The sequence below is a fragment of the Maricaulis sp. ABE4_448 genome, from assembly GCF_056160825.1.
Map to the genome: position 1 here is coordinate 165,068 of NZ_JBSWXX010000001.1, position 111,070 is coordinate 276,137.

A 111,070-nucleotide genomic window follows, 5' to 3' on the forward strand; every position below is an offset into this window, starting at 1 on the left:
CTCGGAGACAAAGGCGATCGGACTGAGAAGAATGTTCCGGCCGTCCTTCGCAGCACCCTCAATCGCCTCTTCGGTCGACGGACCGATCCATTCCAGCGGTCCGACCCGGCTTTGATAACACACCTGCCAGTCCGGGAACTCCGGCATCTGGCGCATCACGGCCTCGACCGTCTGTTCGACCTGCCACTGATAGGGATCGCCGTCCTCGATGACCTTCTTCGGCAGGCCGTGGGCCGAGAACAGCAGACGGACATTGTCCGGCCGGCCCGCCTTTTCCCAGGTCTTGCGGATGAGCGCCGCGTGCGCATCCACAAAAGCCGGTTCAGTAGGATAGCAGCACACCGTGCGGGTTTCCGGACCGCCCGCCTCGCGCCAGCGCCTCAGAGAACTCGCCGTCGTCGTCGTGGAAAATTGCGGATAAAGCGGCAGCAGCACGCATTCATCCGGCGACCAGGCCGAGACTTCCTCCGCCACATCCTCGGTCAGCGGATGCCAGTAGCGCATCGCCGGCCAAACACCGATCTCGTGATCGGGGAAAACCGTCTCCAGCTCTGCCTTCAGCGCTTCGGCCTGCTTGCGGGTTTCCGGCAGGAGGGGCGAACCGCCGCCCATCTTGGCGTAATTGGCTTTTGCTTCCTTCGCTCGCGTCGTGGAGATCAGCAGCGCCAGCGCTTCGCGGATCAGCCCAGGCGCACGGATAATCGCCGGGTCGCGGAAGAGATTACGCAGGAAGGGACGAACATCGTCCGGACCGTCCGGACCGCCCAGATTGAACAGCACAACAGCCAGCTTGCGGCGCGCATCACCCATGGCGCTCTCCTGTTTCAGGCCCGCTCCCGGATGCACGCCAGCAATTCATGGACATGCGCGACCGGGACATCGGGCGTAATGCCGTGACCCAGGTTGAAGATATGGGGCCGTCCTGACCAGCTATCCAGCAAACGCTGCGTTTCACTGCGCAAGGCCGCACCGCCCGCGCGCAGCGCCGCCGGGTCGAGATGGCCCTGAACCGGCATGCCCTCGGGCAGCATGGACTGCGCCCAGGCTGGATCCATGCCCGTATCCAGCGCCACGGCCGTAATGCCGGTCTCGCGGGCATAACGGGCGTAGAAGGCCCCGGCCCCCCGCGGAAAACCGATGATCGGCACCGTCACACCTGCAGCGCGCACCTTGTCGACAATCCGCCTCGTCGGCCGGATCACGACGCGCTCGAACAGGGGTTCCGGCAGGCCTTCCGCCCAACTGTCGAAAATCTTCAGCACCTCGGCACCGGCCTCGGCCTGCATCACCAGGTATTCCGCCGTCGCGTCGGCGATCCGGTCCAGCATCCCGTCGAAGGCTTCCGGATGCTGCCAGGCCGCAACGCGGGCGGAAAACCGGTCCTTCGACCCGCCGCCCTCGACCATGTAGGTTGCGACGGTCCAGGGTGCCCCGGCGAAACCGATCAGCGTTGTCTCTTCGGGAAGTTCAGGCGCAACCCGGCGCAGCGTTTCGCCGACCGGTGCCAGCACCTCGCGGGCACGCTCCGGCGTCAGCGTCTCGAACGCCAGCGGATCGAAGGCTTCCAGCTTGGGACCTTCGCCGGTGACGAACCAGACCTTGCGGCCCAACGCGATCGGGATCAGCAGAATGTCGGCAAACAGGATTGCTGCATCAAAACCGAACCGGCGGATCGGCTGCAGAGTCACTTCGGCCGCCAGATCGGGCGAGAAACAGAAATCGATGAAGTTCTTTGCCCGGGAGCGAACCTCCCTGTACTCGTCGAGATACCGGCCGGCCTGGCGCATCAGCCAGACCGGAGGCGGGGTCTGCGTCTCTCCGGCGAGGACGGCGAGCATCGGCTTTTTCGAGATCAGTGTCATACCGTCTGATTAGGCATCTGCGCGCTTTCGATCAATGCGTCCTTTTCACCAGCCCCTTTTCCCTCCCAAAACCATTTAATTGAATTGATGTGATTGTAGGGCGGTGAATCGTGTGGGCGAATACGGCGATACCGTTTTGCCGGATATCGCTGTCCCCGGCGAGATATCCACATCCCGACCGAAAAAGTGGGCTTGAAAACAGAAATTATATTATAAAAAACAATATATTGAAGACGTATCCTGAAAGAGTATCGTGTCGAAAACCCGATCCACCCTGTGAATTGTAGATATTCATGAACAGGCTTGTTCACAGCGTTCGGCGTGTGGAAAGAGGTGTTGGTTCTGCCGGGTAACACCCGGTACTACTCACAGGGCGGGAAGCGGATGGCCAGAACGAGGCCGGTTTTCCCAATTTGTTAACAGATCGTAAACGCGATCGAGGGGCAAAAACGCGCGATGACCGTTCCGCCATCCACACATTTCGAAACCTGTTTCCACATTCATATGGTGTCGGATTCAACCGGTGAGACGTTGATGGAGGTTATGCGCGCCTCAGTCGCACAGTTCGAGGGCACGCATCCTCTGGAGCATTTGTATGCCCTGGTGCGTTCCTCGCGGCAGATGGAACGCGTGTTCGAGGAGGTTGAGGCCTATCCCGGCGTGGTGATGTACACCATCGTCAATGCCGACCTGCGCCGGGAGCTGGAAACACGCTGTGCCGAACTCGGCGTGCCGGCCATCGCCGTCCTCGATCCGATGCTCGCCACGCTGAGCACCTATCTTGGCCGGCCTGTCGCCAGCCGTGCCGGTGCCCAGCGCTCGCTGGACGCCGAATATTTCCGCCGTATCGACGCGCTCAACTACACAATGGCGCATGATGATGGCCAGGGCGATGATTATGAAGCGGCCGATATCGTGCTGCTGGGCGTCAGCCGCACTTCGAAAACACCCACGAGCGTCTATCTCGCCCATCGCGGCTATCGCGCGGCGAATATCCCGCTGGTCAAGGACGTGCCCCTGCCCGAGGCGATCTTCAAACTGCGCAATCCGCTGGTTGTCGGCCTGACTGCCTCGCCGGAGCGTATCGTGCAGATCCGCCGCAACCGCCTGCTGAGCCTGAACGAGGATCGCGATACCGACTATATCGACGACTTCGCGGTACGCGACGAAATCCTTTATGCCAAGCGGCTCTACGCCAAGCACAAATGGCCGACCATCGATGTGACCCGCCGGTCGATCGAGGAAACGGCCGCCAAGATCATCAATCTCGTCAACGAAAAGCGTACAGCCAAATCATGACTGACTTCGTCCTCGCGTCCGGCAGCCAGATCCGCCGCCAGATCCTCGACAATGCGGGCATCGATTTCTCGGTCGAAAAACCCGATGTCGACGAGGGGGTGATCAAGAATGAGCGCTGCGAGCTTTCGCCGGCCGAGATGGCACTGGTTCTGGGCAAAGCCAAGGCCGAAGCGGTGTCGCGTGGCCGGCGGCGTGCCCTCGTTCTGGGTGCTGACCAGACGATGGAACTCGATGGTGCCCTGCTCGACAAATTGCCGGATGCCGCCCTGGCACGCGATCGTCTTATGGCGATGCGCGGCCGGTCGCATCAGCTGCATTCCGGCCTGGCGCTTTATCGCGGCGGTGAATGCGTCTGGCAGCACCAGCAATCCTCCACCCTGCATGTACGCGCCTTTTCCGACGCGTTTCTCGATGACTATCTCGAGCGCGCCGGCTTTGCCCTGACTGCCAGTGTCGGTGCCTATGCGTTCGAAGGTCTGGGCGCGCAATTGTTCGAGAAGATCGAGGGCGATTACTACGCCATTCTCGGCCTGCCGCTCCTGCCGCTCCTGGATGCGCTGCGCGAATTCGACGTGATCCCGGCATGATGGACGGGCTGACAGGCCGCGCGGTCTTTGCCGGCGTGGCGGGCGACCCGGTCGCGCACTCGCTGTCGCCCCGGTTGATGGGACGCTGGATCCGCACGCTCGGACTGGACGCCGCCTACTTGCCGTTTGCCGTGCCGCCTTCAGGTTTCGAGGCTTTTGTGCGCGGGCTGGCCCATACCCAGGCAAGCGGGCTCAATGTCACCCTGCCGCACAAGGAAGCCGCCCTCGCACTGGCCGACCGGGCAACACCGGCCGCGAAGGCCATCGGTGCCGCCAACCTCCTGACATTTCATCCTGACGGCATTCTGGCCGACAATTCCGATGCCAAGGGTTTTCTCAGTGCCCTAGAACCCGCAAAACCCGCCTATCATCAATCAACCGCCCTGGTGCTCGGTGCGGGCGGCGCGGCGCGGGCGCTGGTCCATGCGCTGGTGACATCGGGTGTCAAGAATCTGCTCCTTTCCAACCGGACTGCCGACCGGGCCCGGGCGCTGGCGGCTGAACTTGCCCCCGATGCCGGCATTGTCCCTTGGGAAGATCGCGACGCGGCACTTGCAAGGGCCGACATCGTCGTCAATGCGACGGCGCTTGGCCTGAAGGGCGACAACGATCTCGTCATGGACTGGGCGATGGCGCGGACCGGCGCGATCGTCTTCGACAGTGTCTACACACCGCTTGTCACTGGGTTTCTCGCCGGGGCAAGGCAGACTGGTCTGAAAACCATTGACGGGCTGGACATGCTGATTGGCCAGGCCCGGCCCAGCTTCCGGGCCTTCTTCGGCAAGGATGCGCCGGCCGATCCGCCGGTTCGTCCTGTCCTGCTTGAAGCCCTGGGAGCCCGCCCATGAAAATCATCGGTCTGACAGGCTCGATCGGCATGGGAAAATCGGCGACAGCCAGGCTGTTCCGCGAGGCCGGTATCCCGGTCTTCGATTCCGATGCCTGCGTGCATGCGCTCTATGATGCCGGTGGCGCAGCGGTCGGGCCCGTCGAAGCCGCTTTTCCCGGCTCGCTGGCCGAAGACGGCTCGATCGACCGGGCGCGCCTTTCCCGGCAGCTGAACGAGAATCCGGACGGTTTTGCCCGGCTGGAGGCCATTGTGCACCCTCTCGTCGCCGAAGCCCGGCAGCATTTTCTCGATGCAGCGAGAAACGATGGCGCCGATATCGTCATCCTCGATGTGCCGCTGCTCTTCGAGACCGGCGGTCATGAACATGTTGATGCGGTGATTGCCGTGCATGCACCGCTTCATGTCCGCCGCGAACGCGTGCTGCAGCGGCCCGGCATGACGGAAGACAAGCTGGCGGCCATAATCGCGCGGCAGACACCTGATTCGGTGAAGCTGGAAAAAGCAGATTATACCGTTGAAACATCGGGCGGTTTCGACGATGCACGTCAGCAGGTTGGCAAGATCATCGCGGCCTTGCGCGCCAGCTAGACATTCCGGCCGGCGGGCGAGCGGCCGACAGCCAGAGAGGTCCAGGGGCGGATATGCGCGAAATCGTCTTCGACACGGAAACCACGGGTCTTGATCCCAATACCGGCGACCGGGTGACCGAGCTGGGCTGCGTCGAGGTGATCGACTGCATCCCGACGGGCAAGACCTATCACGCCTATGTCAATCCGCAGCGCTCCATCCCCAAGGAAGTGATCGAGATCACGGGACTGACGGCGGAATTCCTCGCCGACAAGCCGCTGTTCGAGGAGATCGCCGAGGACTTCCTGGCCTTCGTCGGTGACGCCGTCCTGGTCGCGCACAATGCGCCCTTCGACCGCGGCTTCATCAATATGGAGCTCGCCCGGCTTGGCCATCCCATCTATCCGGAAGACCGGTTCAAGGACACGGCCCGCATTGCCCGCGCCAAGTTTCCCGGTTCCTATGTCTCGCTGGATGCGCTGTGCAAGCGGTTCGAGATCTCGCTTGACACGCGTGACAAGCACGGCGCCCTGATCGACGCCCTGCTCCTGGCGGAAGTCTATCTGGAGCTGACGGGTGGTCGCACCCGCGCGCTCGACTTGTCGGGCCGGCATGCCTCGGCGGACGGCAAGGTGGCGTTTCCCGCGCGGACACCGCGGCCGCAGCCGCTGGTCTCGCGCGTGTCCGACGCAGAGCGCGCCGCCCATGCCGCCTTTATCGACGAGCTGGGTGACGACGCGCTCTGGAAACGTCTGTCGAACGTCTAGCGGTCTCGCGTCAGTTCGACGCGGCCGGATCGCCATTGCCATTGGTGTCGGCGCCCGGAACGGCGGCGGCACGCTTGGCCAGCTGCTGGCGATAGAGGCTGGCGAAATCCACCGGATCCAGCATCAGCGGCGGGAAATTACCGTCGCGCGTGGTGTCGGCGAGGATGCGGCGCGCATAGGGGAAGATCATGCGCGGGCATTCGATCAGCAGGAAGGGCTCGCGCTCGGCGTCCGGGATATTGGCCATCTGGAACAGGCCGCCATAGGACAGCTCGGCGATGAAGACGACGCTGTCTTCACCGGCTTCGGATTTGCGGGTCGCGCGTGCGTTGATCACCAGAAGAACTTCAAACGTATCGTCGCCGACACTGCGGGCGCGTACGTCGATCGAGAGGTCGATGCCGGGGGCCGGCTGACCCGGACGCAGCGTGTCCGGAGCGCCGGGATTCTCGAAGGACAGGTCCTTCACATACTGCGCCAGCACGCGAAGTTGCGGCTGGGCGGGTGTCTGATTGTCGGTCGGCATGGACGGTGCGTCGGTCATGGAAGTCCCCGGATGAGCCCCGGTTCGGGCAAGGTGAATGTCGGACCCCTCAACAGGGCCGTACTGAAACAAGGCGGGCCCGTTAACATGCGGGCCTGTCTGCGGCAAGCTGGCAGCACCACAGCGCAGAGGCTGACGTGACCGCCAATCCGGCCTATATCTAGAAGCTGGACCCTTTGCTTGCCCTGTCTGGCGGACCTTGATGATCGAACTCCTCTCGACCCTTATCTTCGGTGCCATCGCCGTTTTCTTCGCTATCCGCCTGTATTCAGTGCTCGGACGGCGCGAAGGCCATATGGAAGCGCCTGCCCCCCGGGATGTCGAAACCCGCAAGGATCTGGCGTCGGATAGCGCGACACATCTGCGCCCGGCCTTCGAGGGACCGGCCGCTGCGGGTCTGGAAGCCATTGCCGCCGCTGATACCGGCTTCGACCCGGCGCGTTTTCTGGAAGGCGCTCGCGCCGCCTATGAAATGATTGTTGAGGCCTTTGCGCGGGGCGATCGCGAAGCGCTCAAACCGCTGCTCGCACCGGCCGTCTATGATCGATACGAGGCGGCCATTGCCAAGCGTGAGACGAAGGGCGAGACCGTGCGCACGGAGATCGAGCGGATCCGTTCGGCCGAGATCACCGAGGCGGACCACACCGATCATGTCGCGATGATCAAGGTCCATTTCGATGCCGAGATCGCGACCGAGACCCTGGATGCCAATGGCAAGTCCGTCGCCGGTGACTTCAATCGTCTCTCGACGGTGCATGAGGACTGGGTCTTCCAGCGCCGCACGGACGACAGCAATCCGAACTGGGTGCTGACCCGTGTCGCCTCGGCTTAGACGCCGGCACGCACCCTGGACGATCGCGGCCGGTTGTCTGCTGCTGATCGCATGCCAGCCGGAGCCTGAACCCGCGCCACAGCCGGAAGAACCGCCGGCGCCCTTGCCTGATACGCTTGAATTCCTGCCCGCCAGCTGGGACGGGCTGTCCGGCTGGGCAGAGGCCGATCTCGCCGACGCGCAATCGGCCTTTCTGCGCAGTTGTGAACGCCTGCGGGTGCGTGAAGGGGCTGCGGCGCTGAGCGAACGGGCCCGCTGGGCCGGAACGGTCGCCGACTGGCGCGAGGCCTGCACCCAGCTCGATGCGGTGGAGCCGGGAGCGGCGCCGCTACAGCCGGTCTTCGAGGCCGTGTTCACGCCGGTGCGCGTTGTCGCAGTCGAGCCGGAGAGCGGGACCGAGGCGCAAACCGGCATGATGACGGGTTATTACGAGCCTTTCGTCCATGTCCGCCCGGAGCCCGGGGATGGGTCTACCCAGCCCTTGCGCCGCCGTCCGGACGATCTTGTCACCGTCGATCTGGGCCGGTTCGATCCGGCCCTGGCCGGCCGGCGCATCGTCGGCGAGGTGCGTGGCGGCGAGCTGGTGCTCTACAAGGATCGCGGCGAGATCGAACGCCAGGATGCCGGCGAGATTTTCGCCTGGGGCCGTCCGGCCGATGTCTTCTTTCTGCAGATCCAGGGCTCCGGCCGGCTGGTCTGGCCCGACGGTCATCAGGAACGGGCTGCCTTTGCTGCCCATAACGGTCTGCCCTACCGCTCGATCGGCCGCGAACTGATCGAGCGGGGCGCGCTGGAGGCGCATGCGGCGTCGAAGGCCGGGATCGAGGCCTGGTTGGAGGAGAACGGTCCACAGGCCACAGCCGAGCTCTTCGCGGTCAATCCGCGCTATGTCTTCTTCCAGACCCAGAGACTGGACGATCCGGCCATCGGTCCGTCCGGCTCGGCCGGCGTGCCGCTGACGCCGATGGCCTCGATCGCGGTCGACCCGTCCCAGCACGCCTATGGCGTGCCGGTCTGGCTGAGTGCCGACCTGCCCGAGCTGGGTCCCTGGTCCGGCCTGGTCGTGACGCAGGATACCGGCGGCGCAATTACGGGTCCGTTGCGGGTGGATTTTTTCTGGGGATGGGGTGAGGCCGCAGAGCGCCGGGCCGGCTCGACGCGGGCGCAGGCGGACTGGGTAATGCTGTTGCCGCACACGGTGGTTGCACGCCTCTTCGCTGACCGTGAGCCTGCGTGACCGGGGGTGAAGGGCAAGCGGACGATACGGCCCGAGGAGCGCGCGCTCTGGCGGAAAGTGGCGCGTTCGGTCACGCCGCTCGATGATGCCAAAAAGCAGTCACTTGAGCGTGACGAAGAGCCCTCATTGGACCCCCCTTCGCGTAACATTGATGCCTCGTCCGGAGACGTTTCCGCCCGGATGCCGGATAAGCCGCTGCCGCAGCGTCATGCCTATCGCGATCCGGCCACCCATCACCCGCCCGTCCCGCACGACCGCTCGACGGAGAAACGTGTGCGCCGGGGCCGGGTGGAGATCGATGCCCGGCTCGACCTGCACGGGCTGACCCAGGACCAGGCCCTGTCCTCGCTGCGCCATTTTATCACGATGGCCCACAGGGGGGGATATCGCACCGTGCTGGTCATTACCGGCAAGGGGCTGAAGACGCGCGAGCGCGATGCCGAGCCCTGGGATTATGTCGAGGAACCCGGCGTCCTGCGCCGCAAACTACCGGAATGGCTGGGCAGTCCGGAATTTCGTCAGCAGGTGTCAGGAATAGCGCCCGCCCATATCCGCCATGGCGGCGGCGGGGCCTTCTACGTGACGCTGCGGGTCAAACCTAAAGAATAAACTTCGACAGATCGGCATTCCTGGCGAGTTCGCCGACATGTTTGGCGACATAGGCCTCGTCGATCGTGATCGTTTCGCCGGAGCGGTCGGAGGCGGTGAAGGAGACCTCCTCCACCAGTTTTTCCATCACGGTCTGCAGCCGCCGTGCGCCGATATTCTCGACGGTGGAATTGACGTCGGCGGCCAGCTTGGCCAGCGCCTTCACGGCATCTTCGGTGAAGTCCAGCGTCACGCCTTCCGTACCCATCAGCGCGGTGTACTGCGTGATCAGATTGGCTTCCGGTTCGGTGAGGATGCGGATGAAATCGGCCTCGGTGAGCGCGGACAATTCGACCCGGATCGGCAGGCGGCCCTGCAATTCAGGCAGCATGTCCGAGGGTTTGGCGACGTGGAAGGCGCCCGAGGCGATGAACAGGATGTGGTCGGTCTTGATGGCGCCGTGCTTGGTGGTCACCGTCGTGCCTTCGATCAGCGGCAGAAGATCGCGCTGCACGCCCTCGCGGGAGACATCGCCGCCGCGGGCGTCGGAACGCGCGGCGATCTTGTCGATCTCGTCGAGGAAGACGATGCCGTCATTCTCGGCCAGCCGGATCGCCTCGGCGGTGATCTGGGCGTCGTCGAGCAGGTTGTCGGCCTCTTCCTCGATCAGCGGCTCATAGGCGTCCTTCACCTTCATGCGCACGGTCTTGGTCTTCTTCGGGAAGCCCTTGCCGAAAAGCTCGCCCAGATTGAGCACGCCGGCCCCGCCCGAGGGCATGCCCGGAATGTCCAGCATCTGCATGGGCGAGGACGTCTCGGACAGCTGGATCTCGACATCCTTGTCGTCCAGTTCGCCGGCGCGCAGACGCTTGCGGAAACTGTCCTTCGTGCTCTCGGACGCCCCCGGACCGACCAGCGCTTCGAGAACGCGGTTCTCGGCAGCCGTATGGGCGCGCGCCTTCACTTCCTCGCGCTTTTTCTCGCGTACCAGGGAAATGGCGATTTCAACCAGGTCGCGGGCGATCTGGTCGACATCGCGGCCGACATAGCCGACCTCGGTGAACTTGGTGGCTTCCACCTTGATGAAGGGCGCCCCGGCCAGTTTGGCCAGGCGGCGGGAGATCTCTGTCTTGCCGACACCGGTCGGCCCGATCATCAGGATATTCTTCGGCGTGACTTCCTCGGCGAGTGTCTCGTCCAGCTGCCGCCGTCGCCAGCGATTGCGCAGCGCGATGGCCACGGCCTTCTTCGCGTCGGACTGGCCGACGATATGGCGGTCGAGTTCGGAGACAATTTCGCGGGGAGAAAAATCGGTCATCGATAGCTTTGCGTTGCCTGTTGGTCAGCATGATGTAATCAGGGCCATGGTCTGAAACCAGTCCCGAAAGGCAGAACGCCCATGAGCCGTCCCCGTTTCCACCTGGCTTTTCCTGTCAACGATATTGCCGAGGCGCGCCGTTTCTATGGTGGTCTGCTCGGGTGTCCGGAAGGCCGTTCGGCCGAGAACTGGGTCGATTTCGACCTCTATGGCCATCAGATCGTCGCTCACTACGCGCCGGATGAATGCACCCCCGCCCCGACCGGTGATGTCGACGGTCACCAGGTTCCATGCCGCCATTTCGGTCTTTTGCTGGACTGGTCAGACTGGGAAAGCCTGGCCGGAAAATTCCGCGATGCCGGCTTCGAATTCGTCATCGAACCCTATGTCCGCTTCGAAGGTCAGCCGGGCGAACAGGGCACATTCTTCGTCCGCGATCCGGCTGGAAACAATCTGGAATTCAAGACCTTCCGAAACGAAGACCAGATTTTCGCGGCGTAGGGCCCGTTCCTCTTGTCATCCCGGTCGCATGGCCTGCGGAGGCAGGCCGGAGGGCCGGGACCCATACGCTCGTTGTGCCGCGTAGCAGGCGCGATGTCCGCGACAGCTGGATGGGCACCGGGATTATGGGTCCCGGACTTGCGCCCCGTCTGCGCGGGGCAGAAACCAGCGCCCGCGTATGCGGGTGGCCGGGATGACACGCTGTTGTGTTTGAAGCAAAAGCGCCACTTCCCCGGAACGAGGTCCGGGGAAAGCATTGTGCGCGCGGGGGCAGGCCCGGCCGGCGCAGGGGCGGGCATGAAACCCTTGCTAGCAAGAAGGCATGGAAGGGATGGGCAGGCACCGCCCCCTCTGCCGAAATTCGCTTCTATTCCAGGCGCCCTCGCAGACTGGCCCGAACCATCACCTCGCCATCCGCATTGCAGCTGCGCGCCAGCAGGACGCGGTCGCCCGTCTCGAAGGCACCAGCCTCGGCCGAGAACAGAAAATAGCCGCCGCCCACGCTCTCCGCGCGGTAAAGCCGGCGGGTCGTAGGCACGCCGTATCGGCGCGTCCTCGGGCCACCGGCAACGTCTTTCACCTCGGCTTCGACGTCGCCGCAGCCCTGCAAACCGGACCGGGACGCCGCTGCGAGAATAGGAAAGCCGATCAGACTGCCGACGAGGAGTAACACGAAGGCAAGCCACCCGGCTGCGACGAGTACGCGTTTCATGGTGTCAGGATAGAAGGGAAGGCTGAAGAGTACGAGTGCCAAAGCGGGAATGAGTGTCCGTCCCCGCTTCTCCACCCGCAGTGCCCCGGACCGCCTCCTACTGCCGCCGCTCCACGGCGGTGACATCGGGGTTGGTGATCCAGCACAGGGATTGCGGATCGGCGCTCTCGCCCACGGCGATCTGCGGCCATTCCTTGCACAGGGCCTGGTCGGACCCCGCGGCCAGCTATTGCAGATGATAGGACGGGTCGGTCCCGAACGGCGGCGCATCGGACAGGCCGTCCACGCCATTGCCCGCGATCTCGACGAAGCCGCTGGCATGCCAGCGGCCGCTACCGCCCGGCTCGCCATAGCCGTCAAACCCGTCCGGCCCGCGCGGGGGCTCGGAGGAGATCGCGGAACCGGCATGGAATGTATAGACCACGGTCATCCCGCTGACCGGCGGACTGTCCCCGAACGTCACGGCATAGACCTGCCCGGCCCGGAATGAAGACGGTATGAATGAGGGTGGCTGGCGCTTCTCCCCCACCGGGGAGAAGGTGCCGCGAAGCGGCGGATGAGGGGCCGCGCGCCAGCGCCGCAAAGAGTCTCTGAGTGGCCGCTGTCGCGGCCGCCCCTCACCTTTGATTCCTCTCCCCGGCCGGGGAGAGGAGGCGCCTGCCGCAACCACCAGGCTCCACTTTCCCTGGACCCCGTTCCAGGCCCCGGCACAGGGCGGGGAAGAGTGGTTCTGCTTCTGCATTGCTTGTGGCCTGCGCAATTCGCCGCGGCTAGAGTGCCCACAGGCACATCGGGGGATGGGTCGATGCGGGTGTTTCCTTGACGGGGAGATGACCCATGACCAGACCATGCCCGACGCCCTTCACCCGGCGATTTTCATTTGTCCGACTGGCCCTACCGGTGCTCACCGGTGTGCTGGCCGTAACCCTTCCAGCCCCTTCACCGGCTTTTGCGCAGCAGGACGACCTGCAGGCCCTGCTGTCGGTCCCTGTGGGGATCGAGCGCCCGGCGCCGGTCTCCGGCGTGCCGGTCGAGACGCGGGTGCGGAAATTCTATCTCGACGCGTCGGTGAACGGCGAGACGCATGAATTCATCTTCGATACCGGTTCGCCGACCATCCTGTCGCGCCAGCTTGCCGATGCGCTGGGGCTGGAAATTGTCGGCCGGAATACCGGCCGCGATGCCAATGGCACGCCGGTCACCATGGATTTCGCGATCATCGACCGGCTGACCCTGGGCGATGTCACCTTCACCCGGGTGCCGGTGCTGATCCATGATTTTTCCGGCCTGGCGACCGGGGCCTGCCTGATCGATGGCGGGGTGATCGGATCGGAAATCCTGCCCGGCAGCGCCTGGCGGATCGACGCAGAGGCCGGCCGGCTGGAGATCGCGGAAAGCGCGGCGGCGCTGGCGCCGCTGGAGACGGTTCTGTCTGCCCCTCTTCATGATTTCGGCTATCCGCACGCGCCCGTGCTCGACTATGCGCTGGGCGAGATCGCCGACAAGGCGCTGTTCGATACCGGCAGCGAGGAAGAGGTGGTGCTGTTCAACCAGGTTGCGGACAGTCGTCCGGCGCGGTCGCACATCATGCGCGGATCGGTGGTTACCGGTCAGGGCAGTGAAGGCGAAAGCGCGGGCGGGCGGTCAGAAAACCGCGAACTGGTGCGTTTCACGCTCGAGGATTTCCGTATCGGCGAGACCTCGCCCGGCCCTGTGCGCGCGACCACGCGCACCGCGCCGCCCAGCCTGGTGGGTGCGGGAATGACGGATCGTTTCATCGTCACGCTGGACTATCCCGGCGCGGCCTTCACCCTGTCCCCGCGCGACGCGCCGGCGCCGGACCGGGTCGAGCCGGGCTTTGCCCTGGCCTTTGCCGGAGAGGGTGTCGAGGTGGTGCAGCTGTTCGAGGGCTCGCCGGCGGACGAAGCCGGCCTGCGCCTGGGCGACCGGGTGATGGCGATCGACGGGCGCGCGTTGCGCAGTGACGGCTGCGGGGACGTGCACTGGCTGATGGGCGAGTACAGCGAGGCCGATGGCGGCGCGCTGACGGTGGATCGCGGCGGCGAAGCGATGGTGATCGAAGTGCCGCCGGTGCGGTGAGGGGTTGGGGGCCTTCCTTTTCTTCCCCACGATGTGGGGAAGTGGGCCGCGGCATCAGCCGCGGGTCGAAGGGGCCGGCGCGCAAGCGCCGGGAGGCGGTGGCACTAGTCGCTGCCATTCCGCCGCTACGCGGCGCCCCTCCGTCTCGCCGCTTTGCGGCGATCCACCTCCCCATGAAATGGGGAGGAAAGGCGGGAACACCCCTTAATCGCTGCCCAGCACTTCTACCGTCAGGTTTTCATTCGTGTAGACGCAGATGCGGGCGGCGATGGCCATGGATTTGCGGGCGATGACTTCCGGGTCGTCTTCGTAGTCGAACAGGGCCCGGGCGGCCGAGAGGGCGTAATTGCCACCGGAGCCGACAGCGACGATGCCGTCTTCCGGTTCCAGCACATCGCCGGCGCCGGTCAGCAGGTAGGTTTCCACGCTGTCGCCGACGATCAGCATGGCTTCCAGACGGCGCAGATAGCGGTCGGTGCGCCAGTCCTTGGCGAGCTCGACGCAGGCGCGGGCGAGCTGGCCGGGATATTGTTCCAGCTTGGCTTCCAGGCGTTCGAACAGGGCGAAGGCGTCGGCCGTGGCGCCAGCGAAACCGGCCACGACATTACCGCCGGCCAGGCGGCGCACCTTGCGGGCATTGCCCTTCATCACGGTCGGCCCGATCGACACCTGGCCGTCGCCGGCGACCACCAGCTTGCCGGCCTTGCGGACCGCGACAATCGTGGTGCCCCGCCACTGGCTGGCATCGGCATAGTCGGTCGGGGAAGTCATGACGGTCTCTCCGCAATCAGGATGAGAACAGGATGTGGCCGACGCGACGGGCAGGATCAACCCCCGGGGTCTGCTGAAACCAACCGCAATTGTCATCCCAGCCGAATGCCCCGCGCAGGCGGGGCGCAGGGCCGGGACCTATAGACGCCGCGGCTGGCCGGAAGCAGGCGCGTTGCCGGGACCGATATTTGTCTGGAGACGCACCGTGCCCATGGGTCCCGGACTTGCGCCCGGCACAAGGCCGGGCATCCATCCGGGATGACAAGCAGGCTTTGCCGTATCGGGCGCCCCGGACGCCGGGCGCGGCTATTCGTTGACGGCGCAGTCGCTGCTGGAATCGGTGGCAAATTCCACCAGATCGGCACCCGGCATCGGCCGGCCGAACAGGAAGCCCTGGGCCAGGGTGGCACCCTGGACGCGCAGCATGTTCATCTGCTCGGCGGTTTCCACGCCTTCCGCGACGGTTTCCAGTTTCAGCGACTTGGCCATGGCCAGAATCGTCTCGACGACGATGCGGGCGTGCGGGTCGGTCGCCATGTCTCGCACGAAGGACTGGTCGATCTTGAACACGTCGAACGGCATGCGCGTCAGGTAGGACAGGGAGGAGTGGCCCGTACCGAAATCGTCAATGGCGAAGCTGACACCGCGATCACGCAGCGGCTGCACCTGTTCGATCACCCGTTCCGGGTTTTCCATCGCGATCGATTCGGTGAGCTCCAGCTCCAGCAGGTGCGGCGGCAGATCGGCGGCCTGCAGCGCGTCAAGCACGGAGTCGGAGAAACCCTCGCGTTCGAACTGCATGGCCGAGACATTGACCGCGACCGGCATTTCCAGCCCGCGGGCGCGCCATGAGGCGGCTTCGCGGCAGGCGGCACGCAGCACCCAGTCGCCGATCTCGCCGATCAGGCCGCATTCCTCGGCCGCCTCGATGAAGGCGCCCGGCGACAGCAGGCCTGCCGTCGGATGCTGCCAGCGCACCAGCGCTTCGGCCCCGGCACACGTGCCGTCCTTCATCAGGACTTTGGGCTGGTAGTAGACGACCAGCTGGTCTTGCTGCACGGCGTCGCGCAGCTCGTTTTCCAGCACCAGGCGCTCGAAGGCGGACTGGTTCATCGCCGGTTCGAAGAATTGCGCGGCCGAACCGCCGGCGCGTTTGGCGTGGGCCATCGCCAGGTCGGCATGGCGCATCAGGGTTTCCGGGTCGGCCCCGTCCTGCGGGAAGACGGCGACGCCGATCGACACGCCCAGGAAGACGTGGTGGCCGGAAATCTCGAACGGCATGCGGATCGCGTCGACCAGCTTGTTGGCAATGCGGGCCGCATCGGCGCTGTCGGCAATCTGCGGCAGCAGAACGGTGAATTCATCGCCGCCGAGACGGGCGACCATCGAGGATTCCTCGCCGCCGCCGGAAGCCATGTCACAGCCACGGGTCACTTCCGACAGCCGGCGCGCGACCATTTCCAGCAGGCGGTCGCCCTCGCCGATACCCAGACTGTCATTGACGCGCTTGAAGCGGTCGAGATCGAGGAAAAGAACGGCACCGGACGTGCCCTCTTCCAGCGCCTTGCGGGCCATGCGTTCGGTTTCCTTGCGGAAGCGCTCGCGATTGGGCAGCTCGGTCACCAGGTCGACATAGGCCAGCCGGTGGATGCGTTTGAGATTACCGTCCAGGCGCGCAAACATGCGATTGAAGGCATTGGCGAGCACTTCCAGCTCGTCGCCGGTCTTCACATTGATCCGCATGTCGAGATTTTTCGACGAGGCAAGGCGCGCCGCATCGGTCAGCGTCTGCACCGGCTTGAGGGCGCGGCCGACAATGAGGGCGGCCAGCGGCAGGAAAATCCCCAGGGCGAACAGCGCGATCAGCGTCTGGCGCTGGATGGCTGCATTGCGCGAGGCGATCAGTTCGACAAGTTCGCGCTTGGCATAGACAACACCGACCAGTCGGCGTTCGGCCGTATAGACGGGCGCAGCCATTTCCAGGAAACCGTCATGCACGGAATAGCGCAGATCGCCGGCGCCCAAGGCCATGACGGCCATGTCGGCGGCGCGCAGGCGGCCCTGTTCGCGATCGTCGTCATAGGCTTCGCCGAGCACTTCGCGGCGATTGTTGAGGACGTACATTTCCTGCGCGCCGAGCGAGGCGATCAGTTCCTCGACATACAGGTCGACGAAACCGTTATTATTCTCGGACACTGCGTTGGCCAGCCGGCTCGCCGTGGTCTGCAGCGAAGCTACAGAGCGGTCGATCAGCAGGTTACGTGTTTCCCGTTGCGCGGAAATGCTCTCCAGCGTCATCAGCATGAGTGTGGTCGCGAAGATAAGAGCGCCGGTGAGGAGCGTGAATTTCATCACCAGCGAACGCATTACCCGCGACACCGCTTTGCGGATGGGTGCCATGTCTACCCCTGAGCGCGCTCCGGTTCCGGAACGCGTTTTCACCACCAAATACGCAGGCAAGAAGACCTTCTCACCCGTTCTCAAGGATCACGGTGACACCAAGCACTTGAATTGTGGTTAAAATGCCGGAGTTTTTTCGTTAAGTTTTTAGTCGAATACCGGAACCGCCTTTACTCGAAGGCGATTCCGGCCTCTTCGGCGAGGTCTTTCAGACTGCAGTCGGGACGCGCGCCGTAGTGGGAGATGATCTCGGCGGCGGAAATCGCCCCCATTTTGCCCGCTTCGGCCAGTGGCCGGCCCTGGGCGATGCCCAGAAGGAAGCCTGCGGCGAACAGATCGCCCGCGCCCGTCGTGTCGACGAGTTGCGAAACCGGTTCGGCCGCAACCGTGACGGTCTCCTCGCCGGCAGCGATGACAGCACCCTTTTCCGAACGGGTCACTGCGGCAATCGCCACATCCTGACGCACGGCCTTGAGGGCGGTGTCGAAATCCTCGGTCTCGTAAAGCGCCAGCAGCTCGGCCTCATTGGCCAGCAGGATGTCGATATGGTTGGCCACGAGATGGCGGAAGGAGGCGCGGTGCCGGTCGACGCAGAACACGTCGGACAGGGTCAGCGCGGTGCGGCGATTGGCAGCGGCGGCCATTTCAGCGGCGGCGACATAGGCGCGCTTGGCCTCTTCGCGATCGAAGAGATAGCCTTCCAGATAGATGATCTCGGCGGCCTTGAGCGCCTCGGCGCCGGCCTCGACATCGTCTTCCGTCACCAGGGCAGCGGCGCCCAGGAAGGTGCACATCGAGCGCGCCGCATCCGGGGTGACATTGATCAGGCAACGCGCGGTGGCCGGACCGTCCTGCAGGGCCGGCGTGTCGAAATGCACGCCGATTGTGCGGATGTCGTGGGTGAAGATTTCGCCCAGCTGGTCACCGGCCACCTTGCCGATATAGGCCGCCTTGCCGCCCAGCGAGGCGACACCGGCAACGGTGTTGGCGGCGGATCCGCCGGAGGCTTCCTTGCCCGGCTGCATGCGCGCATAGAGCGAACGCGCCCGGTCCTCGTCGATCAGTGTCATGGCATTCTTGGCGATGCCCTCGGCGGCGAGAAAATCATCGCTGGCCGGCGAGAGAACGTCGACAATGGCATTGCCGACGGCGAGCACGTCAAAACGGGCTTGGGACATGGAAAATCCGTTCAGTGGCTGAAAGACAGCGGGTTCGTCCGTGACACCTAACCGCAGCGCCGCGCGAGAACAAGGCTTGCGACCCGGTACCGCTCTGCTAAAGCCAGCGCCATGACCCGTATCGCCTTTCTGACCGCGGCTTGCATGTTCCGCGACAATCCCGCCGCCCGCGCCGACTGTTTCGAGTACGAGCTCGAGATTGCCGCGCTGCAGCCGGCTTGCGCCGCCGCCGGTTTCGACCTCGTACCGGTGATCTGGGACGATCCGGACTTCGACCCGGCCGCTTTCGACGGCGTCATGATCGGCACCTGCTGGGACTATATGGAAAAGCCGGACGCCTTCATGGCGAAGCTGGAGGCGATTGCCGCGGTCACGCGCCTGTTCAACCCGCTGCCCATGGTGCGCTGGAACAGCCGCAAGACCTATCTCAAAGACCTCGCCGAACGCGGCGCCCCGATGATCCCGACCGTCTGGGCCGAGCGCGCCACGGCGGACACGATCACGGCAGCCTTCGAGACGCTGGACTGCGACGATATCGTGGTGAAACCGGTCCTGGGGGCCGGCGCCTGGCGCCAGGCCCGGATCCGCAAGGGCGAGCCCGTCCCGGCCGCCGAGGCCCTGCCGCCGGCGGACTGCATGATCCAGCCCTTCCTGCCGGCCGTCGCCGAGGAGGGTGAATATGCCTTCCTCTTCTTTGGCGGCGAGTTCTCGCACTGTGCCCGGAAAATCCCGGCGAGCGGCGATTACCGCGTGCAGTCGGAATATGGCGGCCGCGAGGAAGTCCATGTGCCCGGCGAAGACGAGCTGGCGCTGGCCCGTTCGGTGCTCGACTGTATCGAGGGCGAGCCGCTCTATGCGCGGGTCGACATGCTGCGCGGGCTCGATGGCCGGCTGGCGCTGATCGAGATCGAGCTGATCGAACCCTATCTCTATCCCGAACAGGGCCCGCAAATGGGCGAGACCCTGGCCCGCGCGCTGGGGCGGATGCTGGCCGTGCCGGCCTAGAAAAGCGGCGGTCCGGGGAACGCGCAGGCGCTCGCGTACGTTGGTGTCACGACTTCGCCATCGACTGCGTATAAAGCCGCGCCCATGACCGAGAAACTGCGCAATGAAGACGATCTGACCGGCGTGACGCGTCTCGTCCGCCTGGAGATCGCCAATGCCCGCCGGGCGCTTGACCGGATGGGTGAGGATCCGCTGCTGGCCGTCCATGAGGCGCGCAAGGGCATCAAGCGCGCGCGGTCGATTGCGCGCCTGCTGCGCGAGAGCGATCGCGAGGTGGCCAGCCTGGTCAATGCCGCCGCACGGCGTGCCGGGCATGTGCTGGCCGAAGCGCGCGATGCCGACAGTCTGGAACAGCTGGCCCGTGCGATGGTGCGTGAATGCGACGATGAGGCGGCGCGCCTGGCCCTCTCGGAGCTGGCGGCGCAGGCACGCGCTGACCGTGAACGTATCGATCGCGAGACAGCGGCCCGGCAGGCGGCCCGTGCGCTGGACGAGATGGACCGGGCGCTGGCCGGCCTGCCCATGCCGGATGATGTGCCGGATGTGGTCGCCCGCGGCATGGCGCGCACCTATCGCCGCGCGGCAAAGCGGCTGGACAAGGCGCAGTCGGTAACGGATGGCGAACGCCTGCACGAATTGCGCAAGCGCACCCAGGACTGGCGCTACCAGGCCGTCGCGCTGAAGCGCGCCTGGCCGGACGAGGTGGAGCGCCGCAAGTCGCAGACCGAAGCGCTGGCCGATCTTCTCGGCCTGCACCACGACCTTTCCCGTCTCGCCCGCCGGCTGGACGATCTGGCCGAAGCCGATGCCGCGATCGAGCAGGTCGAGGCACGCTGCGAGGCGCTGGCCGCCGAAGCTCTGGAGCGGGCCGAAAAGGTCTTCGATCGCAATCCGAAAAAAGTGAAGAAGGCTCTGAAATCCGGCCTTCAGGAAGCCGGCTAGCGCTGACCGTGAACGGGGCCCTGAGCCGGGCCTTGAAACGGCCCGGATTGCCCGGCCTGATGATTGCTTTCTTTCCGGCACGTTTGCGCGAGGCTGTCATGATCCGTCACGTTTTCTCCGCCCTGCTTCTGGCGTCCGGCCTGTCGGCCTGTGCGGCTACGGCAGACCCGCCTGCACCGGCGGCCTATCGCGCGATCAGCATCACCGAGACGCCCTGTTTCGGCTTCTGTCCCGCCTATACAATCACCGTCACGCCGGATGACCGCTATGTGCTCGAGGCGCGCAGCCACACGCGGACGCAGGGGCGCACCACGGGCGCGCTGGACACGGGCAGTTTTGCGCGCATGACGGCCGTTCTCGAGCGCGAGGATGCGGCCGGCCTGCCCGTTTCGGTCAGCCGCACGGACGAGGACACCTGCCCGCTCTGGCATACGGATGCGCCGGGCTATGAACTCTCCATCACCCGCGCCGATGGTCGTCAGGATGTGAGCTGGTATCGCGGCTGCTCCGGCCACCCGGCCATCGAACGCCTGCAACGCATCAGCGACGCGCTGCGGGCGCAGTATGATTACGACACGCTGATTGCTGTGGAGCGGTAGGGGCGGAAAACTCAGCTCAACCGGTTTCCCCGGACTCCGTTCCGGGGAAAGTGGTGACGTTGGGAAAACGGAGAAGGTTTCAGGGGAAGCAAGGGCTCGCCCCGCTTGCGGGGGAGCTGTCCGCGTAGCGGACTGAGGGGGCGGTGCGGAGCACCGCAGAGCGCGCAGCGCGCATCGGACTCACCCCCTTCGACCTCACCCGGCCCAAGGGCCGGGCTCGGCCACTTCCCTCAAACCCCTTTCGGGGCCGGTGTCTTGTCCTTGAACTGGCAGATATCCTCGATCGGGCAGCGCCAGCATTCCGGCTTGCGGGCCTTGCAGACATAGCGGCCGTGCAGGATCAGCCAGTGGTGGGCGCCCTGGCGGAATTCGTCGGGCATGATCTTTTCCAGCCGCAGCTCCACCGCCAGCGGGTCCTTGCCCGGGGCCAGTTTTGTGCGGTTGGAAACGCGGAAGATATGCGTGTCGACGGCGATGGTGGGCACGCCGAACGCTTCGTTGAGCACCACATTCGCGGTCTTGCGGCCGACACCCGGCAGCGCTTCCAGCGCTTCGCGTTCAGCCGGCACGGCGCCGCCATGGCGTTCGATCAGCTGGCGGGACAGCGCGATCACATTCTTCGCCTTGTTGCGGAACAGGCCGATCGTCTTGATCCGGTCGCGCACATGATCCTCGCCCAGCGCGACCATTTTCTCCGGCGTGTCGGCTTCCTGGAACAAGAGCTTCGTCGCCTTGTTCACGCCGACATCCGTGGCCTGGGCCGACAGGGCGACCGCGACCAGCAGCGTATAGGGATTGGTATAGTCCAGCTCGGTGCGCGGGGCGGGCCGGTCCTGCGCCAGCCGCGCCATCAGATCGTGGGCCTGCTCGCGCGAAAGGCCGCGCGGCTGGGGCTTGCGGCGGGGTTTCGGCTTGGCGGCGGTCTTGCGGGGGGTAGATGTCGTCATGACGGCAGGTATAGCCGCTTCGCGCAAACTGTCATCCGCCTGCGACCCCGGGCGCCATTGCCTCGGCCACGGGAGCGACTATCTTCCCGGTCATGCGTACGATCGTGGAAAGCTGGCCCGCCGAGGCGCAGGCCGTCGCGCCGCATGAGGGTCCGGCCTTCATGGAGGCCGAACTGGCGCCCAACCGGTCGCTGCCCAATCCCGCCTTCACGGCGCTGATGATCGCCATCGCCATCATCTCCTTCAGCGCCGGAATTCTCTTCATCACCATCGGGGCCTGGCCGGTGACGCCGTTCTTCGGGCTCGATGCCTTCCTGGTCTGGCTGGCCTTCCGCATTTCCTATCGCGATGGCCGGGCGCGCGAATGGGTGACGGTGAATGCGCGCGATATCGAGGTGGTGCGCCAGCACCCGACCGGGCATCGCCGCCGCTATCGCCTGCCCACGGCCTGGGTGCAATTGCGCCTGATCGATGCGGGCGAACACCACGCCCAGCTGGCGCTGAGCGCTCATGGGCGCGCGCTGGTGCTGGGCAGTTTCCTCAGCCCGCCCGAGCGCGGCGAGTTTGCTGCGGCGCTGGGGGCGGCCATCGAAACGGCGCGGCGCTCGCTCAATCCGGCCCGCGAGGCGCCGCACGACACCCCGCAGGACCCGGCGCAAGAACCGGGTGGAGCGCTGCCGAGTGGTGGCTAGACTGGCCGCATGATGACCGCACAAATTCTCGATCTCGACACGGCCTGCCGTGATTATCGCCGCATCGCTTCGGCCCTCGCCTGGCTGGGCGAGAACTGGCGCGACCATCCCGATCTGGACGCCGCGGCGCGCTCGGCCGGTCTGTCGCCGCACCATTTCCAGCGCCTCTTCACGCGCTGGGTGGGGCTGAGCCCGAAGAAATATGTCGGCGCGCTGGCCCATGGCGCCGCCCGCGAGGCGCTGGAGGATGGCGCCAGCATGCTCGACGCTGCCTTTGATGCCGGCCTGTCGGGCCCTGGCCGGCTGCATGATCTCTTCATCGCCCACGAAGCCGTGACCCCGGGCGATGCCAAACGGCGCGGTGCCGGGCTCTCCTTCATCTGGGGGGCAACGCCCACGCCCTTCGGCGAGGCGGTGCTGCTGATCGCGCCGCGCGGCCTCTCCGCCCTCGCCTTCGCCGAACCGGATGTCGACACGGCCTTCGACGATCTGCACGCCCGCTTTCCCGCGGCGGACTATGTCCGTGACGACGCAGAGGCGCGGGCCTGGGCCGTGCGTATCTTCCAGGGTGGCGGGCCCGGCGCGCCGGTGCCGCTGGCGCTTTATGGCACGCCCTGGCAGCGCCAGGTGTGGCGGGCGCTGCTGGACATCCCGGCCGGCGAGACGACAAGCTACAAATCGATTGCCCAGCAGGTCTGCACACCGAAGGCCGCGCGCGCCGTGGGTGCCGCGGTCGGGGCCAACCCGGTCGCCTGGCTGATCCCCTGCCACCGTGTCATCGCGGCGGACGGCCAGCTGACCGGCTATCATTGGGGTGTGGAACGCAAGCGTGCCATGCTCGCCTACGAGGCGGCAGCGAGCTAAACTGGGTCCATGGACCTTTCACACCCCTTCGCCATTGCCGGCATCACAGGCCTTGTTGCCGCCGCCGCCTTCCTGATCCGCTGGGTCGCGGCGCGCCGGCGGCTGATGGAAGACGCGCGGATCGAGTATGCCGAGCGCTGCGAGAGCAAGCCGGCGACCGTGCGGGGCGTCGATGCGGCCGCGTTCGAACGTCTCTATGTCGCCGCCTACGAGCCGCGCTGGGCGCTCTATGCGGCGGGCACGCTGGTGCTGGCGATCGGTATCACGCCGCTGGCCGCGCTGGGCCTGGTGGCGTTGTGGCCGGTTATCGTCATGGGGCTGGATGGCGGGCCCTGGTATGATGAGGGCTATTATCCGTGGATGTTCTACATGTTCTTCGGATTCTGCCTGATCTGGGCGGCCTGCGGGGCGCTGATGGCCCGCATCCACCACGCTCGCTCGCCGGAAGGCTTTGTGCCGGCGCTGGCCCGCGCCCGCGGCGAACCCTTCGATGACATTGTCATTCCGCGCAAACGCCCCAAATGGGCGGTAAGAGCGGTGCCCGATCCGAAAAATCCCGGCCAGCGGGACACGGGCACCGAACCCGCCAACGAGACGAATTAGGACGGATTGCCATGCGTTACCTGCACACCATGGTCCGGGTTTCGGACCTGGACGCGAGCCTGCGTTTCTACTGTGAGGGCCTGGGCCTCAAGGAAATCAGCCGGATGGACAGCGAGAAGGGACGTTTCACCCTGATCTTTCTCGCCGCGCCGGACGACGTTGAAGCCGCGGGCTATCCGGGCGGTGTCTATACCGGTGGCAAGATCCCCGAAGGCCTGCCTTGCGTCGAGCTGACCCATAACTGGGATCCGGAGGAATATTCCGGCGGCCGCAATTTCGGGCATCTCGCCTATCGCATGGACAATGTCTACGACACCTGCGCCCACCTGCAGGCGATGGGCTACACCATCAACCGTCCGCCGCGCGACGGCCATATGGCTTTCGTGCGCTCGCCGGACGGTATCTCGGTGGAGCTCCTGCAACGCGGCGACAACCTCCCGCCGCAGGAGCCCTGGGCGAGCATGGAGAATACCGGCAGCTGGTAGAGCTGGCGGGGCGGTTGCCTACCGTCTCCGCTCCACCGTCATTCCGGCGAAAGCCGGGACCCAGCTCGTAGAGCTGGATGGTCGCTGGTTTTGATGAGCGTGCCCTGTGGACCGGGCCCTGACGGACACTTGCGCCCGTTGAGGCCGGTGTCTGGGCTTTGACAGGCTCGCGCTTTGTGCAAACCAACCCATTGATTTCATGCCGGGATGTCGCCGCAGGCTGGCAAGAGATCAATGGATTAAAGGGGCTGCTTCAGGCCTGCCTGGTCATTGTTTGTCATCCCGGATGGATGCCCGGCGAAAGCCGGGCGCAAGTCCGGGACCCATAGCCCCGCTGCTCATCCAGTTCTCACAGATGTCGAGCCTGCTTTCGTCCGGCAGCGGGGCTATGGGGCCCGGCCCTACGGCCCGCCTGCGCGGGCCATTCGGCCGGGATGACAAGAGATGAGTGATCTCTACGCCGCGCGCCGCATGTCTTCGTAGCGCTTGCCGGGCTCGTCTTCATAGCTTTCGGCGAGGACGGTGAGGCGTTCGATGCGGTCGGTGCGGAAGTGGCGGAAATCATTGCGCAGTTCGCACCAGGCCGAGAGCAGCCAGACGCGGCCGAAACAGGTCAGCGCGAGCGGGCGGATGACGCGCTTGCTCACCTCATCCTGCAGCGAATTGTAGACCACGCGCAGCTTGCGCTTCGAAGCGATCGCGTTGCGCACGGGACCGAAGGCTTCCGGCCGCACGGTTTCGTCGAGGAAGGCGGCAAACAGGGGCGTGGAGCGCAGGCGCTGGCGATGCGTGTCGGGCAGGGCGTGCTCGATCTTTCCCAGCGCCTCGGCGGCGGACATGGCCAGGTCCTTGTCGCCGGTCGCCTTGACCAGGCGGGCGCCCAGGGCGAGCGCGTCGAGCTGTTCATAGGAGAAGGTGAGCGGCGGCAGGTCGAAACCGGGGCGCAGCACATAGCCGACACCGGCCTCGCCGTCGATGGGCGCGCCGGAGCCGATCAGATGGGCGATATCGCGATAGATGGTGCGCTCGGAGACCTCGAACCTTTTGCCCATGTCATGGGCGGTCACGGCACCGGGCGCGGCTTCCCGCAAAGCCTGCACGATGCGGATCAGACGTTCGGCCCTGCGCACTGACACCTCCTGAAATCCGGCCTGAAGACCGACGGAACTGGCGGGATGATGTCAGGATTTCTGGACCAGCGCAAGCACGACCCGTCCAGGCGATTCTTCGGGTATGTTTCACGTGCAACGCCGCGGCAGCCCTGTCACGCAAATACTGACATTCCCTGTCATGCCCCGGCGATGACATCCTGCATGGAGTAGAGCCCGGCCGGCCGCCCGGCGCCGCCATTCGACATCCAGCGCGCAGCTTCCAGCGCGCCGGCGGCGAAGATCGAGCGGTCGAAGGCACGGTGAGAGATGGAAATCTCTTCCATATCGCCCAGAAAACGCACGGCATGTTCGCCGATAATCGTGCCGCCGCGCGTGGCGGAAAAACCGATCGTGCCCGGCTTGCGCGGGCCGGTCGTGCCATGGCGTCCCGGCGTGGCGACGGCATCGAGATCCTCGCCGCGTCCTTCAGCGGCCGCCCGGCCCAGCAGGAGAGCGGTGCCCGAGGGGGCGTCGGGCTTCATGCGGTGATGGGTCTCCTCGACCTCGATATCCCAGTCATGGGCGCGCAGCCGGCCGGCAGCCTGGCGCACGAGGGCTTCGGCGAGGGCGACGCCGAGCGAGAAATTTCCTGTCGAAAGCAGCGGCAGGCGGTTGGCGGCGTCGGCCAGCCGGGCCAGCTCCTCCGCGTCGAACCCGGTCACACCGCTGACCAGGGGCGGACCATTCCAGCCGGCCAGGCGACTGGCCGTTGCGATGGTCATGCGCGGCAGGCTGGCATCGAGCACGATATCGGCGTCGCGGATCGCGTCCTCGAGCGCGACCGTCGCGATGCACTCGCACGGGGCGCCGGTCAGCCATTCGCCGACATCCTCGCCTTCTGAAGGCGATCCGGCGCGTACGACGGCGCCTGTCAGGGTGAAATCGGGTGCCTGCAGGACGGCCCGGCCGATGGCCCGGCCCAGACGCCCGGTCACACCCAGAAGCGCTACACGGATGACCTGGCTCATATTCCCCCTCCGGCGACAAACTGATCGGCCAGCTTTTCAAACACATAGGACCCGATGATGGGAATGACCGGGATCAGTACATAAAGCGAGAAACGCGTTGTCACGCTCGCCGAGACGGGCCATTCCGGCCGCGCATTCACCCAGACCTCGTAATCGGTCAGACCGGCCAGGGCCGCGGCGGCTTCCGCATCGCCGGCCAATGCCTGCTCGCGCACGCGGGCCATCTCGGCATGGATGCGGTCGAGCTCGGTCTGTTTGGCGGCGCGGATCTTGGTGTGTACCGGGTGCAGCGCGCTGGTCAGCAGGAATAGACCGCCCAGGATGGATATGCCGACGACCGGGACCGTCACGCCCAGTTGCTCTGCGGCGAACAGATCGGGATCGTTCGGATTGATCAGGAAGAGCAGCAGGATGGCGGCCATGATCATCCAGGTCTGCGCCGAGCGCAGGCCGATCCGGCCAAAGACCTGCAGGCGGTCGAGATGAAACAGATCAACGGTCAGGTGTTCGCGCGTGATCCGCCGCAACGTGCTGCTCTCGCGGGCGACATCCACCCCGGCCCGGAAACCGACACCATAAAGCACTGGCGAGACGATCAGGAACCACAAGCCGATCGAGTTGAGATAACCCAGGACGGGAAAGTCGTTGGCCAGCATCATGAACAGGTTGAAGGCCAGGCCTGCGGCAGCGCCGACAAAGAACATGATCATGTAGAGCCGCCGCCACGACACAGGAATACCGCGGTCCAGCGCGAGGGCATCGGCGGCGCCGGACGGGCCGAGGGCCAGCGCAAGCGGGCGGGCCTCCTGTGCCCACAGACGCCGGCCGGTTTCGGTAAAGGCCGTGCTGGCTGTCAGGATCAATGTCAGGACGAAGGCGATCCAGGCCACTTGGGTAAGCAGGATCTCCCCGTCCGGCCCCGTCTCGAACAGACGGGGGCCGAAGGTCAGCTGGGAAATCAGGATGTAGAGGCCATAGGTCGCCAAAAGCACGCACAGCGTGGTCGGCACAAGACCAAGCGGCGAGGCGCGATAGAAATGCACTTCCGCCGGCTGGTAGAAACCGGATGAAGACGCCGCGCCGGGGGCCGTATCACGCTGAGCAGTCGTCATGATGACACAGGTAAGCCGTTCCGGCCTGCCCTGTCATCCCAAACCGTCCGTGATCAGTTGGCGTTGGGACGACCGTCATCCGTCGTCACATCATCCCAGAACTGTTTGACCTTGTTGAAAAAACCCGCGCTGTCGGGATTGCAACCCTCGCCGGAGAGGTCGCAGAACTCCTTCAGGAGCTCTTTCTGGCGGTCGCACAGATTGCGCGGGGTTTCCACGAACAGCTCGACGATCATGTCGCCGCGCGGCCCGCCGCGCAGGCGGGGCATGCCCTTGCCGCGCAGACGCATGCGGCGTCCGGTCTGGGCGCCCTCGGGGATTTTCATCTCGGCCTTGCCGCCCTCGATCGTGGGCACTTCGATGGAACAGCCCAGCGCGGCCTGCACCATGGAGGCGGGGGTGCGGCAGTAGAGATTGGGTCCGTCGCGCTCGAAAATCTCGTGCGGCCTGACGGAAATGAAGATGTAGAGATCGCCGCGCGGACCGCCACGGGCGCCGGCTTCGCCTTCGCCGGCCAGACGGATGCGCGTACCGTCCTCGACGCCGGCCGGAACGGTGACATTCAACGTGCGGGTCTTGCGCACCCGGCCGACACCATCGCAGTCCTGGCAGGGGGTCTTCACGTACTGGCCGCGTCCGCCGCAATGCGGGCAGGTCTGTTCCATGGTGAAGAAGCCCTGGGACCGGCGGATCCGTCCGGCGCCGCCGCACGTGCCACAGGTTTCCAGCTCGGTTCCCGGCTCATTGCCCTGCCCGTCACAGCGTTCGCAATGCATGGCCGTGGGGACCTTGATCGTCGCTTCCTTGCCGTTGAAGGCATCTTCCAGGGCGATCTCGAGATCGAAGCGCAGATCGGCACCGCGGGCCGGGCCATGGCTGCGTCCGCCGCCGCGACGGCCGCCGCCCATTCCGCCCATGCCGAAGGCTTCGCCGAAGACCTGTTCGAAAATATCGGCAAATTCGGCCGCTCCGGCGCCGCCGCCGAACGGACCCTGGCCGCCGCCCATACCGCCCTGTTCGAAGGCAGCGTGACCCATGCGGTCATAGGCGGCACGCTTGTCCTTGTCGGACAGGATGGCGTAGGCCTCGCCGACTTCCTTGAACTTGGCCTCGGCCTCCGCATCGCCCGGATTCTTGTCCGGGTGATACTGCATCGCCAGCTTGCGATAGGCGCTCTTCAGCGCCTTTTCGTCTGCCGAACGGTCGACACCGAGTGTCTCGTAATAGTCGCGTTTACTCATCAAGCTTCACCGTGGGACAGAACCAGTACCGCGTTCTGCCGCATTTGCCGCGCCAGCGTATAGCCCTGTGCAAGACACAGGCCCGCGGCGCCGTCATGGATTGCGGCTTCATGCCGCGTTTCGATCAGGATCATGCCGGGCCACAGCGTGCGCGGCGCCCGGGCAAAGAAAGCCTCCAGAACCGGAGCCTCATAGCCCTCGATGTCGATCTTCATGACATCGACGCGCGCAATGCCGGCCTCTTCCAGCACGGCCTGCAGCGGACGCAGGGCGACCGTATCGCCCTCGCCGCCGGTTTCGACATGTACTTCGCCCCGGTTCTTGCCGGACTGCACCATGCGGACTTCGCCCGCCTCGGCACCCAGCGCACAGGGCACGACCGTCACGCCTTCGGCGCCCGACGATCGCAGATTGAATTCCAGCCGCCGCCGGTTCTCCGTGTCCGGCTCGATCGCCACCACATTGACCGGCCGCCCCAGCGTCTTTCCGTCTGCCAGAACCGACAGGGTGTAGAGACCGGCATTGGCGCCGGCATCGACGAAATTGAAGGCGGTATCGGCGTCGTGGGCGGCAATGCGGGCGCGGATCTCGGCCCGTTCCGCATCGTCCCAGGTGCGTGCACCGGCAAAGACACGCTTCTCGCAGCGATTGTCGCGCAGGTGCAGGCGCGCGAACTGGCCGGGAAAGACCTCGACATCGGCGATGTCGCGGCCGCCGGACATCAGGGTGCGCCGCACCACGGTCTCCGCACCGCGGCGCAGGCCGTCGAGTGGCAGAGACATGGGGAGGCGCCGGAATCGCTCCGCCAGCTCGGGGAGCGCAAAGGCACCGAAAGGTGCGGAAATCGGGTCGGGACGGGCCATGTGGCGCTCCTGGGCCGCGGGCCCGGAGCGGCCGCGGTTTGCCGCGTGCCGCTCCGGATCACCGGACCTTAGCCGTCCTTCTTGTTTTCGTCGTCGACTTCGGAAAATTCCGCGTCGACCACATCATCGTCCGAGGCGTCCTCGGAGGCGGTTTCACCACCTTCGGCACCGTCGGGCTGCTGGGCGGCATACATCGCCTCACCCAGCTTCATTGCGGCCTGGACGAGGGCCTGGGTCTTCTGCTGGATGGCTTCGACATCTTCGCCATCCTTGACCTCTTTCAGCTCGCCCAGGGCCGTTTCGATGGCCTGCTTGTCTTCGGTGGGAACCTTGTCACCGAATTCCTCGAGCTGTTTCTCGGTCTGGTGGATCATGGCTTCGGCACCGTTATGGGCCTCGGCCAGCTCCTTCTTCTTCTTGTCGGCCTCGGCGTTTGCCTCGGCATCCTTGACCATCTGTTCGATATCGTCGTCCGTCAGACCGCCGGAGGCCTGGATACGGATCACCTGTTCCTTGCCGGTCGCCTTGTCCTTGGCGGATACGTTGACGATGCCGTTGGCGTCGATGTCGAAAGTGACTTCGATCTGCGGCAGGCCACGCGGGGCCGGCGGGATGCCGACCAGGTCGAACTGGCCCAGCAGCTTGTTGTCGGCCGCCATTTCGCGCTCACCCTGGGAAACCCGGATGGTCACGGCGGTCTGGTTGTCGTCGGCGGTCGAGAAGACCTGCGACTTCTTGGTCGGGATTGTGGTGTTGCGCTCGATCAGGCGGGTGAAGACACCGCCCAGCGTCTCGATGCCCAGCGACAGCGGGGTGACGTCGAGCAGCAGCACGTCCTTCACATCGCCCTGCAGCACGCCGGCCTGGATGGCGGCACCCATGGCAACCACCTCATCCGGGTTCACACCCTTGTGGGGGTCCTTGCCGAAGAAGCCCTTCACGGCTTCCTGGACCTTGGGCATGCGGGTCATCCCGCCGACCAGGACGATATCGTCGATGTCGGAGGCCGACAGGCCGGCATCCTTCAGCGCCTTCTTGCAGGGCTCCAGAGTGCGCTTGACCAGATCTTCGACCAGCGCTTCCAGCTTGGCGCGGGACAGCTTGATGTTCAGGTGTTTGGGACCCGAGGCATCGGCCGTGATGAAGGGCAGGTTCACTTCATAGGAGGTGGCCGAGGAGAGTTCCTTCTTGGCCTTCTCGGCTTCTTCCTTCAGGCGCTGGAGGGCCAGCTTGTCCTGCTTCAGGTCGATGCCGTTTTCCTTTTTGAACTCGTCTGCGAGGTATTCGACGATACGCAGGTCGAAGTCCTCACCACCCAGGAAGGTGTCGCCATTGGTCGCCTTCACTTCGAAGACGCCGTCGCCGATTTCCAGGATGGAGACGTCGAATGTACCGCCGCCCAGGTCGAACACGGCGATCGTCTTGTTCTCGCCCTTGTCGAGACCATAGGCCAGCGCGGCCGCGGTCGGTTCGTTGATGATGCGCAGGACTTCCAGGCCGGCGATCTTGCCGGCGTCCTTGGTGGCCTGGCGCTGGGCGTCGTCGAAATAGGCCGGGACGGTGATGACCGCCTTCTCGACCTTCTCGCCGAGATAGCTTTCCGCGGTTTCCTTCATCTTCTGCAGCGTGAAGGCGGAAATCTCGGACGGGGAATACTTCTTGTCGCGGCCCTGCACCCAGGCGTCATTGCTGTCCGACGGCACGATCTTGTAGGGCACCATGTTGATGTCCTTCTTGACCGTGGGGTCATCCATCATGCGGCCGATCAGGCGCTTGATGGCGAAGAAGGTGTAGTCCGGGTTGGTGACGGCCTGGCGTTTCGCCGGCTGGCCGATCAGGCGCTCGCCATCCTCAGTGAAAGCCACGACGGACGGGGTGGTCCGGGCGCCTTCGGAATTCTCGATGACCTTGGACTGGCCGTTTTCCATAACGGCCACACACGAGTTGGTGGTACCCAGGTCGATGCCGATGACCTTGCTCATTGATCGTTTCTCCGTTTTTTCCAAGCGGGACCGGTTCGGCGCATCAGGACCTTGTCGCAAGCGTGCCGGATGCCGTTTACCGTCCCCTTCGGGATCGTCATTGAATATCCGGTGATGCCGACACCGGAGTGGTTCACGCATGTTCGGGAAATAACCCCGCGCTTGGTGGGCGATTTAGGGAGGGATGGCCGCAAGCGCAAGGCCGCAGACGCGTCCATTGCAGGGGCGGGGTACCGCCGCGGCGCGGACCGCAGAAAATCCCGCGCGCCTTCGTCGATCGCCGAATGGCCTGTGCTGCAAGTCCGCAATAAACCGTACGGGTTTTCGTGGACAGGGCCGGACGGCCCGAGGGGGGATAATGATTGCCCGACGCCTGATGCTGCCCGTTGTCGCAGCTGTCTCATTAATTATGTCGGCCTGTTCGGTGATTCTGCCGCAGCAGACCTTCATCGTCACGACGCCCGAACCGGGTGCAGAAGTGTACATGTCGCTGTCCGGCCACCGCTCGGTCGGGGTCAATTCGATGGATGTGATGGGCTCGATCCCCGCCGGCCGGGACACGACGAACATGAACTTCATCGGCACGACACCGCTGGAGCACACATTTCACGTTACCCGCCATCGTCCCGGCGTGGGTTCGCCCGGCGAATTCTCGACCAGCATGAACACGGTCTACACCGAGGCCTTCGTCGAGGTGGTCTACCCGGACGGCCGCCGGGAATCCCGCAATGTCCAGCTGAACAATGGCGAGATCCGGCTCGACTTTACCGGTTCCGGCGCGCGTTAGGCGTTTGGGACGGCCGCCGGCGGGTGTCGCAGCAACGCGTCCGCCGGCGGCCGGTATCCGGGATGTCCGGGGGTGAATTCCGGGTGGAAGCGCGGCCCGCGGCACGCCACGTTGGGGGCATGGACGAGCCCGCCCCGCCTCTGCCCGGTTTTCGCTTTCTGCCCGGTCATTTTGATCGCCAGGCCCAGTCGGACCTGATGGCGGCTGTTGTCGAGGCGGCGGCGACAGCGCCTTTCTGGCGGCCCTCCATGCCGCGCACGGGCCAGCCCCTCTCCGTGGAGATGACGAATTTCGGCCCGCTGGGATGGGTCACTGACCGGCGCGGCTATCGCTATGAGGCCGCGCATCCGGAAACCGGCGCATCCTGGCCGCCCCTGCCGGCCGCCCTGCTGGAACTGTGGAATTCCGTGTCCGGTTATCCCGCGCCGCCCGAGGCCTGCCTGGTGAACTGGTATGCGCCGGGCAGCCGCATGGGCCTGCATGTCGACAGCGACGAGGCGGCAACCGATGCGGCGGTCGTCTCGGTCTCGCTGGGAGACAAGGCGCGCTTCCGGATCGGCGGCACGACGCGGCGCGGCAAGACAGCGTCCATGGTGCTGTCCTCGGGCGATGTCGTTGTGCTCGGCGGGGCGTCGCGGCGCAGCTATCACGGCGTCGACCGGATCTATCCGGGCACGTCCACTCTCTTGCCGGAAGACGTCTTCCCCGGCGGCGGACGCATCAATCTGACCATGCGGCGCGTGACGCCGGCCTGACCGCGGCGGCCGGGTGAAATCGTGCGTCCATGGAACGGGTCCTGCGTCCGGGCGTTGTAACCAGTGTTGAACAACACACGGGAGACTGGACGCCATGATGAAGACACTTCTGATCGTCAGTGCTGCCGCCCTGACCGTTACGGCTTGCGGTGCCACCACGCGAAATGCGGCTGCAGGCGGCGCCATGGGCGCGGCAGCGGGCGCGATTATCGGTAACAATACCGGCTCGGGCGACGCCCAGACCGGTGCCCTGATCGGCGGTGCCGTGGGTGCCGCAGCCGGCGCTTATGCCGGGTGCCGCGAGGAGGGTGGTTGCCGTTGGAATGAGAGCAATTCCAACCATTCGCAGCTCTATCTCGATCGCCGCGCCAACCGGTATTACTATGTCAACGACCGCGATGGCTGCACCTATTGGCGCAATGGCGAATACCGCGCCTGCTAGACATCGCACGCCACCAACATCACCGGTACCCCTTGCCGGTCGAACGCCGGGAGTTTCCGCTCCCGGCGTTTTTGTGCGTTCTGCGACCTATCGGTTCATGGCGCAGTCATGCAATTGCGGTCAGAATGGCCTCTCCACCCGTTCGCGATGCCCCGGCACATGGCCGGACCGCGCCGGGTGTGACAGGGAGACGAGCATGATCTCGAAAGCGTTTGCAGTAAGTGTTCTCGCACTGGGCCTGACGGCCTGTGGGGCGACGTCGCAGGGCGCGATCACCGGCGGTGCGCTGGGCGCGGCGGCGGGCGCCATCATTGGCAATAATACCGGTTCCGGCGATGCCCAGACGGGTGCCATCATCGGTGGCGTGATCGGTGCAGCGGGCGGTGCCTATGCCGGTTGCCGGTCGCAGGGCGGCTGTGCCTGGAACCAGAGTAATCCCAGCCATTCCCGCCTCTATTATGATGAGCGCGCGCGCCGCGAATACTATGTCGACGAGCGTGACGGCTGCACCTATTGGCGCGATGGCGAATACCGCGCCTGCTGATCTTGCCGGTACAGATCTCTGCCGGTGCCGGTTCAGCGGGTGCCGGCAGAGACAAAATGGGTGCCGAGCTGGAAGGGCTGATCGAAATAGCCCGCCCGCCAGTCTGCGCCCCGGCGCTCGAGCAGTTCGGCGTCGGCCGAGCCAAGCGCATAGAAGGCGACACGCCGCCAGTCCGGCAGTGACAGGTCGCGCAATTCACGGCGCAGGCGGGCCTTCTGGCGCACGGTCTCTTCGGTGTCGCCCTCGAGCCGGGCCAGGGCCAGCTCGGTCCAGCGTGCAACGCCCTCTTTCCAGGCTTGGAATTCATAATAGCGTGTATCGGCGTCCGACAGGCCGGCGATGAAAGCCGTGCGCGCGGCGGCATAGGCATTGAAGGTCGTGTCGAACCCGTCTGCATCCGCGTCCAGCGCGGCGAGTGCGGCATCGGCCAGGGTGCGTGCGGCTTCAGCGGTCGCCGGATTGTCGTAGGCGAAAGGATAGTTCAGCATCCACATGCCGGTCTCGTCACCGCCATGCAGGTCAAGCGCCTGAACGGCGGCATAGCTGGCGGCCGGATGGCTGTCCTGGAACTGGTGCATGTGCTCGTGCAGGACGATCTGCTGCCAGGCGCGCGGGGTCTGCCCGGTCTGATCCGGCGTGCCGATCACGATCGTGCTGACTCCGAACAGCGGGAAAGTGGCCAGCAGGTTCGGCCCGAACCGGGCCTCGCGAGAGGCGAGCGAACAGCCGGTCGCCGGGTCCGTGCCGGCCGGTTCGAACCCGTCCGGCGTGCCGCCGCACACCAGAAACTCCCGCTCGCCATCGTTCAGCAGCATCCGGAAGGGCGCGTCGGCGAGGCCCGGCCAGAGTGCGTCGCCATGGGTCTCGATGGTCTGCCGGGCGCGGGCGTAGAGCGCCAGCGGTTCCGCCGGCGGCGCCTCAAGCGCGAGAAGTGCGATCAGCCCCAGCATGTCTGCGTCCCCCAAAAGACAGATCAATTCTGTCAAACTGGCGGTCGAGGCCTGTCACGCCCGTGTAGGGCTGATTACGCTTTCGTCAGGGCTGGGAGGGCATGTCGCCGGGACGGTTGCGGCCATCCGGCGGCGGCATGAAGTCGATTGCCGTCATCGGCAGTGAACGGCCGTGCTCCTGGACGATCCGCACATGCTTGCGGCGCAATTGCCGCGGTTCGGCGACACCGCAGGAATGCGCGATCATCTCGACATGGCTGCGGATCGTGTCGGCATAGCGCGCGACGCGTTCGGCCTTGTCAGTGACCACGAGACCGCGCTGCAGGCGCTTGTCGTGCGTGGTGACACCGGTCGGGCAGGTATTGCGATGGCATTTCATCGCCTGGATACAGCCTAGCGAGAACATGAAACCGCGGCCGCACTGCACGAAATCGGCGCCCGCTGCCAGGGCCCAGGCAACCGCGCCGGGAACGAGCAGCTTGCCGGTCGCGATCACCCGCACCCGGTCGCGCAGGCCGTAGCGCTCGAGAATATCGACCACCATGGGCAGGCTCTCGCGGATCGTCAGGCCGACATTGTCCATCAGCGCCATCGGCGCTGCGCCCGTGCCGCCATCGCCGCTGTCGATGGTGAAGAAATCCGGCGCGCATTCGGCACCGCGGCGCGTGATCGCCTCGCACATATCCTCGATCCAGCCATAGGCGCCGATCACTGCCTTCAGCCCCACCGGCTTGCCGGTGACCTCGCGGATATGCCCGATCATGTCTAGGAGGCCGTCGACATCGTCGAATTCGGGGTGGCGGTTCGGCGAGATCGAGGCCGCGCCGACCGGAATGCCCCGGATCTCCGCGACTTCCGCCGTCACCTTCTCTGCCGGCAGGATGCCGCCCTTGCCCGGCTTGGCGCCCTGGGAGAGCTTCAGCTCGAACATTTTCACAGCCTCTATGGCCGCCATGTCGCGCAGGCGCTGGTCATCCAGTCCGCCGGCTGCATTGCGCACGCCATACTTGGCGGTGCCGATCTGGAAGACGATGTCGCAGCCACCTTCCAGGTGCCAGGGCGAGAGCCCGCCCTCGCCGGTGTTCAGCCAGATCCCCGCCTTCGCGGCGCCACGCGAGAGCGCCTGCACCGCCGGCTTCGACAGGGCGCCATAGCTCATGCCGGAAATATTGAAGAAAGAGGGCGCATCATAAGGCGCGCGGGCATGCGGCCCGATGCGCAGGGGTTCGGTCGCGGCGGCATGATCGTCGAGCAGCGGGAAGGCGCAATTGACGAAGAGCGCCGTACCGACCTTGTCCATCGGCTTGGTGGAGCCGAACGGCACGGTGCCGCCCTCACCCCGGGCCGACCGGTAAACCCAGTCGCGCTCGGCCCGGTTGAAGGGCAGTTCCTCCCGGTCCATGGCGAAGAAATACTGGCGGAAGAACTCGCCCAGCGTGGTGAACAGGTTACGGAAGCGGCCAACCAGGGGATAGTTGCGGCGCACCGCATCGGCGGTCTGGGCCCGGTCGGCGATATACAGGGCGATCATCGCCAGCGCCGCAGCCCCCAGCGCCAGGATGAAGAGCTGGGTCAGGATGTTCAGCGCGTCCATCGCCCATTGCGGCAGCATCGACATGATTTTCAACCCCGTTTCATCACGCGGCTATCATGGACTGCCGCCGCGCCCCTTGCGAGGGGGCCCGGCGAAAACAGGCGATGTTTGATCCGCGGTCCGGTCAGGCCGTGACGTCGACGCCATTGCCGCCGGGACTTCCGCCCTCGCCATGGCCGCCGCCGGCGGACACGGCCACCATGGCAGCGCGCAGGGTGCGGTCGCCGATCAGATAGCCGGTCTGCATGACGGCCGCGATCGTGCCATTGGCGTGCTCGGACGGGATCTGGGCGACGGCCTGGTGATGATGCGGGTTGAAGGCATCGCCCGGCTGCGGGTCGATCTTCTTCACCCCGTGACGCTCCATCTTGGATAGCAGCGCCTTTTCCGTCATCGCCACGCCTTCGACGAGGTTTTTCACCGCGTCCGGGGCATCGGCGAGGGCCGCCTCGTCCACAGCGCCCACGGCGCGGGAGAGATTGTCGGCCACGTCGAGAATGTCCTTGGCAAAGCTGGAGACGGAATAGGCGCGCGCATCGGCGACTTCCTTCTCCGCCCGGCGCCGCGTGTTCTGGGCATCGGCCAGCGCGCGCAGCTTGTCGTCGCGCAAGGCGTCGATTTCGGCGGTCAGCTTGGCGATGACATCCTCGGTCGAGGTTTCGCTCGCGCCGGTATCCGCCTCATCGCCTTCGGCTGCCGCCTCGGGATTCTTCGAGGCGTCCATGTCCAGCTCGTCCTGCGGGGTCTTGTCGGTCTCGCTCATTCGTCTTCACTCTCAAGATCGCGCGCCGTCGAGGATCTGCCCGACAACGCGTGCGGTGTAGTCAACCAGGGGGATAACACGCGCATAGTTCAAACGGGTGGGGCCAATTACACCCAGCGCCCCGATGATTTCCTGTTCCGAGTTCATATAGGGAGCCACGATCACGCTTGAACCCGACAGACTGAAGAGCGGGTTCTCGGCTCCGATGAACAGGCGCACGCCATCGCCGTCGCGGGCCTTGTCCAGCAGGGTGATCAGCTCTTCCTTGCGCTCGATGTCCTCGAACAGCAGGCGGATGCGTTCCAGATCGCCGGCGGCATCGACACTTTCCAGCAGCCGCGCCTGGCCGCGCACGATCAGGGCGCGCTCGGCCGAGCCGCCGGACCAGTCGGCCAGGCCCTGCTTGACGAGGTCCTCGGCGGCGCTGTCCAGCTGCGAGCGGCGCTGGGCGATCTCGGCCTCGATCGCCTTGCGCGCCTCGGCAAGCGAGCGTCCCTTCAGCCGGGCCGAAAGATAATTGCCGGCCTCGATCAGTGTGACCGGCGGCATGCCGTCCGGCGCGTGCATCAGCCGGTTCTCCACCGTGCCGTCCTCGAAGACGAGCACGGCCAGCACTTCCTGCGGGGAGAGCGGCACGAATTCGACATGCCGCAGCGGGGCTTCGCGCTTGGGCGTAACCACCAGGCCGGCGCCGCCCGCCAGGCCCGACAGCAGGGAGGAGGCTTCGGACAAGAGGTCCTGCTGGGTCCGGCCGGTACGCGTCACCTTGCCTTCGATCGCCTTGCGCTCGTCCTCGGTCAGCTGGCCGACCTGCAACAGCCCGTCGACGAACAGGCGCAGACCGGCATGGGTCGGCATGCGGCCGGCGCTGGAATGCGGTGCGGTCAGCAGGCCCATATGCGCCAGGTCGGCCATGGTGTTGCGGATCGAGGCCGGCGACAGTGACAGATTGCCGGTCTGCGACAGGGTGCGCGAACCGACGGGCTCACCGGAGCGCAGATAGGCTTCCACGATCTCGCGAAAGATCGTGCGCATCCGTCCGTCCAGGGCCGCCAGGGTCGATTCGGGTCGCATATCAGCCATGCCTCTCAATTAATCGCCGCTTTGCGCCGGTTCAATTCTCTATTCCTGTCTGCGATCCCTGCCGCGGCGCTTGAAGCGATGCGCACATGCCGCTAGGAGCGGCCGGTATCAAGACGTGGAGAGATGCATGAGACCCTTCGGACGCGCCCGTGACGCAATGCGCGAGATCAGCCTGGAAGCCGGTGTTTCCGTCTATGCCGAAGGCTCCTGCATGGCCCGCTTCGGCGGTACGCATGTGCTGTGCACTGCCAGTATCGAAGACAGTGTTCCGCCGTGGCTGCGCGGTGGCGGCAAGGGCTGGGTGACGGCGGAGTACGGCATGCTGCCGCGTGCCACGCACACACGGGGACGCCGCGAGGCGGCGGCGGGCAAACAGTCCGGCCGCACCCAGGAAATCCAGCGCCTGATCGGCCGTTCCCTGCGCGCCGTCGTCGACCTCAAGGCCTTGGGCGAACGCCAGATCACCGTCGACTGCGATGTCATCCAGGCCGATGGCGGCACCCGCACCGCGGCCATCACCGGCGCCTGGGTCGCCCTGAAACAGGCCACCGGCTATCTGATCGAGGAAGGCCTGCTGAAAGCCGATCCGGTGCACGGCCAGCTCGCCGCCATCTCCTGCGGCGTGGTCGACGGCGAGACCCGTCTCGATCTGGAATACGAGGAAGACCGCCGCGCCGGGGCCGACGCCAATTTCGTCCTCACCAATACCGGCGGCATTGTCGAGATCCAGGCAACCGCCGAGGACAAGCCGATCCCGGAAAGCGATTTCCACGACCTCTTCGCCCTCGCCAAGGCCGGCGTGACCGACCTGTGCGCGGCACAGCTGGCGGCGTTGAAAGGGTAGGGCCCTTTTCACTTTCCAGGAGGCACCCAGCGCATTCCGGGGGGAAAGCGGTGTGGCGGCTATTCTGCGGATTGCGGCACGCAGTCCTCGTCTGCCGGGAAGGTTGCTGCCAGCGCGCGCGCGAACTGCTGTTCGTAGGCCAATGGTGAATGGCCCGAAACATAGCGTGTCAGGTGGGCGGTGCCGCCTGCCGCGTTGATTTGTTCGACCGCAGCTTCGCTGTCGGGCAGGAAACGGGGCTCGTAGTATCCGGCGCTGATGTGGAAGATGACGCGATCATCCGGGATCTCGGCGGCGTCGAGGGCTTCGATCCAGCCGAGCGATGCGGCACTCACGGTTGCAAACATTTCGGGGTGCAGCAGCGCAGTCGAAACAGCCCAGGCAGCGCCGTTCGAACTGCCGGACAACATCCGGTCCCGTGGGTCGGCCGAGGCTCCGAAATGGCTCTCCGCCAACGGCATGACATCCTCCAGCAGGAAGGCGTCGTGCGCGCTGAAGCGGTCGGGGTCAAAACCCCACAGATAATCTGCGGCCCGCAATTCGGACGGGGAGCGTTCTTCTTCTGGACCGGGGTCTTCATTCCAGAGGCCGACCAGTATGACAGGCGCGGCCGTGCAGGTATCTGCCAAGGCTTCGGCTATGGGGCCGTAGCTGTAAACATTCCCGCCATCAGCGACATAGGCAACAGGCAGTGGCGTTGATGGATCTGAGCCGTGGGGAACGTAGACGGTCACTCTACGCGGTTTTCCAAGCGCTTCGCTTTCCAGCTCAACCATCTCCAAGCGTCCGCGAAGCGCGTCGTCAGGCACACTCTCGACCGGCGGCAGAGAGTGTGGGCCGCGATAGACCGGCCGGTCCCGCCATACCAGCTCATCCTGGTCCAGAAGGGGTGCCGGCCAGACTTCGACGAAAGCCTCGTCAATTCGCGACAATTGGTAGGCCACGCCCCAGATGCCATCGCCCAGAAGCTCCATATCGGTCTGGAGGGCACAGCACATGCGCACCTGGTCCGTGTCGGGCGATCGCCGCGCGGCGATAAACAGGGTGTCGCCCTCGCGCCAGAAAGTCTGGTTTGTCTCGGCCAGTCGTGCCTCGGCGGCCTGTAGATCGATGGCGCCGATGAGGCGACAGTAGTCGTGTGCCTCGAGCGTGCACCCGTCTTCCCCGTCCGGCGTCAGCGACACCTGTTGATCTGCCAGATAAGCATTTGATTGCATAAGCAAGAACAGCCCGGCTACCGCTATGGTCGAGTCCATCATATCCCTCCGGCGCATCAATCATGGCGCGTTTCATCGGGATCATGCGGCTTCAGGCTGTGGTGTTCAAGTTGTGCGGCTTGTCACGAGGGATCAGCGGGCTATTCTGCGTCCCGGGCTTCGCTTGAAGCCGCGTAAGAGACAGACGGCGGGAGTGCGCTGGGGGGCTGGAAATGGCCCGCACGGGCTCTTTGGGAAGGGCCCCTCTTGAGGGAGGGTCTACCGTGCAGGCCCACCCCCGCCGTCTGCTTCGCCGGTATGAGGGACGGCGAAGTTTCGTGTTCTGCCAGGGTTTTCGCGCCTATTCGGCGGCGTCGCGCCCGTCTTCATCCTCATCATCATCGAAGCTCAGCAAGTCGCCCGGCTGGCAGTCGAGTTCGCGGCACAGCGCTTCCAGCGTGGAGAAGCGCACGGCCTTGGCCTTGCCTGTCTTGAGGATGGACAGGTTGGCCATGGTGATGCCGACACGGTCGCACAATTCGGTCAGCGACATGCGGCGCTCGAGGAGCATACGGTCCAGGGTGACGCGAATGGGCATAAGCGGCGCCTCCCTAAATCGTGAGTTTTTGTTCTTGGCGCATTTTCGCACCTTCGCGGAAGATCTCCGCCAGTACCAGCAGCGCGATCACCGCGAACCAGGCGCCCAGGTCGATATTCGCCGTCGCCTTGAGTTCCAGACCGCCCAGAACGGGCTGATCCATGATCGTCAGCAGCATCGCAACGGCCCCCTGCGTGACGTGACGCAGAACCTGGTAGCCGCCGATGGCGATCGCAATGACCCGCAGATGTCCGGCGTTTTCCGGCACAAAGGGATCGCCCGCGATCAGGGTCGAGGAAATGCGGCGCAGCCGGTCGATCACGATCATGAAGGCGATGATCTCGGTGACCAGCAGCGGGAAAAGCCAGCCGTGTTCGCGGATCGACTGGAAAAGCTCTGTGACAACACCCGGCGAATAGCCGAGAAAATCCATGACGAGCGTGGCAGCGGCAGCCAGCAGGACCAGCGCGGCGAAACTCAGCAGGACCCAGCCCAGATACCAGACGACATCCAGGATGATCTTCACAATGGATGCGAGCGATCCTTGGCCCAGTGTTTTCATGCCCGCCCCTTCCCATAGGCAATGCGGCTTGCGAATGAGGCCTGTGAGCGGCGCGTCCGCCCGTCAGGCCTCACCCGTCAGTAGCAATCATGCAGCAACCGGTGCAATCGCGTAGAACGCGCCGGCAGCAACCGCGATCAGCAGCATGGCATTGACCGCGATGGACGCGATGACCTGCATGCTCGAATTTCCGGACCTGACCATTTGACTGTTTCCTTTCTGCTTTAATCTGACCAATTACCGTTGTCATTCGTGGTACGCGGGACGGTGTCTCCCGTCCTTGTTGTTTATCGATAAACGAGAGGCGGCGGGTGCGCAAGCGAAAAATATCGTTTTTCGATATGAATTTTTCGAAAGGCGATAAAAGAGGACCGGAATAATGGCGATTTCTGACGGTGAAACCTGGGTTCTTGCAAGCCATAATACGGGCAAGATCAAGGAGTTGCGGGACATTCTCGCACCCCGTGGAATTGTCCTGAAAAGCGCTGCCGAACTCGATCTTCCTGAACCCGAAGAAACCGAGCCGACATTCGAGGGTAATGCTGCGCTGAAGGCACAGGCCGCCTGTGAGGCGACGGGCCTCGCCTGTCTGGCCGATGATTCCGGCCTGGCCGTCGATGCGCTGGACGGGGCACCCGGCATCTATTCGGCCCGCTGGGCCGGCGAGCCGCGCGATTTCGGCCGGGCCATGCAGCGGGTCCATGACGAACTTGGCGAGGCGGCCGACCGCACCGCGCGTTTTGTCAGCGTGATTGCCCTCGCCCGTCCCGACGGAACGCTCAGCCATTATCGCGGTGAAGTGACCGGCAGTATCGTCTGGCCGCCACGCGGCACGGGCGGTTTCGGCTATGACCCGGTCTTCTGCCCGGCCGGAGAGAGCCGGACGTTCGGCGAGATGGCGCCGGAAGAGAAGCGCGCCCTCAGCCATCGTGCCCGGGCCCTGGCCGCGATGATCGCAGCGGAATTCGGATCGTGAGCGAGGGGCCGGCCCCTGGCCTCGGCAATGCACTGGGGCTGTATGTGCACTGGCCCTACTGTGCCCGGATCTGCCCCTATTGCGATTTCAACGTCTACCGGCCGAAGGGCGATGACGAGGCGCTTCTGGCGGCGATGCTGGCCGATATGGCGCACTGGCGTGCCCGCACCGGTGCCCGGCCGCTCGCCAGCCTGCATTTCGGCGGCGGCACGCCATCCTTGATGACCCCGCAACAGCTCGCCGCCGTGATCGGTGAGGCGGAGCGTCTGTGGGGCTTCGCCGGCGGCGCGGAAATCGGGCTGGAAGCCAATCCCAAGGATATCGACGGATTTTCCGGCATGGCCTCGGCGGGTATCAACCGGCTGTCGCTGGGCGTGCAGAGCTTTGACGACAAGGCGCTGGTCTCGCTCGGCCGCGACCATGACGCGTCACTGGCGCGCCGGGCGATCGACGCAGCCCAGCGCGACTTCACCCGCGTCTCGCTCGACATGATTTATGCCCGCGCGGGCCAGACGGCGGACGACTGGGCAGCCGAGCTGGGCGAGGCACTGGCCAGCGGTGCCGGGCATATCTCGCCCTACCAGCTGACCATCGAGCCGGGTACGGCTTTCGGAAAGCGCGCCGGCCGCGGCGAACAGCTGGACGCGCTGCCGGACTTTGCCGCCGACCTCTACGAACTGACCGAAAGCCTGTGCGCTGCGGCCGGGTTTGAGGGCTATGAAATCTCCAATCATGCGCGCAGCCGTGCCGACCAGTCGGTGCATAACCGGCTCTACTGGGAAGGCGGTGACTGGATCGGTATCGGTCCGGGCGCTCATGGCCGGATCGGCCGGGCGAGCGCCGGCGGACGTGCGGCGACAGAGGCCGCCCGGCGGCCGGCCGACTATATCCGCCGTGTCGCAGAGACCGGTACCGGCATTGCGGGCGAGGAGGCGCTTTCAGTGGCGGACGAGATCGCCGAACGCATCCTGATGGGAATGCGGCTGGCGGACGGGCTGGAGGTCGATCATCTGCGCGCCACCACAGGCGGCGGGGCCGACCCGGACGGGCTGGCGCGCATGATGGGCCAGGGCATGGTGGACCAGGCCGGTTCCCGGATACGCCTGACGGCCGCCGGCCGTCTCCTGGCCGACGGCGTGTCCGGCGAACTTGTACCCTAGAAGGCCTGCGGTTCGAAGCTCAGCGGTGCGGGTTCGATCTCGCGCAGGCCGCGGGGGCGGATCTCGAAAATCGCCAGACCGCGCTCGATCAGCCCGTCAGTACGGAAACGGAACAGGCCGTCCGCGCCCATGAAGCCCTGCTCCTCCTCGATCGCCGCGCGCGAGAAGCCGCGCTCGCCGCCATCGAGGTGTGCCGCCAGGGCCATGGCGTCATAGGCCAGGCTGGCGATGCGTGAGGGCGGGCTGTCATAGGCGTCGCGATAGGCCGTTTCGAAGCGCTCACGCGCGGCCTGGTCGGGGCCGGCAAACCAGCCGCCATGCAGCGCCGGCTCGCGCAGCAATTCCGGATCGTTCCACAGCCCGGTGCCCAGGAAGCGTACGACCAGCGGATCGACATTCTGCGAGACCAGCAGCGGGCCCAGGGCCCGCAGGCGGGTACTGCCTTCCGGCAGGATCACGGCCTGGAAAGCGGCGTCCGGATCCGGCACCCATTCCTGGCGTTGCAACTCGAGCGCGTCTTCCGGGGTGAGCGGCTCGAAGACACCGCTGGCCAGGCGTGAGGAGGCCCGGGCCATGGCTTCCACATCGCCCGTATAGAAGGAATCCGCGGCGACATAGCCGCCATTCTGCCCGGCGCTGTTCTGCAGGGCATCATAGACTGCCATCCCGTAACGGTCCTGCGGGCCCAGATAAGCAAAGCGTTCGACGCCCTGGCGGGATGCGTATTCCACAATCCGGGCGACTTCGATCTCCGGCGGGAAGCTCATCAGGTAGACGCCGTCGCCTGCCACCGTGGTGTCCGTGGTGAAGGCGATCACCGGAATATTGGCCTGGCGCGCAATCGAGGCGGCACCTGAAACGGCCGGGCCGAACAGCGGGCCGATAATCATGTCGGCACCATCGCCGGCTGCGGCAAGTGCGGCGGCGCGGGCGCCTTCGGGCGTGCCCTGGGTATCCTTGGGGATCATCAGGAGATTGCCGCTGCCGCGCTCGAACAGGGCCAGTTCCGCGGCGCGCAGCAGGCGCAGGGCCTCGGCGCGAGCACCGGCATTCTCGGCCGAGAAGGGCAGCAGGACGGCGACACGAACGAGATCGCGATCGGCCATGTGCGGCGGGATGAGCCCGGTGCGTAACTCCGGCTCGGGTTCAGGCTCCGGCGTGGGCTCCGGCTCAGGTTGCGTGACGGGTGGTTGCTGGACCGGCGGCGGGGGCGGAGGCGGCGTGGTGCTGCAGGCTGCCACGGCGATGCCGACAAGGCCGATGACAGCGAAGGCGCGCAAGCCCGCACTTTGTGTCATGTTGGAAAGACAGGAATGAAAACGCGAAAGAATGACGGACGGCATGAGCGGACTACCCGGTGACATTTCTCGCGAAGCTATCTGGCCGGGTGGAAAGGGGCAAGCACTGGAGCCGGGCCTTTATCTGGTTTCCACCCCGATCGGGAATTTGCGCGACATCACCCTGCGCGCGCTCGACGTACTCGCAGCCGCCGAGACCGTTCTGGCCGAGGACACCCGTGTCACCCGCCGCCTGCTCGACGCCTATGGCATCCGGGCCGAACTGCAGCCTTATCACGACCATAATGGCGAGAAGGTCCGGCCGCACATCCTGGCGGCGCTGGAAGCGGGCAAGCGGATCGCGCTGGTCTCCGATGCGGGCACGCCCCTCGTCTCCGATCCCGGCTTCAAGCTGGCGCGCGAGGTCATCGCGGCCGGTCACCCGGTGATCGCGATCCCCGGCGCGTCCGCGGTACTGGCGGCGCTGGCTATTGCCGGCCTGCCGACCGATTGTTTCACCTTTGCCGGCTTCCCTCCGCCCAAGACCGGTGCCCGCGAGACCTGGCTGGCGCAAATGGGCCGGTCGCCGGGCAGTCTGGTTGTCTATGAGGGGGCGTCGCGCCTGCCAGCCTGTCTGGCGAGCATGGCAAAGGTGCTGGGCGACCGGCCGGCCGCCGTCTGCCGCGAACTGACCAAGCTGCACGAGGAAGCGCGCCGCGGCACGCTCGCCGGGCTGGCGGAATATTATGCCGAGGCCGGCCCGCCGCGCGGCGAGGTCGTGATCGTGATCGGACCGCCCAGCGAGAGCGGCTGGGACGAAGCGCGCATCGATGCAGCACTCAAGCGCGTGCTCGCCGAGATGCGGGTCAAGGATGCCGCGGCAGAGATCGCCGCCCAGTCCGGCTGGGCCAAACGCGATGTCTATGCCCGCGCCCTGGCGCTGCGGGAGAAGGGGTGAGCCGGGCCCGGCAGGCGGCAGAAGCGCGCGGCCGCTGGGCGGAATGGCTGGCCATGGCCTGGCTGGCGGCCAAGGGCTATCGCCTGCTCGACCGCCGCGCCCGCACACCGGCCGGCGAGGTGGATCTCGTTGCCTGCCGCGGTGAATACATCGCCTTCATCGAGGTCAAGCTGCGCGCGTCGGTCGCCGAAGCGCGGGACTCCGTCGGTCCGCGCCAGCGCCAGCGCATCGAACGGGCGGCCAGTCTCTGGCTTGCCCGGCACGATGCCCGCTTCCGCGCGCTGTTTGTACGCTATGATCTGTTTCTGGTCGCGCCGGGGCGGCTTCCGGTGCATCATCGCGCGGCCTGGGTCCCCGGCGATGGCGCGGTCAGCCTGATCTGACGCGGCGCGTGCAGCCGGGCCGGGAACCGGGGCGTGGTCTTGCGCGCCCCATCGCGTAGAGTGAACCGCACGATTCGACTGGAGAGTGTCCCCATGTTCCGCATTCTGGCCCTGCCTGTCTTCGCCCTGTTGACCGCCTGTTCAACGGTGCAGGACGAGCGCTCCATCGGCCGCCAGCTCGACGACACCAATGCGTCCGTCTCGATCAAGGCGGCGATGCTGCGCACCGAAGGTTATGTGCTTGACGGGGTCGATGTGGAGGTCACCGAGGGGATCGCGCTTCTGACCGGCGCCGTGCCGCGGGAATCCGACCGGCGCATGGCGGAATGCCTCGCCTGGTCGTCGGTCGCCGTGCGCAATGTCGCCAACGAGCTGGAGATCGGTCCGGGAGACGGCTTCCGCAACCGGGTGCGCGACGGCCAGATCACCGCGCGGGTGAATGCGCGCCTGGCAGCCGATCGGGAGATCCGTTCGATAAACTTCAATGTCGAGACCCGGGCCAGCCGTGTCTACCTGCTTGGCGTTGCCCGCAACCGGGCCGAGCTCGAGCGTGCTGCCGGACACGCCGCGCTGGTTGAGGGTGTGGAAGAAGTGATCACATATGTGCGCATTGACGGCGTGCCCACAGATCTGCCGGCCCGCGGCGAACTGCGGGCAGAAGTGTGTGAAGGGGAAGCGCGTCCGGCTCTTGATCCGGCGGTGGAAACCCCTAACTCCGGACCGCAATTGCTGGGTGCCCCGGAGACACGTTGATGACCATGCGCGTTGCGGTCCAGATGGACCCGATCGAGACGGTGAATGTGGATGCAGATACCACGTTCGCCCTTATGGAAGAGGCCCAGGCCCGCGGCGCCGAGCTCTTCGTCTACCATCCCGACCAGCTGGTCTGGCTGCAGGGCCGTGTGCTGGCGCGGGCGCGTCCGGTGACTGTGCGGCACGAGCAGGGCAATCATGCCGATCTCGGCGAGCCGGTCATGCTGGACCTGGCCGAGGATGTCGATGTCGTCCTGATGCGCCAGGACCCGCCCTTCGACATGGCCTACCAGACCGCCGCGCACATCCTGGAATTTCTCAAGGGCCGGACCCTGGTGCTCAACGACCCGGCCTGGGTGCGCTCCAGTCCGGAAAAGATTCTGCCGCTGATGTTCCCGGACCTGATCCCGCCGACGCTGATCTCGCGCGATATCGGCGCGCTGCGCGCCTTTCGTGACACGCATTCCGACATCATCATCAAGCCGCTCTACGGCAATGGCGGCGCGGGTGTCTTCCGGCTGCGCCCCGGTGACGGCAACTTCTCCTCGCTGCTGGAAATGTTCTTTGCACAATCGCGTGAACCCGTCGTCGCCCAAGCCTTCCTGCCGGCGGTCGAGAAGGGCGATAAGCGCGTTCTGCTGATCGATGGCGAGCCGGTTGGTGCGATCAACCGCGTACCGCAAAAAGGCGAGACCCGATCGAACATGCATGTCGGCGGTGTCGCCGAGGCGTCCGATCTTGATGACGCCGACCGCGCCATCTGCGCTGCGATCGGACCGATCCTGCGCGAGCGGGGTCTGGTCCTGGTCGGGATCGATGTGATCGGCGGCCGGATGACGGAAATCAACGTCACTTCGCCGACCGGTGTGCAGGAGCTCAAACGCTTCTCCGGGATCGATACCTGCGCCGTTTTCTGGGATTGTGTCGCGAAAAAGCTGGCGGCGTAAAATACACGCTTGACGTGTCAGGTGTATTCGTTCACTCTGTGTTCCTGTTTTGATCCGGGTGTGGACAGGGTCTGTGGAAAACCCTGTCATAATAGGCCTTTAGGGTGGTCGACGGGTGGTTGTGGCAGAATGGCACGATGAGTGGGATTCTGCGACACATGCGGCTGCTCGCCGATTCTGTTTCCCGGTTCGTCAGGGAGAAAGCATGGCGGCGCGAACGACATCGGTGGCGTTCGACGGGGCCGAAGCGGGCCTGGTTGACGTACAAGTTCAGGTGGCAGGTGGCCAGCAGCCGATCTTCTCGGTCGTCGGTTTGGGCGACAAGGCGGTCACTGAAAGCCGGGAGCGGGTGCGAGCGGCGTTTGCGGCGCTGGGGCTTTCGCTGCCGTCCAAGCGGCTGATCGTCAATCTCGCGCCGGCCGACCGTCCCAAGGAGGGCGCGCATTTTGACCTGCCGATCGCTGTCAGCGTGCTCGCGGAAATGGGCATTCTGCCCAAGGACGCGGTCGAGGGGCATCTCGTGTTCGGTGAGCTGGGCGCGGATGCGCGCATCCGCTCGTCGCCCGGCGCGCTGCCGGCGGCGGTTGCCGCCAACGCGGCCGGCCTGTCGTTGATCTGTCCGGAAGCGAGCGGTGCCGAAGCGGCCTGGGCCGGCGGCGATCTGGCCATTCTTGCACCGGCGACGCTGATCCAGCTGATCAACCACTTCAAGGGCACCCAGGTGCTCGCCCGCCCGGTACCGGGTGAACTGCTCGATGCCGGCACGGGACCCGACCTCGCACAGGTGCGCGGCCAGGAAGCCGCCAAGCGTGCGCTCGAGATCGCTGCTGCCGGGCATCACAATCTCCTCATGGTCGGTCCGCCCGGCTCGGGCAAGTCGATGATGGCCGAGCGCCTGCCGGGCCTCTTGCCCGCCCTGGCACCGGAAGAACTGCTCGATGTTTCGATGATCCACTCGGTCGCCGGCCTGCTCGAGCGCGGCCGGCTGACGCGGACCCGTCCCTTCCGCTCGCCGCACCATTCGGCCTCGATGGCAGCGATGGTGGGCGGGGGCATGCGCGCCCGGCCCGGCGAGGCCTCACTGGCGCATCGCGGGGTTCTGTTCCTGGACGAAATGCCGGAATTCCATCCCCAGGTGCTCGACAGTTTGCGCCAGCCCCTGGAAACCGGCTCGATCACTGTCGCCCGGGCAAATGCCCACATCGTCTACCCGGCACGCTTTCAACTGGTTGCTGCCATGAATCCCTGTCGCTGTGGCGGCGGCGGGGATGGCGGAACCGGCTGCCGCCGCGGTCCGCGCTGCGCCCGCGACTACCAGGCGCGCATCTCCGGTCCGATGCTCGATCGGATCGACCTGCAAATCCACGTTCCGGCCGTCACGCCGGCCGATCTGGCGTTACCGCCACCGGCCGAAGGTTCAACCGAGGCTGCCCGGCGTGTTGCCCGCGCCCGCGACATCCAGACCGCGCGCGGTTTTCTCAACGCGCATCTGCCAACCGACATACTCGACCATGTCGCCACACCGGACCGGCCGGGCGAGGCCCTGCTCAACGAAGCCGCGACGGCGCACAATCTCACCGCCCGCTCCTATCACCGCGTCTTGCGCGTTGCCCGGACCATTGCTGACCTGGAAGGTCAGGAGGGTGTGCGCCGGGTCCATATTGCCGAAGCGCTGGCCTGCCGGCGCGGCCTGTTCGAGGCGACGCAGGTGTCTGCGGGTGGGATGCTGGCCGCGCAGTAGGCAGCATGATCAAGCGGATCGCCGTGTTGTGGCCGGTCCATCTTTGGCAAGGCAGAGGGCGCCGTTGTGAGCGCCAGCTCAGAGCCGGGCTCCGGAGGCCCGGGCGCAATCCGGTGCGGCGCAACCTCCTGCCAATGCCGGATTGCGCCCGGCGTTGGACCACGCGCGGCGTTGCGCTGCGCGCGGGCGCGGGCCGGTCACGACGCTTCGTTAACCGTCCCCTGTTAGACAGGAGGGCATGAAACGGGACGGCGAAGACGGATCCTCCGGGCTCCTGCCCGGGGCGCCGCCGCGGGATGGGTCCCGCGCCGGCGCCCCGGGCGAGGGTGACAGGCAGGACGACACAGGCCGGCGCGCGGGCGCCGGGGCTGAGCTTGCGTCTGCGAGTGACCCCAAGTTCCGGCGTGCGGCGGGCTGTGGCGTCGACCACGCCGGCCAAGCCAGAAAAACCGAGCCGCGCCGGCTGCAGGCCGAACCCTCGCTCGATGCCGTTCTTCTCACAGCGCTCGACGCGGCCGGCGAGCTGATGCTGGTGCGCGGCCACAGCGGCCGCGTGCTCTACGTCAATGCCGCCTTTCTCAAGGCCTTTGGCGGCGAGCGCACCGACTGGGTCGGCCGCTGGTTCTCCGTCGCGCCGCCGGTCTCAACCGCCGACCAGCGCCGCTATGAAATGCTGATGCGCACGCGCTCCGGTCCGCTCTGGATCGAATGGGACGAGCGCCTCCTCCCCGACGATGGCGGTGTGATCTCCGTCGGCCGCGATGTCACCCGCCGCCGTGAGGCGCATGACGATCTGGAAGCGTCGCAGCGTGCCAAGTCCCTGTTCTTCGCCGCGGTCACGCATGAATTGCGCACGCCGCTGGCCGGCGCGCTCGGCGTTGCCCGCCTGCTGGAAGCCACGCCGCTGCGTCCGGACCAGGCCGACTATGTCCGCTCGATCGCCACATCGGCCGATCATGCATTGGCGATGGTGGATGACATTCTCGATTTGTCGCGCCTTGAGGCCGGCAAGCTCGACCTGCGCCCCGAAGCGGTTGATGTCGTCGAACTGGTGCGCGAGACCGTCGAACTTGCCGCGCCGCCAGCCCGGGAAAAGGGCCTGGAAATCGGGGTCGTCCATGCCGCGGGTGCGCCGGTGCGTGTCATCGGCGACGCCGCGCGCCTGCGCCAGATCCTCTTCAATCTGATCGGCAATGCAGTGAAATTCACCCGGTCCGGCGGTGTGCGGGTCGACATTAACGGCACACCCGGCGCGGATGGCGCGGTACGTCTGGCGCTCTCGGTCAGCGATACCGGGCCCGGCATCGCCGAAGCCGATCAGCAGACCCTGTTCGAGCATTTTGAACGCGGTGCTGCGGAACGTGATGGCGCCGAGGGGGGCGCGGGCCTGGGGCTCGCCATGGTCCGCCGCCTCGTGGAAGCCATGGACAGCACGATGGGTCTGGAGAGCCGGCTGGGCGAAGGCGCGAAATTCTGGGTCGTGTTCGACCTGCCCGTCGAGGCGGTGATGGATGCACAGCCGCTGATGGGCCATCGGGTCGCGGTCGCGGCACCCAATGCCGTTCTGCGGAACAGCCTGTGCGACCAGCTGCAGGCGTTCGGCGCCGACGCGCTGGCGATCGACTCGCCCGACATGCTGGCCGCGGAGGCCGATGGCCGGGAACTACTTGTCGAACCGGTCTGGGCCGCGGCGGCAGCCGAAACCGGCGTCGTGCGGACCTGGCACCTGGTCACGCCGGACCAGAAGGAAGCGGTCATTGAAGCGGCCGGGCCCGGCGAGGGCTGGTTCGTCAAACCGGTGCGGCCGGCAACCCTGATCGACCGGTTGACGGGCCGGGAGGACGCGCCGGACACCGACGCAGCCGGGCGGCCATCCGTGCAGCCCGATGTTTCCGGCCTCAGCCTGCTGGTCGCCGAAGACGATCCGGTCAACGCGCTCATCGCCCGCAAATGCCTGGAAAGCCTGGGCATTGCCGTCACGCTCGTGACCGATGGTGAAGCCGCCAGCGAAGCGCTGGCGGTGCAGGAATTCGATGCGGCCCTGCTCGATCAGCGCATGCCCAAGCGCGACGGGCCGGATGTCGCCCGAAAGGCGCGCGAAGCCGGGCTCACCCTGCCGCTGATCGCGCTGACCGCCAATGCCTCGGAAAGCGACCGCAAGCTGTGCCTTGGTGCCGGGATGGACGAATTCCTCTCCAAACCCCTCGACCCCGACCGCCTGACCGCCGTCCTCGTTAACTTGTGCGGACGGCAAAAGCGGGCCAGCATGGGCTGATCTCAACCCCGCTGGAGTTTCAGGGACATGGCCGACAGCAATGCGGAGATCGGTGCGGCTGGCCGCACCACCTGGCTCAAGACGCTCACCGTCTACTTCACCCCGGTCATGATCTCCATGCTGATCCTGGGTTTCGCGTCGGGCCTGCCGCTCTACATGGTGTTCCAGAAACTGTCCTACTGGCTGCGCGATGCCGGTATCGAGCGCTCGACGATCGGCTTTTTCTACTTCGTCACCCTGTCCTATACGCTGAAATGGCTGTGGGCACCGATCGTCGACCGGATGAAGATCCCGGTCCTGCACAGCCTGCTCGGCGCGCGCCGCTCCTGGATTGTTACGGCGATCTCCGGAACGGTGATCGCGCTGGTCATCATCTCGCAGACCGACCCGCTGGTCAGCCTTGTCCCGGTCGCCATCGCCGCACTCCTGCTGGCCTATTCGGGTGCGACGCTGGATGTGGCCATCGATGCCTGGCGGATCGAGTCTGCGCCGAACGACATGCAGGCCAACATGGCGGCCGCCTACTCCTTTGGCTACCGCATCGCCTACATGACCTCCGGCCTGGGCCTCGCCATTTCAGAATGGGCTGACTGGGACGTGTCCTTCCTCGCCATGGCCGGTGCCATGCTCGTTTCTGCCGGCCTCGTCTTTGCAATGAAGGAACCGAAGGCCGGGGCTGGGAAGCGTGAGTTGGAGGGTGGTTTCGGGCTGAAGGTCGCCAAGGCCGTCTATGAGCCCTTCAAGGCCATTTTCGGCCGGTTGGGCTGGTGGATCATCCCGGTCTTTGCGCTGATCTCGCTCTACCGGATGAGCGACTTCACCATGGGTGTGATGGCTGCCCCGCTCTATTCCGACCTGGAATTCGACCGTGCAGTCGTCGGCGGTATCCAGGGCGGGCCGGGGCTTGCGTCAACGCTGTTCGGCCTGTTCCTGGGCGGTGTGGTGGCCTATCGTATCGGCATGATGCGGGCCTTGATGGTCGGCCTGGGCATTACCTTCGTGACCAATGGTGCCTATGCTTGGCTGGCCGCGACGGCACAGCCTGACGATGCCTGGAAACTTGCCATCGCCATCGTCGGCGACAATCTGGCCGGCGGTTTCGTGACCACCGTCTTCATTGCCTATCTGTCCAGCCTCGTCGATCCGGCGAATGCGGCGACGCAGTACGCGCTGCTCAGCTCCTTTTATGCCCTGTTTGCGAAATTCCTGTCGGGCTTTTCCGGCGTGCTGGCGGATGCGGTCGGCTGGGTGATGTTCTTCGTGCTGACGGCGGCCTGGACGCTGCCCGCCGCCGCCTTGCTGGTTCTGGTCGCTTTCCGCGGACCGCCGGGTGCGCGCGGCGAAGAGAAATTCGCCGAGCGCGAGACGGTGGAGGCGGAGTAGCCCTACTCCGCCAGCGTGCTCTCCACCTCGTGCTTTTCCGGGTCGTAGGCGGCGAGGGCTGCCAGTGTGGTGATTTCGCTGACCGAGGCGCCGAGGCGGGCGATCTGCACGGGTTTTTCGACACCGACCAGCATCGGGCCGATCACGGTCGCCCCGCCGGCCACGCGCAGCAGCTTGGTGGCGATGGAGGCGGCGTGGATGGCCGGCATGATCAGCACATTGGCCGGCCCCTTCAGACGCGAGAAGGGGTAAAGGAAGCGGTGTGACGGGTCGAGCGCCACATCGACATTCATCTCGCCCTCGTACTCGAAGTTCACGCCCCGCTCGTCGAGCAGACGCACGGCTTCCTGCAGCTTGTCGGAGCGCTGGCCCTGCGGATTGCCGAAGGTGGAATAGGACAGGAAGGCGACGCGCGGTGTGAAGCCGAAGCCTTTTGCGGCCGCAGCGGTTTCCGTGGCGATATCGGCGAGCGCCTCGCTGTCGGGGAACTCGGCGATATTAGTGTCGGCAATGAACAGCGTACGGTTTTTCGCGAGCGCGATGGACATGCCCATAACGCGCTGGCCCGGAGCGGGGTCGAGCACGAGGCCGACATCGCTCAGCGCCGCGGCATAGGAACGCGTCGTGCCCGTCACCATACCGTCGGCATCGCCCAGCTTCACCATACAGGCAGAGAAGACGTTCCGGTCATTATTGACCAGGCGCTGCACGTCGCGGCGCAGATAGCCCTTTCGCTGCAGGCGTTCGTAGAGGAAGTCGGCATAATCGGCATTGCGGTCCGAGAGGCGGGCATTGACGATCTCGATCGCGTCTTCCGGCACACCGACCTGGCGCATGTTGGCGCGGGTGATCTCTTCGCGACCGACCAGGACGGCCTTGCCTAGCTCCTGGTTCTGGAAGGCATAGGCGGCGCGGATCACCGACGGCTCCTCGCCTTCGGCAAAGACGATGCGGCGCCCATGCCCCATCACCGCGCCCTGGATGCGCTGCAGCAGGGCAGCGGTCGGGTCGAGGCGCCGGGCCAGCGAGGCCCGGTAGGCGGTCATGTCGGCGATCGGCTTGCGCGCGACGCCGGTATCCATCGCAGCCTGGGCAACATAGGGCGGCACATAGTGGATGAGCCGCGGATCGAAGGGCGAGGGGATGATGTAGTCGCGGCCGAATGACGGGCGCGAGCCGTGATAGGCGGCGGCCACCTCGTCCGGCACGTCCTCGCGGGCCAACGCCGCCAAGGCGCGGGCCGCGGCGATCTTCATCTCTTCATTGATCGTGCGGGCGCGCACATCCAGGGCGCCGCGGAAGATATAGGGGAAGCCGAGGACATTATTGACCTGGTTGGGATAGTCCGAGCGGCCCGTGGCGATGATGGCGTCATCGCGCACGGCGCGCACGTCTTCCGGCTTGATCTCGGGATCCGGATTGGCCATCGCGAAGATGATCGGGTCCTTGGCCATCGACTTGACCATGTCCTGGGTCACCGCACCGGCGACCGACAGGCCGAGGAAGCAGTCGGCGCCGTCCAGCGCTTCGGCCAGCGAGCGGCGATCCGTGTCGGCGGCATGCGCCGCTTTCCACTGGTTCAGCCCGTCGCGCCCGGCATGGATGACCCCCTTGGAGTCGCACAGCAGCGCGTTCTCGTGTTTGACGCCCATCGCCTTGAGAAGCTCGAGCACGGCAATACCGGCCGCACCGGCGCCGTTCACCACGACTTTCAGATCGCTGATCTTGCGGCCGGTGATGTCACAGGCATTGATGATGCCGGCAACGGAGATGATCGCCGTGCCGTGCTGGTCGTCATGAAAGACCGGCACGTCGAGCAGTTCGCGCAGGCGCTGTTCGATGATGAAGCTTTCCGGCGCCTTGATGTCTTCCAGATTGATGCCGCCGAATGTGTTGCCGATGCGCTTGACGCATTCGATGAAGGCGTCGGCATCGGTTTCCTCGACCTCGATGTCCATCGCGTCGATATCGGCAAAGCGCTTGAACAGCACTGCCTTGCCTTCCATCACGGGCTTGGACGCCATGGCGCCCAGATCGCCCAGGCCGAGAATGGCGGTCCCGTTGGAGATCACCGCGACCATATTGCCCTTGGAGGTGTAGTCGTAGACCGCGTCGGGGTTCTCCGCGATCGCCTTGACCGGCGCAGCCACGCCCGGCGAATAGGCCAGCGAGAGATCGCGCTGCGTCGCCATCGGCTTGGTCGGAGACAGGGCGAGCTTGCCGGGAACGGGCTCCTTGTGAAAGGCGAGCGCTTCTTCGTCCTCGACGTGGCTGGTTCTGTCGTTCATCCCCGTTTTCCCTGCTTTATTTTGATTATGGACAATCGTATGGGCTCTAGCCGCTTCCCACCCTTGCACGCAAGGTGAAACCTCGCCACCGTCTGCGCCGATGAACGTCCTGTCCAGCCTTCCCATGCCTGCCGATCGTGCCTTTCCCTCAGCCGAGGGCGCCACGCCGATGATGGAGCAATTCCTGGCCCTGCGGTCGCAGGCGCCGGGTGATGCTCTGCTTTTCTACCGCATGGGCGATTTCTACGAGCTCTTCTTCGACGATGCGGTGCGGGCAGCGGCCGCGCTGGACATCGCGCTGACCAAGCGCGGCGAACACCAGGGTGAGCCGATCCCGATGTGCGGCGTGCCGGCGGCCACGGCCGAGGCCTATCTGGCACGGCTGATCAAGGCCGGCTTCAAGGTCGCCGTGGGCGAACAGATCGAGGACCCCAAGGCGGCCAAGGCGCGCGGATCCAAGGCGGTCGTACAGCGCGCGATCACCCGCATCGTCACACCCGGCACGCTGACCGAGGACAGCCTGCTCGACCCGCGTTCGGCCAACCGTATCGCCGCCCTGGCCCAGCTGGCGACCGGCGAGAACGCCATCGCCTGGGCGGATATCTCGACTGGCGAGTTTGCGGTCTGCGCCGTTGCGGGGGACGCCCTGACGGCGGAGCTGGCGGCGATGAATCCGGCCGAGCTGCTGGTCGAGGAGAGCCGGTTCGGCGAGGCGGCAGGCCTCCTGCCGCGCGCCACGCTCACGCCTTTGCCGCGGGCCAAGTTCGATGTCGCCTCGGCGGAGCGGCAGCTCAAGGCCCAGTTCGAGGTGCAGGAGCTGACCGCGTTCGGGGATTTCTCGAAGGCCGAGCGCGCGGCGCTGGGGGCGCTGCTGGACTATCTCGCCCTCTCCCAGGCCGGTGCTCCGGCCAAGCTCTCGCCGCCGCGCCAGGCCCGTGAGGGCAGTGTCCTGGCCATCGATCCGGCGACCCGGGCCAGCCTGGAAATCGACCGCACCCTGTCCGGTGACCGCCACGGTTCGCTGCTCGGTGCAATCGACCGGACTGTCACCGCGCCGGGTGCGCGGGCGCTGGCCGACCGGCTGGCGCGTCCGTTGACCGATGTCGCCGCGATCGAGGCGCGGCTGGACGCCGTCGCCTGGTTCGAGCGCGAGGCCGGTTTGCGCCGGCAATTGCGCGACCGTCTGAAGTCCGCCGGCGATGCCGAACGCGGCCTGTCGCGCCTGCTCGTCGGCCGCGGTGGTCCGCGCGATCTCAAGGCGCTGAGCGGTGCGCTGCAGGAGGGCGAGGCGATTGCTGCACGCCTGCTGGATGCCCAGCTCGACCGTCCCCCGCAACGCATCGTCGAGGGGATCGCGGCGCTGACCCTGGCCGACAAGCCCGAGCTCGCAGCCCTGGTCGGCGATCTTGACCAGGCCATTGTCGACGAGCCGCCCTTGCTGGCACGCGATGGCGGGTTCGTGGCGGAAGGCTGGATGCCCGAACTGGATGAGACCCGGCAATTGCGCGACGCCTCGCGCCGCATCGTTGCCGGTCTGCAGCAGACCTATGCCGAGGCGAGCGGCGTTTCGAGTCTGAAGGTGAAGCACAATAATGTGCTGGGCTATTTCGTGGAAGTGACGGCACGTCATGCCGATGCGCTGATGGGCGACGACACCTTCATCCACCGCCAGACCATGGCGAATGCGGTGCGCTTCACCACGACCGAGCTGGCGGAGCTTGAATCGAAGATCGCAAGTGCTGGCGAGCGGGCGCTGGCGATGGAGGTCGAGACCTTCGCCGGCCTGCGCGATCGTGTGGAGGCGCTGGCAGGCATTATCCGCCTTGCGACGGCCGCTCTGGCAGAACTCGATGTGTCTGCGGCGCTTGCGGAATGGGCTGAAGAGGCCGGGGCGTGCAGGCCACAAATTACTGATTCATTTGTGTTTTCTGTCGAGAGCGGCCGCCATCCTGTGGTCGAGCGCGCGCTGGCCAAATCCGGGGAAGGACGCTTCACCCCCAATTCCTGCCAACTGGACGGTTCTGGGGAAAATGCGGCTCGTCTGACCTTCGTTACCGGCCCCAACATGGCGGGTAAATCGACCTTCCTGCGCCAGAATGCCCTGATCCTCATGCTGGCCCAGGCGGGCTGCTATGTCCCCGCGGAACGCGCCGAGATCGGCGTCGCCGACCGGCTTTATTCCCGCGTCGGCGCGGCCGACGATCTGGCGCGCGGCCGTTCGACTTTCATGGCCGAGATGATCGAGACGGCAGCCATCCTCAACCAGGCGACATCGCGCAGCTTTGTCATTCTCGACGAGATCGGCCGCGGTACCGCGACCTTTGACGGCCTCTCCATTGCCTGGGCGGCGGCGGAACACCTGCACGAGATCAATCGCTGCCGCGCCCTCTTTGCGACGCACTATCACGAGCTGACCCGCCTCGCCGAGGATCTCGATGCGGCCGGAAACGTGTCGCTCAAGGCGAAGGAGTGGAAGGGCGAGCTGGTCTTCCTGCACGAGGTCGGAGCCGGGGCGGCCGACCGCTCCTACGGCATTGAGGTCGCGCGCCGGGCCGGTCTGCCGCGCAAGGCGATCAGCCGGGCCAAATCCATCCTCAAGCGCCTGGAGTCCGACGGGGCTCCGGCCGCGGCGCTCGACACCCTGCCGCTCTTTGCCGTTGCCGAGCCGGAACAGGCGCCGATCGTGGAACCGTCGGAGGTGGAAAAGCGGCTGGACGGGATCGACCCGGATGCGCTGACGCCGCGCGAGGCGCTGGACCTTGTCTATGCGCTAAAATCGCTGGTGAAGAAGGCGTGACGCCGGTCCGCGCCACGCGTAGATTGGCGCCGTCATGACACGGTCCGCCCTGCCCGCCTCGCTCGACGCCCTGAAACTGCGGGCGCAACTGGCTGCTGCCACGGCGCAGTCGGGCTGGACCTCGCCTGCGGCACGCTCGGCCGGGCTGGCGCATGTCCGTTCGGCGCTGGACGGCTTCCGTGAACAGGCCTTTGCACGCCTGTCCGGCGCGGGCGGCGGTGCTGCGGCAGCGCAGGTCCTGTCGGACGGGATGAGTGTCTGCCTGCATGCCCTGTTCGACTCCATGGCCGCCGGCGATCCGGTCGGGTCAGCTGGCATCGCCCTGTGCGCCCAGGGCGGGTTCGGGGCCGGCGAGCTGGCCCCGTCCTCCGATGTCGATCTCCTGCTGGTCAAGCCGGAGGGCGAGCGGCCGGAGACCGACGGATTCCTGCAGCAAGTCCTCTACGCCCTGTGGGATCTGAAGATCGATGTCGGCGGCGGTGCCTGCCGCACGATCGACCAGACCCTCGATCTGACGCGCGAGGATGCCTCTGAACGCACCGCCCTGCTCAGCCTGCGTCATCTGGCGGGTGACGAAACCGCGACCCAGTCGCTCGCCCAGCGTTTCCGCGAGGAGATCGTGGCCGGCGACCTGCAGGGATTTGTCGAGGCCAAGCTGCGTGAACGCGATGCGCGGATCGAGAAGGCCGGGCGCTCGCGCTATACGGTCGAGCCCAATCTCAAATCCGGCAAAGGCGGGCTGCGCGATCTGCAACTGATGCGCTGGCTGGCGCAATTCCTCTATGGCGCGGACGCCTTCGAACGCTGGGTCGGCTCCCGCCTGCTCTCGGTCGAGGATGTCAGCCGCTATGTGGCGGCGGATGATTTCCTGTGGACCGTGCGCTTTCACCTTCACGATCTGGCGGGCGGCAAGGACGAGCGGCTGACATTCGACCTGCAGCCGGAGATCGCGGCCCGCATGGGTTATCAGGACAGCGAGACGGAAAGCGCCGTCGAGCGTTTCATGCGCCGCTATTTTCGCACCGCCATGGCCGTTGGCGCGCTGACCCGCCTCGTCTGCGCCAAGCTGGAGGCCGATGCCTGGAAGGCCAAGCCGAAAGGGCTGGCCCGCTTTCTGCCGCCGGGCATGGATCACGAGGAAGGCGCCGATGTCGGTGAGTTCATCATCCGCGAGGGCCGGCTGGACTTTGCCCACGCCACCCAGATCCGCGAGGACCCGGTTCGGCTGCTGCGCTTCTTCCACATGGCCGCCTCCCGGCGCCTCGACCTGCACCCGGAAGCTGTCGCCCGTATCGGCCGCACGCTCTATCTGATCGATGACGAATACCGCCGCGACCCGCGTGCGGCGCGCGCCTTCTTTGCCGTCCTGCTCGACAGTCCGGCGCCGATGGCAGTGCTGCGCATGATGACCGAGGCGGGCGTTCTGGGGCGCTATATCCCGGAGTTCGGCGATATCGTCGCGCGCACCCAGTTCAACATGTATCACCGCTATACGGTCGACGAGCATACGCTGCAGGCGCTCGGCCTGCTGCGCGAGATCGAGGACGGGCTGCACCCGCTCGATCACCCGCTGTCGACGCGGATTGCGCCGCTGATCCAGAACCGCCGCGCGCTTCACCTCGCCATCCTGCTGCACGATACCGGCAAGGGGGCGGGCGACCAGTGTATCGAAGGCGCACTGCGGGCGTTGACGGCCTGTGAACGCCTGGGCCTGGGCCATGACGATACCGAGCTGGTGGCTTGGCTGATCCGTTCGCACCTCCTGATGAGCGATACTGCCCAGCGGCGCGATCTGTCCGATCCGCGCACCGTCGCCGATTTCGCGGCGGCTGTGGGATCGGTCGAGCGGCTGCGCCTGCTCACCGTGCTGACCGTGGTTGATATCCGTGCTGTTGGACCCGGCGTCTGGAATGGCTGGAAAGGCCAGCTGATCCGCGAACTCTATACGGCCACAGAAGCGGTACTGCTCAGCGATGGTGACGCAATGGCGTCGGCCCGGCGCAGCCTGTCGGACCGGGCGCGGGCCGAGCGCGAGACCGTGCTGCCGCGGCTGGACCGGCTCAATCCGGAATTCGCCGCCTGGTGGATTGCCGAGCTGAATGACGCCTATTGGGTGTCCTTCGGCCGCGAGGACCGGTACCGCCATGCCGCCTTTGTCCGCCGGGCATTCGAGGCGGGGGAGACGACAGCGGCCGGTGTGCGCGTGGACCGCCGGCGCGCCGCGACCGAGGTGATGATCTGGTCGCCGGATCGTACGCGCATCTTCGCCGATATCGTGGCCGCCTTCGCCGAGATGGGCGCCGACGTCGTCGGCGCGACGATCAACACGACAGCATCGAGCCAGGTCTTCGACATTTTCTACATCCAGGACGCGGCCGGTCAGCCCTATGGCCAGCAGGATGAGCGTCAGCGCCAGGCGCTGGTGGCCTATCTGCGCGAGGTCGCGACGGGCGAGCTCACGGTGCGCCGCCGCAAATCCATGCCGCTGCAGCGCCGTGATGCCGCCTTCCGCGTCACGCCGTCAGTGGCGATTTCCAATGAGATTGCCGAGAACGCCACGGTGATCGAGGCCTCCGGCCGCGACCGGCCGGGCCTGCTGGCCGATCTGGCAGACGTGCTGGCCGATGAAGGTCTGGCGCTCAATTCCGCCCAGATCGACGGCTATGGCGAACGGGCGACCGACGTGTTCTATGTCAGCCACGGACAGGCCAAGCTGGAAGATGCCGAGGTCATCGAGCGGGTGGAAAAAGGTCTGATGGCCGTGCTGAGCGAAAGCGAGACAGCCGCAGACGAAAAAGCCGCCCAGCGTGGTATTGCGCGAGCCCGCGCCAGCGTTCTGAGGTAACGACATGCGTCTTCTTCGGTCCTCGGCGGTGGTCGGGATTTTCACCATGGCCAGCCGGGTCCTGGGTCTTGTGCGCGAGATGATGCTGGCGGCGGCGCTGGGTGCGGGCGCGGTTACTGACGTATTCCTGACAGCCCTGCAATTTCCCAATCTTTTCCGGCGTATTTTCGCCGAGGGCGCATTCAACGCCGCCTTCGTGCCACTCTATGCTGGCAAGCTGGAGGCTGACGGTCTGACCGAGGCCCAGCTGTTTGCCCGTCAGGTCCTGTCGGTTCTCCTGACAGCCATGCTGGTCCTGGTGGTTGCGGCACAACTGGTCATGCCCTGGCTGATGTATGCGCTGGGGCCGGGTTTCGTCGGTGATCCGGATCTGTTCGGTCTCGCGGTCCTCCTGACACAAATCACCATGCCCTACCTCATGATGATGTCGCTCAGCGCCATGCTCAGCGGCGTCCTCAACTCGCATGGCAAGTTTGCCGTGGCCGCTGCAGCGCCGGTCCTGCTGAACCTCACCCTGATCGGCATTCTCGCCTTTTCCCCGACTGAAGGCCGCCAGCTGGCGCTCTGGTTGTCAGTCGGTGTCAGCATATCCGGCGTGGCCCAACTGATCTGGCTTTGGGCGGCAACCCGGGCGACCGGGGTCCGGCTGTCCGTGCGCCTGCCGACACTCACTCCGGATGTGCGGCGGTTGATTGTGCTCGGCGTGCCCGGCGCGATGGCGGCCGGTGTCACCCAGATCAATATCCTCGTCACCTCCTCCATCGCGACATTGCAGGAAGGCGCGCGGTCCTGGCTCTATTATGCCGACCGCCTCTACCAGCTGCCGCTGGGCGTGGTGGGGATCGCAATGGGTGTGGTGCTGCTGCCGACGCTGAGTGCACGCCTGCGGGCGGGCGATCTGCCGGCGGCGGGCAATGCGATGAACCGCGCGCTGGAAATTTCCATGGCGCTGACCCTGCCCGCCGCGGCCGCGCTGGCGGCGATCCCGGTCTTCATCGCCACAGGCATCTATGAGCGCGACGCCTTCACGCCCCAGGATGCGCAAATGGTCGCCCAGGCGCTGATCGCCTTTGCGGCCGGCCTGCCCGCTTTCGTGCTGATCAAGGTGCTCTCGCCCGGCTTCTTTGCGCGCCAGGACACGATGACGCCGATGAAGTTCGCGACAGTCGGGGTGGTGATTAACCTCGCACTGGGTCTGACGCTCTTCTTCGGGCCGCTGGGTTTTGCCGGGCTTGCCATTGCCACCTCTGTCGCCGGCTGGGTCAACACGCTGTTGCTTGCAGTGACATTGCACCGGCGCGGCCTGTTCGAGCCGGATGCCCGTCTGCTCAACCGCGTGCCGCGCATTGTCGTGGCCAGTGCGATCATGGCCGGCTTCCTGCTGCTGGCGCACCAGCACCTCGACTGGCTCTATCCCTGGCTGTTCAATTCGACCCTCCTGGTGCTTGCCGTGGTATGCGCGGCAGGCCTTGTCGTGTTCGCGCTTGCCGCGGTTCTGACCGGTGCCCTGCGCTTGTCCGAAGTGCGCACGGCGCTCAAGCGCTCTTGAGGCGCGGGCTCCGGCTGGGTAAGACGCGCCGTCCGACCCTTTTCTGCCAAGGCATGATACCATGAGCGAAACGCCCACCGACTACACCGGTCCCAAGCGCATCTTTTCCGGCATGCAGCCCACCGGTCGCCTGCATCTCGGCAATTATCTGGGCGCGCTGAAGAACTGGGTGGCGCTGCAGGACGAGGGCGGTGCCGAGTGCATCTATTGCGTGGTCGACATGCACGCCATCACCATGCCGCACGATCCCAAGGCCCTGCCCGGGGCCGTTCGCGCTGCGGCCGCGGCTTACATCGCGGCCGGCGTGAACCCGGAAAAAAGCATCATCTTTGCCCAGTCTGCCGTGCCGGCGCATGCCCAACTGGCCTGGATCTTCAACTGCGTGGCGCGCCTGGGCTGGGCCGAGCGGATGACCCAGTTCAAGGACAAGGGCGGCAAGGACAAGGAGCGCTCCTCAGTCGGCCTTCTGACCTATCCGGTACTGCAGGCGGCCGACATCCTCGCCTACAAGGCAACTCATGTGCCCGTAGGCGAGGACCAGAAACAGCATCTCGAGCTGTGCCGCGATATCGCAGCGCGCTTCAACCGCGACTATGGCGACGGCCAGGCCATTTTCCCGCTCACCGAGCCGGTGATTCAGGGGCCTGGCGCGCGCATTATGAGCCTGCGCGACGGCACGTCGAAAATGTCCAAGTCCGATCCGTCGGACAATTCGCGCATCAATCTGGAAGACGATGCCGACACGATCGCCCGCAAGATCAAGAAGGCGAAGACCGATCCGGAGCCGCTGCCGGAAACGGTGGAAGGCCTGGAAGCCCGCGCCGAAGCGTCCAATCTGGTCGGCATCTACGCCGCGCTGACCGGCAAGACCAAGGCGGATGTCCTCGCCGAATTCGGCGGTCAGGGCTTTGGCGCCTTCAAGCCGGCGCTGGCAGATGTGGCGGTGGAATATCTCGCGCCGATCTCGGAGGAATTCCGCCGGCTGATCGATGACCGGGCCGAGATCGATCGCATTCTGAAAAAGGGCGCGGAACAGGCCGATGCGATTGCCGCGCCGATCATCAAGGAAACCAAGGAAATCATCGGCTTCTGGCACTAAAATCGATCATCTCATCGTCCGTGATCGCGATGAAACAGCACTGACGGACAATTCGCCGCATGGCGGGCCCTTCCAGGGAACGGTCCTGTAGCGACTGGAGGACAGCAATGAAGCTTTATGCCCTGATCGCTGCTGCCGGCCTCAGCCTGGCAGCCTGCAGCGAACCGGCCGGCGACACCGCCGCCCAGAACTCCGCGATGGACCATGGCGGGATGGATCACACAGCACCTGCCGAAACGGCTGACGCGGCCGCGCCCCTGCCCGACGATGGCGTTACCCCGGTGGTCGAAATCGCCGATGCCTGGATCCGGCCGCACCCGCAGGGTCGCGATGTGACGGCGGCCTATTTCACGGCAACGCTCTCGCAGGGCCATGCCGACCGCCTGGTCGAGGCGCGCATGGAGGGCGCCGGCCATATCGAGCTGCACACCCACACCATGAATGACGAAGGCATGATGCAGATGCGCCAGGTGGGTCCGCAGGACATCACCGATGCCGGCGCGCTGGCCTTTGCGCCGGGCGGGTTGCACCTGATGGTGTTCGGCATGGACCCGGTCGCCGAGGGCGATATGGTCAACGGCACGCTCGTCTTTGAACGGGCCGGCGAAGTGGCGGTCACTTTCCAGGCACGCAATACGGCACCGGGCGGGCATTCCGTCCACTAGACACCGTCGGCCGGGTCCGGTTCGCGTAGTGTAGTGGGCCGGGCATAGGTTGCCGGATCATAGGGTTTCGGGCCGCGCGGCCAGAACAGGCGGGTCAGCCAGACGCCTGCAACCACACCGGCGATCAGGAACAGGCCGGATGCCTGCTCGCGTACCAGGAAGAGCAGGGCGAAGAAGAACAGGCTGATCGCCGTGAGCGCCACGCCCAATCCGAACATCACGAACAGGAAGACCATCGACGAGCCTTCGATGAAGCGTATGCCGTCGCGATAGGGCAGCAAGGCCAGGTGCAGCTCGCGCAACAGGGCGCTGAATGTGTCGGCTGCAGGCTCCCAGTGGCCCACGCCCGTCCAGCGCATCGAGCCGAAAACCGTCTCCTGCCCCTGTGTGTCGGTGACGCGGCAGACGACCTGGCTCTGCTGACCGGCCATTTCCACGCTCAGCCTTACCTGGGCGATATCGGCCAGTCCGACCTGGCCGCCCGGGGCGTCTTCACCCTCGCCACGCCAGACCAGCGCCGCTTCCGTCAGGCTGAAGATCCTGGCCGGTGTTGCGGCATTGCGCCGGTCCCGATGTTCGCTTGCAGACATGCGCCCTCCCTTGCCCGCGCGGTGTTAGCAGCATTCTCTGGACGAGTCGCCCGTGAGACGCCAAACTCCGTTCCCATGCCTCAGAGCTCACGAAAATTCCTGGTCGTGGCCGACGACAGCAATGAGTGCCGGACGGCACTCTACTTCGCCGCCCGCCGCGCCGTGTCGACCGGTGCTCATGTCGCCATACTGGCAACGCATGAGCCCAGCGACTTCAATCACTGGATCGGCGTCGCCGAGACCGCCAAGCGCGAAGCGGAAACGGCCGCCGAGACGCTGCTTGAATCCATGGCCGAGGATGCCGAGGCGGTGACCGGCGAGCGGCCGGAACTGCTGTTGCGCGAGGGGGACCGGCTGACGGTGCTGGCCCGCTTGCTGGAGGAAGATCCGCTGATCTCGCTTCTGGTGCTGGCGGCGTCCTCGTCGAGCGAAGGTCCCGGTCCGCTGGTCACCGCACTGGCGCGCGGCCGCGGCCTGTTCGACAGCCGTGCGGTGCCCGTGACCGTGGTGCCCGGTGACATGGATCCGGCGGAAATTGACGCGCTGGTGTGAAACCCACACGCCGATCATGGTTGAAAGCCACGGCCGGGTGGGCCAAGTGACGGGCAGGAGACCCGAACCATGTTCATCCAGACTGAAGCCACGCCTAATCCCAACACACTGAAATTCCTGCCGGGCCGGGAAATCTCGCCCGATCAGCCGCGGGAATTCGAGAATGCCGAGGACGCCGAGGCGTCGCCGCTGGCGGCCGACCTCTTCCTGGTCGACGGGGTGAGCGGTGTGTTTTTCGGCGAGGACTTCGTCGCCGTCACCAAGACCGATGATTATGAGTGGGACCATATCAAGCCCTTCCTTCTGGGCGCGATCATGGACGGTCTGCAGTCCGGCCGGCCGCTGTTCGAAACGTCGCAGAGCGGGGTCGACCATGCTGAATACGATGGCGCCGATGCCGAGGTGGTGAAGGAGATCATCGATCTCATCGACACCCGCGTCCGCCCGGCCGTGGCGCGCGATGGCGGCGATATCCTGTTCCATTCCTATGTCGCCGACAGCGGGCTCGTGCGCCTGCGCATGCGCGGCGCCTGCTCGGGCTGCCCGTCCTCGACGATGACGCTGAAGGCCGGGATCGAGAACCTGCTGCGCCACTACATTCCCGAAATCCAGGGTGTCGAAGCCGTCGAATAACGGTTTCCGTCCACCAGAAAGACTTTTTCCATCTGGGAAATTCAAAAGCCAGTTCGCCCGGATTATGTTCCGGCGAAACTGGTTATTCGCACAGGAGCGACCCCATGGCCGACGAATTGTCGAGCAAGCCCACCCATAACGATCCGATTGGCGAGGCCGCGCTGAAGCAGATCCTGCTGGACGCCCGGACCTATAATGATTTCGACGACACCCGCCCCGTGCCGGCCGAGACGCTCAAACAGCTCTACGACACGGTTCGCATGGGCCCCACCAGCGCCAACTCCTCACCGGCGCGTTTCCTCTTCCTGACAACGCCCGAAGCCAAGGCCCGGCTGGAACCGCACCTGTCCGAAGGCAACCGGGCCAAGACCATGAAGGCGCCGGTCACGGTGGTGCTCGCCTGGGATACGGAGTTCTACGACAAGGTGCCCCAGCTGATGCCGCACAATCCCGGTGCCCGGGACTGGTTCACCGCTCCGGCCTCCACGCTCGACAATGGCAAGCGCAATGCCGTGCTGCAGGGCGCCTACCTGATCATCGCGGCCCGCGCGCTGGGCCTGGATACCGGCGCGATGACCGGGTTCGAGAATGACGGTCTGGACAAGGCATTCTTCCTCGACGATCCGGAGATGAAGACCTGGCGATCCGACTTCCTGATCAATCTGGGCTATGGCACGACGAAGAACCTCTTTCCGCGCCTGCCGCGCCTGGACTTCGACGAGGCCGCGAAAATCCTCTAAAGGGCTGGCATGACCCTGTTGGCCATCGATACCACCGGTCCGGACTGTGCTGTCGCGCTGCGCGCTGGTGGCCGGCCGGACCGTGTCCTTTGCGAGCGGATCGGCCGCGGCCATGCCGAGCGCCTGGCGCCGATGGTCGAGCAGATCCTGGCTGATGCCGGTATCACGCCCGGCGAGCTGTCGCGCATAGGTGTCACGATCGGTCCGGGCAGTTTTGCCGGCACCCGTGTTGGCACGGCCTTCGCCCGCGGTCTTGCCCTGGCGACCGGTGCGGCAGCGGTCGGCATCGGCAATCTCGCCGTGATTGCCCGCCAGCTTGAGGACGTGCGGCCCCTGGCAGTCCTGCACGACGCCAAGCGCGGCGAGGTCATCCTGCAGGTCTGGGCCGGACCGGATGTCTCCGGGCCGCAGCGTCTCACCGTCGATGCGGTGCCTGCGCACCTCGAAGCCCTGGCTCTGGACGGTCTTGTCCTCACAGGACCGGGGGCGGCGCTTGTCGATCCCGCCGGCATGAATGTTCGCGACGTCACCGCGCTTGACCTTCACGCCCTGCTCGACCTGGTGGCCGAAGCAGACCCGGCGCAGGCGCCGGCCTCGCCCTTCTATGCCCGCCCGCCGGACGCCAAGCTGCCGGGCGGGATCGAGCCGGCATGAGCGTCGCCATCGAGCGTGCCGCGCCGGATGCCGCCGGCGAGCTGGCCGCCCTGCACGCGGCCTGTTTTGCCGCCGCCTGGTCGGAACGCGAATTCGCCTCGCTCTTGCAGACGGCCGGCGTGACGGCGCTGATCCTGCGCGGGGATGGCGAGGCGCGGGGCCTGGTTGTCGTGCGCCAGGCGCTCGACGAGGCGGAAGTCCTGACCATCGGGATTGCGCCGCACGCCCGGGTCTCCGGCCGCGGCGGCCAATTGCTTGCCGCCGCCCAGGACGGGTTGACGCAGGCGGGCTGTAACAGGGTGTTCCTCGAGGTTTCTGTCGCCAACACGGCGGCGCAAAGACTCTATGCCCGGGCCGGCTACCGGCAGGTGGGGCTGCGCAAGGCCTATTATGCGGACGGGACCGATGCGCTTGTCCTTGAAAAATGGCTGCGCGAAGATGGACAAACCCCGGCGTGAACGCCTATCTCTGCGGTAACAAGGACGAGGACGATGATGCCTGACCGTATCGAACAGATCTGCATCGCGAAGGGACTTCGCATGACTGATCAGCGCCGGGTCATCGCCCGTGTGCTGTCGTCTTCCGACGATCATCCGGATGCCGAAGAGCTGCATCGCCGGGCGTCGGCGGAAGATCCGCGGATCTCGCTGGCCACGGTCTACCGCACGGTCCGCCTGTTCGAGGAAGCCGGCATTATCGAGCGGCACGACTTCCGCGACGGAAGGTCGCGCTATGAGGAAGTCGGCGACGAGCATCACGACCACCTGATCGACCTGAAGTCCGGTGAAGTGGTCGAATTCGTCAACGAAGAGATCGAACGCCTGCAGGAAGCGATCGCGCGCAAGCTGGGCTACAAGCTTGTCGATCACCGTCTGGAGCTTTACGGCGTGCCTCTGAAGGGCGCCGAGGACTAGGGCGTCCGCCTCCCGCAGGAGACGTCATGTCCGCCCGCAAGCCCGGCAAGCACGCCATCTTCTTCATCTTCATTACCGTGCTGATCGACATGATCGGCTTCGGGTTGATCATTCCCGTCATGCCGGATCTGATCAATGAGCTGACGGGTCTGCCGGCGAATGAGGCTGTGCTGCTGGGGATGGTACTCATCATCTCCTATGCGGCCATGCAGTTTGTCTGTGCACCGGTGGTGGGAGCGCTGTCGGACCGGTTCGGCCGGAAGCCGGTCTTGCTGGCGGCTTTGGCCGGATTCACGATCGACTATCTCATCATGGGCTTCGCGCCGTATTTCTGGCTGTTGCTGGTCGGCCGGTTGCTGGCGGGCCTGTTCGGGGCCAGCTACTCGACGGCCAATGCCTTCATCGCGGACATCACACCACCGGAAAAACGGGCCGGGCGCTTTGGTATGATCGGTGCCGCGTTCGGCCTCGGTTTCACCTTCGGTCCGATGATCGGCGGCTATCTCGGTGATTGGTTCGGTCCGCGTGCGCCCTTCCTGGCGGCGGCGACACTCGCCGGAATCAACTTCCTTTACGGGCTGATCGTTCTGCCGGAATCGCTCGCGCCGGAGAACCGCCGCCGGTTCGACTGGTCCCGCGCCAACCCGTTCGGCGCACTGATGCAGATTCGCAAGTATCCCGCAGTGCTAGGCCTGATGGGCGCGGTCTTCCTGATGCTCGTGGGTCATGCTGTCTTCCCGGCAACCTGGTCTTACTATGCCGCCTTCCGCTATGGCTGGGATTCCGGCGATATCGGCCTGTCTCTCATGGCTGTCGGAATCTCGTCCGCTATTGTCATGGGCGGCTTGACGCGAATTCTCGTGCCGAAGCTGGGCGAGTGGCGTGCGATCACCCTTTCCTTGCTCCTGGCTTCGGTCGCCTATGTCGCCTACGGTTTGGCCAGTCAGGGCTGGATGATCTACGCGATTATCGTTGCAGGGGCCCTGGGCGGGATCGGTCAGCCGGCCCTGCAGGGTGTGATGTCGCGGATCATTCCGCCCAATGCACAGGGCGAGCTGCAAGGCGCCATGACAAGCCTGCAGAGCCTGTCGATGATCTTCGGGCCGCTACTGATGTCGCCGCTTTTCAACTATTTCTCGAACGAGGCGGCGCCGGCCCGTATTCCGGGAGCGGCTTTCTTCCTGGCGGGTTTGCTGACTGTGCTCGCCCTGGCTGGTGCACGTATCGCGCGCCGTTCCGATGACGGGCGTGCGAACGAAACCACACCGGCAAGCGAACCTTCACCGGTTGCGGCCACAGAGGCGGAATAGTCTTGCGGGCCTTGCCTATCGGCCCCATTTCCATCATAACGCCCCGCTTCCCGGCCGCGGGCCGGATGACGCTGATTGGGTGAACCGCCGGATGCGGTTTTGAAGGTTTCATGAGTTCGACGCGCAAACGTCTCTTCATCAAGACTTACGGCTGCCAGATGAATGTCTACGATTCCGAACGGATGAGAGACGTGCTGGCCCCGCTTGGCTACGAGCCGGCGGAAGAGCCCGATGGCGCCGATCTGGTGATCCTGAACACCTGTCACATCCGCGAGAAGGCCGCCGAGAAAGTCTATTCCGAGCTGGGCCGCCTGCGGCCGCTGAAGGAAGAGAAGGCGGCATCCGGCGGCATGACGATCGCCGTGGCGGGCTGTGTTGCCCAGGCCGAAGGCGCTGAAATCATGAAACGCGCACCGGTCGTCGATCTCGTCGTCGGACCGCAGACCTATCACAAGCTGCCCGAACTGATCGCCCAGGCGCACCGCGCCCGCGGCGAGGCGCTGGATACCGAGTTCGAGGTTGAGGACAAGTTCGACCGTCTGGCCGGCGAGCGCCAGGTCGAGGGCTATTCCGCCTTCGTCACCGTGCAGGAGGGCTGCGACAAGTTCTGCACCTTCTGTGTCGTGCCCTATACGCGCGGCGCGGAATGGTCGCGCCCGGTCGACCAGATCGTCGCCGAAGTGCGCGGTCTGGCCGCCAAGGGCGTGCGCGAAGTCACGCTGCTGGGCCAGAACGTCAATGCCTTCCACGGCGCGCCGCCGTCCGGCCGCGAGGCGGACGGACCCTGGGGTCTGGGGCAATTGGTGCGTCATATCGCCCTGATCGGCGGTATCGAGCGCATCCGCTTCACCACTTCGCATCCGCGCGACATGGATGATGACCTGATCGCGGCCTTTGCCGACGAACCCAAGCTGATGCCCTATTTCCACCTGCCGGTGCAGGCAGGCTCGGACAAGATCCTCAAGGCCATGAACCGCCAGCACACGGCGGCGGAATATATCGCCATCATCGAGCGCCTGCGGACGGCCCGGCCGGACATCGCGATTTCCGGCGACATGATTGTCGGCTTCCCCGGTGAGGCCGATGCCGATTTCGAGGCGACCCTCGATCTGGTGCGCGAGGTGAATTACGCCTCCTGCTTCTCCTTCAAGTATTCGCGCCGTCCGGGCACGCCCGGGGCCGCGATGTTCAACCAGATCGACGAGGCCGTGAAAGGCGAGCGCCTGGGCGTGCTGCAGGATCTGCTCAACGCCCAGCAGGTCGCCTTCAATGAAAGCCAGATCGGGCGCACCCTGCCGGTCCTGTTCGAGAAGCCCGGCCGCCAGGACGGACAGCTGCATGGCCGCAGCCCCTATCTGCAGGCCGTCCATGTCGAGGCGCCGGCCGAAATGATCGGCCATATCGGCCAGGTCGTTATCGAACGCGCCAGCCGCAATGCGCTGGCCGGGCGTCTGGCGGGCGGAGAACGGAGCGCGGCGTGAGTTCAGCCAAGACACCGCCCCGTAACCGGGCCACCAAGCCGCGGCGCGAAGCCTCGGAAACGGTCTTCTTCGACGACAAGGAACGCCTGCGCGGGATGGCCGGCGCCGGCGACCGCTTCCTGATCCTGATCGAGCAGGAACTGGGTGTGCGCCTGTCGGCGCCCGGCGGGGGCCAGATCGTCATCACGGCTGGCGACGGTGCGGCGCGCGACGAAGCCAAGCATGTGCTCAAGCGGCTCTATGCCTCGCTGGAACACGGTCTGACCTGTGACGAGGCCGCCGTGCGCGCGGCCCTGCGCCTGCGCGACACTGACGAGCGCGCCGGCGAGAACGAGGATGGCGTGATCCGCGTGCCGCGCGGCTCCAGCCTGATCGCCCGCACCGAAGGCCAGCGCGAATACGTACGCGCGCTGAAGAATGACACGGCCTATGACCTGATCTTCGGCGTCGGCCCGGCCGGTACCGGCAAGACGCTGCTGGCGGTCGCCTATGGCGCCTCGCTGCTGGTCCAGCGCAAGGTCGAGAAGCTGATCATCACCCGTCCCGCCGTCGAGGCCGGCGAGAAGCTGGGCTTTCTGCCGGGCGATCTGACCGAGAAGGTCGATCCCTATCTCCTGCCGGTCTGGGATGCGCTGGCCGACACGCTGGGGCGTCATCAGCTCGAAAAGATGCGCGAGGATGGCCGGATCGAGGTCGCGCCGCTCGCCTTCATGCGCGGCCGCACGCTCAATCGCGCCTTTGTCATCGTCGACGAGGCGCAGAACACGTCAAAGCCGCAGATGCAGATGGTGCTGACCCGCCTGGGCGAAGGTTCGCGCATGGCGGTGACCGGCGATCCCAGCCAGATCGACCTGCATCCGCGCGAACCGTCCGGCCTTGGCCATGCCCTGGGCATCCTGTCTGAGACGAAGGGTGTTGCCATCTGCCGGTTTTCGCGTGTTGATGTGGTCCGGCACGATCTGGTGGCCCGGATCGTGGAAGCCTATGAGGACGATGCGCGCCGTGTAAGCGGCACGGCGAAACCGGACCGATGAACGCTGTCGACCTGATCGTTGAGGATGAAGCCTGGAACGGGCTGGAGGGCAAGACCCGTCTCGCCGAGCAAGCGCTTGAAGCTGTCTGCGAAGAACTCGACGAACGCAGCCCGGGCGTGGTGGCGATCCTGCTCACCGGCGACGACGCCGTGGCGGCCCTGAATGCCGAATTCCGCGGCCGGGAAGGCCCCACGAATGTGCTCTCCTTCCCCTCCGGCGGTCATGCTGACAATCATCTCGGCGACATTGCCCTGGCCGCCGGTGTTGTGGCGCGTGAGGCGCAGGCGCGCGAAATCGCGTTCGCCGATCATCTGCGGCATCTTATCATCCATGGATTCCTGCACTTGCAGGGGTATGATCATCAGGATGATGACGAGGCTGAAATCATGGAAGGTCTGGAGCGGCGTGCGCTGGCCAGACTGGGGGTGGCTGATCCCTATGCCGCCTGAGCGACAATTTCCCGATCGAAGACACAATGGCTGACAATCCTACCACGCCGGGCCCGGAGGGCCGCTCCTGGTTCCGGCGCATTCTGGGTAAAAGCGGTCAAACTCCTGTTGAAGCCGTGGCCTCACCGGCCATTCCGGCTGCGCCGCAACTCTCTATCGAGGCGGATGCGCTTGATCTGCTGCGTGTGGCCGACGTGATGGTACCGCGTGCCGACATTATCGGCGTCGAGGTTTCCACCCCGCTCGACGAGCTGGCGCAGCGCTTCGCTGAAGCCGCCCATTCACGCCTGCCGATCTACCGGGAAACGCTGGACGATCCGGTCGGGGTCGCTCACATCAAGGACGTGGTCGGCCATCTCGCCCCGAGCGAGGATGGCGAGCGTCTGCCCGGCTGGCTGCAAAAACAGATCCTGCCGGCCATCAGCCGCCCGCTCCTCTTCGCCCCGCCCTCCATGCGCGCCAGCGATCTGCTGCGCCGCATGCAGGGACGCCGCATGCACATGGCGCTGGTGGTCGACGAGTATGGCGGCACCGATGGTCTGGTGACGCTGGAAGACCTGATCGAACCGATTGTCGGCGATATCGAGGATGAGCATGACGACGAGGATTCGCCGGCCATCCTCGCCCGCGGTCCCGGCGTCTGGGATGTCGATGCGCGGGCCGAGATCGACGATTTCGAAGCGGTCGTCGGCGAGGAAATTGCCGCCGAGGACGAGGACGAGGATGTCGACAGCCTGGGCGGGCTGGTCTTCACCCTGATCGGCCGGGTGCCAGAGCGCGGCGAAGTGATCCGTCATCCCACCGGCTACGAGTTCGAGGTGATCGAGGCCGACAGCCGCCGAATCAAGCGGATGCGCGTGCGCGCCGCGCATCGCAAGCCCAAGCCCGCGGCCGCGCCGCCGGCAGAGGGAGCCGGACCCGCATCATGAATTGGCGCCGGCTCGCTCTCTGGCGTCCGCGGGCCTGGCTGGCCGCCCGTCAGGGCTGGCCGCATCTCGCCGTGGTGTTCGCGGCCGGCGCCCTGTCGGCGACGGCGATGGCGCCATTGCATCTCTGGCCGGCGCTTGCGGTGGGCCTGTGCGTGCTGGTGTGGAGTCTGGACGGTGCCCGGCGTCACCCCAAACGCACCCTGGCCGGCTTCCTGCGCGGTTTCGTCTTCGGCCTCGGCTATTTCCTCGCCGGCACCTACTGGATCGCCTTTGCCTTCCTGACGCGTGGCGAAGGCTATGGCTTCATGGTGCCGCTGGCCGTGCCGGCCTTTGCCGCGATGCTGGCCGTGTTCTGGGGGCTGGCTGGTGTGCTGCAGGCCTGGATCGCACCGCGTCTGCCCTGGCGGGTGCTGGTCCTCGCCGCCGTGATCACCGTGACCGAATGGCTGCGCGGGCATCTGTTCGGCGGCCTGCCCTGGAACTTGCCCGGCTATGCCTGGCCGGCCGGCGGGGCGATGAGCCAGGCGGCAGCCTGGTTCGGGATTTACGGCCTGTCCTTCCTGACGGTTTTCGTGCTGGCGTCGCCGGCGGCCGCGATCGGACGGCCCCTGCGCCTTGCGAGCCTGGCGCCGGTGATGGCCGGCGCGGTGATTGGCCTGATCGTGCTGTGCGGCGGAGCGCTGCGCCTGTCCGGTGCCGATGCGGGCTATCAGCCGGACATCCGGCTGCGTCTGGTTCATGCCGATATCCCGCAGCGCGCGAAATGGGCTCCCGGCGGGGCTGCCATGACGCGCGACCGCTATATCGAACTGACCGGTGCGCCGGGGCTGGCGGATGTCACCCATGTGATCTGGCCGGAAGGTGCGCTGCCCGTCTTCATGCTGGAAGACGACGCGACGCTCGCCCTGATCGGCCAGCAATTGCGTGCCGGCCAGACCCTGGTCGCCGGCATCAACCGGCGGGCTGAAGCCGAGAATGGCGAGTATGCCTATTACAACGCCCTGGTTGGCTTGCGTTTTGCCAATGGGTCGCCACGGGTGGAGAGCCTGTACGACAAGGTGCGGCTCACGCCGTTCAGCGAGATCGTGCCGCTGACCGGCCTTCTGCGTGCGGTCGGGCTGGACGAGTTTGCGCGCTACCAGTTCACGCCGGGACCGGGTGCAACAACGCTGGACCTGCCCGGCGCGCCGACGGTGATGCCGCTGATCTGCTACGAGGCCATTTTCCCCGGCTTCGTCCACGCCGTGGCTGACCGGCCGGCCTGGCTGCTGAATATTTCCAACGATGCCTGGTTCGGGGTGACGGCCGGTCCACGGCAGCATTTCAACCAGGCGCGTTACCGGGCGATCGAGACGGGTGTGCCGATGATCCGGTCCGCTGCGCGGGGCGTGTCCGGCGTGGTCGATGCGCATGGCCGGACCGGGGTGGAAATTCCTCCGGGTGAGGAAGGTGTTCATGATGTGAACCTTCCGCGGCCCATCGGCGTTCCTCTATACGGGTGGTGGGGCGATGTGCCGGTCTGGATTGTCATCCTGACAGTGCTGGCCGGCGTGCTGATTCTGCGCCGCCGGGCGGTGGTCCGACTGCTGTCGATGCGAACATGAACTGAAAGTGATGTGAAATCACGCAAGGGTTGTGCTAGCGTCATTGGGGCACCGCGGGGTGGCAAACCGGTAATGAGGTAATTGAATGCCCAAGGCGAATCCCAGAGGCCCCAACCCGATCGACGTCCATGTCGGCGCTCGGATCCGGTTGCGCCGCCAACTGGTCAAGATGAGTCAGGAAAAGCTCGGTGACGAATTGGGTGTCACCTTCCAGCAGGTCCAGAAATATGAGCGCGGCGCCAACCGCGTCGGCGCCAGCCGGCTCTACCGGCTGTCGCGCGTGCTGGACGTGCCTGTGCAGTTCTTCTTTGAAGGGCTGGGCGAGCGATCGGCCGCCACAGGCATGGCGGAAGGCGACCAGACGCCCGTTGTCTACGACTTCATCCAGAGCGCCGACGGGGTGTCGCTGGCCGAAGCCTTTTCGCGCATCCAGGACTCCAAGGTCCGGCGGCGCGTTCTGGAACTGGTCCGCACGCTGGCGAGCGAGGCCGGTGAGGGCGCGCTCACGCAATGATGCGGCGGGTCTGCGACGCAAGGGATGCCAAGCGGTCGCAAAACCGCTAAATGCCCGCGCATGAGCAAGACCGCGAAACCGGACGCACCGGAATTCCGCCTGTATGGCCGTGCCCAGGGCAAGCCGCTCTCGGCACGCCAGCAGGGGCTGGTGGACGATCTCCTGCTGCGCATCGGCCTGCCTGAAAGCGGGCCGGTGGACGCGGCTGTCCTGTTACCGCATTGCCGCCGGCAGGTGCTGGAAATCGGCTTTGGCGGCGGCGAGCATCTCGCTGCCCAGGCCGCCCGTGCACCGGACACAGGCTTTATCGGCATCGAGCCCTTCCTCAACGGCGTCGCCAAGGCGCTGACCTATATCGACGAGCAGGGGCTGGAAAATGTCCGCTTGGCCCGCGCCGATGCGCGCGAGCTGCTGCCGCGCTTTGCCGATGCCAGTCTCGATCGGATCTTCCTGCTTTTCCCGGACCCCTGGCACAAGAAGCGCCACGCCAAGCGCCGCTTTGTGCAGCAGACCACGCGCGACGCCTTTGCTCGCCTGCTCAAACCGGGTGGCCAGCTGCGCATTGCCACGGATGTGAAGTCCTATGCCGACCACTGTATGAGCGAATTCCGGCAGGATGACCGCTTTGTCTGGCAGGCTTCAAAAGCCGATGACTGGCGCACCGCTCCCGCTGACCACATCACCACACGCTACGAGACCAAGGGCCTGGGCGATTGCGCGCCGGTGTTTATGGATTTCGTGCGGATCTGACCCTCCCGCCGGGACGCCTTCCTGCCGGCCTCGCCCGTGCCCCGGGTCATGGCGCGCGGGCGAGGTCATGGCGTCGGGGCGGGCTGCCCTTCAACGGTGCGCTAGGTGCTTGCGGCAGGCTTTACGGCCGCGCCGCGGGTTCTGATGCCGGCGAAGAGCAGCCACAGCGCAGCGACCCATTCGAACAGGGCACCGGGCAGGAAGAACAGCATGACCCGGCTTTCCAGGGCGGGGAAGAGAATGACCAGCACGGCCACGCTGCCGATCACCAGATAGGTGACGACACCCCAGCCGGCCAGCCAGCGCGGCAGGTAGCCCGCGCGGCAGAACAGGCTGAAGAACAGCACACCGCCCACCGCCATCGGGATCAGCAGGAAATAGATCGCCGAGCCCGCCATGTCGCGAAGCAGCGCGACAAGGGACGCGCTTTGCTCGCTGGAGAAGCCCGCGGTCAGCTCCGGGTTCACCACCGCGGCGAAGACGGCGTATTTGAAGAGGATGAAAGTTGCGCCCATGGCGCCCTCGGCCAGCCGGCAGAAAGCGGCGACCAGCGCTGTGCCCCGGCTCACCGATTGCAGCACGGCATACATCGCCGCGGCGGACACGCAGACAAAGGTGTACAGAACCGCCTCGGCGAGAAGCCCGGTCCGGAACAGGAATTCCAGCGTTTGCGACGTCGTATCGGCATCGCCAAGGACGCTGAGCGCGGGAATGGGGCCGAAGGTGATGTAGAGCCCCGTTGCGCTGTAGATGACATAGGACAACCCGGCCAGCCGCGCCATGCGGCGCTGGGATGTGTCGGAAGGGTATGTGGAAGACATGGCGTTGCGCCCCCGTCAAAATCAGTGATCCAGGCCGGTCTCGAGCGCCGGCCGCCTGAAGCTGACGGGAACGTGGTGGCGTGTCGTCCGGATGGGGCTATTCGGACATGACCGGGGCGGGTTTCTCCGGTTTCGCCGGATCATCCGGCCCGATCTCGCGGGCATGGGCGCGATAGATGCTCGGGGGCGTGCCGACATGTTTCTTGAAGGCGGCATTGAAGGTCGAGCGCGAGTTGAACCCGACCTCCAGCCCGATCTCCAGAATGCTCAGCTCGGTCTCGGCCAGGAGGCGCCGGGCCTCGTCGGCGCGATGCCGGTTCACGAAGTCGAAGAAATTGACGCCGAGATGCTGGGAAAGCGTTTCCGAGATGTGGTTCTTGGTGGCGCCGGTGACATCGGACAGTTTGCGCAGTGAGAGGTCGCAATCGGCATAGAGCCTGTCGGTGCCCAGCGCGGTTATCAGCTTGGCAGCGGTTCTGCCCATGCGCTGTTCGGAGAGGATGGGGCGGCGCGCCGGCGCGTCCGCCGCGGCCGTCTTTCCGGACGGCAGGGCGGGCTGGTGCAGACCGAGATAGGCGAAGGCCGCGATCGCCAGCGATTCGATGAAGGCCAGCACCACGTTGAAGGCGGGTACCGAGCTGCCGCTCAGCCAGAGCGCCTGTTTGACGGCAAAGAACATCCAGGCGCCGGCGAAGACGAGCAAAAGAGTGCGCAGCCAGTCCAGGGAGCGGCGCTCGATATTCGCGTAGGCGTCCATCATCTCGTGCCGGTGCCGCATTTGCAGCCGCAGGGCGCCGACGAGATAGACGCCCGTGGAGACGAGAAACAGGGCCAGCGATGCAGTGCAGGTGAAGAGTGCGATCCTGAAATGCTCGGGATTGCGGGTTGCCGGATCGGCCAGGGCCAGCTTCTCCTCGGCGCTCAGGCCTGCGAAGGGCAGGCTGGCAAGAATGACCAGCGCCGGGGCGAGAAATGCCAGCCAGTCGAGCCCGCCGAAGCCGGGCTTCTCCGGCGAGATCAGTGAGCGGGTGTAGAAGAAGACGGCGGGACCGAGCAGCGTCTTGATCGACAGGTCCAGACCCACAAGGTGCGGGGCGAGCCGGTAGGCATCGGAAACCAGCAGGAGCTGGCCGAGCACGTGCACGAGCAGGGCGATCAGCGCCATGCAGAAAAAGAAGACCCGGTCGCCGCGCTGGCCGGGTCTTGCCAGAGCCATGGCCAGTGCAAAGCCGATGGATCCGGCTGCAATGGCGTAGGCGATTGTCAGAAACGTCTGCAGCATCCAGCCTGTTTTCCGATGTATTGCCGCCGGACGCAATCAGGGATCCGGGCGGGATGCCGCAAGAGCGCTAAAGGGCCGCGCCGGAACAGGCGTCGCGGTATTGCGTACATCTCTTGCCAATTCGTGCTGCCAGGCGTATAAACCCATCATTACATGTTCGATCGCATCGGATGATGCTATCGAGCGGTCGCTTCCGGCGGCCGCTCTTTTTGTTGATGGAGACACGGGTCCCTTGAAGACGAAGACCCCGCAAGACACCCGCATTCTCGCGCTTGCCGACCCGGTGGCTGCCGGGCTCGGCCTGGAAATCGTGCGTGTACGCGTCATGTCCGGCAAGAAGCAGCGCCTTCAGATCATGACCGACCGGCTGGACGGCACCGGGGTGGATGTCGACGACTGCGCGCGCCTGTCGCGCGGCCTGTCCGACGTGTTCGAGGTCGAGGATCCGGTTTCCGGAGAATATGATCTTGAGATATCCTCTCCGGGTATCGACCGGCCGCTGACCACGCTGGCGCACTTTGCGCGCTGGGACGGTTACGAGGCCAAGATCGAGCTGGACCGCATGGTGGAAGGCCGCAAGCGCTTCCGCGGCATGCTGGCCGGTGTCGAGGACGGCAATGTCCTCCTCGACATGGACGGCGAAGAGGACACGGCGCTGATCCCGTTCGACTGGATCGCGGATGCCAAACTTGTACTCACGGACGCCTTGATCGAGGCGGATTTGAAAGCGCGCGGTGGTGATGCGCCCGCGCAGACTGAAGGAGACGAATGATGTCGCTGTTTACGGCAAAAGGGATTGCCCGATGAGCATTGGTGTTAGCGCCAACCGGCTCGAGCTGCTGCAGATCGCCCGTGCGGTCGCTGCCGAGAAATCGATCGACGAGAGCATCGTCATCGAGGCCATCGAGGAAGCGATCCAGAAGGCCGCGCGCTCGCGCTACGGTGCCGAGAACGACATCCGCGCCAAGATCGACCCGAAGACGGGCGAGCTGTCGCTGACCCGTAACATGACGGTCGTCGAGGAAGTCGAGAACGAGAGCCAGGAGCTCACGCTCGCCGACGCGCAGAAAATCGACAAGACCGCCGAGATCGGCACCGTCTTCTCTGACGAGCTGCCGCCGATCGAGTTTGGCCGCGTCGCCTCGCAGACCGCCAAACAGGTCATCACGCAGAAAGTGCGTGAAGCCGAGCGCCAGCGTCAATTCGAGGAATACAAGGATCGTGTCGGCGAGATCGTGTCCGGCATCGTCAAGCGCGTCGAATACGGCAATGTGATCATCGATCTGGGCCGCGCCGAAGGCATTATCCGCCGCGCCGACGGCATTCCGCGCGAAAACCTGCAGAACAATGAGCGCGTGCGTGCCTACATCTATGATGTGCGCGAAGAGGTCCGCGGTCCGCAGATCTTCCTGTCGCGGGCGCATCCGGACTTCATGGCCGCCCTGTTCGCCCAGGAAGTGCCGGAAGTCTACGAAGGCATTATCGAGATCCCGTCGGTGGCCCGCGACCCGGGTTCGCGCGCCAAGATCGCCGTGATTTCCAATGACAGCTCGATCGACCCGGTCGGCGCCTGTGTCGGTATGCGCGGTTCGCGCGTGCAGGCCGTGGTGTCCGAACTCGCCGGCGAGAAGATCGACATCATCCCCTGGTCCGACGATCCGGCCACCTTCATCGTCAACGCGCTGCAGCCGGCGGAAGTCGCCAAGGTGGTGCTGGACGAGGAAGACCAGCGTATCGAGGTCGTGGTGCCGGACGAGCAGCTCTCGCTCGCCATCGGCCGCCGCGGCCAGAATGTCCGACTGGCCTCGCAGCTGACGGGCTGGTCGATCGACATCCTGACCGAGGAAGAAGAGTCCGAACGCCGCCAGAAGGAATTCGCCGAGCGGACGCAGCTCTTCATCACGGCCCTTGATGTTGACGAGGTCATTGCCCAACTTCTGGCTACGGAAGGTTTCTCGGACGTCGAGGAAATCGCCTATGTCGACCTCGGCGAGATCGCCGTGATCGAAGGCTTCGACGAAGACACCGCCGAGGAAATCCAGGCCCGCGCCCGCGATTATCTCGACCGTCTGGCAGCCGAACAGGATGCCAAGCGCAAGGAGCTGGGTGTCGAGGATGGTGTGCTCGAGATCGAGGGCGTCGAACTGCCGATGGCCGTGAAGCTCGGCGAGAACGACGTCAAGACGATCGACGATCTGGCCGGCCTGGTTACCGATGACCTGCGGGGCTGGTTCGAGAACCGCAATGGCGAGCGCGTGCGCGAGCCGGGCATTCTGGAAGACTTCAACCTGTCTGCCGAAGATGCCGAGATGATGATCATGCGCGCCCGCGTCGCCGCCGGCTGGATCTCCGAAGAAGACCTGCCGCAGCCGGCGGTCGAAGAGGTCGAGGCTGACGACGAGGACGACGGCGTGTTCGACGTCGAGAACATGGACCTGGAGGCTCTTGAAGCCGAGGCCGAGGCCCTGGGCCTCGATCTCGACGAGGCGGCCGAAGAGGAGAAGGAGACTGACTAGGTCTCCTGCCAGCGGCCAGGCGCGTGAACGGCGCTGTGTTGCCAGTGGCGAGGTGAGGGATGAGGCGGATCTGGTCCGCATCGCCCTTGCGCCCGATGGCAGCGTGGTGCCCGACCTGGCCGCGAAACTCCCGGGCCGCGGCGCCTGGGTTTCCGCCGACCGTGCGTCGGTGGAGCGGGCGGTGGCCCGCAAGGCATTCAACCGGGCCTTTGGCGGTCCGGTCACGGTTCCGGAGGGTTTCGCCGGGACCCTTGAACGGCTTCTGGCCGAGCGTGCGCTGAACCTGATCGGTCTGGCGCGCCGGGCCGGGGAACTTGCAGCGGGGCAGGACGCGGTGCGTCTCGCCCTCAAGGCCGCCCGCCCGGCCTGGCGCATCGAGGCGTCGGACGGGGCGGCGGATGGCCGGTCGAAACTCGACCGGCTGGCACGCGCAGCCTGGGGCGATGTCCCGGTGGCGGGGTGTTTCGAGGCGGAGGTCATCGGTCTGGCGCTGGGGCGCGGTCCGGTGGTCCATGCCTCCTTGTCGGAAGGACCGCAGGCGCGGGCCTTTTCGGCGGTGATGCGGAAGCTCTCGGGCTTCCGGCCGCTCGACCCGCACGGGGCGGGTCTCGCGGCAGATGCGAAATGAACCGCCTTCGCGGTTGCGTCCGGGCCTAAGCTGGCTAGTTTAGCGAGCCTTCAGACCGGACGAGCAGGTTTGAACAGTGCGCCGCACCGGCATTCGGCTACCGGGGCGGAACGTGGAACGAAAGCCGATTTGGAAGGCTCGCATGAGCGACGCAGACGACAACAAGTCCGGCCGCCGGCCGCTCTCTTTGAACCGATCCGGCTCCGGCACCGTGCAGCAGAGTTTTGCGCGCGGACGCTCCAAGGCCGTGGTGGTCGAGAAGAAGCGCAAGCGTGTGGCGACACCGGGCAAGGACGGGGCTCAAGGGTCCGGCAAGGGCGCCGGCGGCGCGGCCAGGGGCGGCGAAAGCGCGCTTGCGGCCAAGGCGCGCCAGCTCGGCCTGTCCGAAGAGGAACTGGTTGCCCGTCAGCGCGCCATCGCCCGGGCCCGGGCCGAGGCGGCTGATCGCGATGCGCTGAAGAAGAAGGAAGCCGAGGAGCGCGCCCAGCGTGCGGCTGACGAACAGCGTCACCTCGAGGAACAGCGCGAGCGCGAGCAACGTGAAGCGCGCGAAGCCGAGGATGAGGTTCGCCGCAAGGCTGAAGAGGAAGCGCGCCGCAAGGCCGAGGAAGAGGCCGCCAATCTGGCGGCCCAGGACACGCCGCGCACCGATGACGAGCCGCGCCGCAAGGCAGCGCCGGCCAAGGACAAGGACGAACCGCGCCGCGACCGCCGGGGTGATGGCGAGGATGCCGCCTCGGCCCTCGAGGCCATGGGTGGCCGCGTCAAGCGCAAGGGCAGTGCCGGTCCCGGTCCGGCCAAGGCCCAGCCGGCCCGTGCCAAGACTGACAATCGCCGCCGCGGCAAGCTGACGATCCAGAATATCGTCGATGGCGACGAGGAGCGGCAGCGTTCGCTCGCCTCGGTGCGCCGGGCCCGCGAGCGTGAAAAGCAGCGCCGCCAGGATACCGGTGCCGGCCGTGACAAGATCGCCCGTGATGTGGTCGTCCCGGAAGCCATTACGGTGTCCGACCTGGCCAACCGTATGGCGGAACGCGCTGTCGACGTCGTCAAATACCTGATGAAACAGGGCCAGATGGTCCGCGTGAACGATGTGCTCGATGCCGATACGGCCGAGCTGGTGGTCGAGGACTTCGGCCACATCGTGAAGCGCGTCTCCGAGTCCGATGTGGAAGAAGGCTTCATCGCCGAGGACGATCCGGAAGAAAGCCAGGTCACGCGTGCGCCGGTCATCGCCGTCATGGGTCACGTCGACCACGGCAAGACCTCGCTGCTCGATGCGCTGCGCGCCACCGATGTGGCTGCCGGCGAGGCGGGCGGGATCACCCAGCATATCGGTGCCTACCAGGTGCAGCTGAAGGGCGGCGAGAAGATCACCTTCCTCGACACGCCGGGCCACGCGGCCTTCTCGGCCATGCGTTCGCGCGGTGCCGAGGCGACCGATATCGTGATCCTGGTCGTGGCGGCTGATGACAGCGTCAAGCCCCAGACGATCGAGGCGATCCATCACGCCAAGGCGGCGGGTACGCCGATTATTGTGGCGGTCAACAAGTGCGACAAGCCGGATGCCAATCCGCAAAAGGTCCTCACCGACCTGCTGCAGCACGAGATCGTCGTGGAAGCCATGTCCGGTGACGTGCAGTCGGTGAATGTCTCGGCCAAGAAGCGCGAAGGTCTCGACGAGCTGACCGAGGCGATCAACCTGCAGGCCGAACTGCTCGACCTGAAGGCCAATCCCGACCGGGCCGCCGAAGGCATCGTCATCGAAAGCCAGGTCGACAAGGGCCGCGGCTCGGTGGCCACGGTGCTGGTGCGCCGCGGTACGCTGAAGCGCGGTGATGTCGTGGTCGCCGGTTCGCAGTGGGGCCGTGTGCGCGCGCTCGTCAATGAACGCGGCCAGCAGCTCGATTCCGCCGAACCGTCCGTGCCGGTCGAGATACTCGGTCTGGCCGGCGCGCCGGAACCGGGCGAGGTCTTCGCCGTCGTCGAGAATGAGGCCCGGGCCCGCGAGATCGCCGACTACCGCCAGCGCAAGGAGCGTCAGGCGGCCGGTGCGGTCAGTGGCGGCGGTGCGTCACTCGAGCAGATGATGGCGCGCCTGAAGCAGGACAAGACCCAGGAAATGCCGCTGCTGGTGAAGGCGGATGTGCAGGGCTCGGCCGAGGCGATCAAGCAGTCGCTCGAGAAGCTGGGCAATGACGAGGTCCGCGCCCGTGTTGTCCATGCTGCCCCCGGCGGTGTGAACGAGAGCGATGTGCTCCTGGCCAAGTCGTCCGGTGCTCCGGTCTTCGCCTTCAATGTCCGCGCCAACAAGCAGGCCCGCGAGCTGGCCGAGCGTGAAGGTGTCGAGATCCGCTATTATTCGGTGATCTACGACGTGCTGGACGACGTGAAAAACACGATGGAAGGCATGCTGGCGCCGGAGAAGCGCGAGAACTTCATCGGTTACGCCGAGATCCTGGAAGTGTTCAACATCACCAAGGTCGGCAAGGTCGCCGGTTGCCGCGTGACCGAAGGCGTGGTGAAGCGTGGCTGCGGCGTGCGCCTGCTGCGCGACGACACGGTGCTGCACGAGGGCCATCTGAAGACCCTCAAACGCTTCAAGGACGAGGTTCCCGAGGTCAAGAGCGGCATCGAGTGCGGCATGGCCTTCGAGAATTATGACGACCTGCAGAAGGGCGACCAGATCGAGTGTTTCGAAGTGGTCGAGATCGCCCGCAAGCTGGACTGATCGTCCGGCTCTCCATGACCTGACGAAACGGGGCGGCCTGCCGGGCCGCCCCGTCTTGTATCGGCCTCTCTGTCGGCCGGCCGGTTGAGCGGAACTATTCTGCGGGCACCAGACCCGTCTGCGGCGCTGCATAATTGGCGAAGTCATCCTGCCGGACGATCTCGCCGTCCCGCACCGTGATGACCGTCACCTGTTCGGCCCGCCAGCGGAAATGCTGGCCCGGTTCGCCCGTGGGGTAACGGGCGTTGACGTGGCCCATGAAGACAACGCGGTCATTGCTTTCAAACACGGTGTCCCATTCAAAGCCGAGCTCGACGGGGTTGTAGCGTTCGTCGAAGGCGCGCAGCGCCGTCATGATGGCCTCGCGGCCGTCATACCGGTGACCGTCCGGGCCGGCATCCTCACCCAGCGCGGTGGGGTCGGAAAACACCACATCCTCCGCGAGGTAGCGCTCCATCCCGTCCCAGTCGGCGGCGCTGTAGTGCGCCATATAGGCGCGTGCCAGGGCTTCCGGGGACAAGGTCGCACGGTTTTCGCCGCTATCGGCGTCCTCCGCCAGGGCCTGGGCCGTGCTGGCCAGAAGCAGGACGAGGCCTGCCGCCATGATGGTTTTCATTCTATCCCTCGTGTCTGATGATCCCCGATATGTTCTGCCCGAAGACTGTGATGGCGGCCACTCACGTCCGGGCGAGCTTTCTGACGGATTGGACAGGAAGCCCGCCGCATGTCTTGCATCGCGGCGGCAAGAGGCGTACACCCCCGCGCCCCGGACCCGAACCGATGGAGCGCGTCATGGCCAGGCATCAAAATCGCAACGAAACCAAAGGTCCCTCGCAGCGCCAGCTGCGCGCGGGCGAGCTTATCCGTCATGCGCTGGTCGACATCCTCGCCCGCGAGGAATTGCGCGACCCGGACCTGGACGGCGTGCTGATCTCGGTCACCGAGGTGCGGCCCAGCCCGGATCTGCGCCAGGCGAAAGTCTATGTCGCCCCGCTCGGCCAGGGCGATCAGGAGCGTCTGGCCGGAGCCCTCAACCGCGCTGCCAGTTATCTGCGTGGCAAGCTGGGGCGCGAGATCGACATGAAGTTCACGCCGCAGCTCAACTTCCATCCCGACAACAGTTTCGACACGGCCAGCCATGTCGACGAATTGCTGTCGCGGCCGCAGGTGAAGCAGGACCTCACACACGATCATCCCGGCGACGAAGAGGACTAGCCTCGCCGCCCTTTCAAACCGCTCTTGCGCATCCGGGTCCGACCCCCGGCGAAAGAAGGAGACTTAAATGGCCCGTCGCCGCAAGGGGCTGGACGTCCATGGCTGGATCGTCCTGGACAAGCCGCTCGACATGACCTCCACCCAGGCCGTCTCGGCCGTACGCCGCATCTTCAATGCGAAGAAGGCCGGCCATGCCGGCACGCTGGATCCGCTGGCCTCGGGCCTTTTGCCGATCGCGCTGGGCGAGGCGACCAAGACCGTACCTTTCGCCGTCGAGGGCGAGAAGATCTACCGTTTCACGGTGAAATGGGGCGAGCGCACGGATACGCTGGATACCGAGGGCGAGATTGTCGCCACGTCGGATGTGCGCCCGGATCGCGGGGCAATCGAGGCGGCGCTGGCCGGCTTCATCGGCGATATCGAACAGGTGCCGCCGGTCTATTCCGCGATCAAGGTGGATGGCGAGCGCGCCTACGACCTCGCCCGCGACGGCGAGGCCGTGGAGCTGGAGGCCCGCCAGGTGCACGTCTCAGCGCTGAGCCTGATGGACTGCCCGTCGTCCGATATGGCGGTGCTGGAGATGCGCTGCGGCAAGGGTGTCTATGTGCGCTCCCTGGCCCGCGATCTGGCCTTCGCGCTGGGCACGGAGGGGCATGTTGCGGCGCTTCGCCGGATCCGGGTCGGACGTTTCGATGAGGCTGAATCCACAAGACTGGACGTATTGGAAGAAATGGCCCATAAGGGCGCCGCTTCGGAAGCTCTGCTCCCGGTTCAGACCGCGCTGGACGACATCCCGGCCCTGGCCGTGACCGAGGAGGAAGCCTTCCACTTGAAGCAAGGACGCTCGATCGTCCTGCTCCCGCGTCAGGCGCAAGAGCTGAAAACGCAGCGACGCCCGCTCTCGATTGCGGGTCGGGACTGCAGCTTCTCGGCTTTGGCAACCTGCAAGGATCAGGCAGTTGCGATCGGCGACGCCAGAGCCGGAAAATTCCAGCCCTGGCGCGTTTTCAACCTCACCCCGTGACCGGGGCGACATAACGAGTTTTAGGAGAACACGATGTCGATTACGCAAGAGCGCAAGACCGCGCTCATCAAGGACAATGCTCGCGGCAACACGGATACGGGTTCGCCCGAAGTCCAGGTGGCTATCCTGACCGAACGGATCGCCAACCTCACCGAGCACTTCAAGAGCCACAAGAAGGACAACCACTCGCGTCGCGGCCTTCTCAAGATGGTTTCCCAGCGTCGCCGGCTTCTCGACTACCTGAAGAATAAAGACGAAGCGCGTTACACGGCGCTTATCGAGAAGCTGGGTCTGCGCCGCTGATCCGCGACCACATCCGTACGAAAGACGATATGTTCGATATTCAGAAAGAAACGATCGAGTGGGCGGGTCGTCCGCTCACCATCGAAACCGGGCGGGTCGCCCGGCAGGCAGACGGCGCGGTCATGGTGACCTATGGCGAGACCACGGTCCTTGCCACCGCCGTCGGTGTCAAAGCCGCGAAAGAGGGGCAGGACTTCTTCCCCCTCACCGTGAACTATCAAGAGAAATACTTCGCCGCCGGGAAAATTCCTGGCGGTTATTTCAAGCGCGAAGGGCGTCCGACCGAAAAGGAAACCCTCACCTCGCGCCTGATCGACCGTCCGATCCGTCCGCTGTTCGCACCGGGCTTCAAGAACGAAGTCCAGGTGATGATCACGGTCCTGTCGCATGACATGGAAAACGATCCGGACGTGGTCGGCATGGTTGGCGCCTCGGCGGCGCTGGTCCTGTCCGGCCTGCCCTTCATGGGCCCGATCGGCGCAGCGCGCGTCGGCTATATCGACGGCGAATACGTCATCAACCCGCATGTCGACGACGTTGCGGACAGTGAGCTCGACCTGGTGGTCGCGGGCACGACCGATGCCGTGATGATGGTGGAATCGGAAGCCAAGGAGCTGTCCGAGGAAATCATGCTGGGCGCCGTCATGGCCGGCCACAAGGCTTTCCAGCCGGTGATCGAAATGATCATCAAGCTGGCCGAAAAAGCTGCCAAGGAACCCTGGGACTACCAGCCGGCCGACTACTCGGCCGAGGAAGCCAAGGTTCGCAAACTGGTCGAAGCCGACCTCGCCAAGGCCTATACCATCACCGACAAGACCGAGCGTTATGCAGCGGTTGGCGCGGCGAAGGAAAAGGCTGTGGCCGAGCTGGCCCTGACCGAAGAGCGTCCCGACGGTATCCCGGGCACGGTTCTGAAGGATGTGCTGAAGTCGGTGGAAAGCTCCATCGTCCGCGGCGGCATCATCAAGACCGGCAAGCGGATCGACGGCCGTTCGCTCGACCAGGTTCGTCCGATCGTGTCGGAAGCGGGCATCCTGCCGCGCACGCACGGTTCGGCGCTGTTCACCCGCGGTGAGACCCAGGGTCTTGTCGTGGCCACGCTGGGTACCGGCGAGGACGAGCAGTTCATCGACGACCTGACCGGCACCTACAAGGAAAAATTCCTGCTGCACTACAACTTCCCGCCCTATTCGGTCGGTGAGACGTCCTTCCGTCTCGCTCCGGGTCGCCGGGAAATCGGCCACGGCAAGCTGGCCTGGCGTGCGGTGCGGGCTGTCCTGCCGAACCATGAAGACTTCCCGTACACGATCCGTCTCGTCTCCGAGATCACGGAATCGAACGGCTCGTCCTCCATGGCCACGGTGTGCGGTGCCTCGCTGGCCCTGATGGATGCCGGTGTGCCGATCACGCGTCCGGTTTCCGGTATCGCCATGGGTCTGATCAAGGATCCCGAAGGCGTTGCCGTCCTGTCCGACATCCTGGGTGACGAAGATCACCTGGGCGACATGGACTTCAAGGTCGCCGGCACGTCCGAAGGCATCACGTCGCTGCAGATGGACATCAAGATCGCCGGTATCACCGAAGACATCATGACGACGGCCCTGGAACAAGCCAAGGGCGGCCGCATGCATATCCTCGGCGAGATGGGCAAGGCGCTGGGCGAAGCCCGCACCGAGCTCGGCGAATTTGCACCGCGTATCGAGACCATCACCATTCCGACCGACAAGATCCGTGACGTGATCGGTTCGGGCGGCAAGGTGATCCGGGAAATCGTCGAGAAGACGGGTGCCAAGGTCGACGTCAATGATGACGGCGTGATCAAGGTCTCCTCTTCCGACGGTGCCTCGATCAAGGCTGCTCTCGACTGGATCCACGGTCTGACCGCGGAACCGGAAGAAGGCCAGATCTACAAGGGCAAGGTCGTCAAGGTGATGGACTTCGGTGCCTTCGTGAACTTCTTCGGCCCGAAGGACGGTCTCGTCCACGTGTCGCAGATGAAGAGCGAGCGCGTGAAGCACCCGTCCGACGTCGTGGCCGAAGGTCAGGAAGTCTACGTCAAGCTGCTCGGCTTTGACGATCGCGGCAAGGTCCGCCTGTCGATGAAAGTTGTCGACCAGGAGACCGGCGAAGAAGTTCAGGAAGAAGCCGAAGCCGAATAAGGCGACGGATCTTTTTTCCGGGTTGGAAACCCCCGCGGCCGGCGCTGCGGGGGTTTTTCTTTGCCAGGGTGCCGAAAGGGCAGCCGTGGGCCGCAATGTTCGGGAATGTTTTCATTGCTCCGAACCAGGGGTTGATCTCGCCGTGCCGCCGTCGAAGAATGTCGCCGGAGCCAGCCGAGGGGGAGCGCGTGGCTAGTAGAGGGACGGCCCGTGACGGGGAGCGGACAGAGGGGGCAATCCGGCCTGTTTGCCGGCCCATGTCTCGGGCGGAGTACGCCGGATGGCAATGCCGGGAGACGCCGGCATGACCTACGGTCTTTCACTGCGCGCCTGGGCCTCCATCCTGTGGCGGGCGCTTGTGGCAACGGGAATCCTCGTCGCGCTGCTCACCTGGCCGCCCGTGGCCGAGGATCTCCTCGGGCGGATTGAGCCGTTCTGGGTTGCGCTGGCCCTGTTTCCCCTGGGCCTGGCGATAGCCAGTGTCTGGATCGACATGTCCATGTCGGACCATCGCGCGGCCTGGCGTTTCCGGAGTGCGGAAAAGCCGGTCAGCCTGAAGCGGCGTTTTGAACGCAGTCTCGTTCTCATCGTCTATCCGCAGATACTGATCCTCGTCCTCGCCTTTTTCAGGCTCACTGGAGCCGAAGGCTTCCGTCCTGTCGATCTGGGCCCGCTCTTTATTCTCATAAGTGCGATCATGGCGTCGATCGGCTGGGTTTACACGAACTATACCGGAGCGCTGAAGGACCGCCAGTCCGCGGCGATCGAATATCTCGCCCGCATGGTTTCGGAGGACCGGCATCGCATCTATGCCCGGGCGCTCAAACTATTCATCGCCAAGGCGCATCCCGATGGTCTGGACAGGCTGGGCAGTCACACCTTCACCTTGGACGATATTGACCGCTTCACGGAAGCGGGCGAGACGGTCGTCGTCGACGACAGGACGCTGAGCTTCGGCGATGTCTGCCGTTATCTCATCGCCTATCTCGAGCACCTCGCGCTCAGTATCCGCGTGGGCATGTACGACTACGACATCATCCAGCGCCAGCGACGGCGGCGCTTAATCCTGTATTACAACACGCTGTTCAATCTGATCGTGTCGCAGTCCGCGGCGACCGGGACGCGGTTCTCGCGGCGCTATGCCTACCGGCGCGGAAACGACATGTGGGAGAACTTCATCTGGCTGATCGATCACATGGAGGATGGCAGCCGGATCAACTCTCAGGCACGGGCGGTCCGCCTGATCGACCCGCGCCGCCGTGCCGCGCCGACATCGGCGTCGGCCGCGCGTCTTCCGGCCGGTGCGCCGATGGAGCTGGACGACGTATAGCGCCGCAGCCGAGCGATCCCGCCCTGTTCCGCGCCGCGGCGCGGGCTCAGGCTGCGGCCAGCCTGTCGCGATAGCGGCGGCTGCCGGGGATCCGCGCGCCGCTCTCCAGCGTGATGGCGACATCGCCTTCGCCGGTCGGCGCGATCTCGGCGATCCGGGCGCGATTGACCAGCCAGGAGCGATGTACGCGCACCGCGTCGACCCCCGCTTCCGTCAGCTGTTTTTCCAGCTCCGACAGGGTAATCCGCGCCAGATGTTCGCCGGCGGGCGTGTGAACCTCGACATAGTTTCCGGCCGCCCGGGCACTGTCGAACCGGTCCGCTTCCAGCCGGATGATCCGGCCGCCGCATTTCAGGGTCAGCCGGTGGGTCCGGCGTGCTTCGGCCCGCGCGCCGATGGCCTCCATCCGGTGCGTCTCGATCGCCCGGAAGCCGGACAGGACCAGGAAATGCGAGGCATAGGTCAGCACATCCTTGCGCAGCTCGTAGACGAATTCGCGCACCGGGTGTTCGAAGAAGCGATACTCGAAGCCGAACAGCAGCGGGGTCAGGGCCTCGCGTGTCCAGGCCATGGCGAAGACGTGGATCGTCGCATAGGCCAGCACGCCGGCGATGTGGACCGGAATAGCGACCGTCCAGCGGGTCGAGGCCAGCGGGAAGCGCCGCTCCAGCAGGATCAGGCCGATGAAGAGCAGCAGGATGTAGACGATGCTGGTCGCCTCGATGAACCAGGAAAAGGCGGGGGCGATTTCCCGGCCGATGCGCTCGAAATCGGTCACCCGGGACGCCGAATTCACGGCCAGATGGCCCAGCGTCATGGAGCAGGTGAACAGGCCCGCATACAGCGCAACGCGCCGGTCGGTGCCGTCCTCGATCTGGCGTTCGGTCCGGGTCATGCCGTGTTCTTGCCCCTGTACGCGCCCGGCGCAAGAGGCAGGCGCGCCGCTCGTCCCGGAGAACCGCCGCCTGTCCCTGCCCTGCAGTCGCTTATCCCGCCGGTCCGGATATCATCCCGCACCACTGGGGCGATTGCGGCGGACATGCAGACTGGCGGCGAAAGGATATCGCCATGACGCCGCTCTCCCATCCCGTTTCCGGGACCGCTTCTACTCGCCGCCACGATCTCGACTGGCTGCGCATCATCGCCTTCGGACTGCTCATCTTCTACCATATCGGCATGTTCTTCGTGCCCTGGGACTGGCATGTGAAGAGCACCCAGGCCAATGACGGCCCCGTCTACGCCATGCTGTTGCTCAATCCCTGGCGGCTGGCCCTGCTCTTCTTCATTTCCGGCGTGGCGATCCGCTATCTCTCCGACAAGCTCGGCGCCGGCCGTTTCGCGCTTGATCGCACAGGGCGGCTCTTGCCGGTGATCGTGTTCGGCATGATCGTCGTCGTCATGCCCCAGACCTGGGCGCAGCTGCGCCAGGCGGGGGTGATCGAGGAGGGGCTTCTCGCCTTCTGGCCGCGATATATCCTCGGGTGGGAAATCGGTGGTATAGAAGTGCCGACGTGGAACCATCTCTGGTACGTCGTCTATCTTTTCGTCTACTGCCTCATACTGTCACCCTTTGTGCCGCTCATGAGGGCCTTATGCGACGGTTCTGTCAGCCCTATGCTGCAGGTATTGAACCGTCCCGTGACGGGCCTCATCCTGCTCGCCCTGATCCCCGTCCTGCCCTTCTGGGCCTACCGGATTTTCCTGGAACCGCATTTTCCGACGACTCATAATCTTTATTGGGACTGGGCCAATCACGCCCATCGCCTCACCATCCTGCTGATCGGCTATGCCGTCGCGAAGAATGAGGCTTTCTGGCGCGCTGCCGACCGCATCCTGATCCCGGCCCTGATCTACTGCGCTCTTTACGCCGCCGCGCTCTGGTGGGGGCTGGAACGACCGGAGGCCGACTGGGAGGGGCAGGCCTGGCTGAGCTGGATCTTCCGCCTGGGCCGTATCCTCTACGGCTGGCTGGCCATTCTGGCGCTGATCGGTCTGGCGCGCCGCTATCTCACTGGCGACGGTCCCGTGCGCCGTTATCTCACCGAGGCGATCTTCCCCTATTATATCCTGCATCAGACGATCACCGTGCTGACGGGCTACTGGATTGCGCCCATGGGTTTGCATGTCTGGGTCGAGTTCGCCATCCTCGCAGGCGTCACCATAGCAGGCTGTGTGGCGGGTTATGAGATCCTGCGGCGCATCCCGCCACTCCGGCCCGTAATGGGACTGAAATGGCGGTCCGCTCCGGTACGCTGAAGACCGGACATTACGGAATTTTCAGCGACCGGACGGGGTGTTCGCCCTATTCTCCCCGTCATCAATCAGGATGACGGGGAGACCTCATGAAACCGCTCGCACTTCACATTGCGCTGCGCCGTGCCGCGCCGGCCCTGGCGCTGGCCGTTTTTGGCTTGGCGCCGGCCGCAGCGCAGGAGGCCTATCGCCTGCCGCCTCAGGACATTGTCGATATCGTCGACGCAGCGCCCGCGCCCTACACTTCGCTCTCCCCGGCCCGCGACACGCTGTTGCTGATGCATCGCGAAGCCCTGCCGCCCGTCTCCGAACTGGCCCGCCCGATGGAACGCCTCGCCGGCATGCGTCTCGATGCCGCCACGAATGGCCGTCACGGTCCGCGCACGGTCACCGGGCTCAGCCTGATCGATCTGGAGACGCAGGAAGAGCGCACGATCGAACTGCCGGACGATGCCGGTATCAGCTCGATCTCCTGGTCGCCGGACGGCTCGAAGATCGCCTTCACGGTCACTCGCAATGACACGATCGGGATCTGGGTCGCCGATGTCGAACGCGCCCGGGCCCGCGCCGTCGTGGAACGCGGCGTCAATGCGGTGTTCTCGCCCTTCACCTGGATGCCCGATGGCGAGCGTCTGCTGGTCAGCCTGACCGATCCGGATCGCGGTACCCAGCCGCAGCGTCCGCGCGTGCCGGCCGGTCCGGTGATCCAGGAAGCCAGCGGCTATGAAGCGCCGGTACGGACCTATCAGGACCTGCTGAACGACGAACACGATGCCGAGCTCTTCGCCTGGCTGGCGACCAGTCAGCTGGCGATTGTCGGCGCCAATGGCCGCGGCCTGCGCAATGTCGGCGAGCCGGGCCTCTACTTCATGGCTGACCCGGCTCCGGGCGGCGACTACATCCTGATCGGCGAAATGCGCCAGCCCTTCTCCTACCAGGTGCCCTGGAGCCGTTTTCCCGACCGGACCTTCGTGATCGACCTCAACGGCAACGAGATCGCCCAGATCGCCGAACAGCCGCTGGCCGATAATATCCCGATCGGTGGTGTGGTGACCGGCCGCCGCTCCGTTGGCTGGCAAGAATCCCATGAAGCCCGCCTAACCTGGGCCGAAGCCCTGGATGGCGGCGACCCGCGGGTCGAGACTGATGAGCGCGACAGTGTCTGGACGCTGGACGCGCCGTTCGACGGTGAGCCCGTGGAGCTTCTGCGCACCGAGGACCGCTATTACGGCACACAATTCACCGAACTGGGCGAGACCGGTTTTGCCGTCGAATATGACCGCGATACGCGGGTTGTGCGCCGCTGGCTGGTCGACTTCTCCGATCCCTCGGTCGAGCCCCGCCTGGCCGAGGAACGCAACATCCAGGACAGTTATGCCGATCCGGGCGAGCCGATCATGACGCGCAACCGCTTCGGCGAGAGCGTTGTCGCGGTGACGGACGGCTACATGTATTTCACCGGTGACGGTGCCACGCCGGAAGGCGACCGGCCCTTCCTCAACCGGGTCAGCTTCGACACGTTCGAGACCGAGGAGATCTGGCGCAATTCCGGCGAGAATTACGAGGAAGTGATCGGCCTGACCGCTCCGGACGCCTCGGCCTTCCTGACCTCCTGGGAAGACCCGCAGACGCCGGCGAATGTGCGCTGGCACCGGGCGGATGAAGAGACCGTGCAGATCACGGACTTCCCCAATCCCCACCCGCAGCTCAACGCGATCTCGCGCGAGCTGATCACCTTCGACCGTGCCGACGGCGTACCGCTGTCTGCCACGCTCTACCTGCCGGCCGATTATGAGGAAGGCGACCAGCTGCCGGTCGTCGTCTGGGCCTATCCGCGCGAGTTCAACAATGCTGAAACCGCCGGCCAGGTGCGGGGCTCGCCCTATGAGTTCACCCGCGTTGCCGGCACCAGCCCGCGCTTTCTGGTGACCCAGGGCTATGCCCTGCTGGAGAACGCCACCATGCCGATCGTCGGTGACGATCCGGAAACGGTGAATGACAGCTTCATCGAACAGCTCGTCATGTCGGCCGAGGCCGCCCGTGACGTCACGGTGGAGATGGGCTTCGGCGATGGTGAACGCTTGGCGATTGCCGGTCACTCCTACGGCGCCTTCATGACCGCTAACCTGCTGGCCCATTCGGATATCTTCCGGGCCGGTATCGCACGGTCGGGCGCCTATAACCGCACCCTGACGCCCTTCGGCTTCCAGGCCGAGCGCCGCACTTTCTGGGAAGCCTCGAACATCTATTTCGAGCTCTCGCCCTTCATGCAGGCCGACCAGATCGACGAGCCGATGCTGATGATCCACGGTCAGATGGACAATAATTCCGGCACCTTCCCCATCCAGTCGGAACGCATGTTCGCCGCCGTGAAGGGCAATGCCGGCACGGCCCGCCTGGTCATGCTGCCCTATGAAAGCCATGGCTATCGCGGCCGCGAGAGCGTGCTCCACGTGCTCGCCGAAAGCTTCGACTGGCTGGACCGCTGGGTCATGCCGGAAGAAGACCCGATGGGCGGTGGCGAAGAGGCCGCTGCGGACTGACGCAGCGCACCAGGACCCGACATGAAAAACCCCGCCGGAGGCGCTCCGGCGGGGTTCTTTCTTGACTGATTGTCGCGAGACCTACTCGTCCGCGATGTCCGGCACGGCCACGGCGTGGAAGCCGGCGTCGACGTGCAGGGTTTCGCCTGTGCAGGAGAAGCCGAGATCGGACAGCAGGTAGAGCGCGGCCCCGGCCACGCCTTCCATCTTGGTGTCCTCTTTCATCATCGACCATTCGCGGCCCGTCTTCATCAGCGCCTTGCCGCCGGAGATACCGGCCATGGCCAGGGTGCGCATCGGGCCGGCCGACAGCGCGTTGACGCGGATGCCGCGCGGGCCGAGATCGCGGGCCATGTAGCGCGTGGAGGCTTCCAGCGCGGCCTTGGCGACGCCCATGACATTGTAGGACGGCACGACGCGTTCGGAGCCGAGATAGGTCAGCGTCACCATCGATCCGCCATTCGGCATGAGATGGCTGGCGCGCTTGCCGGCATCGACGAAGGAGAAGGCCGAGATTTCCATGGCCCTGCGCCAGCCTTCGCGCGTGGTGTTTTCAGTAAAGGAACCGACCAGCTCGTCCTTGCCGGCAAAGGCAATGGCGTGGACCAGGAAGTCGATCGTGCCCCACTTGTCTTCCAGCTGCTTGAAGCAGGCATCCATCGAGGCGTCGTCGGTGACGTCGGCCTTGATCATGAAGGGCTCGCCCAGGCTTTCCACCAGCGGACGCACACGCCGTTCCAGCGCATCATCCTGGTAGGAGAAGGCCAGTTCCGCGCCCTGGGCCGCCAGCTGCTGGGCAATGCCCCAGGCGATGGAGTTCTTGTTGGCCACACCCATGACAAGCCCGCGCTTGCCTTTCATCAGGTCTCCGGCCGGAAACACGGTCTCGCTCATCGCTCGATCCCCTTATGAGTTCCGATGCACTATCAGATTTTTTCGACGACGACGGTGCCGTTGGTGCCGCCAAAGCCGAAGGAGTTGGACATGGCGACCTTGATATCGGCGTCCCGGGTCTCGGTGACGATCGGCAGGTTCAGCGCCGCGATATCCGGGTCCATGTCGACCACATTGATGGACGGCGCGACAAAGCCGCCGCGCATCATCAGCAAGGTATAGACCAGCTCGTGCACGCCGGCAGCGCCCAGGGAGTGGCCGGTCATCGACTTGGTCGCCGAGATCATCGGGGCATTGTCGCCGAACGTCTTCTTCACCGCAGTCATTTCGGCGATATCGCCGACCGGCGTCGAGGTGGCGTGCGGATTGAGATAGTCGATCGGCTTGCCGACCTGTTCGATGGCCTGTTTCATGGCGCGTTCGGCGCCTTCGCCGGACGGAGCCACCATGTCATACCCGTCCGATGTGGCGGCATAGCCGGTCACTTCGGCGATGATATTGGCGCCGCGCGCCTTGGCCCGCTCGTATTCTTCCAGCACCACAACGCCGGCGCCGGAGCCACCGACGAAGCCGTCACGGTCCTTGTCGAAGGCGCGCGAGGCGAGTTCCGGGGTTTCGTTATACTTGGTCGACAGGGCGCCCATGGCGTCGAACAGGTTCGACAGGGCCCAGTGGATTTCCTCGCAACCACCGGCAAACATCACGTCCTGCTTGCCCCACTGGATCTGCTCGGTAGCAGCGCCGATGCAGTGCAGGGAGGTCGTGCAGGCCGAGGTGATTGAGTAGTTCACGCCGAGGATCTTGAACGGCGTGGCCAGCGTGGCCGAGGCCGTCGAGCTCATGGCCTTGGGCACCGCGAACGGGCCAATGCGGCGCGGACCCTTGTCGCGGGTGATGTCAGCGGCGTTCACGATCGTGCCGGCAGACGGGCCGCCCGAACCCATGATGATGCCGGTGCGCGGATGGGAGATATCGCTCTCTTCCAGGCCGGCTTCCGCGATGGCCTGTTCCATCGCCATATAGTTCCAGCCCGCACCTTCCGACATGAAGCGGTAGACGCGTTTGTCGACGTGTTCGGCCGGATCGACCGACGGCTTGCCGCCGACATGGCATTTGAAATTGTATTTGACGAAATCGTCCATGCGGCCGATGCCGCTCTTGCCATCCCTGAGGGATTGCGTGACTTCCGCGGCATTGTTGCCGATGGGAGAAATCACACCGAGTCCGGTGATAACGACACGACGCATGTCAGGTCTCCTGGGGTGAGGCCATTTCGCCGGGCTTGAACAGGCCCACGCGCAGATCTTTCGCTATATATATGGTCTTACCGTCGGCTTCGACACGTCCGTCGCCGATGGCCATGATCAGGCGGCGCTGGATGACGCGTTTCAGGTCGATGATATAGCGGACCTTCTTGGTCTCCGGCTTGATCTCGCCCTTGAACTTCACTTCGCCGACGCCGAGCGCCCGGCCCTTGCCCGGATTGCCCTTCCAGCACAGGAAGAAGCCGACCAGCTGCCACATGGCGTCGAGGCCGAGGCAGCCGGGCATCACCGGGTCGCCCTTGAAGTGGCAATCGAAGAACCAGAGATCGGGGTTGATATCCAGTTCCGCGACGATATGGCCCTTGCCGTATTCGCCGCCGTCTTCGTCAATATGGACGATGCGGTCCATCATCAGCATGGGCGGTGCAGGGAGCTGGGCGTTCTCGGGACCCCACATCCGGCCTTCGCTGGATTCAATCAGATCTTCGTAGCTGAAAGAGCTTTGGCGTTCAGTCATGTAGCCGATCGGTTGCGCCGCGTACGACCGGAAGAAGGTGGCCGCCGGGCTGGTCACTGGGACCCGGTCCGAAGGCCGGCCGGGTGGATCAGGGCAGAGCGGTATCACGCGGGCGGGTGGTGCTCAAGACGGCGCTGCCGTCACCCGTCTGCGTCTCGGTGTCTGCTCTTTCCTCCGGATACACGCCCCACAGCGTGTCCGTCCTTGCCCAGCCTCGATAACCCTGGGCCTCGACACGGCACCAGCCGGTGCGGCAGCGTTCGAGTGACAAAACCACGCCCGGCTCCGCAATGGCCTCGACGGCCGAGTCTGCGTTGTCGCGCGCATGCAAGGGCGTTTCGTCACGCGTCCAGACCGAACGGCGGCCGGACAGGATCGAGCGGTGCATCCAGGTGACCTCGCCATCGGGGTCTCGGACACGGCGCCAGTCCGGTGTTTCCGCGATCACTTCCATCGGCAGGCCCGCCCGTACATAGCGCCATGCAATGGGGTGGGAGCGTGACGGTCCGGAACGGCCGTTGGCAACATCCACTTTCAGGCTGACAAAGCGCGGTACCTGCTGGCCTGACGGCGTGTCGGCACGATCATTGTCGTCCTGAGCAAACGCGGTAGCGGATGCCAGTGTCGCGGCCGAGAGGGCAAGGGCAAGCATGGTCGAGCGGCGCATGAACGGACTCCTTCCACCAAGCCTGTGCCCGGCTTCGGTGAACAGGCCGTAAAAGCGGTGCGTCCCAACGCGCACCCAGCATGAACCGGCTGTGTAAAACCGGCAAAGGTGAAATCGCAGCGCGCCTTCCTATATCTTCAGACAGGCAGCCGGATCGGCTGCACCGATCCAGGGAGGGACAGGATGAGCTTTCGTCTTGCGATAACGAGTGTTGCGGCGCTTTTGGCTGCAGGAAGTGTCGTGCCCAGTGCGGCCGAAGCCACCGTGAGGGTGCGTCAAAGCGAGGATGTCCAGGTCGAGACGACCGACATGGGCGACGGCATCTTCATGATGTCGACCGGCATTGCCGGCAATCTCGCCGTGCTCGCGGGCGATGACGGTGTGGTGATGGTCGACGACCAGCTGCCGAACACAACGTCCGTGATCGAGGGGGCCGTTGTAGCGGTTACCGGCACGAATGCGCCGCGCTTTATCGTCAACACGCACTGGCATGGCGATCATACCGGCGGCAATGCGCACTTTGCCGAGCTGGGCTCGACCATCGCGGCGCATCACAATATCCGCCGCCGCCTGGCCGATGCCGATGATGAATGGGCACAAAGTCCGGCGACCCTGCCGATCATCACTTTCGGTGAGGATCTGACCTTCCACATGAACGGGCAAACGGTCGAGGTTACCCACGTGCCCACCGCTCATACCGATGGCGACGCGCTGGTCTATTTCCGGGAGGCGGACGTGCTGCACATGGGCGATGTCATGTTCTCCGGCCTCTTCCCCTTCATCGACCTGTCGGCCGGCGGCACGGTCGACGGCTATATCGCGGCCATGGAGCGCGGGATGGAGATCGCCGGTGACGAGACGCGCATTATTCCGGGCCATGGGCCGCTCTCGACCCGCGCCGACCTGCAGGCCTCGATCGAGATGTTGCGTGAAGCGGCGTTCCGGGTGCGCACCCTTGTCGAGGGCGGTGCCGATCTGGAAGCGGTGCGGGCGGCTGAACCTCTGGCCGATCTGCATGATGACTGGAACTGGGGTTTCATCTCCACCGACCGCATGGTGCAGACACTCTACAATGATGCCGTCGGCAACGCGTTTGCCTACGAGTAAGCTTGGATCGTGACCAAGATTTAAACCTGTGACCAGTTTCCGGTCAGCCTTGACGCTCTAGATCATATGTTATGGCAAAACCGGAAACACCCCCTTCCGGGTCGCATGGCCCAGCCCCGTTCGGATCCCGCCTGGGACGCCCCTTGGGATTTGCTGCGGGGCTGGGTATCGGCCTGCTGCTCTGGCTGATTATCGGCCTGGCGACCTCCAATCTCGTACTGGGGTTGGCCTTCGGCCTTGCGCCCGGCGTTGCCATCGGACTGGGACTGCAGCTGACGGCAAGGCGTTGAAGGGGAGAGTGTCATGGTGTTGAGCGCGTGGGAGGCCGGGCATCTTCGGCTCGCAGCTGTTGGCGTGATCCTGTTCGGCTTGCTGACCTGGGCAGCGATCGGCGCGCTCAGTGGCAATCTTGCCCTGTCCCAGCTCTTCACCCTCGTCCCGGCGACCGCTGGCGGGGCAGCCTTGATGGTCAAAGCCCGCCACAGCGAGCAGCGCCAGTCTGACAATCTCTAGCCGCCGCACACCGGACAGTCAGGGTCTCGCGGCAGCTTCACCGTCCGGCTTTCCATCGACAGCCCGTCAAACAGCCAGATACGCCCGTCCAGTGTGTCGCCGGCCATGCAGGTGTGCTTGATGGCTTCCAGCGCCATGATCGAACCCACAACGCCGACAAGAGCGCCGACGATGCCGACGCGGGCACACGTCTCGGCGTCCGGCGGGATTTCGGGCACCCAGCATCTGTAACAGGGTGCGTCCGGTGAGGCGTTGAACAGTGAAACCTGCCCGTCCCATCGGCCAACAGCGCCCGAGACCAGCGGAATGCCCAGCCTGCGGCTGGCCGCATTGACCGCGAAGCGGGTCTCGAAATTGTCGCAGCCATCCAGTATCAGGTCGGCGCCTGTCAGCAGACGTCCGGCATTGCTGTTGTTGAGGGCCTCGCGGATCGCGACAACCTCCGTGCCGGGATTGAGGGCATTCAGGACCTGCACACCGGTCTCTACCTTGGATCGTCCGACATCCGCTGTGCGGAACAGGATCTGCCGCTGCAGATTGTCCAGGCTCACCCCGTCCGGATCGATCAGCGTGATGCGGCCGATGCCGGCTGCGGCGAGGTAGAGCGCTGCCGGTGCGCCCAGTCCGCCTGCACCGATCATGGCAATATGGGTGCGCGCCAGAGCCTGCTGGCCCGGTCCGCCGATTTCGCGAAGCACGATGTGGCGCGCAAAGCGCTCGATATCGATCTCGTTTGTCATGCGGGAGAGGTGGCGGATTGCCGGGCGGTTATCAAGCATGCTGCCGCTTCACACTATGCTTTTCGCCCGAACCCGGCCAGTTTGCGGGCATGTCCACCGTCTCTCAGCTTGCCTCGGTCCAGCCGACCCTGTCCGACCAGCAATCGCGCCTGCTCGACTGGCTGACGGGCACGCGGCCGAATGTCTTCATCACGGGCCGGGCGGGCACGGGCAAGACCACGCTGATGCGTGAATTCCTGCGCCGGGCAGGCAATCGTGCCGCGGTGATCGCGCCGACCGGCGTGGCGGCGATGCAGGCCGGCGGACAGACCATCCACTCCTTTTTCCACTTCCCGCCGCGCATGATCGGTGCGCGCGATATCCGCAAGGTCCGTCACCGCCGCGTGGTGCAGGCGCTTGAGACCTTGGTGATCGACGAGATTTCCATGGTGCGGGCCGACATGATGTGGGCGATCGACAAGGCGCTGCGGGTCAATCGCGAACGCGATGAGCCGTTTGGCGGCGTGCAGATCGTGCTTGTCGGGGACCTCGCGCAATTGCCACCGGTGATCCAGGGGGCCGAGGCGGAGTATCTGGAGAGCACGTTCGGCGGGCCCTTCTTCTTCAACCCGGAACCCTTCCGCCAGGCCGGTTTCTCGCTGGTCGAGCTTGAGCAGGTCTTTCGCCAGACCGACGAGTATTTCATCAACATCCTCAATGCCGTGCGCGATGGAGACCTGACGTCCGACGAGGCGGCGGAGCTGAATGAGCGGGTGACGGGCCGCTCCGGTCTGGAAGCCTCGCTGACCCACATCGTGCTGACCTCGACCAATGAGGCCGCCTGGCGGATCAATTCCGCGCGGTTGGAAGGCCTGCGCACACCGGGACGGGCGTTTGAGGCCAAGGTGGAAGGCCAGTTCGACACGCGGCTGTTTCCGGCAGAGGAGCCGCTGACGCTGAAGATCGGCGCCCGCGTCATGCTCACCCGCAACGATCCGGCGGGCCGCTGGGTCAACGGCACGCTGGGGGAGGTCGAGGGTTTCGACGAAAAGGCGGTGCGGGTGCGTATCGGCGATACGACCCATGCCGTCGAACCCCAGAAATGGGAGCGCAACGCCTATGCCTTCGATCCGGAAGCCCAGGCGCTGACCAAGACGACGGCGGGGTCTTTCACTCAGTATCCACTACGCCTGGCCTGGGCGATGACGATCCACAAGGCCCAGGGGCTGACGCTGGACAAGGTCTATCTCGATCTCGCCCGCCGCCTCTTCGCCCACGGGCAGGCCTATGTCGCCCTGTCGCGGGCCCGCTCGCTGGAGGGGCTGGAACTGTCGCGCCCGCTGACCCCCGGCGACATCATCTCCGACCCGCGCATTTTCGACGTCCGCAGCTTTTGCGACCCGGCGCCGGCGAGCGTGGAGGCTTAGCCAGTCACCCGAACCCCTTCTCCCTGGGGAGAAGGTGCCCGAAGGGCGGATGAGGGGGAAATCCCGTTCAGGGATTGAAGGGCGAAAGACGGTGTCTTCCCCCTCTCCCTCGATCCCTCTCCCAAGGGAGAGGGAGGAAGGCTGCGCAGTCCGGCCCTACTCGTCCTCGAACAGCGCGGTCGACAGATAGCGTTCCGCACAGCTGGCGAGGATTACGACGATGGTCTTGCCGGCCATATCCGGGCGTTTGGCGATCTCCAGGGCGGCCTTGAGGGCGGCGCCGGAGGATATGCCGCCGGGCACGCCGTCGGTGCGGGCGGCTTCGCGGGCGGTGGAGAAGGCGGCGGCATTGGAAACCGCGACGATCTCGTCGATCAGATCGGTCTCAAGGATTGACGGCACGAAGCCCGCGCCGATGCCCTGTATCTTGTGCGGACCGGGATCGCCGCCGGAGAGGACGGGGCTGTCTTCCGGCTCGACCGCCACGACGTGGAAGCCGGGCTTCTTCTCTTTGAGCACCTGGGCGCAGCCGGTGATCGTGCCACCGGTGCCGACGCCGGCGACCAGCACATCGGCCTCGCCGCCGGTATCGTTCCAGATCTCCAGCGCCGTCGTCTTGCGGTGAATCTCCGGATTGGCCGGGTTGGCGAACTGGCTCGGCATCACCGCGCCGGGCGTGGCGTCGATGATTTCCTGGGCCTTGACGATGGCGCCCTTCATGCCTTTGGCCGCCTCGGTGAGAACCAGCTCGGCACCAAGATATTTCAGCAGCTTGCGGCGCTCGATCGACATCGATTCCGGCATGGTGAGGATCAGCTTGTGACCGCGCGCAGCGGCGACGAACGCGAGCCCGATCCCGGTATTGCCCGAGGTCGGTTCGACCATCACCGCGCCCTCGCCCAGCTTGCCGGCGGCTTCCAGCGCATCGATCATCGCCACGCCGATCCGGTCCTTGACGCTGGCCAGCGGGTTGAAGAATTCCAGCTTGGCGAGGATGCGGGCCTTCACGCCATGGGCCTTTGCCAGCCCGCTCATCTCGACGAGGGGTGTGCTGCCGACCGTGTCGGCGATAGAGGCGTAGACGCGTCCGCGTCCGGGTTGGTCGGTCATTTTCTGGATTCCCTGATCAATCGTTGTTCGCGATGGGATATTGGAATTCTGTCCGCGGTCTCGGTCAAATCGCCAAGTCTTCTTCGGGAATGCAATCCAGCAGGCAGAGTTGTCGCGAGAGCCGCGTCAGGCCCTTGCATGTTGAGATGGTCTGGAAGAGACCGGCAAGTCGATACTCATCCCAGTCGCGCGCCAGCAGGGCAATCGCTATTCCCTCGCATCGGTGAAGTGCGTCGAGATGGGGGTGTTTCAGATCTGCCGGAAGCTGAAAACCGCGTAGTTGTCGGCAGTGCTCGACCCATCCCACGAACCAGACAAAATCAAACTGAAGGAGCGGGGCTTTGCTTTCGCATATATCCATCAGGTAAGGCGTTGCGGCCAACGTAGCGCTGTAGACGACGCCTTGATGGACCAGCGTGGTCAGTATCCACTCCCATAGTTCGTCGTCCGCACCGGCGTTCGGTGTCTGGCGAGCGTACAGTTCTGCCAGCTTTTCAGGAACGTCGGTCGCAGAGCCGAAGCAATGCGAGAGGCTGGACCAGTCGGTACCGGAAAAGTCCATGTCTAAACGCCGGTCGATCCGAAACCGCCCTCGCCGCGCGCAGTTTCGTCGAGCGTGTCGGCGACTTCCCAGAGGGCCTGGGTCACCGGGGCGATGATCATCTGGGCGATGCGGTCGCCGCGATTGACGACGAAATCGGCCTTGCCGTGATTGATCAGGTTGACGCGGATCTCGCCGCGATAGTCGGCGTCCACCGTACCCGGCGTGTTGACGCAGGAAATGCCGAACTTGGCAGCCAGGCCCGAACGCGGACGCACCTGGGCCTCGTAGCCGGCCGGCAGGGCAATGGCGATCCCCACCGGGATCAGCCGCCACTCGCCCGGCGGAATGGTGACGGGCGCGTCTCCGGCGACTGCGGCGCGCAGGTCCATGCCGGCAGACTGGGCCGTCTCATAGGCCGGCAGGGCGAGGCCTTCATAGTGCTCAAGCGGTTTGATGCGAACGAATACGGTCATGTGCGGCGGCCCTCATGGTCTGGATGCTGCCCTGTTTTCCGATGCGTCGCGGTGCGAGGCAAGTCAGGCGAGGGCTGTGGCGATGCGGTTTGCCAGCTTTTCCGCAATCACGCCCTTGGGCGCGCGCTCCCACGCCTCGGACGTTTCGGCGGTGACCAGCAGGACGGCGTTCTCTGCACCGCCCATCACATCGCCGGAAACGTCATTGGCGACGATCCAGTCGCACCCCTTGCGCTCGCGCTTGGCGCGGGCGAGCGCTTCGACATCGTGGGTCTCGGCAGCAAAGCCGATGACCAGGCCCGGGCGGTCTGTGTCGCGGCGGGATATGGTTTTCAGTATGTCCGGATTCTCGACCAGCGGCAGGCTGGAGAAACTGGCCTTGTCCAGTTTCAGCTTGCGGTCGGAGGGCTGGGCCGGGCGCCAGTCGGCCACGGCGGCCACGGCGATGAAGACGTCTGCAGGCAGGGCCATCTCGACAGCCTCGAGCATGTCGCGCGCCGTTTCCACATGGATCGTCGTCACGCCGTCCGGGTCGGCCAGGGCGGTCGGTCCGGCGACCAGCGTCACCCGCGCGCCCAGCGCGGCGCAGGCCGCGGCAATGGCATAACCCTGCTTGCCGGAGGAGTGGTTGGAGATGAAGCGCACGGGATCGATCGGTTCGCGCGTCGGTCCGGCCGTGACCAGGACGTGGCGGCCGGCCAGCGGCTCAGACATTCAGCAGGCTCTCGATCTTGCCGGCAATCGTCCCCGGCTCGGCCATACGGCCCGGCCCGTATTCCCCGCAAGCCATGTCGCCCTCGTCCGGACCGATGAAATGAACGCCGTCGCCCGTCAGCGTCGCCAGATTTCTTTGGGTGGCCGGATGCAGCCACATGCGCACATTCATCGCGGGCGCCATCAGGACGGGCTTGTCTGTGGCGAGCAGCGTGGTGGAGGCCAGATCATTGGCCATCCCCGTGGCGGCCTTGGCCATCAGGTCGGCGGTGGCCGGAGCGACGACAACGAGGTCCGCCGACCGGGATAGCTCGATATGTCCCATCTCCGCCTCGTCCGTGAGATCGAACAGGTCGGCATAGACCTTCTCGCCCGACAGCGCGGAAACGCTTAGCGGCGTGACGAATTCAGCGCCGGCCTTGGTCAGGATGCAGCGGCTGCCAATCCCCCGGCGTTTCAGGTCGCGGATGAGTTCGAGGGATTTGTAGGCGGCGATACCGCCGCCGATGATCAGCAGGATGCGCGGACTGGACAAGGCTCATCTCCCGTCAGGACGGGAAGACAGGTAGCGCCTCCGGGCGCAAATCCCAAGAGCAAGGGTGTGCCGGGCCACTCAACTCGCCGCGAGCGAACTAGAACAGAGCCTGTGCGGCAAAGGCACCGGCCGCTGCCGCGGCGGTCAGCCAGGCAATGCGCAGGGCCCACGGGCGGATACGCGGACCGCCGCCCAGCTTCAGCTCGCCGGCCTTCAGCATCGCACCGACCTCGGCCCAGTCATCGATGGCGCGAGGCAGCTGGCGGGCGGCATCGCGCAGGCGTTGCAGATCTTCGCCCAGATCGCGGATGCGGCCTTCAGGACCCAGTTCGCGCTTCATCCAGCGTTCGACCACCGGCGCCGCAGCGCCCCACATGTCGTGCTTGGGGTCGAGCTGGCGGGCGACGCCCTCGCACTGGACCATCGTTTTCTGCAGCATGACGAGTTCCGGGCGCAGGCGCATGTCGAACAGGTCTGTGATCTCGAAGAGCTGCAGCAGCACGCGCGACATCGGCACTTCGTCGGCCCGCTTGCCGAAGATCGGCTCGCCGACGGCGCGCAGCGCGCTGGCGAAGTCCTCTACCGAATGATGCTGCGGCACATAGCCGGCCGCAAAATGGGCGCGGGCGGCGGCCGTGTAGTCGCGGGTCAGGAAGCCGTGAAGGATGAGGGCGAGGAAGCGCCGTTCGGCCCGACCGATCCGCCCCATGATCCCGAAATCGACAGCCCAGACGGTACCGTCCTCCGCAGCGAAGAGATTGCCGGCGTGCATGTCGGCATGAAACACGCCGCGATCGAGGGCGGTCGCCAGGAAGGCCCGGGTGAGGCGTGTCGCCAGGGCAGGCCGGTCCAGATCGCTCCCCGCCACGCGCTCGATATCGGACAGCGGAATGGCATCGATCCATTGCGTGGTCAGGACACGCTTGCTGGAACGTGACCAGTCGACCGCCGGAATACGGTAGCCCTCGGCGACGGCTGCGGCTTCAGAGAGTTCGGACGCTGCGGCGGCCTCGAGACGCAGATCGGTCTCGACCATCAGCGAACGGGACACAGTGTCGACGAATTTGCGCGGCTCGAGGCGGCGTGAAGCCGGGGCGAAACGCTCGGCCAGTGACGCGCCGAGTGAGAGTGTCCGGATGTCGCGCGCAATGCGGCGCTCCACGTCGGGCCGAAGAATTTTGACGGCAACGTCGCGTCCGTCGGCCGTGCGGGCTTTGTGGACCTGTGCGATCGAGGCCGCCGCGACCGGCGGGCCCAGCTCGGCGAACAGTTCCTCGGCCGGCGCGCCGAATTCCTCTGCCAGGACCTTGCGGGCTTCGGCATCGCCGAAGGGTGGCATCTTGTCCTGCAGGCGGGCCAGACCGCGCGCAAAGCGCTCGCCGACGACATCGCCGCGTGTGGCGAGGATCTGGCCGAACTTCACATAAGACGGTCCCAGAGACTCCAGGGCCCGGGCGAGGCGTTCGCCGGGATTATCGGCACCGCCACGCCGCGCAAACAGGCGCGTCATCCGGCCCAGCATGCGCGCCGAGGCCGGATAGACCGCCTGGTATTCGGCCGGCAGGATCGCGTCGTGCCGCGCCAGGGTGACCAGGGCGCGCACAAGACGGAAAAAGGAGGCGAGGGAGGCAAGCATCGAAAGCCGGTTTAGTGTCTGCAGCGCCGTTTGGCGAGCGTGGCGTGAAGTCGCGCGGCAGGCTGCCAGCAAGAATGCTTGCCTGCGCGCAAAGGGTATCCGATTGTTGTGCTGTGAAACATACAATTGACCTCGACCGGGAAAACCAGTGGGCCGTCATTCGCTACCACGATGAGGTAGTGATCGAGGATGCGCTCGACGTCATGCAGCGCCTGGTGGCGATGCCGGGCTGGACGCCGCATTGCGATCGGATCGTGGTGTATGATGACGGGTTGCTGGGCGGTCTCACGGCCGAGGATTTCCGGAGGGTCCGGGACGATCTGGTCGCGTTTATTGCCGAACATTATGGCGATACGCCGAACTTCTCCGCCCAGGTCTGCGGAAATTCGGTCCAGAAGCCGCTGGTTGAGTACTGGGTCAATTTCGGCCGTGATGCCTACGTTCCGGACCTCGAAATCTTTGACACAGTGAAAGCCGCCAAGACCTGGTTGCGTCGCAAGCGGGCCGGCGCAACGGACGACATCTAGGCCCAGCCCGTGTGAAGAGCCGCTATGCCGCCGGAAAAATTGGTATAACCGACGCGGTTGAAACCGGCCTCGCGCAGTTCCGCGGCAAATGTTTCCTGATCGGGGAAGCGCCGGATCGACTCCACCAGATACTGATAGCTTTCGCGATCCTTGGCGATGTGGGCGCCGAGTTCGGGGATCACGTTGAACGACCAGGCGTCGTAGATCTTTTCCCAGGCCCGGCTCGTCGGCCGCGTGAATTCGAGGCAGAGGAAACGGCCGCCGGGTTTGAGCACGCGCCGCATCTCCTTGAGTGCCGCAAGCCGCTCGGTGACATTGCGGATCCCCGTCGAGATCGTCACGCAGTGCGCCGAGCGGTCGGGCAGAGGCAGGCATTCGGCATTGCCGGTCACCCACCGGATGCGGCCGGACTGCCGGGCCGACACGCCGCGCTTCACGCCGGCGCGTAACATCTGCTCGTTGATGTCCAGCACAATGGCTTCGGCATACCTCGGGTCGCCGCGGCGGGCAGCCGCGCGATCGGCCTTCGCCAGGAAGCTGCGTGCAAGGTCACCCGTGCCGCCGGCGACATCGATCAGGCGCTCTCCCGGCTGCGGATTGGCGCGTGTGATCACCATATCTTTCCACACCCGGTGCACTCCGACCGACATCAGGTCGTTCATCAAGTCGTAGCGCCGCGCCGAACGATCGAACACGCCGCGCACAAGGCCGGCCTTGTCCTCGCGCGCCACATCGTTGAAGCCGAAGGAAACGGTGGAATGGGTCTGGGTCTCGGTCATGGCCGCGACCATAAACCCGGGCGCGATGCGGATAAAGCGGCCCGGGCGGTTCGCAGTGTCGCAGCGGGAGCGCGCTTGCCCGCAAGGCCGGAACGGGGCGATACAGGCCGAAAGGACGGATCGATATGCCCGAACTTCCCGAGGTTGAAACCGTAAGACGCGGTCTTGTACCGGCCCTGGAAGGACGCCGGATCCTGTCTGTACAGCAGAACCGGGCCGATCTGCGTTTCCCGTTTCCCGCCGGCTTTGCCGACAGGCTGACCGGCTGCCGGGTGGTCCGCATCGACCGCCGCGCCAAATACCTGCTGATCCGCCTGGAAGGCGAGCTCACTCTGCTCTCGCATCTGGGCATGTCCGGGCGCTATTCGATCGAGGCGGAACAGGGTGCGGTGCAGCCGGGCGATTTCGTGCATGCCGCGCCGGCGAACCCTCGCCACGACCATGTGGTTCTGTGCATCGAGGGCGGGGTGACGATCCGCTACAATGACCCCCGCCGCTTCGGCTTCATGGACTTGTTCGAGCGGGATAGCGATAGCCCCTATCTGGCCGGGCTTGGCCCGGAGCCCAATGAAAACCGTTTCTCGGGCGCCTACCTTTCGGAAGCCTTGGCGGGCCGGCGGACGCCGATCAAGACGGCGCTGCTGGACCAGAAAATCGTCGCAGGTCTGGGCAATATCTATGTCTGCGAGGCGCTGCACCGGTCGGGTATCAGTCCGCGGCGACTGGCTTCCAGTATTCCGGGGCGGCGGGCAGAACGGCTGGCCCCTGTGGTTCGAAGCGTGATCGACGAAGCGATTGCTGCAGGCGGATCGACCTTGCGCGATTTCGCGGCGGCTGATGGCGCGCTGGGTTATTTTCAGCACCGCTTCCGGGCCTATGGACGCGAAGGCGAAGCATGTGTGACCGAGGGGTGCTCCGGTACGATCGGCCGGATCGTGCAGTCTTCGCGATCAACCTTCTTCTGCCCGTCATGCCAGCGCTAATTTTGGTTGCGCTGTCTGTGATGGTGCGGTCACGTGGGGACCGCTGTTCGGACAATCCCGGATAACACGTGCCGCGATCTTGCCTAGAAAACCTGTCATTGATCTGCGCTCCAAGGAGAAAGACCTCATGCTTCCTGTTTCCCGACTGACCCGCATGCGTCCTGCGCTCGCAGCCGGAACCGCCGTTCTGGCCGGGTTCCTGGCCAGTGCTACCATGGCGCAGGCCCAGCCCGCTGCCATCGACTATTCGGACGTTCAGGCAGACCCGGCGCTGTGGCGTGTTTCTGACGCGGACTCGGACGTCTACATCTTCGGCACTTTCCATATTCTGCCTGATACGCTGGACTGGCAGACCGATGCCCTGATGGAGGCGGTCGACTCTGCGCAGACCCTCTATCTGGAAGCCGATGTGCACAGCCCCGAGGCCCAGGCCCAGATGCAGGCGCTCATCCCGCAATACGGCCTCAATCCGCAAGGCGTGACGCTGTCGTCGATGCTGGACGAGGAGACGCGCGAGCTTCTCGCCGAGGTCGCTCCGAGTGTTGGGGCTGCGCCGGCGGCACTGGACCCGCTGCGCCCCTGGCTTGCCCAGCTCATGCTCAGTGTCGCCAGGATCCAGCAGATGGGCTTCAACCCGGCAGCCGGAACCGAGATGCAGCTGATCGCTCGCGTTGACGGCACCGGCACCGAGTTTGGCTATTTCGAAACCGCCGCCGAGCAAATCGGCTTCCTCGCCGGTATTCCCGAAGAGGTTCAGGTTCGTGGTTTCGCGGAGACGCTGCACGAACTGGAAGATTTGCCACAGGAAGTCGACGACATGGTGCGGGCTTGGGCGACCGGCGATGTCGAAGCGCTCGACCAGTACGTCAACGGTGATATGCGTGAGGACGAGCCGGAAGTTTACGAGGCGGTCATCGTCC

At 65.4% G+C, this 111,070-nt stretch carries 108 protein-coding genes and 1 pseudogene (2 of these 109 cut by a window edge); 68 read left to right on the top strand and 41 right to left on the bottom strand.

Going from position 1 to position 111,070, the window contains the following annotated elements; all coding sequences use genetic code 11:
• On the bottom strand, positions 1–810 hold the 5' portion of the coding sequence (gene hemH, locus ACXAJV_RS00860; RefSeq protein ID WP_475080842.1) for a ferrochelatase. It extends 243 nt beyond the left edge of the window; only the first 810 of its 1,053 coding nucleotides appear in the window; the start codon lies at positions 808–810; its stop codon lies beyond the left edge, outside the window.
• A gap of 14 nt (positions 811–824) precedes the next feature.
• The gene (gene hemE / locus ACXAJV_RS00865; RefSeq protein WP_475080844.1) at positions 825–1,862 is read right to left on the bottom strand and encodes a uroporphyrinogen decarboxylase; all 1,038 of its coding nucleotides are present in this window, start codon (positions 1,860–1,862) and stop codon (positions 825–827) included.
• A 456-nt stretch (positions 1,863–2,318) separates the two neighbouring features.
• On the opposite strand from hemE, the gene ACXAJV_RS00870 reads away from it, so the two are divergent.
• From ACXAJV_RS00870 to dnaQ, 5 genes are read left to right on the top strand one after another with little or no spacing between them, the layout of a single operon-like run.
• Complete coding sequence (locus tag ACXAJV_RS00870; protein WP_475080846.1) at positions 2,319–3,161, top strand: pyruvate, water dikinase regulatory protein; 843 nt, start codon at positions 2,319–2,321, stop codon at positions 3,159–3,161.
• Positions 3,158–3,748 carry a Maf family protein gene (locus tag ACXAJV_RS00875; protein ID WP_475080848.1) on the top strand — a complete coding sequence of 197 codons (591 nt, stop codon included), beginning with the start codon at positions 3,158–3,160 and terminating at the stop codon, positions 3,746–3,748. Before ACXAJV_RS00870 ends, ACXAJV_RS00875 begins: the two co-directional genes overlap by 4 nt.
• Positions 3,745–4,596, top strand: coding sequence for a shikimate dehydrogenase (gene aroE / locus ACXAJV_RS00880; protein ID WP_475080850.1), 852 nt, complete (start codon positions 3,745–3,747; stop codon positions 4,594–4,596). Before ACXAJV_RS00875 ends, aroE begins: the two co-directional genes overlap by 4 nt.
• Complete coding sequence (gene coaE / locus ACXAJV_RS00885; protein ID WP_475080852.1) at positions 4,593–5,186, top strand: dephospho-CoA kinase; 594 nt, start codon at positions 4,593–4,595, stop codon at positions 5,184–5,186. Before aroE ends, coaE begins: the two co-directional genes overlap by 4 nt.
• 53 nt (positions 5,187–5,239) lie before the next feature.
• Positions 5,240–5,932, top strand: coding sequence for a DNA polymerase III subunit epsilon (dnaQ, locus tag ACXAJV_RS00890; RefSeq protein WP_475080854.1), 693 nt, complete (start codon positions 5,240–5,242; stop codon positions 5,930–5,932).
• A 10-nt stretch (positions 5,933–5,942) separates the two neighbouring features.
• Here dnaQ and secB read toward each other — a convergent pair whose 3' ends face one another.
• Positions 5,943–6,476, bottom strand: a complete 534-nt coding sequence (gene secB / locus ACXAJV_RS00895; protein ID WP_475080856.1) for a protein-export chaperone SecB — start codon at positions 6,474–6,476, stop codon at positions 5,943–5,945.
• A gap of 202 nt (positions 6,477–6,678) precedes the next feature.
• Between secB and ACXAJV_RS00900 the strand changes: the two genes are divergently transcribed.
• From ACXAJV_RS00900 to ACXAJV_RS00910, 3 genes are all read left to right on the top strand, one after another.
• Entirely contained in the window at positions 6,679–7,308 is a 630-nt protein-coding gene (locus ACXAJV_RS00900) for a Tim44/TimA family putative adaptor protein (RefSeq protein WP_475080858.1), read from the top strand.
• Positions 7,309–7,411: 103 nt separating this feature from the next.
• Entirely contained in the window at positions 7,412–8,545 is a 1,134-nt protein-coding gene (gene mltA, locus ACXAJV_RS00905; protein WP_475080860.1) for a murein transglycosylase A, read from the top strand.
• Between the two features lie 180 nt (positions 8,546–8,725).
• Positions 8,726–9,154 (top strand): Smr/MutS family protein, encoded by a 429-nt coding sequence (locus ACXAJV_RS00910; protein ID WP_475080862.1) that lies wholly within the window; start codon positions 8,726–8,728, stop codon positions 9,152–9,154.
• Here the strand turns inward: ACXAJV_RS00910 and hslU are convergent.
• Positions 9,144–10,451, bottom strand: coding sequence for an ATP-dependent protease ATPase subunit HslU (gene hslU, locus ACXAJV_RS00915; protein ID WP_475080864.1), 1,308 nt, complete (start codon positions 10,449–10,451; stop codon positions 9,144–9,146). The two genes, ACXAJV_RS00910 and hslU, sit on opposite strands and share 11 nt — an antisense overlap.
• 81 nt (positions 10,452–10,532) lie before the next feature.
• Between hslU and ACXAJV_RS00920 the strand changes: the two genes are divergently transcribed.
• A complete protein-coding gene (locus ACXAJV_RS00920) occupies positions 10,533–10,952 on the top strand; it encodes a VOC family protein (protein ID WP_475080866.1) in 420 nt (139 codons plus the stop codon).
• A 367-nt stretch (positions 10,953–11,319) separates the two neighbouring features.
• Here ACXAJV_RS00920 and ACXAJV_RS00925 read toward each other — a convergent pair whose 3' ends face one another.
• Together ACXAJV_RS00925 and ACXAJV_RS00930 are read right to left on the bottom strand one after the other, a co-directional pair.
• Entirely contained in the window at positions 11,320–11,664 is a 345-nt protein-coding gene (locus ACXAJV_RS00925; RefSeq protein WP_475080868.1) for a hypothetical protein, read from the bottom strand.
• A gap of 226 nt (positions 11,665–11,890) precedes the next feature.
• Positions 11,891–12,094, bottom strand: a complete 204-nt coding sequence (locus ACXAJV_RS00930) for a hypothetical protein (RefSeq protein WP_475080870.1) — start codon at positions 12,092–12,094, stop codon at positions 11,891–11,893.
• 407 nt (positions 12,095–12,501) lie between these two features.
• On the opposite strand from ACXAJV_RS00930, the gene ACXAJV_RS00935 reads away from it, so the two are divergent.
• Positions 12,502–13,764 carry a retropepsin-like aspartic protease gene (locus ACXAJV_RS00935; protein ID WP_475080872.1) on the top strand — a complete coding sequence of 421 codons (1,263 nt, stop codon included), beginning with the start codon at positions 12,502–12,504 and terminating at the stop codon, positions 13,762–13,764.
• 204 nt (positions 13,765–13,968) lie between these two features.
• Here ACXAJV_RS00935 and hslV read toward each other — a convergent pair whose 3' ends face one another.
• From hslV to ACXAJV_RS00950, 3 genes are all read right to left on the bottom strand, one after another.
• Positions 13,969–14,535, bottom strand: a complete 567-nt coding sequence (hslV, locus tag ACXAJV_RS00940; protein ID WP_475080874.1) for an ATP-dependent protease subunit HslV — start codon at positions 14,533–14,535, stop codon at positions 13,969–13,971.
• A 306-nt stretch (positions 14,536–14,841) separates the two neighbouring features.
• Positions 14,842–16,935 (bottom strand): putative bifunctional diguanylate cyclase/phosphodiesterase, encoded by a 2,094-nt coding sequence (locus ACXAJV_RS00945; protein WP_475080876.1) that lies wholly within the window; start codon positions 16,933–16,935, stop codon positions 14,842–14,844.
• A 170-nt stretch (positions 16,936–17,105) separates the two neighbouring features.
• Positions 17,106–18,113 carry an adenosine kinase gene (locus ACXAJV_RS00950; protein ID WP_475080878.1) on the bottom strand — a complete coding sequence of 336 codons (1,008 nt, stop codon included), beginning with the start codon at positions 18,111–18,113 and terminating at the stop codon, positions 17,106–17,108.
• Between the two features lie 111 nt (positions 18,114–18,224).
• Here ACXAJV_RS00950 and ACXAJV_RS00955 point away from each other — a divergent pair, with 111 nt between their 5' ends.
• From ACXAJV_RS00955 to ACXAJV_RS00965, 3 genes are all read left to right on the top strand, one after another.
• Complete coding sequence (locus tag ACXAJV_RS00955) at positions 18,225–19,118, top strand: ATP-grasp domain-containing protein (protein ID WP_475080881.1); 894 nt, start codon at positions 18,225–18,227, stop codon at positions 19,116–19,118.
• An 84-nt stretch (positions 19,119–19,202) separates the two neighbouring features.
• Positions 19,203–20,060 carry a CHAD domain-containing protein gene (locus ACXAJV_RS00960; protein ID WP_475080884.1) on the top strand — a complete coding sequence of 286 codons (858 nt, stop codon included), beginning with the start codon at positions 19,203–19,205 and terminating at the stop codon, positions 20,058–20,060.
• 98 nt (positions 20,061–20,158) lie between these two features.
• A complete protein-coding gene (locus ACXAJV_RS00965; RefSeq protein ID WP_475080887.1) occupies positions 20,159–20,659 on the top strand; it encodes a DUF6438 domain-containing protein in 501 nt (166 codons plus the stop codon).
• Between the two features lie 230 nt (positions 20,660–20,889).
• On the opposite strand, the gene nth is transcribed toward ACXAJV_RS00965, so the two are convergent.
• Positions 20,890–21,606 carry an endonuclease III gene (gene nth / locus ACXAJV_RS00970; RefSeq protein WP_475080890.1) on the bottom strand — a complete coding sequence of 239 codons (717 nt, stop codon included), beginning with the start codon at positions 21,604–21,606 and terminating at the stop codon, positions 20,890–20,892.
• A 92-nt stretch (positions 21,607–21,698) separates the two neighbouring features.
• Here nth and ACXAJV_RS00975 point away from each other — a divergent pair, with 92 nt between their 5' ends.
• From ACXAJV_RS00975 to ACXAJV_RS00990, 4 genes are read left to right on the top strand one after another with little or no spacing between them, the layout of a single operon-like run.
• Entirely contained in the window at positions 21,699–22,298 is a 600-nt protein-coding gene (locus tag ACXAJV_RS00975) for a DUF2244 domain-containing protein (RefSeq protein WP_475080892.1), read from the top strand.
• 9 nt (positions 22,299–22,307) lie between these two features.
• On the top strand, positions 22,308–23,162 hold the full coding sequence (locus ACXAJV_RS00980) for a methylated-DNA--[protein]-cysteine S-methyltransferase (RefSeq protein WP_475080894.1): 855 nt from the start codon (positions 22,308–22,310) through the stop codon (positions 23,160–23,162).
• A gap of 9 nt (positions 23,163–23,171) precedes the next feature.
• Positions 23,172–23,765, top strand: coding sequence for a hypothetical protein (locus tag ACXAJV_RS00985; protein ID WP_475080897.1), 594 nt, complete (start codon positions 23,172–23,174; stop codon positions 23,763–23,765).
• 11 nt (positions 23,766–23,776) lie between these two features.
• Positions 23,777–24,250 carry a VOC family protein gene (locus tag ACXAJV_RS00990; RefSeq protein WP_475080899.1) on the top strand — a complete coding sequence of 158 codons (474 nt, stop codon included), beginning with the start codon at positions 23,777–23,779 and terminating at the stop codon, positions 24,248–24,250.
• Between the two features lie 455 nt (positions 24,251–24,705).
• On the opposite strand, the gene ACXAJV_RS00995 is transcribed toward ACXAJV_RS00990, so the two are convergent.
• The 6 genes from ACXAJV_RS00995 to dnaK all read right to left on the bottom strand — a co-directional run bounded on the left by ACXAJV_RS00995 (position 24,706) and on the right by dnaK (position 31,567).
• A complete protein-coding gene (locus tag ACXAJV_RS00995) occupies positions 24,706–25,380 on the bottom strand; it encodes a helix-turn-helix transcriptional regulator (RefSeq protein ID WP_475080902.1) in 675 nt (224 codons plus the stop codon).
• Between the two features lie 158 nt (positions 25,381–25,538).
• The gene (gene dapB / locus ACXAJV_RS01000) at positions 25,539–26,369 is read right to left on the bottom strand and encodes a 4-hydroxy-tetrahydrodipicolinate reductase (RefSeq protein WP_475080905.1); all 831 of its coding nucleotides are present in this window, start codon (positions 26,367–26,369) and stop codon (positions 25,539–25,541) included.
• Entirely contained in the window at positions 26,366–27,481 is a 1,116-nt protein-coding gene (locus tag ACXAJV_RS01005; protein WP_475080907.1) for a hypothetical protein, read from the bottom strand. The genes dapB and ACXAJV_RS01005 overlap by 4 nt, the downstream gene beginning before the upstream one ends.
• Positions 27,482–27,534: 53 nt before the next feature.
• Positions 27,535–28,722, bottom strand: coding sequence for a molecular chaperone DnaJ (dnaJ, locus tag ACXAJV_RS01010; RefSeq protein ID WP_475080910.1), 1,188 nt, complete (start codon positions 28,720–28,722; stop codon positions 27,535–27,537).
• Positions 28,722–29,585 (bottom strand): FkbM family methyltransferase, encoded by an 864-nt coding sequence (locus ACXAJV_RS01015; RefSeq protein WP_475080913.1) that lies wholly within the window; start codon positions 29,583–29,585, stop codon positions 28,722–28,724. The genes dnaJ and ACXAJV_RS01015 overlap by 1 nt, the downstream gene beginning before the upstream one ends.
• A 68-nt stretch (positions 29,586–29,653) precedes the next feature.
• Positions 29,654–31,567 carry a molecular chaperone DnaK gene (dnaK, locus tag ACXAJV_RS01020; RefSeq protein WP_475080916.1) on the bottom strand — a complete coding sequence of 638 codons (1,914 nt, stop codon included), beginning with the start codon at positions 31,565–31,567 and terminating at the stop codon, positions 29,654–29,656.
• A 358-nt stretch (positions 31,568–31,925) separates the two neighbouring features.
• Between dnaK and ACXAJV_RS01025 the strand changes: the two genes are divergently transcribed.
• The 4 genes from ACXAJV_RS01025 to ACXAJV_RS01040 all read left to right on the top strand — a co-directional run bounded on the left by ACXAJV_RS01025 (position 31,926) and on the right by ACXAJV_RS01040 (position 34,095).
• Positions 31,926–32,354, top strand: coding sequence for a hypothetical protein (locus ACXAJV_RS01025; RefSeq protein WP_475080918.1), 429 nt, complete (start codon positions 31,926–31,928; stop codon positions 32,352–32,354).
• Positions 32,355–32,473: 119 nt separating this feature from the next.
• Positions 32,474–33,109 (top strand): alpha-ketoglutarate-dependent dioxygenase AlkB, encoded by a 636-nt coding sequence (locus ACXAJV_RS01030; RefSeq protein ID WP_475080921.1) that lies wholly within the window; start codon positions 32,474–32,476, stop codon positions 33,107–33,109.
• Positions 33,110–33,203: 94 nt separating this feature from the next.
• The gene (locus ACXAJV_RS01035; protein WP_475080923.1) at positions 33,204–33,551 is read left to right on the top strand and encodes a YMGG-like glycine zipper-containing protein; all 348 of its coding nucleotides are present in this window, start codon (positions 33,204–33,206) and stop codon (positions 33,549–33,551) included.
• 196 nt (positions 33,552–33,747) lie between these two features.
• A complete protein-coding gene (locus tag ACXAJV_RS01040) occupies positions 33,748–34,095 on the top strand; it encodes a YMGG-like glycine zipper-containing protein (protein WP_475080925.1) in 348 nt (115 codons plus the stop codon).
• A 32-nt stretch (positions 34,096–34,127) separates the two neighbouring features.
• On the opposite strand, the gene ACXAJV_RS01045 is transcribed toward ACXAJV_RS01040, so the two are convergent.
• The 4 genes from ACXAJV_RS01045 to hrcA all read right to left on the bottom strand — a co-directional run bounded on the left by ACXAJV_RS01045 (position 34,128) and on the right by hrcA (position 38,476).
• Positions 34,128–35,045 carry a hypothetical protein gene (locus tag ACXAJV_RS01045; protein WP_475080926.1) on the bottom strand — a complete coding sequence of 306 codons (918 nt, stop codon included), beginning with the start codon at positions 35,043–35,045 and terminating at the stop codon, positions 34,128–34,130.
• A gap of 85 nt (positions 35,046–35,130) precedes the next feature.
• Positions 35,131–36,657 (bottom strand): FMN-binding glutamate synthase family protein, encoded by a 1,527-nt coding sequence (locus ACXAJV_RS01050; RefSeq protein WP_475083264.1) that lies wholly within the window; start codon positions 36,655–36,657, stop codon positions 35,131–35,133.
• Between the two features lie 106 nt (positions 36,658–36,763).
• Positions 36,764–37,402 (bottom strand): nucleotide exchange factor GrpE, encoded by a 639-nt coding sequence (grpE, locus tag ACXAJV_RS01055; RefSeq protein ID WP_475080928.1) that lies wholly within the window; start codon positions 37,400–37,402, stop codon positions 36,764–36,766.
• 12 nt (positions 37,403–37,414) lie between these two features.
• Positions 37,415–38,476, bottom strand: coding sequence for a heat-inducible transcriptional repressor HrcA (gene hrcA / locus ACXAJV_RS01060; RefSeq protein WP_475080930.1), 1,062 nt, complete (start codon positions 38,474–38,476; stop codon positions 37,415–37,417).
• Between the two features lie 136 nt (positions 38,477–38,612).
• Between hrcA and rph the strand changes: the two genes are divergently transcribed.
• A complete protein-coding gene (gene rph / locus ACXAJV_RS01065) occupies positions 38,613–39,329 on the top strand; it encodes a ribonuclease PH (RefSeq protein WP_475080932.1) in 717 nt (238 codons plus the stop codon).
• Between the two features lie 59 nt (positions 39,330–39,388).
• Here the strand turns inward: rph and ACXAJV_RS01070 are convergent, their stop codons facing one another.
• The 3 genes from ACXAJV_RS01070 to ACXAJV_RS01080 form a co-directional block, all read right to left on the bottom strand.
• The gene (locus ACXAJV_RS01070; protein WP_475080934.1) at positions 39,389–40,585 is read right to left on the bottom strand and encodes an alpha/beta hydrolase; all 1,197 of its coding nucleotides are present in this window, start codon (positions 40,583–40,585) and stop codon (positions 39,389–39,391) included.
• A gap of 301 nt (positions 40,586–40,886) precedes the next feature.
• Entirely contained in the window at positions 40,887–41,123 is a 237-nt protein-coding gene (locus tag ACXAJV_RS01075) for a helix-turn-helix domain-containing protein (RefSeq protein WP_271187999.1), read from the bottom strand.
• A gap of 13 nt (positions 41,124–41,136) precedes the next feature.
• Positions 41,137–41,685 carry a DUF2975 domain-containing protein gene (locus ACXAJV_RS01080; protein WP_475080936.1) on the bottom strand — a complete coding sequence of 183 codons (549 nt, stop codon included), beginning with the start codon at positions 41,683–41,685 and terminating at the stop codon, positions 41,137–41,139.
• Positions 41,686–42,064: 379 nt separating this feature from the next.
• Between ACXAJV_RS01080 and rdgB the strand changes: the two genes are divergently transcribed.
• A complete protein-coding gene (gene rdgB, locus ACXAJV_RS01085; RefSeq protein WP_475080938.1) occupies positions 42,065–42,661 on the top strand; it encodes an RdgB/HAM1 family non-canonical purine NTP pyrophosphatase in 597 nt (198 codons plus the stop codon).
• A complete protein-coding gene (gene hemW / locus ACXAJV_RS01090; RefSeq protein ID WP_475080941.1) occupies positions 42,658–43,821 on the top strand; it encodes a radical SAM family heme chaperone HemW in 1,164 nt (387 codons plus the stop codon). The genes rdgB and hemW overlap by 4 nt, the downstream gene beginning before the upstream one ends.
• Here the strand turns inward: hemW and ACXAJV_RS01095 are convergent.
• Entirely contained in the window at positions 43,818–44,927 is a 1,110-nt protein-coding gene (locus ACXAJV_RS01095) for a penicillin-binding protein activator (RefSeq protein WP_475080943.1), read from the bottom strand. The two genes, hemW and ACXAJV_RS01095, sit on opposite strands and share 4 nt — an antisense overlap.
• 235 nt (positions 44,928–45,162) lie before the next feature.
• Here ACXAJV_RS01095 and rsmI point away from each other — a divergent pair, with 235 nt between their 5' ends.
• From rsmI to ACXAJV_RS01130, 7 genes are all read left to right on the top strand, one after another.
• The gene (gene rsmI, locus ACXAJV_RS01100) at positions 45,163–46,056 is read left to right on the top strand and encodes a 16S rRNA (cytidine(1402)-2'-O)-methyltransferase (RefSeq protein ID WP_475080945.1); all 894 of its coding nucleotides are present in this window, start codon (positions 45,163–45,165) and stop codon (positions 46,054–46,056) included.
• Entirely contained in the window at positions 46,053–46,439 is a 387-nt protein-coding gene (locus ACXAJV_RS01105; RefSeq protein WP_475080947.1) for a YraN family protein, read from the top strand. Before rsmI ends, ACXAJV_RS01105 begins: the two co-directional genes overlap by 4 nt.
• Before the next feature lie 93 nt (positions 46,440–46,532).
• On the top strand, positions 46,533–47,192 hold the full coding sequence (locus tag ACXAJV_RS01110; RefSeq protein ID WP_475080949.1) for a BON domain-containing protein: 660 nt from the start codon (positions 46,533–46,535) through the stop codon (positions 47,190–47,192).
• Positions 47,192–48,139 carry a glutathione synthase gene (gene gshB / locus ACXAJV_RS01115; RefSeq protein WP_475080951.1) on the top strand — a complete coding sequence of 316 codons (948 nt, stop codon included), beginning with the start codon at positions 47,192–47,194 and terminating at the stop codon, positions 48,137–48,139. The genes ACXAJV_RS01110 and gshB overlap by 1 nt, the downstream gene beginning before the upstream one ends.
• Positions 48,140–48,344: 205 nt before the next feature.
• Positions 48,345–49,880 (top strand): YifB family Mg chelatase-like AAA ATPase, encoded by a 1,536-nt coding sequence (locus tag ACXAJV_RS01120; protein ID WP_475080954.1) that lies wholly within the window; start codon positions 48,345–48,347, stop codon positions 49,878–49,880.
• 238 nt (positions 49,881–50,118) lie between these two features.
• Positions 50,119–52,155, top strand: coding sequence for an ATP-binding protein (locus tag ACXAJV_RS01125; RefSeq protein ID WP_475080956.1), 2,037 nt, complete (start codon positions 50,119–50,121; stop codon positions 52,153–52,155).
• 27 nt (positions 52,156–52,182) lie between these two features.
• Positions 52,183–53,538, top strand: a complete 1,356-nt coding sequence (locus ACXAJV_RS01130; protein WP_475080958.1) for an AmpG family muropeptide MFS transporter — start codon at positions 52,183–52,185, stop codon at positions 53,536–53,538.
• A 2-nt stretch (positions 53,539–53,540) separates the two neighbouring features.
• On the opposite strand, the gene ACXAJV_RS01135 is transcribed toward ACXAJV_RS01130, so the two are convergent.
• Positions 53,541–55,826: an NADP-dependent malic enzyme gene (locus tag ACXAJV_RS01135; RefSeq protein ID WP_475080959.1), complete on the bottom strand. Its 2,286-nt coding sequence runs from the start codon at positions 55,824–55,826 to the stop codon at positions 53,541–53,543.
• Between the two features lie 100 nt (positions 55,827–55,926).
• Here ACXAJV_RS01135 and mutS point away from each other — a divergent pair, with 100 nt between their 5' ends.
• From mutS to ACXAJV_RS01160, 5 genes are all read left to right on the top strand, one after another.
• Positions 55,927–58,623, top strand: a complete 2,697-nt coding sequence (gene mutS, locus ACXAJV_RS01140) for a DNA mismatch repair protein MutS (RefSeq protein WP_475080961.1) — start codon at positions 55,927–55,929, stop codon at positions 58,621–58,623.
• A 34-nt stretch (positions 58,624–58,657) separates the two neighbouring features.
• Complete coding sequence (locus ACXAJV_RS01145) at positions 58,658–61,468, top strand: [protein-PII] uridylyltransferase (RefSeq protein ID WP_475080963.1); 2,811 nt, start codon at positions 58,658–58,660, stop codon at positions 61,466–61,468.
• A 4-nt stretch (positions 61,469–61,472) separates the two neighbouring features.
• Positions 61,473–63,017 (top strand): murein biosynthesis integral membrane protein MurJ, encoded by a 1,545-nt coding sequence (gene murJ / locus ACXAJV_RS01150; RefSeq protein WP_475080965.1) that lies wholly within the window; start codon positions 61,473–61,475, stop codon positions 63,015–63,017.
• 61 nt (positions 63,018–63,078) lie between these two features.
• Positions 63,079–64,116 (top strand): tryptophan--tRNA ligase, encoded by a 1,038-nt coding sequence (gene trpS / locus ACXAJV_RS01155; protein WP_475080967.1) that lies wholly within the window; start codon positions 63,079–63,081, stop codon positions 64,114–64,116.
• A 107-nt stretch (positions 64,117–64,223) separates the two neighbouring features.
• Positions 64,224–64,781, top strand: a complete 558-nt coding sequence (locus tag ACXAJV_RS01160) for a copper chaperone PCu(A)C (protein WP_475080970.1) — start codon at positions 64,224–64,226, stop codon at positions 64,779–64,781.
• Here ACXAJV_RS01160 and ACXAJV_RS01165 read toward each other — a convergent pair.
• On the bottom strand, positions 64,778–65,371 hold the full coding sequence (locus tag ACXAJV_RS01165) for a hypothetical protein (protein WP_475080972.1): 594 nt from the start codon (positions 65,369–65,371) through the stop codon (positions 64,778–64,780). The genes ACXAJV_RS01160 and ACXAJV_RS01165 overlap by 4 nt on opposite strands.
• Before the next feature lie 75 nt (positions 65,372–65,446).
• On the opposite strand from ACXAJV_RS01165, the gene ACXAJV_RS01170 reads away from it, so the two are divergent.
• From ACXAJV_RS01170 to trmB, 14 genes are all read left to right on the top strand, one after another.
• Complete coding sequence (locus tag ACXAJV_RS01170; RefSeq protein WP_475080974.1) at positions 65,447–65,923, top strand: universal stress protein; 477 nt, start codon at positions 65,447–65,449, stop codon at positions 65,921–65,923.
• Between the two features lie 69 nt (positions 65,924–65,992).
• Entirely contained in the window at positions 65,993–66,556 is a 564-nt protein-coding gene (locus tag ACXAJV_RS01175; RefSeq protein ID WP_271187979.1) for a NifU family protein, read from the top strand.
• A 104-nt stretch (positions 66,557–66,660) separates the two neighbouring features.
• The gene (locus ACXAJV_RS01180; protein WP_475080977.1) at positions 66,661–67,296 is read left to right on the top strand and encodes a malonic semialdehyde reductase; all 636 of its coding nucleotides are present in this window, start codon (positions 66,661–66,663) and stop codon (positions 67,294–67,296) included.
• A 9-nt stretch (positions 67,297–67,305) separates the two neighbouring features.
• Entirely contained in the window at positions 67,306–67,950 is a 645-nt protein-coding gene (tsaB, locus tag ACXAJV_RS01185) for a tRNA (adenosine(37)-N6)-threonylcarbamoyltransferase complex dimerization subunit type 1 TsaB (protein ID WP_475080979.1), read from the top strand.
• Positions 67,947–68,408 (top strand): ribosomal protein S18-alanine N-acetyltransferase, encoded by a 462-nt coding sequence (rimI, locus tag ACXAJV_RS01190; RefSeq protein ID WP_475080983.1) that lies wholly within the window; start codon positions 67,947–67,949, stop codon positions 68,406–68,408. Before tsaB ends, rimI begins: the two co-directional genes overlap by 4 nt.
• Positions 68,409–68,444: 36 nt before the next feature.
• Positions 68,445–68,864 carry a Fur family transcriptional regulator gene (locus tag ACXAJV_RS01195; RefSeq protein WP_475083266.1) on the top strand — a complete coding sequence of 140 codons (420 nt, stop codon included), beginning with the start codon at positions 68,445–68,447 and terminating at the stop codon, positions 68,862–68,864.
• A 26-nt stretch (positions 68,865–68,890) separates the two neighbouring features.
• Entirely contained in the window at positions 68,891–70,174 is a 1,284-nt protein-coding gene (locus tag ACXAJV_RS01200) for a TCR/Tet family MFS transporter (RefSeq protein WP_475080985.1), read from the top strand.
• Between the two features lie 110 nt (positions 70,175–70,284).
• Positions 70,285–71,655, top strand: a complete 1,371-nt coding sequence (gene miaB / locus ACXAJV_RS01205) for a tRNA (N6-isopentenyl adenosine(37)-C2)-methylthiotransferase MiaB (protein ID WP_475080986.1) — start codon at positions 70,285–70,287, stop codon at positions 71,653–71,655.
• Complete coding sequence (locus ACXAJV_RS01210; protein WP_475080988.1) at positions 71,652–72,689, top strand: PhoH family protein; 1,038 nt, start codon at positions 71,652–71,654, stop codon at positions 72,687–72,689. Before miaB ends, ACXAJV_RS01210 begins: the two co-directional genes overlap by 4 nt.
• Entirely contained in the window at positions 72,686–73,138 is a 453-nt protein-coding gene (gene ybeY, locus ACXAJV_RS01215) for an rRNA maturation RNase YbeY (RefSeq protein WP_475080990.1), read from the top strand. Before ACXAJV_RS01210 ends, ybeY begins: the two co-directional genes overlap by 4 nt.
• Before the next feature lie 26 nt (positions 73,139–73,164).
• A complete protein-coding gene (locus tag ACXAJV_RS01220; RefSeq protein WP_475080992.1) occupies positions 73,165–74,067 on the top strand; it encodes a transporter associated domain-containing protein in 903 nt (300 codons plus the stop codon).
• Complete coding sequence (gene lnt / locus ACXAJV_RS01225) at positions 74,064–75,671, top strand: apolipoprotein N-acyltransferase (protein WP_475080994.1); 1,608 nt, start codon at positions 74,064–74,066, stop codon at positions 75,669–75,671. The genes ACXAJV_RS01220 and lnt overlap by 4 nt, the downstream gene beginning before the upstream one ends.
• Positions 75,672–75,756: 85 nt before the next feature.
• Positions 75,757–76,185: a helix-turn-helix domain-containing protein gene (locus ACXAJV_RS01230; RefSeq protein WP_475080997.1), complete on the top strand. Its 429-nt coding sequence runs from the start codon at positions 75,757–75,759 to the stop codon at positions 76,183–76,185.
• 60 nt (positions 76,186–76,245) lie between these two features.
• On the top strand, positions 76,246–76,935 hold the full coding sequence (gene trmB, locus ACXAJV_RS01235; protein ID WP_475080999.1) for a tRNA (guanosine(46)-N7)-methyltransferase TrmB: 690 nt from the start codon (positions 76,246–76,248) through the stop codon (positions 76,933–76,935).
• Positions 76,936–77,036: 101 nt separating this feature from the next.
• Here trmB and ACXAJV_RS01240 read toward each other — a convergent pair whose 3' ends face one another.
• Both ACXAJV_RS01240 and ACXAJV_RS01245 read right to left on the bottom strand, forming a co-directional pair.
• Positions 77,037–77,756, bottom strand: a complete 720-nt coding sequence (locus ACXAJV_RS01240; protein ID WP_475081002.1) for a DUF4386 domain-containing protein — start codon at positions 77,754–77,756, stop codon at positions 77,037–77,039.
• Positions 77,757–77,853: 97 nt separating this feature from the next.
• Positions 77,854–79,038, bottom strand: coding sequence for a helix-turn-helix domain-containing protein (locus tag ACXAJV_RS01245; protein WP_475081005.1), 1,185 nt, complete (start codon positions 79,036–79,038; stop codon positions 77,854–77,856).
• Positions 79,039–79,270: 232 nt separating this feature from the next.
• Between ACXAJV_RS01245 and rimP the strand changes: the two genes are divergently transcribed.
• From rimP to infB, 4 genes are all read left to right on the top strand, one after another.
• Complete coding sequence (gene rimP, locus ACXAJV_RS01250) at positions 79,271–79,810, top strand: ribosome maturation factor RimP (protein WP_475081006.1); 540 nt, start codon at positions 79,271–79,273, stop codon at positions 79,808–79,810.
• A gap of 31 nt (positions 79,811–79,841) precedes the next feature.
• On the top strand, positions 79,842–81,554 hold the full coding sequence (gene nusA / locus ACXAJV_RS01255) for a transcription termination factor NusA (protein WP_475081008.1): 1,713 nt from the start codon (positions 79,842–79,844) through the stop codon (positions 81,552–81,554).
• Positions 81,484–82,182 (top strand): RNA-binding protein, encoded by a 699-nt coding sequence (locus ACXAJV_RS01260; RefSeq protein ID WP_475081010.1) that lies wholly within the window; start codon positions 81,484–81,486, stop codon positions 82,180–82,182. Before nusA ends, ACXAJV_RS01260 begins: the two co-directional genes overlap by 71 nt.
• Positions 82,183–82,324: 142 nt before the next feature.
• Positions 82,325–84,913, top strand: a complete 2,589-nt coding sequence (infB, locus tag ACXAJV_RS01265; protein ID WP_475081013.1) for a translation initiation factor IF-2 — start codon at positions 82,325–82,327, stop codon at positions 84,911–84,913.
• A 94-nt stretch (positions 84,914–85,007) separates the two neighbouring features.
• Here infB and ACXAJV_RS01270 read toward each other — a convergent pair whose 3' ends face one another.
• Entirely contained in the window at positions 85,008–85,529 is a 522-nt protein-coding gene (locus tag ACXAJV_RS01270) for a nuclear transport factor 2 family protein (protein WP_475081015.1), read from the bottom strand.
• Positions 85,530–85,705: 176 nt separating this feature from the next.
• Between ACXAJV_RS01270 and rbfA the strand changes: the two genes are divergently transcribed.
• The 5 genes from rbfA (at position 85,706) to ACXAJV_RS01295 (ending at position 90,944) form a co-directional block, all read left to right on the top strand.
• On the top strand, positions 85,706–86,128 hold the full coding sequence (rbfA, locus tag ACXAJV_RS01275) for a 30S ribosome-binding factor RbfA (protein WP_475081018.1): 423 nt from the start codon (positions 85,706–85,708) through the stop codon (positions 86,126–86,128).
• Positions 86,129–86,195: 67 nt separating this feature from the next.
• Complete coding sequence (truB, locus tag ACXAJV_RS01280; RefSeq protein ID WP_475081020.1) at positions 86,196–87,152, top strand: tRNA pseudouridine(55) synthase TruB; 957 nt, start codon at positions 86,196–86,198, stop codon at positions 87,150–87,152.
• A gap of 33 nt (positions 87,153–87,185) precedes the next feature.
• A complete protein-coding gene (gene rpsO, locus ACXAJV_RS01285) occupies positions 87,186–87,455 on the top strand; it encodes a 30S ribosomal protein S15 (protein ID WP_475081023.1) in 270 nt (89 codons plus the stop codon).
• A gap of 29 nt (positions 87,456–87,484) precedes the next feature.
• Entirely contained in the window at positions 87,485–89,614 is a 2,130-nt protein-coding gene (gene pnp, locus ACXAJV_RS01290; protein WP_475081025.1) for a polyribonucleotide nucleotidyltransferase, read from the top strand.
• Positions 89,615–89,918: 304 nt separating this feature from the next.
• Positions 89,919–90,944, top strand: coding sequence for a hypothetical protein (locus ACXAJV_RS01295; protein ID WP_475081027.1), 1,026 nt, complete (start codon positions 89,919–89,921; stop codon positions 90,942–90,944).
• A 46-nt stretch (positions 90,945–90,990) separates the two neighbouring features.
• Here ACXAJV_RS01295 and ACXAJV_RS01300 read toward each other — a convergent pair whose 3' ends face one another.
• Positions 90,991–91,839 carry a LytTR family DNA-binding domain-containing protein gene (locus ACXAJV_RS01300; RefSeq protein WP_475081030.1) on the bottom strand — a complete coding sequence of 283 codons (849 nt, stop codon included), beginning with the start codon at positions 91,837–91,839 and terminating at the stop codon, positions 90,991–90,993.
• A 173-nt stretch (positions 91,840–92,012) separates the two neighbouring features.
• Between ACXAJV_RS01300 and ACXAJV_RS01305 the strand changes: the two genes are divergently transcribed.
• On the top strand, positions 92,013–93,200 hold the full coding sequence (locus tag ACXAJV_RS01305) for an acyltransferase family protein (protein ID WP_475081033.1): 1,188 nt from the start codon (positions 92,013–92,015) through the stop codon (positions 93,198–93,200).
• A gap of 86 nt (positions 93,201–93,286) precedes the next feature.
• Positions 93,287–95,740: a prolyl oligopeptidase family serine peptidase gene (locus ACXAJV_RS01310; RefSeq protein ID WP_475081035.1), complete on the top strand. Its 2,454-nt coding sequence runs from the start codon at positions 93,287–93,289 to the stop codon at positions 95,738–95,740.
• An 81-nt stretch (positions 95,741–95,821) separates the two neighbouring features.
• Here the strand turns inward: ACXAJV_RS01310 and ACXAJV_RS01315 are convergent, their stop codons facing one another.
• The 4 genes from ACXAJV_RS01315 to ACXAJV_RS01330 all read right to left on the bottom strand — a co-directional run bounded on the left by ACXAJV_RS01315 (position 95,822) and on the right by ACXAJV_RS01330 (position 99,083).
• Positions 95,822–96,634 (bottom strand): enoyl-ACP reductase FabI, encoded by an 813-nt coding sequence (locus ACXAJV_RS01315; RefSeq protein WP_475081038.1) that lies wholly within the window; start codon positions 96,632–96,634, stop codon positions 95,822–95,824.
• A 32-nt stretch (positions 96,635–96,666) separates the two neighbouring features.
• Entirely contained in the window at positions 96,667–97,881 is a 1,215-nt protein-coding gene (fabB, locus tag ACXAJV_RS01320; RefSeq protein WP_475081040.1) for a beta-ketoacyl-ACP synthase I, read from the bottom strand.
• Between the two features lies 1 nt (position 97,882).
• Complete coding sequence (gene fabA, locus ACXAJV_RS01325; RefSeq protein WP_475083269.1) at positions 97,883–98,416, bottom strand: 3-hydroxyacyl-[acyl-carrier-protein] dehydratase FabA; 534 nt, start codon at positions 98,414–98,416, stop codon at positions 97,883–97,885.
• 88 nt (positions 98,417–98,504) lie between these two features.
• Positions 98,505–99,083, bottom strand: coding sequence for an SH3 domain-containing protein (locus ACXAJV_RS01330; protein ID WP_475081043.1), 579 nt, complete (start codon positions 99,081–99,083; stop codon positions 98,505–98,507).
• 183 nt (positions 99,084–99,266) lie between these two features.
• On the opposite strand from ACXAJV_RS01330, the gene ACXAJV_RS01335 reads away from it, so the two are divergent.
• From ACXAJV_RS01335 to ACXAJV_RS01345, 3 genes are all read left to right on the top strand, one after another.
• Positions 99,267–100,190: an MBL fold metallo-hydrolase gene (locus ACXAJV_RS01335; protein ID WP_475081046.1), complete on the top strand. Its 924-nt coding sequence runs from the start codon at positions 99,267–99,269 to the stop codon at positions 100,188–100,190.
• Positions 100,191–100,333: 143 nt separating this feature from the next.
• Positions 100,334–100,480 carry a hypothetical protein gene (locus ACXAJV_RS01340; RefSeq protein ID WP_475081048.1) on the top strand — a complete coding sequence of 49 codons (147 nt, stop codon included), beginning with the start codon at positions 100,334–100,336 and terminating at the stop codon, positions 100,478–100,480.
• Positions 100,481–100,493: 13 nt separating this feature from the next.
• The gene (locus ACXAJV_RS01345; protein ID WP_475081051.1) at positions 100,494–100,703 is read left to right on the top strand and encodes a hypothetical protein; all 210 of its coding nucleotides are present in this window, start codon (positions 100,494–100,496) and stop codon (positions 100,701–100,703) included.
• On the opposite strand, the gene ACXAJV_RS01350 is transcribed toward ACXAJV_RS01345, so the two are convergent.
• On the bottom strand, positions 100,700–101,482 hold the full coding sequence (locus tag ACXAJV_RS01350) for a HesA/MoeB/ThiF family protein (RefSeq protein WP_475081053.1): 783 nt from the start codon (positions 101,480–101,482) through the stop codon (positions 100,700–100,702). The two genes, ACXAJV_RS01345 and ACXAJV_RS01350, sit on opposite strands and share 4 nt — an antisense overlap.
• A gap of 50 nt (positions 101,483–101,532) precedes the next feature.
• On the opposite strand from ACXAJV_RS01350, the gene ACXAJV_RS01355 reads away from it, so the two are divergent.
• A complete protein-coding gene (locus ACXAJV_RS01355; protein WP_475081056.1) occupies positions 101,533–102,849 on the top strand; it encodes an ATP-dependent DNA helicase in 1,317 nt (438 codons plus the stop codon).
• Positions 102,850–103,005: 156 nt separating this feature from the next.
• On the opposite strand, the gene cysK is transcribed toward ACXAJV_RS01355, so the two are convergent.
• The 5 genes and pseudogenes from cysK to ubiB all read right to left on the bottom strand — a co-directional run bounded on the left by cysK (position 103,006) and on the right by ubiB (position 107,861).
• Entirely contained in the window at positions 103,006–103,959 is a 954-nt protein-coding gene (gene cysK / locus ACXAJV_RS01360; protein WP_475081058.1) for a cysteine synthase A, read from the bottom strand.
• A gap of 64 nt (positions 103,960–104,023) precedes the next feature.
• Positions 104,024–104,521: a hypothetical protein gene (locus ACXAJV_RS01365; RefSeq protein WP_475081061.1), complete on the bottom strand. Its 498-nt coding sequence runs from the start codon at positions 104,519–104,521 to the stop codon at positions 104,024–104,026.
• A gap of 2 nt (positions 104,522–104,523) precedes the next feature.
• Positions 104,524–104,976 carry a dUTP diphosphatase gene (dut, locus tag ACXAJV_RS01370; protein ID WP_475081063.1) on the bottom strand — a complete coding sequence of 151 codons (453 nt, stop codon included), beginning with the start codon at positions 104,974–104,976 and terminating at the stop codon, positions 104,524–104,526.
• 63 nt (positions 104,977–105,039) lie between these two features.
• A pseudogene (gene coaBC, locus ACXAJV_RS01375) lies at positions 105,040–106,225 on the bottom strand (bifunctional phosphopantothenoylcysteine decarboxylase/phosphopantothenate--cysteine ligase CoaBC).
• A 97-nt stretch (positions 106,226–106,322) separates the two neighbouring features.
• Complete coding sequence (gene ubiB, locus ACXAJV_RS01380) at positions 106,323–107,861, bottom strand: 2-polyprenylphenol 6-hydroxylase (protein ID WP_475081064.1); 1,539 nt, start codon at positions 107,859–107,861, stop codon at positions 106,323–106,325.
• Between the two features lie 113 nt (positions 107,862–107,974).
• Here ubiB and ACXAJV_RS01385 point away from each other — a divergent pair, with 113 nt between their 5' ends.
• Positions 107,975–108,388, top strand: a complete 414-nt coding sequence (locus ACXAJV_RS01385; RefSeq protein WP_475081066.1) for a hypothetical protein — start codon at positions 107,975–107,977, stop codon at positions 108,386–108,388.
• Here ACXAJV_RS01385 and ACXAJV_RS01390 read toward each other — a convergent pair.
• A complete protein-coding gene (locus ACXAJV_RS01390) occupies positions 108,385–109,167 on the bottom strand; it encodes a class I SAM-dependent methyltransferase (RefSeq protein ID WP_475081068.1) in 783 nt (260 codons plus the stop codon). The two genes, ACXAJV_RS01385 and ACXAJV_RS01390, sit on opposite strands and share 4 nt — an antisense overlap.
• 125 nt (positions 109,168–109,292) lie before the next feature.
• On the opposite strand from ACXAJV_RS01390, the gene mutM reads away from it, so the two are divergent.
• On the top strand, positions 109,293–110,150 hold the full coding sequence (mutM, locus tag ACXAJV_RS01395; RefSeq protein ID WP_475081070.1) for a bifunctional DNA-formamidopyrimidine glycosylase/DNA-(apurinic or apyrimidinic site) lyase: 858 nt from the start codon (positions 109,293–109,295) through the stop codon (positions 110,148–110,150).
• Between the two features lie 127 nt (positions 110,151–110,277).
• Positions 110,278–111,070, top strand: the 5' portion of a protein-coding gene (locus ACXAJV_RS01400) for a TraB/GumN family protein (protein WP_475081072.1). It continues 149 nt past the right edge of the window; 793 of the gene's 942 nt are visible here — the first part of the coding sequence; the start codon lies at positions 110,278–110,280; its stop codon lies off the right edge, out of view.

What these genes read in the sequence shown, in the direction of transcription:
- hemE (WP_475080844.1), bottom strand. Translation starts at nt 1,862, where the DNA reads ATGACACTGATCTCGAAAAAGCCGATGCTCGCCGTCCTCGCCGGAGAG.
- ACXAJV_RS00870 (WP_475080846.1), top strand. Translation starts at nt 2,319, where the DNA reads ATGACCGTTCCGCCATCCACACATTTCGAAACCTGTTTCCACATTCAT.
- ACXAJV_RS00875 (WP_475080848.1), top strand. Translation starts at nt 3,158, where the DNA reads ATGACTGACTTCGTCCTCGCGTCCGGCAGCCAGATCCGCCGCCAGATC.
- aroE (WP_475080850.1), top strand. Translation starts at nt 3,745, where the DNA reads ATGATGGACGGGCTGACAGGCCGCGCGGTCTTTGCCGGCGTGGCGGGC.
- coaE (WP_475080852.1), top strand. Translation starts at nt 4,593, where the DNA reads ATGAAAATCATCGGTCTGACAGGCTCGATCGGCATGGGAAAATCGGCG.
- dnaQ (WP_475080854.1), top strand. Translation starts at nt 5,240, where the DNA reads ATGCGCGAAATCGTCTTCGACACGGAAACCACGGGTCTTGATCCCAAT.
- secB (WP_475080856.1), bottom strand. Translation starts at nt 6,476, where the DNA reads ATGACCGACGCACCGTCCATGCCGACCGACAATCAGACACCCGCCCAG.
- ACXAJV_RS00900 (WP_475080858.1), top strand. Translation starts at nt 6,679, where the DNA reads ATGATCGAACTCCTCTCGACCCTTATCTTCGGTGCCATCGCCGTTTTC.
- ACXAJV_RS00910 (WP_475080862.1), top strand. Translation starts at nt 8,726, where the DNA reads ATGCCGGATAAGCCGCTGCCGCAGCGTCATGCCTATCGCGATCCGGCC.
- hslU (WP_475080864.1), bottom strand. Translation starts at nt 10,451, where the DNA reads ATGACCGATTTTTCTCCCCGCGAAATTGTCTCCGAACTCGACCGCCAT.
- ACXAJV_RS00920 (WP_475080866.1), top strand. Translation starts at nt 10,533, where the DNA reads ATGAGCCGTCCCCGTTTCCACCTGGCTTTTCCTGTCAACGATATTGCC.
- ACXAJV_RS00925 (WP_475080868.1), bottom strand. Translation starts at nt 11,664, where the DNA reads ATGAAACGCGTACTCGTCGCAGCCGGGTGGCTTGCCTTCGTGTTACTC.
- ACXAJV_RS00930 (WP_475080870.1), bottom strand. Translation starts at nt 12,094, where the DNA reads ATGACCGTGGTCTATACATTCCATGCCGGTTCCGCGATCTCCTCCGAG.
- ACXAJV_RS00935 (WP_475080872.1), top strand. Translation starts at nt 12,502, where the DNA reads ATGACCAGACCATGCCCGACGCCCTTCACCCGGCGATTTTCATTTGTC.
- hslV (WP_475080874.1), bottom strand. Translation starts at nt 14,535, where the DNA reads ATGACTTCCCCGACCGACTATGCCGATGCCAGCCAGTGGCGGGGCACC.
- ACXAJV_RS00945 (WP_475080876.1), bottom strand. Translation starts at nt 16,935, where the DNA reads ATGGCACCCATCCGCAAAGCGGTGTCGCGGGTAATGCGTTCGCTGGTG.
- ACXAJV_RS00950 (WP_475080878.1), bottom strand. Translation starts at nt 18,113, where the DNA reads ATGTCCCAAGCCCGTTTTGACGTGCTCGCCGTCGGCAATGCCATTGTC.
- ACXAJV_RS00955 (WP_475080881.1), top strand. Translation starts at nt 18,225, where the DNA reads ATGACCCGTATCGCCTTTCTGACCGCGGCTTGCATGTTCCGCGACAAT.
- ACXAJV_RS00960 (WP_475080884.1), top strand. Translation starts at nt 19,203, where the DNA reads ATGACCGAGAAACTGCGCAATGAAGACGATCTGACCGGCGTGACGCGT.
- ACXAJV_RS00965 (WP_475080887.1), top strand. Translation starts at nt 20,159, where the DNA reads ATGATCCGTCACGTTTTCTCCGCCCTGCTTCTGGCGTCCGGCCTGTCG.
- nth (WP_475080890.1), bottom strand. Translation starts at nt 21,606, where the DNA reads ATGACGACATCTACCCCCCGCAAGACCGCCGCCAAGCCGAAACCCCGC.
- ACXAJV_RS00975 (WP_475080892.1), top strand. Translation starts at nt 21,699, where the DNA reads ATGCGTACGATCGTGGAAAGCTGGCCCGCCGAGGCGCAGGCCGTCGCG.
- ACXAJV_RS00980 (WP_475080894.1), top strand. Translation starts at nt 22,308, where the DNA reads ATGATGACCGCACAAATTCTCGATCTCGACACGGCCTGCCGTGATTAT.
- ACXAJV_RS00985 (WP_475080897.1), top strand. Translation starts at nt 23,172, where the DNA reads ATGGACCTTTCACACCCCTTCGCCATTGCCGGCATCACAGGCCTTGTT.
- ACXAJV_RS00990 (WP_475080899.1), top strand. Translation starts at nt 23,777, where the DNA reads ATGCGTTACCTGCACACCATGGTCCGGGTTTCGGACCTGGACGCGAGC.
- dapB (WP_475080905.1), bottom strand. Translation starts at nt 26,369, where the DNA reads ATGAGCCAGGTCATCCGTGTAGCGCTTCTGGGTGTGACCGGGCGTCTG.
- ACXAJV_RS01005 (WP_475080907.1), bottom strand. Translation starts at nt 27,481, where the DNA reads ATGACGACTGCTCAGCGTGATACGGCCCCCGGCGCGGCGTCTTCATCC.
- dnaJ (WP_475080910.1), bottom strand. Translation starts at nt 28,722, where the DNA reads ATGAGTAAACGCGACTATTACGAGACACTCGGTGTCGACCGTTCGGCA.
- ACXAJV_RS01015 (WP_475080913.1), bottom strand. Translation starts at nt 29,585, where the DNA reads ATGGCCCGTCCCGACCCGATTTCCGCACCTTTCGGTGCCTTTGCGCTC.
- dnaK (WP_475080916.1), bottom strand. Translation starts at nt 31,567, where the DNA reads ATGAGCAAGGTCATCGGCATCGACCTGGGTACCACCAACTCGTGTGTG.
- ACXAJV_RS01025 (WP_475080918.1), top strand. Translation starts at nt 31,926, where the DNA reads ATGATTGCCCGACGCCTGATGCTGCCCGTTGTCGCAGCTGTCTCATTA.
- ACXAJV_RS01030 (WP_475080921.1), top strand. Translation starts at nt 32,474, where the DNA reads ATGGACGAGCCCGCCCCGCCTCTGCCCGGTTTTCGCTTTCTGCCCGGT.
- ACXAJV_RS01035 (WP_475080923.1), top strand. Translation starts at nt 33,204, where the DNA reads ATGATGAAGACACTTCTGATCGTCAGTGCTGCCGCCCTGACCGTTACG.
- ACXAJV_RS01040 (WP_475080925.1), top strand. Translation starts at nt 33,748, where the DNA reads ATGATCTCGAAAGCGTTTGCAGTAAGTGTTCTCGCACTGGGCCTGACG.
- ACXAJV_RS01045 (WP_475080926.1), bottom strand. Translation starts at nt 35,045, where the DNA reads ATGCTGGGGCTGATCGCACTTCTCGCGCTTGAGGCGCCGCCGGCGGAA.
- ACXAJV_RS01050 (WP_475083264.1), bottom strand. Translation starts at nt 36,657, where the DNA reads ATGCTGCCGCAATGGGCGATGGACGCGCTGAACATCCTGACCCAGCTC.
- grpE (WP_475080928.1), bottom strand. Translation starts at nt 37,402, where the DNA reads ATGAGCGAGACCGACAAGACCCCGCAGGACGAGCTGGACATGGACGCC.
- hrcA (WP_475080930.1), bottom strand. Translation starts at nt 38,476, where the DNA reads ATGCGACCCGAATCGACCCTGGCGGCCCTGGACGGACGGATGCGCACG.
- rph (WP_475080932.1), top strand. Translation starts at nt 38,613, where the DNA reads ATGAGACCCTTCGGACGCGCCCGTGACGCAATGCGCGAGATCAGCCTG.
- ACXAJV_RS01070 (WP_475080934.1), bottom strand. Translation starts at nt 40,585, where the DNA reads ATGGACTCGACCATAGCGGTAGCCGGGCTGTTCTTGCTTATGCAATCA.
- ACXAJV_RS01075 (WP_271187999.1), bottom strand. Translation starts at nt 41,123, where the DNA reads ATGCCCATTCGCGTCACCCTGGACCGTATGCTCCTCGAGCGCCGCATG.
- ACXAJV_RS01080 (WP_475080936.1), bottom strand. Translation starts at nt 41,685, where the DNA reads ATGAAAACACTGGGCCAAGGATCGCTCGCATCCATTGTGAAGATCATC.
- rdgB (WP_475080938.1), top strand. Translation starts at nt 42,065, where the DNA reads ATGGCGATTTCTGACGGTGAAACCTGGGTTCTTGCAAGCCATAATACG.
- ACXAJV_RS01095 (WP_475080943.1), bottom strand. Translation starts at nt 44,927, where the DNA reads ATGGCCGATCGCGATCTCGTTCGTGTCGCCGTCCTGCTGCCCTTCTCG.
- rsmI (WP_475080945.1), top strand. Translation starts at nt 45,163, where the DNA reads ATGAGCGGACTACCCGGTGACATTTCTCGCGAAGCTATCTGGCCGGGT.
- ACXAJV_RS01110 (WP_475080949.1), top strand. Translation starts at nt 46,533, where the DNA reads ATGTTCCGCATTCTGGCCCTGCCTGTCTTCGCCCTGTTGACCGCCTGT.
- gshB (WP_475080951.1), top strand. Translation starts at nt 47,192, where the DNA reads ATGACCATGCGCGTTGCGGTCCAGATGGACCCGATCGAGACGGTGAAT.
- ACXAJV_RS01120 (WP_475080954.1), top strand. Translation starts at nt 48,345, where the DNA reads ATGGCGGCGCGAACGACATCGGTGGCGTTCGACGGGGCCGAAGCGGGC.
- ACXAJV_RS01125 (WP_475080956.1), top strand. Translation starts at nt 50,119, where the DNA reads ATGAAACGGGACGGCGAAGACGGATCCTCCGGGCTCCTGCCCGGGGCG.
- ACXAJV_RS01130 (WP_475080958.1), top strand. Translation starts at nt 52,183, where the DNA reads ATGGCCGACAGCAATGCGGAGATCGGTGCGGCTGGCCGCACCACCTGG.
- ACXAJV_RS01135 (WP_475080959.1), bottom strand. Translation starts at nt 55,826, where the DNA reads ATGAACGACAGAACCAGCCACGTCGAGGACGAAGAAGCGCTCGCCTTT.
- mutS (WP_475080961.1), top strand. Translation starts at nt 55,927, where the DNA reads ATGAACGTCCTGTCCAGCCTTCCCATGCCTGCCGATCGTGCCTTTCCC.
- ACXAJV_RS01145 (WP_475080963.1), top strand. Translation starts at nt 58,658, where the DNA reads ATGACACGGTCCGCCCTGCCCGCCTCGCTCGACGCCCTGAAACTGCGG.
- murJ (WP_475080965.1), top strand. Translation starts at nt 61,473, where the DNA reads ATGCGTCTTCTTCGGTCCTCGGCGGTGGTCGGGATTTTCACCATGGCC.
- trpS (WP_475080967.1), top strand. Translation starts at nt 63,079, where the DNA reads ATGAGCGAAACGCCCACCGACTACACCGGTCCCAAGCGCATCTTTTCC.
- ACXAJV_RS01160 (WP_475080970.1), top strand. Translation starts at nt 64,224, where the DNA reads ATGAAGCTTTATGCCCTGATCGCTGCTGCCGGCCTCAGCCTGGCAGCC.
- ACXAJV_RS01165 (WP_475080972.1), bottom strand. Translation starts at nt 65,371, where the DNA reads ATGTCTGCAAGCGAACATCGGGACCGGCGCAATGCCGCAACACCGGCC.
- ACXAJV_RS01170 (WP_475080974.1), top strand. Translation starts at nt 65,447, where the DNA reads ATGCCTCAGAGCTCACGAAAATTCCTGGTCGTGGCCGACGACAGCAAT.
- ACXAJV_RS01175 (WP_271187979.1), top strand. Translation starts at nt 65,993, where the DNA reads ATGTTCATCCAGACTGAAGCCACGCCTAATCCCAACACACTGAAATTC.
- ACXAJV_RS01180 (WP_475080977.1), top strand. Translation starts at nt 66,661, where the DNA reads ATGGCCGACGAATTGTCGAGCAAGCCCACCCATAACGATCCGATTGGC.
- tsaB (WP_475080979.1), top strand. Translation starts at nt 67,306, where the DNA reads ATGACCCTGTTGGCCATCGATACCACCGGTCCGGACTGTGCTGTCGCG.
- rimI (WP_475080983.1), top strand. Translation starts at nt 67,947, where the DNA reads ATGAGCGTCGCCATCGAGCGTGCCGCGCCGGATGCCGCCGGCGAGCTG.
- ACXAJV_RS01195 (WP_475083266.1), top strand. Translation starts at nt 68,445, where the DNA reads ATGCCTGACCGTATCGAACAGATCTGCATCGCGAAGGGACTTCGCATG.
- ACXAJV_RS01200 (WP_475080985.1), top strand. Translation starts at nt 68,891, where the DNA reads ATGTCCGCCCGCAAGCCCGGCAAGCACGCCATCTTCTTCATCTTCATT.
- miaB (WP_475080986.1), top strand. Translation starts at nt 70,285, where the DNA reads ATGAGTTCGACGCGCAAACGTCTCTTCATCAAGACTTACGGCTGCCAG.
- ybeY (WP_475080990.1), top strand. Translation starts at nt 72,686, where the DNA reads ATGAACGCTGTCGACCTGATCGTTGAGGATGAAGCCTGGAACGGGCTG.
- ACXAJV_RS01220 (WP_475080992.1), top strand. Translation starts at nt 73,165, where the DNA reads ATGGCTGACAATCCTACCACGCCGGGCCCGGAGGGCCGCTCCTGGTTC.
- lnt (WP_475080994.1), top strand. Translation starts at nt 74,064, where the DNA reads ATGAATTGGCGCCGGCTCGCTCTCTGGCGTCCGCGGGCCTGGCTGGCC.
- ACXAJV_RS01230 (WP_475080997.1), top strand. Translation starts at nt 75,757, where the DNA reads ATGCCCAAGGCGAATCCCAGAGGCCCCAACCCGATCGACGTCCATGTC.
- trmB (WP_475080999.1), top strand. Translation starts at nt 76,246, where the DNA reads ATGAGCAAGACCGCGAAACCGGACGCACCGGAATTCCGCCTGTATGGC.
- ACXAJV_RS01240 (WP_475081002.1), bottom strand. Translation starts at nt 77,756, where the DNA reads ATGTCTTCCACATACCCTTCCGACACATCCCAGCGCCGCATGGCGCGG.
- ACXAJV_RS01245 (WP_475081005.1), bottom strand. Translation starts at nt 79,038, where the DNA reads ATGCTGCAGACGTTTCTGACAATCGCCTACGCCATTGCAGCCGGATCC.
- nusA (WP_475081008.1), top strand. Translation starts at nt 79,842, where the DNA reads ATGAGCATTGGTGTTAGCGCCAACCGGCTCGAGCTGCTGCAGATCGCC.
- infB (WP_475081013.1), top strand. Translation starts at nt 82,325, where the DNA reads ATGAGCGACGCAGACGACAACAAGTCCGGCCGCCGGCCGCTCTCTTTG.
- ACXAJV_RS01270 (WP_475081015.1), bottom strand. Translation starts at nt 85,529, where the DNA reads ATGAAAACCATCATGGCGGCAGGCCTCGTCCTGCTTCTGGCCAGCACG.
- rbfA (WP_475081018.1), top strand. Translation starts at nt 85,706, where the DNA reads ATGGCCAGGCATCAAAATCGCAACGAAACCAAAGGTCCCTCGCAGCGC.
- truB (WP_475081020.1), top strand. Translation starts at nt 86,196, where the DNA reads ATGGCCCGTCGCCGCAAGGGGCTGGACGTCCATGGCTGGATCGTCCTG.
- rpsO (WP_475081023.1), top strand. Translation starts at nt 87,186, where the DNA reads ATGTCGATTACGCAAGAGCGCAAGACCGCGCTCATCAAGGACAATGCT.
- pnp (WP_475081025.1), top strand. Translation starts at nt 87,485, where the DNA reads ATGTTCGATATTCAGAAAGAAACGATCGAGTGGGCGGGTCGTCCGCTC.
- ACXAJV_RS01295 (WP_475081027.1), top strand. Translation starts at nt 89,919, where the DNA reads ATGACCTACGGTCTTTCACTGCGCGCCTGGGCCTCCATCCTGTGGCGG.
- ACXAJV_RS01300 (WP_475081030.1), bottom strand. Translation starts at nt 91,839, where the DNA reads ATGACCCGGACCGAACGCCAGATCGAGGACGGCACCGACCGGCGCGTT.
- ACXAJV_RS01305 (WP_475081033.1), top strand. Translation starts at nt 92,013, where the DNA reads ATGACGCCGCTCTCCCATCCCGTTTCCGGGACCGCTTCTACTCGCCGC.
- ACXAJV_RS01310 (WP_475081035.1), top strand. Translation starts at nt 93,287, where the DNA reads ATGAAACCGCTCGCACTTCACATTGCGCTGCGCCGTGCCGCGCCGGCC.
- ACXAJV_RS01315 (WP_475081038.1), bottom strand. Translation starts at nt 96,634, where the DNA reads ATGAGCGAGACCGTGTTTCCGGCCGGAGACCTGATGAAAGGCAAGCGC.
- fabB (WP_475081040.1), bottom strand. Translation starts at nt 97,881, where the DNA reads ATGCGTCGTGTCGTTATCACCGGACTCGGTGTGATTTCTCCCATCGGC.
- fabA (WP_475083269.1), bottom strand. Translation starts at nt 98,416, where the DNA reads ATGACTGAACGCCAAAGCTCTTTCAGCTACGAAGATCTGATTGAATCC.
- ACXAJV_RS01330 (WP_475081043.1), bottom strand. Translation starts at nt 99,083, where the DNA reads ATGCGCCGCTCGACCATGCTTGCCCTTGCCCTCTCGGCCGCGACACTG.
- ACXAJV_RS01335 (WP_475081046.1), top strand. Translation starts at nt 99,267, where the DNA reads ATGAGCTTTCGTCTTGCGATAACGAGTGTTGCGGCGCTTTTGGCTGCA.
- ACXAJV_RS01345 (WP_475081051.1), top strand. Translation starts at nt 100,494, where the DNA reads ATGGTGTTGAGCGCGTGGGAGGCCGGGCATCTTCGGCTCGCAGCTGTT.
- ACXAJV_RS01350 (WP_475081053.1), bottom strand. Translation starts at nt 101,482, where the DNA reads ATGCTTGATAACCGCCCGGCAATCCGCCACCTCTCCCGCATGACAAAC.
- ACXAJV_RS01355 (WP_475081056.1), top strand. Translation starts at nt 101,533, where the DNA reads ATGTCCACCGTCTCTCAGCTTGCCTCGGTCCAGCCGACCCTGTCCGAC.
- cysK (WP_475081058.1), bottom strand. Translation starts at nt 103,959, where the DNA reads ATGACCGACCAACCCGGACGCGGACGCGTCTACGCCTCTATCGCCGAC.
- ACXAJV_RS01365 (WP_475081061.1), bottom strand. Translation starts at nt 104,521, where the DNA reads ATGGACTTTTCCGGTACCGACTGGTCCAGCCTCTCGCATTGCTTCGGC.
- dut (WP_475081063.1), bottom strand. Translation starts at nt 104,976, where the DNA reads ATGACCGTATTCGTTCGCATCAAACCGCTTGAGCACTATGAAGGCCTC.
- ubiB (WP_475081064.1), bottom strand. Translation starts at nt 107,861, where the DNA reads ATGCTTGCCTCCCTCGCCTCCTTTTTCCGTCTTGTGCGCGCCCTGGTC.
- ACXAJV_RS01390 (WP_475081068.1), bottom strand. Translation starts at nt 109,167, where the DNA reads ATGACCGAGACCCAGACCCATTCCACCGTTTCCTTCGGCTTCAACGAT.
- mutM (WP_475081070.1), top strand. Translation starts at nt 109,293, where the DNA reads ATGCCCGAACTTCCCGAGGTTGAAACCGTAAGACGCGGTCTTGTACCG.